The 81,646-nt window shown below is 45.8% G+C and carries 75 protein-coding genes, 1 rRNA gene and 1 pseudogene (1 of these 77 running past the window's edge); 62 read left to right on the top strand and 15 right to left on the bottom strand.

All coding sequences use genetic code 11. The features are described from left to right. The first annotated feature begins 80 nt into the window (after positions 1 to 80). The 12 genes from rrf (at position 81) to murQ (ending at position 11,212) form a co-directional block, all read left to right on the top strand. Positions 81 to 197 (top strand): 5S ribosomal RNA (gene rrf, locus BM210_RS25900). Positions 198 to 306: 109 nt separating this feature from the next. After that, positions 307 to 909: a L,D-transpeptidase family protein gene (locus BM210_RS25895; RefSeq protein WP_256224037.1), complete on the top strand. Its 603-nt coding sequence runs from the start codon at positions 307 to 309 to the stop codon at positions 907 to 909. A gap of 187 nt (positions 910 to 1,096) precedes the next feature. Then, positions 1,097 to 2,416, top strand: coding sequence for an ABC transporter substrate-binding protein (locus BM210_RS25890; protein WP_091175021.1), 1,320 nt, complete (start codon positions 1,097 to 1,099; stop codon positions 2,414 to 2,416). Between the two features lie 94 nt (positions 2,417 to 2,510). Continuing rightward, positions 2,511 to 3,611, top strand: a complete 1,101-nt coding sequence (locus BM210_RS25885; protein ID WP_091175019.1) for a dipeptide epimerase — start codon at positions 2,511 to 2,513, stop codon at positions 3,609 to 3,611. Continuing rightward, positions 3,608 to 4,528 (top strand): C40 family peptidase, encoded by a 921-nt coding sequence (locus tag BM210_RS25880; RefSeq protein ID WP_091175017.1) that lies wholly within the window; start codon positions 3,608 to 3,610, stop codon positions 4,526 to 4,528. Before BM210_RS25885 ends, BM210_RS25880 begins: the two co-directional genes overlap by 4 nt. 42 nt (positions 4,529 to 4,570) lie before the next feature. Next, entirely contained in the window at positions 4,571 to 5,602 is a 1,032-nt protein-coding gene (locus tag BM210_RS25875; protein WP_177237998.1) for a serine hydrolase domain-containing protein, read from the top strand. Between the two features lie 40 nt (positions 5,603 to 5,642). Further along, a complete protein-coding gene (locus BM210_RS25870) occupies positions 5,643 to 6,611 on the top strand; it encodes a carbohydrate ABC transporter permease (RefSeq protein ID WP_371263544.1) in 969 nt (322 codons plus the stop codon). Positions 6,612 to 6,687: 76 nt separating this feature from the next. Continuing rightward, a complete protein-coding gene (locus tag BM210_RS25865; RefSeq protein WP_091175014.1) occupies positions 6,688 to 7,509 on the top strand; it encodes a carbohydrate ABC transporter permease in 822 nt (273 codons plus the stop codon). Then, positions 7,509 to 8,297, top strand: coding sequence for an HAD family hydrolase (locus BM210_RS25860; protein WP_256224036.1), 789 nt, complete (start codon positions 7,509 to 7,511; stop codon positions 8,295 to 8,297). Before BM210_RS25865 ends, BM210_RS25860 begins: the two co-directional genes overlap by 1 nt. A 42-nt stretch (positions 8,298 to 8,339) precedes the next feature. Beyond that, on the top strand, positions 8,340 to 9,200 hold the full coding sequence (locus BM210_RS25855; protein ID WP_371263543.1) for a MurR/RpiR family transcriptional regulator: 861 nt from the start codon (positions 8,340 to 8,342) through the stop codon (positions 9,198 to 9,200). 69 nt (positions 9,201 to 9,269) lie between these two features. Continuing rightward, the gene (locus BM210_RS25850; RefSeq protein WP_091175008.1) at positions 9,270 to 10,295 is read left to right on the top strand and encodes an N-acetylglucosamine kinase; all 1,026 of its coding nucleotides are present in this window, start codon (positions 9,270 to 9,272) and stop codon (positions 10,293 to 10,295) included. Then, the gene (murQ, locus tag BM210_RS25845; RefSeq protein ID WP_091175006.1) at positions 10,295 to 11,212 is read left to right on the top strand and encodes an N-acetylmuramic acid 6-phosphate etherase; all 918 of its coding nucleotides are present in this window, start codon (positions 10,295 to 10,297) and stop codon (positions 11,210 to 11,212) included. The genes BM210_RS25850 and murQ overlap by 1 nt, the downstream gene beginning before the upstream one ends. A 137-nt stretch (positions 11,213 to 11,349) precedes the next feature. On the opposite strand, the gene nagA is transcribed toward murQ, so the two are convergent. Genes nagA through BM210_RS25830 form a run of 3 tightly spaced genes read right to left on the bottom strand, consistent with a single transcriptional unit; the run spans position 11,350 to position 14,148 of the window. Then, positions 11,350 to 12,561, bottom strand: coding sequence for an N-acetylglucosamine-6-phosphate deacetylase (nagA, locus tag BM210_RS25840; RefSeq protein ID WP_091175005.1), 1,212 nt, complete (start codon positions 12,559 to 12,561; stop codon positions 11,350 to 11,352). After that, the gene (nagB, locus tag BM210_RS25835) at positions 12,558 to 13,286 is read right to left on the bottom strand and encodes a glucosamine-6-phosphate deaminase (protein ID WP_091175003.1); all 729 of its coding nucleotides are present in this window, start codon (positions 13,284 to 13,286) and stop codon (positions 12,558 to 12,560) included. Before nagB ends, nagA begins: the two co-directional genes overlap by 4 nt. A 19-nt stretch (positions 13,287 to 13,305) precedes the next feature. After that, positions 13,306 to 14,148 carry a MurR/RpiR family transcriptional regulator gene (locus tag BM210_RS25830; RefSeq protein ID WP_091175001.1) on the bottom strand — a complete coding sequence of 281 codons (843 nt, stop codon included), beginning with the start codon at positions 14,146 to 14,148 and terminating at the stop codon, positions 13,306 to 13,308. 217 nt (positions 14,149 to 14,365) lie between these two features. Between BM210_RS25830 and BM210_RS25825 the strand changes: the two genes are divergently transcribed. From BM210_RS25825 to BM210_RS25705, 27 genes are all read left to right on the top strand, one after another. Then, a complete protein-coding gene (locus BM210_RS25825; RefSeq protein ID WP_091175000.1) occupies positions 14,366 to 15,043 on the top strand; it encodes a response regulator transcription factor in 678 nt (225 codons plus the stop codon). Continuing rightward, positions 15,040 to 16,419, top strand: coding sequence for a HAMP domain-containing sensor histidine kinase (locus BM210_RS25820; RefSeq protein WP_091174999.1), 1,380 nt, complete (start codon positions 15,040 to 15,042; stop codon positions 16,417 to 16,419). Before BM210_RS25825 ends, BM210_RS25820 begins: the two co-directional genes overlap by 4 nt. A 287-nt stretch (positions 16,420 to 16,706) precedes the next feature. After that, positions 16,707 to 19,808: an efflux RND transporter permease subunit gene (locus tag BM210_RS25815; protein WP_091174997.1), complete on the top strand. Its 3,102-nt coding sequence runs from the start codon at positions 16,707 to 16,709 to the stop codon at positions 19,806 to 19,808. A gap of 13 nt (positions 19,809 to 19,821) precedes the next feature. Beyond that, positions 19,822 to 21,075: an efflux RND transporter periplasmic adaptor subunit gene (locus BM210_RS25810; RefSeq protein ID WP_091174996.1), complete on the top strand. Its 1,254-nt coding sequence runs from the start codon at positions 19,822 to 19,824 to the stop codon at positions 21,073 to 21,075. A 224-nt stretch (positions 21,076 to 21,299) separates the two neighbouring features. Further along, positions 21,300 to 23,126, top strand: a complete 1,827-nt coding sequence (locus BM210_RS25805) for a hypothetical protein (RefSeq protein WP_091174994.1) — start codon at positions 21,300 to 21,302, stop codon at positions 23,124 to 23,126. 287 nt (positions 23,127 to 23,413) lie between these two features. Further along, positions 23,414 to 26,143 carry an immunoglobulin-like domain-containing protein gene (locus tag BM210_RS35810; RefSeq protein WP_256224034.1) on the top strand — a complete coding sequence of 910 codons (2,730 nt, stop codon included), beginning with the start codon at positions 23,414 to 23,416 and terminating at the stop codon, positions 26,141 to 26,143. A gap of 136 nt (positions 26,144 to 26,279) precedes the next feature. Continuing rightward, positions 26,280 to 26,966 (top strand): DUF6483 family protein, encoded by a 687-nt coding sequence (locus tag BM210_RS25795; RefSeq protein WP_091174991.1) that lies wholly within the window; start codon positions 26,280 to 26,282, stop codon positions 26,964 to 26,966. A 300-nt stretch (positions 26,967 to 27,266) separates the two neighbouring features. Beyond that, complete coding sequence (purE, locus tag BM210_RS25790) at positions 27,267 to 27,752, top strand: 5-(carboxyamino)imidazole ribonucleotide mutase (protein ID WP_076237756.1); 486 nt, start codon at positions 27,267 to 27,269, stop codon at positions 27,750 to 27,752. Continuing rightward, entirely contained in the window at positions 27,749 to 28,933 is a 1,185-nt protein-coding gene (purK, locus tag BM210_RS25785; protein WP_091174990.1) for a 5-(carboxyamino)imidazole ribonucleotide synthase, read from the top strand. The genes purE and purK overlap by 4 nt, the downstream gene beginning before the upstream one ends. Before the next feature lie 27 nt (positions 28,934 to 28,960). Continuing rightward, positions 28,961 to 30,259 carry an adenylosuccinate lyase gene (purB, locus tag BM210_RS25780; RefSeq protein ID WP_091174988.1) on the top strand — a complete coding sequence of 433 codons (1,299 nt, stop codon included), beginning with the start codon at positions 28,961 to 28,963 and terminating at the stop codon, positions 30,257 to 30,259. Positions 30,260 to 30,283: 24 nt separating this feature from the next. Continuing rightward, positions 30,284 to 31,168, top strand: a complete 885-nt coding sequence (locus tag BM210_RS25775; protein ID WP_091174986.1) for a phosphoribosylaminoimidazolesuccinocarboxamide synthase — start codon at positions 30,284 to 30,286, stop codon at positions 31,166 to 31,168. A gap of 355 nt (positions 31,169 to 31,523) precedes the next feature. Further along, entirely contained in the window at positions 31,524 to 31,766 is a 243-nt protein-coding gene (purS, locus tag BM210_RS25770; protein WP_091174984.1) for a phosphoribosylformylglycinamidine synthase subunit PurS, read from the top strand. A gap of 337 nt (positions 31,767 to 32,103) precedes the next feature. Further along, entirely contained in the window at positions 32,104 to 32,799 is a 696-nt protein-coding gene (gene purQ, locus BM210_RS25765; RefSeq protein ID WP_091174982.1) for a phosphoribosylformylglycinamidine synthase subunit PurQ, read from the top strand. Then, positions 32,777 to 35,020 (top strand): phosphoribosylformylglycinamidine synthase subunit PurL, encoded by a 2,244-nt coding sequence (gene purL / locus BM210_RS25760; RefSeq protein WP_091174980.1) that lies wholly within the window; start codon positions 32,777 to 32,779, stop codon positions 35,018 to 35,020. The genes purQ and purL overlap by 23 nt, the downstream gene beginning before the upstream one ends. Next, on the top strand, positions 35,005 to 36,495 hold the full coding sequence (gene purF / locus BM210_RS25755; protein WP_091174978.1) for an amidophosphoribosyltransferase: 1,491 nt from the start codon (positions 35,005 to 35,007) through the stop codon (positions 36,493 to 36,495). The genes purL and purF overlap by 16 nt, the downstream gene beginning before the upstream one ends. 588 nt (positions 36,496 to 37,083) lie before the next feature. Next, on the top strand, positions 37,084 to 37,263 hold the full coding sequence (locus BM210_RS34395) for a hypothetical protein (RefSeq protein WP_143101096.1): 180 nt from the start codon (positions 37,084 to 37,086) through the stop codon (positions 37,261 to 37,263). A gap of 13 nt (positions 37,264 to 37,276) precedes the next feature. Further along, complete coding sequence (gene purM, locus BM210_RS25750; RefSeq protein ID WP_091174976.1) at positions 37,277 to 38,317, top strand: phosphoribosylformylglycinamidine cyclo-ligase; 1,041 nt, start codon at positions 37,277 to 37,279, stop codon at positions 38,315 to 38,317. Continuing rightward, positions 38,314 to 38,907 (top strand): phosphoribosylglycinamide formyltransferase, encoded by a 594-nt coding sequence (gene purN / locus BM210_RS25745; RefSeq protein ID WP_091174975.1) that lies wholly within the window; start codon positions 38,314 to 38,316, stop codon positions 38,905 to 38,907. Before purM ends, purN begins: the two co-directional genes overlap by 4 nt. Positions 38,908 to 39,021: 114 nt before the next feature. Further along, entirely contained in the window at positions 39,022 to 40,248 is a 1,227-nt protein-coding gene (locus BM210_RS25740; protein WP_371263547.1) for a phosphoribosylaminoimidazolecarboxamide formyltransferase, read from the top strand. 187 nt (positions 40,249 to 40,435) lie between these two features. Continuing rightward, on the top strand, positions 40,436 to 41,167 hold the full coding sequence (locus BM210_RS25735; protein ID WP_218184970.1) for an IMP cyclohydrolase: 732 nt from the start codon (positions 40,436 to 40,438) through the stop codon (positions 41,165 to 41,167). Between the two features lie 68 nt (positions 41,168 to 41,235). Beyond that, positions 41,236 to 42,504, top strand: a complete 1,269-nt coding sequence (gene purD / locus BM210_RS25730) for a phosphoribosylamine--glycine ligase (RefSeq protein WP_091174972.1) — start codon at positions 41,236 to 41,238, stop codon at positions 42,502 to 42,504. Positions 42,505 to 42,629: 125 nt separating this feature from the next. Beyond that, on the top strand, positions 42,630 to 43,061 hold the full coding sequence (locus BM210_RS25725) for an RrF2 family transcriptional regulator (RefSeq protein WP_091174971.1): 432 nt from the start codon (positions 42,630 to 42,632) through the stop codon (positions 43,059 to 43,061). 214 nt (positions 43,062 to 43,275) lie between these two features. Then, positions 43,276 to 43,659 (top strand): hypothetical protein, encoded by a 384-nt coding sequence (locus tag BM210_RS25720; protein WP_091174969.1) that lies wholly within the window; start codon positions 43,276 to 43,278, stop codon positions 43,657 to 43,659. Between the two features lie 58 nt (positions 43,660 to 43,717). After that, the gene (gene trxA / locus BM210_RS25715; RefSeq protein WP_091174968.1) at positions 43,718 to 44,038 is read left to right on the top strand and encodes a thioredoxin; all 321 of its coding nucleotides are present in this window, start codon (positions 43,718 to 43,720) and stop codon (positions 44,036 to 44,038) included. Between the two features lie 264 nt (positions 44,039 to 44,302). Then, positions 44,303 to 45,160, top strand: coding sequence for a sugar phosphate isomerase/epimerase family protein (locus BM210_RS25710; RefSeq protein ID WP_091174967.1), 858 nt, complete (start codon positions 44,303 to 44,305; stop codon positions 45,158 to 45,160). A 68-nt stretch (positions 45,161 to 45,228) separates the two neighbouring features. After that, the gene (locus BM210_RS35805; RefSeq protein WP_256224029.1) at positions 45,229 to 45,351 is read left to right on the top strand and encodes a hypothetical protein; all 123 of its coding nucleotides are present in this window, start codon (positions 45,229 to 45,231) and stop codon (positions 45,349 to 45,351) included. A gap of 46 nt (positions 45,352 to 45,397) precedes the next feature. Next, complete coding sequence (locus tag BM210_RS25705; protein WP_091174966.1) at positions 45,398 to 46,483, top strand: DUF3048 domain-containing protein; 1,086 nt, start codon at positions 45,398 to 45,400, stop codon at positions 46,481 to 46,483. A gap of 153 nt (positions 46,484 to 46,636) precedes the next feature. Here the strand turns inward: BM210_RS25705 and BM210_RS25700 are convergent, their stop codons facing one another. Continuing rightward, complete coding sequence (locus BM210_RS25700) at positions 46,637 to 47,506, bottom strand: tyrosine-type recombinase/integrase (RefSeq protein ID WP_256224027.1); 870 nt, start codon at positions 47,504 to 47,506, stop codon at positions 46,637 to 46,639. A 170-nt stretch (positions 47,507 to 47,676) separates the two neighbouring features. Between BM210_RS25700 and BM210_RS25695 the strand changes: the two genes are divergently transcribed. The 3 genes from BM210_RS25695 to BM210_RS25685 all read left to right on the top strand — a co-directional run bounded on the left by BM210_RS25695 (position 47,677) and on the right by BM210_RS25685 (position 49,402). After that, positions 47,677 to 48,231 (top strand): HD-GYP domain-containing protein, encoded by a 555-nt coding sequence (locus BM210_RS25695; protein ID WP_256224026.1) that lies wholly within the window; start codon positions 47,677 to 47,679, stop codon positions 48,229 to 48,231. Between the two features lie 52 nt (positions 48,232 to 48,283). Then, on the top strand, positions 48,284 to 48,712 hold the full coding sequence (locus BM210_RS25690; RefSeq protein ID WP_091174963.1) for a chemotaxis protein CheW: 429 nt from the start codon (positions 48,284 to 48,286) through the stop codon (positions 48,710 to 48,712). Positions 48,713 to 48,919: 207 nt separating this feature from the next. Next, a complete protein-coding gene (locus BM210_RS25685) occupies positions 48,920 to 49,402 on the top strand; it encodes a C40 family peptidase (RefSeq protein ID WP_091174962.1) in 483 nt (160 codons plus the stop codon). 20 nt (positions 49,403 to 49,422) lie between these two features. On the opposite strand, the gene BM210_RS25680 is transcribed toward BM210_RS25685, so the two are convergent. Together BM210_RS25680 and BM210_RS25675 are read right to left on the bottom strand one after the other, a co-directional pair. Continuing rightward, on the bottom strand, positions 49,423 to 50,856 hold the full coding sequence (locus BM210_RS25680; protein ID WP_091174960.1) for a HAMP domain-containing sensor histidine kinase: 1,434 nt from the start codon (positions 50,854 to 50,856) through the stop codon (positions 49,423 to 49,425). Further along, complete coding sequence (locus tag BM210_RS25675) at positions 50,853 to 51,581, bottom strand: response regulator transcription factor (protein ID WP_091174959.1); 729 nt, start codon at positions 51,579 to 51,581, stop codon at positions 50,853 to 50,855. Before BM210_RS25675 ends, BM210_RS25680 begins: the two co-directional genes overlap by 4 nt. 232 nt (positions 51,582 to 51,813) lie before the next feature. Between BM210_RS25675 and BM210_RS25670 the strand changes: the two genes are divergently transcribed. Together BM210_RS25670 and dgoD are read left to right on the top strand one after the other, a co-directional pair. After that, positions 51,814 to 52,497, top strand: coding sequence for a FadR/GntR family transcriptional regulator (locus BM210_RS25670; protein ID WP_091174957.1), 684 nt, complete (start codon positions 51,814 to 51,816; stop codon positions 52,495 to 52,497). After that, positions 52,487 to 53,635, top strand: coding sequence for a galactonate dehydratase (gene dgoD / locus BM210_RS25665; protein ID WP_091174956.1), 1,149 nt, complete (start codon positions 52,487 to 52,489; stop codon positions 53,633 to 53,635). Before BM210_RS25670 ends, dgoD begins: the two co-directional genes overlap by 11 nt. Positions 53,636 to 53,739: 104 nt before the next feature. On the opposite strand, the gene BM210_RS25660 is transcribed toward dgoD, so the two are convergent. Beyond that, the gene (locus tag BM210_RS25660; protein WP_091174954.1) at positions 53,740 to 55,086 is read right to left on the bottom strand and encodes an aminotransferase-like domain-containing protein; all 1,347 of its coding nucleotides are present in this window, start codon (positions 55,084 to 55,086) and stop codon (positions 53,740 to 53,742) included. A 140-nt stretch (positions 55,087 to 55,226) separates the two neighbouring features. Between BM210_RS25660 and BM210_RS25655 the strand changes: the two genes are divergently transcribed. From BM210_RS25655 to BM210_RS25620, 8 genes are all read left to right on the top strand, one after another. Beyond that, positions 55,227 to 56,162: a DMT family transporter gene (locus tag BM210_RS25655; protein ID WP_091174953.1), complete on the top strand. Its 936-nt coding sequence runs from the start codon at positions 55,227 to 55,229 to the stop codon at positions 56,160 to 56,162. Positions 56,163 to 56,219: 57 nt separating this feature from the next. Next, complete coding sequence (locus BM210_RS25650; protein WP_091174952.1) at positions 56,220 to 58,109, top strand: S-layer homology domain-containing protein; 1,890 nt, start codon at positions 56,220 to 56,222, stop codon at positions 58,107 to 58,109. A gap of 272 nt (positions 58,110 to 58,381) precedes the next feature. Next, a complete protein-coding gene (locus BM210_RS25645; protein WP_091174950.1) occupies positions 58,382 to 59,521 on the top strand; it encodes a PP2C family protein-serine/threonine phosphatase in 1,140 nt (379 codons plus the stop codon). Positions 59,522 to 59,562: 41 nt separating this feature from the next. Then, positions 59,563 to 63,264, top strand: coding sequence for a response regulator (locus BM210_RS25640; protein WP_256224023.1), 3,702 nt, complete (start codon positions 59,563 to 59,565; stop codon positions 63,262 to 63,264). Between the two features lie 54 nt (positions 63,265 to 63,318). Next, positions 63,319 to 64,188, top strand: coding sequence for a CheR family methyltransferase (locus BM210_RS25635; RefSeq protein WP_256224021.1), 870 nt, complete (start codon positions 63,319 to 63,321; stop codon positions 64,186 to 64,188). 37 nt (positions 64,189 to 64,225) lie between these two features. Beyond that, on the top strand, positions 64,226 to 65,413 hold the full coding sequence (locus BM210_RS25630; RefSeq protein ID WP_091174947.1) for an ATP-binding protein: 1,188 nt from the start codon (positions 64,226 to 64,228) through the stop codon (positions 65,411 to 65,413). A gap of 169 nt (positions 65,414 to 65,582) precedes the next feature. Then, positions 65,583 to 66,764, top strand: coding sequence for a glucose-1-phosphate adenylyltransferase (locus tag BM210_RS25625; RefSeq protein WP_256224020.1), 1,182 nt, complete (start codon positions 65,583 to 65,585; stop codon positions 66,762 to 66,764). Between the two features lie 133 nt (positions 66,765 to 66,897). Beyond that, positions 66,898 to 67,482: a hypothetical protein gene (locus BM210_RS25620; RefSeq protein ID WP_091174945.1), complete on the top strand. Its 585-nt coding sequence runs from the start codon at positions 66,898 to 66,900 to the stop codon at positions 67,480 to 67,482. Positions 67,483 to 67,599: 117 nt separating this feature from the next. On the opposite strand, the gene BM210_RS34965 is transcribed toward BM210_RS25620, so the two are convergent. Continuing rightward, a complete protein-coding gene (locus BM210_RS34965) occupies positions 67,600 to 67,755 on the bottom strand; it encodes a hypothetical protein (protein WP_177237996.1) in 156 nt (51 codons plus the stop codon). A 162-nt stretch (positions 67,756 to 67,917) separates the two neighbouring features. Between BM210_RS34965 and BM210_RS25615 the strand changes: the two genes are divergently transcribed. From BM210_RS25615 to BM210_RS25595, 5 genes are all read left to right on the top strand, one after another. Further along, positions 67,918 to 68,379 carry a DUF948 domain-containing protein gene (locus tag BM210_RS25615; protein ID WP_091174943.1) on the top strand — a complete coding sequence of 154 codons (462 nt, stop codon included), beginning with the start codon at positions 67,918 to 67,920 and terminating at the stop codon, positions 68,377 to 68,379. A gap of 89 nt (positions 68,380 to 68,468) precedes the next feature. Further along, positions 68,469 to 68,804 (top strand): STAS domain-containing protein, encoded by a 336-nt coding sequence (locus BM210_RS25610; RefSeq protein WP_091174942.1) that lies wholly within the window; start codon positions 68,469 to 68,471, stop codon positions 68,802 to 68,804. 19 nt (positions 68,805 to 68,823) lie between these two features. Continuing rightward, positions 68,824 to 69,273, top strand: a complete 450-nt coding sequence (gene rsbW, locus BM210_RS25605; RefSeq protein ID WP_091174941.1) for an anti-sigma B factor RsbW — start codon at positions 68,824 to 68,826, stop codon at positions 69,271 to 69,273. Beyond that, positions 69,270 to 70,046 carry a sigma-70 family RNA polymerase sigma factor gene (locus tag BM210_RS25600; protein WP_091174939.1) on the top strand — a complete coding sequence of 259 codons (777 nt, stop codon included), beginning with the start codon at positions 69,270 to 69,272 and terminating at the stop codon, positions 70,044 to 70,046. Before rsbW ends, BM210_RS25600 begins: the two co-directional genes overlap by 4 nt. Positions 70,047 to 70,172: 126 nt before the next feature. Further along, positions 70,173 to 70,490 carry a hypothetical protein gene (locus BM210_RS25595; RefSeq protein WP_091174937.1) on the top strand — a complete coding sequence of 106 codons (318 nt, stop codon included), beginning with the start codon at positions 70,173 to 70,175 and terminating at the stop codon, positions 70,488 to 70,490. A gap of 599 nt (positions 70,491 to 71,089) precedes the next feature. Here BM210_RS25595 and BM210_RS25590 read toward each other — a convergent pair. The 4 genes and pseudogenes from BM210_RS25590 to BM210_RS35800 all read right to left on the bottom strand — a co-directional run. Next, on the bottom strand, positions 71,090 to 71,548 hold the full coding sequence (locus BM210_RS25590) for a YtxH domain-containing protein (RefSeq protein WP_091174935.1): 459 nt from the start codon (positions 71,546 to 71,548) through the stop codon (positions 71,090 to 71,092). 57 nt (positions 71,549 to 71,605) lie between these two features. Then, on the bottom strand, positions 71,606 to 71,866 hold the full coding sequence (locus BM210_RS25585) for a GlsB/YeaQ/YmgE family stress response membrane protein (protein WP_091174934.1): 261 nt from the start codon (positions 71,864 to 71,866) through the stop codon (positions 71,606 to 71,608). Between the two features lie 164 nt (positions 71,867 to 72,030). Beyond that, on the bottom strand, positions 72,031 to 73,548 hold the full coding sequence (locus BM210_RS25580) for a sulfatase family protein (RefSeq protein WP_091174932.1): 1,518 nt from the start codon (positions 73,546 to 73,548) through the stop codon (positions 72,031 to 72,033). 308 nt (positions 73,549 to 73,856) lie between these two features. Continuing rightward, a pseudogene (locus BM210_RS35800) lies at positions 73,857 to 73,964 on the bottom strand (sugar ABC transporter permease); the annotation flags it as partial. Between the two features lie 341 nt (positions 73,965 to 74,305). Between BM210_RS35800 and bcp the strand changes: the two are divergent. After that, on the top strand, positions 74,306 to 74,773 hold the full coding sequence (gene bcp, locus BM210_RS25575) for a thioredoxin-dependent thiol peroxidase (protein ID WP_091174931.1): 468 nt from the start codon (positions 74,306 to 74,308) through the stop codon (positions 74,771 to 74,773). A gap of 98 nt (positions 74,774 to 74,871) precedes the next feature. Here the strand turns inward: bcp and BM210_RS25570 are convergent, their stop codons facing one another. Beyond that, positions 74,872 to 76,152 carry an adenylosuccinate synthase gene (locus tag BM210_RS25570; RefSeq protein ID WP_091175031.1) on the bottom strand — a complete coding sequence of 427 codons (1,281 nt, stop codon included), beginning with the start codon at positions 76,150 to 76,152 and terminating at the stop codon, positions 74,872 to 74,874. Positions 76,153 to 76,265: 113 nt separating this feature from the next. Between BM210_RS25570 and BM210_RS25565 the strand changes: the two genes are divergently transcribed. Beyond that, positions 76,266 to 77,153, top strand: coding sequence for a LysR family transcriptional regulator (locus tag BM210_RS25565; RefSeq protein ID WP_091174929.1), 888 nt, complete (start codon positions 76,266 to 76,268; stop codon positions 77,151 to 77,153). Between the two features lie 140 nt (positions 77,154 to 77,293). Here the strand turns inward: BM210_RS25565 and aroA are convergent, their stop codons facing one another. Continuing rightward, entirely contained in the window at positions 77,294 to 78,685 is a 1,392-nt protein-coding gene (aroA, locus tag BM210_RS25560) for a 3-phosphoshikimate 1-carboxyvinyltransferase (RefSeq protein ID WP_091174928.1), read from the bottom strand. Positions 78,686 to 78,795: 110 nt separating this feature from the next. Here aroA and BM210_RS25555 point away from each other — a divergent pair, with 110 nt between their 5' ends. The 3 genes from BM210_RS25555 to BM210_RS25545 all read left to right on the top strand — a co-directional run bounded on the left by BM210_RS25555 (position 78,796) and on the right by BM210_RS25545 (position 80,742). Further along, complete coding sequence (locus tag BM210_RS25555; RefSeq protein ID WP_091174926.1) at positions 78,796 to 79,719, top strand: LysR family transcriptional regulator; 924 nt, start codon at positions 78,796 to 78,798, stop codon at positions 79,717 to 79,719. Positions 79,720 to 79,862: 143 nt separating this feature from the next. After that, positions 79,863 to 80,387: an MFS transporter gene (locus tag BM210_RS25550; RefSeq protein WP_371263546.1), complete on the top strand. Its 525-nt coding sequence runs from the start codon at positions 79,863 to 79,865 to the stop codon at positions 80,385 to 80,387. A 130-nt stretch (positions 80,388 to 80,517) separates the two neighbouring features. After that, a complete protein-coding gene (locus tag BM210_RS25545) occupies positions 80,518 to 80,742 on the top strand; it encodes a hypothetical protein (RefSeq protein ID WP_091174924.1) in 225 nt (74 codons plus the stop codon). 132 nt (positions 80,743 to 80,874) lie between these two features. Here the strand turns inward: BM210_RS25545 and BM210_RS25540 are convergent, their stop codons facing one another. Beyond that, positions 80,875 to 81,646 carry the final stretch of a peptidoglycan D,D-transpeptidase FtsI family protein gene (locus tag BM210_RS25540; RefSeq protein WP_091174923.1) on the bottom strand. The gene runs 1,280 nt beyond the window's last position, so 772 of the gene's 2,052 nt are visible here — the last part of the coding sequence; its start codon lies off the right edge, out of view; it ends in the stop codon at positions 80,875 to 80,877.

The raw sequence follows: 81,646 nt of genomic DNA, 5'->3' as shown, positions 1-81,646 counted from the left end.
TTCTCGCAGCATTTTCGAAGAAGTAATGCTTCGAAAAAAGCGTAGGCTTACGAAGCCAGCTTTCTAACGAAAGCTTTTAGTTTGGTGATGATGGCGAAGGGGAACCACGCGTTCCCATCTCGAACACGACCGTTAAGCCCTTCAGCGCCAATGGTACTTGAACCGCAGGGTTCTGGGAGAGTAGGACGTCGCCAAGCACGATGAAGCAGTTGATCTTAGAGATCAGCTGTTTTTTTGTATATTCAGGCCCTTGTTAAGCCTAATTTGCAGCACGAGCGGATCAAGTGATTATTGGAGGATATTACTGTGGTTCACATTCTAAATCAGCGCATGCTTGATTCTGTGTCAGACAGTGAGCAAATCATTGTGGTGGAGATAGCTGACAATAGCTTGTTTCACGCAACAGTAAAATTGTTTGAAAAGACCGATCAGAAATGGGCTCAAACGATAGACACCATCCCTGCGGTCATTGGTAAAAATGGACTTACCGATGACAAATCAGAAGGTGATGGAAAATCGCCAAGGGGTCTATATGAGCTTGGTGAGTCGTTTGGTAGCAGAAGCGTATCAAATGGGTTTTCCATCCCATACCATCAAGTGACCCTACATGACTACTGGATTGATGACCCTTATTCCGATGAGTATAACCAGTGGATTTATTATGAAGGAATTCCTTCCAGCAAGTGGAACTCATTCGAGACGCTGGTTCATCCCTTGTACACATATGCAATCATTATTAAGTATAATATGGAGCCTGTGATTAAGGGTAAAGGGAGCGCTATCTTTATTCATGAATGGGAGAGTGAGAGCAGCCCCACTTTAGGCTGTATTGCCATGTCCTATGACCATTTAGTTCTTCTAATGAACTCAATCCAGCCGCAAAAAAATCCGAAGATCAGGATAGGCTAAGAAGGAAACAGCCGGTTACTTTATGTAATCCGGCTTTTTTTGTGCAAATTATAGCTTAGATGCTGAAAAATTGTGGAATTTACATAGAAAGAAATAAAATTACAAAAAAACCTTTACAATAAGTAACAATGTTTAATATACTTTCATTAAGAAGTTACGAAATATTATAAAAAGGGAGCTTGATGACATGAAAAGGAATAAATTATATTTCGGTACCACGTTAATTTTGCTGGGCTCGATTGTTAGTGCTTGCAGTGGTGGAAGTGCAACCACTCCTACTGCTACTAAACCTGCTGATTCCAAGCCTGCAAGCAGCGAAGTGGCCAAACCGAAAGGTGATCCGGTAAAGCTGGTCATGTATAGCTGGAGACCGGAAGATAAAGATGGCTATGCCAAATTTATTTCAGAATTTGAAAAGGATAACCCAGATATAAAGATAGAATTCAAGCCGTACAAAGCGACAGAATACAATACGATACTCGCGAATTCTCTGCAATCGGGCACAGGCGTAGACATTTTACAGCTTAGACCTTACGACGGTGCTAAAGCGCTTGCAGACGCAAACTATCTAACTGCTTTGGACAAGGTGAAAGGTATAGAGAATTTTCAAAACAGCTATTTGGATGCAGCGAGAGGCACAGATAATAAGGTCTACGGTATTCCTTTAATGTTAAATAATGCTGTTATTTTCTATAATAAGAAGCTCTTTGATGACAATGGTCTGCAGGTACCAGAAACTTGGGAAGAATTCGTGAAAACCTGTGATGCGCTGAAAGCAAAAAATATCATTCCGATCGCTCAATCTGGCAAAGCGGCTTACTTGCTCTCAACGAGTCACGCGGTAATTGGTCCAAGCGCATACGGAGGGACCGAATATTTGCAGTCTCTTCTCAAAGGAACCACTAACTTCAAGGATGCTAAATTTTTAGAATCTGTAAAGAGAATGAAGCAGCTCGAAGCGTATTTTCCAAAAGATTTTATAGCTATTGAAGACAAAGACGCGCAAGGCTTGTTCTATACGAGTAAAGCCGCCATGTACATAAACGGAAGCCAAAGGCTGGAAACGTTCGAAGCCAACAAAGTGACGTTCCCTGTTGAATTTATGGCTGGTTTTTCCGCTAAAAAAGGAGAACCGGCTCAAATCGCTACATGGGTAGACGGCTCGTTCGGTATTGCTAAAAGCTCAAAGCATCAAGAGCAAGCAATCAAATTTATCGAATTCATGGCGTCTAAAAAGTTTGGTCAAATGTTCAGCGACGAGCTCACCCGTGTTAGCCCGATTAATGGAGTTGAACCGAAGCATCCACAGCTCAAAAAAATGGCTCAGTTAAGCGAGAAGAATAGTACGCCATACTTGCTGCTCAGCTACTTCAGTCAAGGCACGCCTACTACAAAAGTGACGTTTGAGGATTCACTCCAAGGCATGTATATTGGCAAATTGACGCCTGAGAAAGTGGTTGAGGACACGCAAGCTTCCGCTGACAAGTGGTTTAAACCACAGAAATAATTAATAGTGTGAAACTTACGAAGTATGTTTTCTATGAAAACTTAGTAATGCTTACGAAGTAAGTTTTCTGCGAAAACGTTAAGGAGGCGAGATTGTGGAAATTCGGAGCATCGACACGATACGCCAATCCGTCCCTCTGATCAAACCTTTTAAAACGGCACTTCGGACGGTTCACCACGCTGAGTCGGTATTGGTTAGAATCACATTGAATAACGGTAATATGGGGTGGGGAGAAGCCCCGCCCACCGTTGTTATAACCGGGGACAGCTTGGAAAGTATTGAAGCGGCAATTGTCAAAACATTCACACCGCTTTTGATTGGTAAGAACGTGCTCGCTTACGAGCAACTGCTGCAGTCTATGCACCATTCCATGGTTGGCTGCAGCAGCGCCAAAGCGGCTGTCGATATGGCTATCTACGATTTGGTGAGTCAGTTTAGCGGCATGCCGTTATATAAGTTTCTTGGAGGCTATAGAGATCGGCTAGAGACGGATTTTACCGTCAGTGTCAATTCGCCCTATGAAATGGGGGAAGATGCGGTAGAATGTGTGAAATCGGGCTTTTATGTTCTGAAAATCAAGGTAGGAAAAGATTCGATTGAACAAGATATTGAACGTATTCGAGAGGTTCGTCTGCGGGTAGGTAACGAAATCAAAATTCGAGTTGACGCTAATCAAGGCTGGCAGGCCAAGGAAGCGGTTCGCTCTATCCGTCGTATGGAAGATATGGGGTTAAATATCGAGCTCGTAGAGCAGCCGGTGAAGGCGCATGATATTGACGGCTTGAAGTGTGTAACCGATGCGGTGGAAACACCTATTATGGCGGATGAGAGCATGTTTTCTCCACAACAGGCATTTGAAATTATTAGACGCCGTGCGGCGGATATGTTAAATATTAAGCTGATGAAATCGGGCGGCATTTATAAAGCACAACTCATCAATCAAATGGCCGATGAGTTTGGTATCGAATGCATGGTTGGCAGTATGATCGAATCACGATTAGCCGTCACGGCTGCGGCCCATTTTGCGGCAAGTAAAAAAAATATTACCCGCATCGACTTAGATGCGCCGTTGATGCTGCTTCATGAGACTGTAAAAGGCGGGGTCATATACGAGGGTCCGCTGATGATACTTCCACAAGAAGCTGGGCTTGGCATCCAGGAGGTAAAGCCCTTTGTGATGGAGGCAGTGGAATGAATGCGTTGATCAGGATGCAAGTGGCAGTATCGGTAGCAACGGTATGGACAACTCCTGAATCGCCCAGACCCATGGATGAACCGGCTATGCAAAACCCGGTGGACCTAAAGAGCTGGGTTCAAGGGTTATCGGTTACGGATAAGCTGGACCTTTGCGATGCGAACCGGGTGCAAACGCAGATATTGATGGGAACGGAAGTTATTGTTATGGAGGAAAGCAGGGATTGGGTGAAGGTTTGCATTCCTGATCAATTCAAACGAAACAGCGCTCTTGGCTACCCAGGGTGGGTACCTAAGCGACAACTGGCGGAACAGCTTCATCGGACAGCTGATGCTGAGATACAATATGCCGAGGTAATGTCTAATCGTGCTATGCTTTCTATAGAATTATCGGAAATGGAGCTGAGCTACTTAACCCGGCTTCCAATATTAGCTGAAATCGGTGAAACCATAAGAGTAGATACACCTATTGGGGTTGGACAACTCAACCGGAAAGATGTGCGAATTATTACGGGATCGAAGGATGAGCCGCGCCATTCTGATGCAGGTAAGCAGATAGTGGAAGAAGCTAAGAAGTTTATAGGACTGCCTTATTTGTGGGGTGGCATATCATCTTTTGGTTTTGACTGTTCGGGCTTCGCATACCAATTACACAAGTCACAAGGAATAGAAATTCCCCGCGACGTCTCCGATCAAGCGCGGCACGGGATAGAAATTCCTCGCGATCTATTGAAACCGGGAGACCTGTTGTTTTTTGCAAGGGACGAGGGAAAGGGACTTATCCACCACGTATGCATCTACATGGGAGACAATACGATGATCCATTCACCTGATTCCAGAAGCAAAGTGGAGAAGGTACGTCTGGACGAATACAAGCTGGCAAAAGAGCATTGCTTGTCAAAAAGATATTGGGCATAGATAAGCCGTAACAGAAGACGGTTGGGGATGGTAGGACACACAATGATGGATAATGTAGATAAATTGGTGCAAGGCTGGGTTCAGGAACAGAAAATACCGGGTGGGGTACTAAGCGTAACGATAAAAAACAAGTTTCAATTTTTTAAAGCCTACGGCGCGTATTCAGATGGCAAAGAACTGAAATCTATGGCTTTGGATACGATATTTGATCTCGCATCGCTGACAAAAGTAGTGTCCACATTGCCCGCTATTCTTACGCTCGCAGCTGCAGACAAGCTAAGTCTGGAGCATAAAGTGAAGACATATATCCCCTCATTCAATCAGGATCAGGTAACGATTCGTCACTTGCTGATGCATAGCTCAGGATTGCCCGCTGATCTCCCTGCTGAGCCGAGGTCGATGCAAGGACGACGCGTTCTGGACGATGTTTTAAAGCAAGAGCTATTGTCTCCTGCAGGGCAGCAAGTTGTATATAGTGATCTTGGCATGATATTGCTGGGTGAAATCATATCAACTGTATCCGGTGAGTCCTTAGAACAATATGTGCGTAAAGCTGTATTTGAACCGCTTGGCATGACAGACACCAGATTCAATCCTGATGAAGCTGTAAGAACAAGGACTGCTGCTACTGAATTCGTAGACGAAGCCTATATCGTTGGAGAAGTACATGATGAGAAATGCTATCATCTGGGGGGCGTTTCGGGAAGTGCCGGGTTGTTCAGTTCGATTTTTGATCTAGCCAAATATGCAGATTTTTGGTTGGACTCTGAAAAAGGTGGGATTATTCCACTGCCTTTCATACAGGCGGCGCTAAGTAAACCGTTACTAAATAGAGGCCTGGGTTGGGAAGTACTGGGCGACCCTCAAGCGATACCATACAGTTGCGGAACATTGTGGGGGCAGGGTAGCTTTGGACATACTGGCTTTACGGGTACAAGCTTATGGATTGATCCTTCACGGGAGCTTATTGTTGTGTTTTTAACCAATGCTGTGCATTTTGGCCGAAACAATCCCATTAGACATTTGCGTCGACAGCTGCATGATGAAATATTTTCTTCACTTTTTCACTCATAGGGCGGGTGTCGAATAAGCCTATTCATAAAAGGAGCTGCCTATGACAGGTACAGGTATCGATCGTGTAGAGGAAGTCAACTTACCTAAACCGCCCCTTAAGAAAAATCGGCGGTTCATGAAGCATATGGTCCATCTGTTTTTGCTTCCGGCATTGATTTTTTATGTAGGGTTTATGATTTATCCCATTTTTCAGGCTCTGATTAATAGTTTGTTTTCTTGGAAGGGACTTTTACGGGGAGAATTTATCGGACTGCAAAATTTTATCCGCCTGTTCACGGAGTCTCCATTTAAAGAAACGTTTACGCGGGCGCTCGGACACAATGTGGTGTTTTTTATAGGGACAATGCTGTGCAAGCTAGTCGTAGCTTTTATATTGGCATTGTTGATCAATAGTAAAATTCGTGGGAAAGAATGGTTCAAGACGTTATTTTTCGTTCCTAAACTGCTATCCGTCATCGTCGTCGGCTTTTTGTTCAGCTTGATCCTGAATCCGACCTATGGTGCATTAAACACATTTCTTAAGGCCATTGGGCTTGAGGAGCTTGCTAGGCCATGGCTCGGAGATCCGAATACGGCGCTTTACACAATTATTGTTGTGAACAGTTGGTACGGTATTGGCTTTGCCGTCCTTATATTCCTGGTAGGATTGCAGGCGATTTCGCCAGAGATTTACGAAGCGGCGAGAATCGACGGGGCCTCGGGCTTTCTGATGATTTACAAAATCACCATCCCACTAGCGATGCCATCCATTATGATTATGTCGATACTAACGTTTATTGGTGCTTTCGAAACCTTCGAACTTATTTATGCGATGCAAGGTTCATCGGGGGGACCCTATTACTCAACAGATGTGTTAGGCTTATACTTTTACCGTTTAGCGTTTGGTTCCGTTGGCGGTGGAGAGTCGATTGGCTTGGGCTCCGCGCTTGCTGTTGTCTTGTTGCTTTTAATCTCCGGAGCTACTGCGGTTTCCATGTATTTCTTTAAACGCAAGGAAGTCGATCATTAATAGAAAACTCCATCTAAGAGTGCATGTTCGTTTTGTTGAACAACCTCTACAAGTATAAAATCCTCGGAGGTCATCCATGGCGATACGGCTGCAACAATCGGTAAAGTATCTCATTTTGTCATTATTCACGTTTGTGTCCATATATCCGATTTTTTTGATGATCACCTCTTCCTTCAAGACAAAGCAGGAAATTACGACGCATCCGTTAGGTTTGCCTAGCAGCTTTTCTTTGGAAAACTATGTAATGGTATGGCAAAAGGTTCATTTTGCGGATTACTTTTTGAACAGTTTATTCATCAGTGGCGTATCTGTACTCTTGATTTTGCTCGTTTCATCTATGGCGGCATTTTATATAGCCAGGTATCCATTTCGGTGGAACAGTTTGGTTCTGTTTTTCTTCATGCTCGGTCTTATGCTTCCTATGAAGCTGGCGATATCGCCGCTATACATGATGATGCTGAAGCTGAAGCTGTTAGATACGTTCACTGCGCTTATTATCGTGTATGTAGCTGGTCACATCTCGTTCGCTGTGTTTGTGTTTTACGGATTTTTTCGTACGCTGCCCAAAGACCTGGATCAAAGCGCACGGATAGACGGCTGCAACGAATTCCAGGTATATTACAAAATCGTGCTGCCACTGATGAGGCCTGCATTGGCCACCGTCAGTATTGTTGATTTAATCGGGATATGGAATGATTTCTTTTACCCCCTAATTTTTATTAAAAGTACCGAGCTGGGCACTATCCCTCTTGGCATGTTGATGTTATTTGGAGAATATGATACAGATTGGAACCTGCTGTTCTGCGGATTGACGCTGTCTTCGCTCCCGTTGATAATAGCATTTCTTTTTGCTTCCAAACAATTTATAGAGGGAATGACGACAGGAGCTGTTAAATAATGAAAAAATGGATTACATTTGATCTGGATGGTACTTTAATGAAGAATCCTTTTGGAGAATGGGTTTTTCCAGAGGTGGAGGAGCTCATTTCGAATCAATTGCAGCGGAGTTTCAAATCGACGGAAGCACTTGTATGTGAGCACGAGCTTCGTATGCAGCAGAACCGGACCGTGGAGGCATACGATTGGGACGAGATGGTCAGGAAGCTGCTGCAAGAGCTGCAGATCGATATTGAAATTGATGTGGAGCAGCTGGTGCTGAAACATTCCATAGACCCTAAAATTTATTTGCTCGAAAAAACGATCATTCCTACACTCAAACGTTTGAAAGAAATGGGATTTATGCTTGCAGTTGTAACAAACGGATTTTATAAATATCAATTTCCGGTAATGAAAGAGCTTGGTTTAGACGTATGGTTTGACGAAATCATTACACCTGAGAAGGTAGGTTGCGGCAAGCCGGACGTCAATATATTACGCGAGCTGAAGGAGCGCGGGCAAATCATTGCTCATGTGGGAGATAGACTTGATCATGATGTCTACTTAGCCAATGAATCGGGTGCTCAATCCGTATTCATTTATAGCAAATTGCCCGAGTCGCTGCGGACAATGAGTCCGCAAAAACGTGCAGAAAGCGCTGAGTTTTTGAAAATATGTGAGGAAAAGCTGAAAGCGGAAAACCCGCACATCTCAACAGTACCGTATCCTCCTCCATTTGTTCCGACTCATGTTGTGTACCAAATGGAGGAACTGCTTGAATGCGGCTTTACGGATAAGATTAATGGATGAATTACAATTTCATACATGTATAGGAAGGAAGAAGGTGAGCTTTTGTCAAACAGTGGGCTCGTCAGTATTCGTGAGGCGCTTCAATCATTAAAGCCAACAGAAAAGAAAGCAGCAGAGTATATCCTTGAGCATCCGGAGAAAGTCATTAATATCTCGGTGCAAAAGCTGGCACAATTGACAGGTGTTAGTGAAGCGACCATCGTCAGGCTGGCGCATTCGCTTCATATGAAGGGCTTCCAAGAGTTGAAGCTGCATATCGCCGCTGATCTCGCTAAGTCTTCAAACAACATCTCTGCGTCATATCAGGAAATTCAAATCGATGGGTCCGTACCTGCTTTGATCCAATCGGTATCGCATAATAACATCAAATCGATTCAAGATACGCTAACGGTCCTTTCATCAGAAGATGTGGAAAAAGCAGTTCACTGTCTCAGCAATGCTCGCAGGGTATATGTATTTGGAGTGGGGGCATCATCTGTCATCGCACAGGACTTCAGACAAAAGCTATCGCGAATCAATCGCTGGTGTGAGGCGGCACCCGATTTTGATTCCCAGGCTACCCTTGCGGCGAATATGACTGAAGAGGACGTAGCTTTTGGGATCTCCTACTCGGGACAAACAGAGAATATTATACAGGCGCTGCATATTGCCAAAGAAAGCGGAGCTACTGTCATCTCCTTAACGAAGTTCGGCAGCAATCCGGTTGAAGAAATAGCCGATATCCGGTTATTTACGAGCTCCTTGGAGCAAAGCATCCGAAGCGGTGCAATGGCTTCTCGGATCGCACAGCTCAATGTGATCGATATCCTATACGTGGGCATTGCCAGTCAAACCTACGATGAGAGCATCGTGGCTTTGGAAAAAACACGTAAGGCAGTTAGAGGCTCTAAGCGGAATGGATAAGGTTACGTAATGGATATCATTTAGATAAACAGACCTGTCGAAAAGCAGAACAGGAGTGGAGATGGGTTTATGTCAGGTTTGGAACGAGATAATAACAGCAAAAGATTCATCGCTGTGGATGGCGGTGGAACGAAAACAGCATGTGTGATCGGTGATGGCTGCGGTCATATATTGGCTGCATGCAGCGGGGAATCCAGTAACATCAAATCAAGGCCGTGGGATGAGGTTAAGCTGGAATTGTCGACGCTGATTGAGCGTGTTATGGAGCTCTCGCACAGCGATTCGTCGCAGCTTGACGGTATTTTTCTCGGAATGGCCGGTGCGGACCGACCAGAGGATAGAGAGCAGTTTGTATCTTTTTTGGAGGAAAGATTTGCAGGGAAGGTTCCTATAACCATTCATAATGATGCCGTGACCGCGCTCTCTGCAGGCACGTGGGGCGAGGCGGGAATTGTGCTCATATCGGGCACTGGCTCGATTGCTTACGGCTATTTACCCGAGACCGATACGTACGTGCGTGCCGGAGGATGGGGATATTTGCTCGGCGATGAAGGAAGCGGCTTTGATATTGGAAAAAAAGCATTAACCGCAGTGATGAAACAGCATGATGGGCGCGGCGCGCAGACTGAATTGACGGAGCTTATATTAAGCCATTGGTCCTTAAGGGACCCTAATCAGATCATTACTTATGTGTACGGTCAACCGAACGTACGTACAGCGATGGCCGAGTTGGCTAAGCTCGTCGTTACTGCAGCGAAGTCTGGTGATAGCATGGCTCTTACTATTATGGAAGAAGCAATAGAAGAGTTGGCTGAGTTGGCTTTAACGGTGAACAGGAGATTGGCTGATATACAGCCGGGAACGGAAACGAAGCAGTTGCCACTTGTTTTGAGTGGTGGCGTATTTTCTGATGATTGGTTTATGAATCTGTTAGGGCAGCAGACTGGCATTCGGACTAGCGGACTTAGATTAAGCAGATTGCGTATCCCGCCTGTCGCAGGCTGTTATATTCTCGCACTAAAGCAGGCAGGCATTACCATTACTGAATTAGTTAAAAAAAGGATCGGAGCTTGGGAAACAGGGAGGAAAGTATAATGAAATACATCGAAAACCAACCTCTTACGGAGCAAAGAAATGAGCGTACCGCTAATTTAGATAAGCTTAATGTCCATGAAATTGTCCAGATCATGAATGCTGAGGACCAGTCCATGGTGATTTCGGTGCAGCAGGCTCTGCCAGAAATAAGTGCAGCGATTGAGGCAATTGTTGAGGTCATGAAGCATGGTGGGAGACTCTTCTATATAGGTGCAGGTACAAGCGGCAGATTAGGTATTCTTGATGCTTCAGAATGTCCGCCGACATTTGGTGTGAGTCGGGAACTAGTGACCGGGATCATTGCTGGCGGCGAAGCGGCAATTATGACTTCGATCGAAAATGCCGAGGATGACGCTGACGCGGGGGCACGAGAGATCCAATCGCATATAACTGCTGCGGATGCGGTAGTCGGTATTGCGGCGAGCGGGAATACGCCTTATGTCATCGGCGCGATCCGCAAAGCGCGTGAGATGGGAGCGCTGACCGCGAGTGTATCTTGTAACGCAGGCGCCAGATTAAGCGAGGCGGCGCAGTATGCGATTGAGGTGCCTGTAGGGCCGGAAATTGTAACCGGGTCGACTCGGTTAAAGGCCGGTACGGCAACGAAAATGGTGTTGAACATGATCACGACGACAGCGATGATCAAGCTTGGTAAGGTGTACGGGAACCTGATGGTGAACGTACAGTCATCGAACTTGAAGCTGCGGGATCGGATCGTACGCATTGTCATGGAGGCTGCGGATGTGGATCAAGCAACAGCTGAATCGCATGTACTGCAGTCGGACGGAGATGCAAGGGTAGCCATCCTGATGATTAAATTCGGCATCGGGAAAGTAAGAGCCTTGCAAGCCTTGCAGGTAAACAATGACCACTTTGGCGAAGCCGTCGGATGGTTGGAGAAGGAAAACTCAGCTTAGCAGCTGTGCTTAATGTTTGAATGGGTGGAAACAACAAACGGGTAAGCGAAGCGTTTGATGAACAACCTGAATTAGCAAAAACAGCCATCAATCCCACAATGGGTTTGATGGCTGTTATGCTTCATATAAGAAGAGCCTTAACGGATGGAACGTCCTCCAATCCAAACATGCTTCAGCTCCAGCTGCTTATCGAGCAGAAGTACGTCAGCTTGCTTGTGAGGCTGAAGGGAGCCAGTGCTTTGATCGATGCGAAGCTCTCGTGCAGGGTTACCGCTGGCCATGCGGCTGGCGTGCTCTACGGAGATTCCTGCACGGAGCACAGCATATCGGAAAGCTTCGATCATGGTCAGTGTACTGCCGGCCAGACTGTCCCCTTCCTTCAGTCTGGCTACTCCGTCATGCACAATGACACCAAGACCACCAAGATCATATTCGCCATTTCCAAGACCAGCAGCCGACATGGCATCGGTGATCAGCAGCAGCTCGGAAGGTCCTTTTGCTTGTGCAAGCAATCCGATAACTGTGGGATGAACGTGATGACCATCAGCAATAACTTCAGCCATGATTGCCGGGTTGGACATGATAGCGCCGACAGTACCGGGTTCACGGTGATGCAATCCGCGCATCGCATTAAATGCATGGACGGCATGGCTAAGACCATAATTTACTGACGTCTCTACTTGTTCATATGTGGCATCGGTATGGCCAAGCGCGGCTATAATCCCGTGATTGACTAACGCTGCGATGTAAGCAGGAGCGCCATCTGTCTCGGGAGCAAGTGTCTGCATGCGAATAACACCAGGAAAGCGCTCCGTCCAATCCTCAAGCCAAGCGGGCTGCGGCGGTACGATATGCAAAGGGTTTTGCGCACCAGGCCATTTCACGCTAATAAACGGCCCTTCGAGATGAACTCCGATTAACTGAGCATAAGGCATTTCCTGCTTGCTATAGGCTTCTACCCGTTCCAGAACCTGATCGAGCGCTGCTTTGGGAGCTGTAACAGTTGTAGCCAGCATGGTCGCCGTACCGTTCATCGCATGGAATTGTGTAATAATATCAAGTTCAGCTTTATCAGCATCCATGAAGTCATGACCGTATCCGCCGTGAACATGCACGTCTATGAAACCAGGCAGCACCCAACCTCCATCGGCATCAATTTGTTGGAAATCGGATACCTCGCTGCTAGCTGCTGTTTGCTTAGCTTCGGACAAGTTCTCCTCGAAAGAAGCTTCATTTCCTATAGCTTTGATTTGACCGTCCACGAAATAAATCCAGCCTTTTTCCAATATCGTCTCAGGAGTAACGATTTGGGCATTATAAATAAATGTAGATGGTTGGGTTGCGATCATGGTAGTAACCTCCCTGCTTCTGAATCCAGAAGTACGACCAGATGTGGATGTGTTTGTAAAAGGGATGCCGGGCAATCGGTCGTGATTGGACCCTTCAGTGCGCGTTGGACAATCTCCGCCTTATCGCCACCCTTGACGATGAGCAGAACCATTTTGGCTTTCAAAATTGTCCCTACACCCATAGTTAATGCGTGTGTGGGGACTTCGTCGATGGAATCGAAATAACGGGCATTAGCTTTTCGTGTCTCTTCACGGAGCTCCACAACATGTGTACCTCCGATCAAGGCATGATTAGGCTCGTTAAACCCAATATGTCCGTTATGTCCCAGTCCGAGCAGCTGAAGATCAATTTGCCCCGCACGCTCAAGCAAACAATCATAGTTTTGGCATTCTGCTTCCAGATCGGCTGCATTGCCATCAGGAATGTGGGTTTGACTGCGCTGCAGCTGAATAGGTTCGAACAAATGGGTATTCATATAATTGTGGTAGCTCTCCTGATGATTTTCAGCAAGGCCGACATATTCATCCAGATTAAAGGTAGTGGTATCTTTGAAGCTGACGATTCCTTGTTGATAGCTATTGACGATTTCCTGATAAATGCCAATAGGCGTGCCCCCTGTAGCAAGTCCCAATACGGCTCTGGGATTCGTTTGTACTAAGCCGATAATAATGCCTGCACCGGATTCATGAAGTTTTTGATGAGAATCGAAGGATAGTATGTGCATGATAGTAGAGCTCCTTTTTTTAACGGTATTTGCGGACCATCTGGTATGAAGTTTCCAGCCGTGGTACGAGCTGATCAAATTGTTGGCTCAACAAGCCTACAAATACAATATCAATGACATGCAGCTGGGCAATCCGGGACGCCATATCACCGCGGCGCATGCCTTCCTCTAGGGTTGAGGTGAAGAGGCAAATATCTGCAATCGAGGTAAGAGTATGGGTACCGAATTTGGTAAGTGAAATCGTGGTAGCTCCGTGCTCAGAAGCACATTTTAACGCGGCGATGGTTTCTGTAGTTTCTCCTGAATAGGAGATGCCAATGGCGACGTCGCCCTTAGTCAAGCTGGATGCTGAAGTCACCTGCATATGTGGATCGGAAAAGGCGACACTGCGCTTGCCTATCCGTATCAGCTTTTGATAAAAATCTTGGGCAACCAGCCCTGAAGTGGCTACGCCGTAGAGATCGATTTGTCTGGCAGCAGCAATAGCATCAATTGCTTTCTGAAGCAGCTTCATATCGAGCAGGCGAGTGGTATCCGTGATGGAGCGCACATGATTAGCTTCCATAGCCGCTACGATATTGCTGAGTGAGTTATCCGCAATGATGTCCTGGTAGGATTGGGCTGCAGGTGGCTGGGCTAGCTCAGCGGCCAGCTTGATTTTAAATTCGGTAAAACCGGCAAAATGAAAAATTTTGCAAAAACGCGATATGGTGGCTGTACTGCTGCCGGAGTCTTTGGCCAATTGAGTAATCCCGATCTGAGTCATATTGGCTGAATGATCAATAATATAAGCGGCGAGTTCTTTTTCTTTGCGGCTCATGGAACCCATTTGTTCTTGAATAGCGCTTAAAATTCCCGGCATCGTGACTCATTCCTTTTTGAAAATAATTTACTTAATATTTATATATTTAAGAAAATAATTTACATAATTACTATACCGAATTGGAGTTGTATTTTCAAGTGGAATGTTGGAATGGTTAATCGATGGTATGCTATATTAGTGTTCTCAGTTCAAAGAAAATTGTGCATAATCATTTTGAAAATTAGGGAATCAAACGCTAGAAAGGAATGGATGCTTCGTGGCCAACATATTGATCGTCGATGACGATATTCATATTCGCGAGCTAATTAAAGTATATTTACGGCAGGAAGGCTTTGATATTACGGAAGCTGGACATGGTGTTGAAGCCTTGCAGCAGATGGAGAAAACCCGAATTGATCTGGTCATTCTGGATATCATGATGCCTGAGATGGATGGATGGGATTTGTGCAGCGAGCTTCGCTCAGCATATCCGAACCTGCCGCTGCTGATGATAACAGCCAAGGGTGAGACAGGAAACAAGGTAAAAGGGTTTCAGCTGGGAACGGATGATTATTTGGTCAAGCCGTTCGATCCGGAGGAGCTGGTTGTACGGGTGAAGGCTTTGATGAAAAGGTATCGGATTGTGGCTTCGCAAATGGTGCAGTTTGGTGATATCGAGTTAAATCGGCAAAGCTTCGAAATTATTATAAATGGTGTGAGAACAACACTGCCGCTCAAAGAATTCGAGCTGCTGTTCAAGCTGTTCAGCCATCCTAATCAAATTTTTACGCGTAATCAGCTCATCGAGCAAATTTGGGGAATGGATTACGAAGGGGATGACCGGACGGTGGATGTCCATATTAAGAGGCTCAGGGAGCGTTTTCCAGAGGCTGGTGATACCTTCAGTATCGTGACCATTCGTGGGCTTGGCTATAAGCTTGAGGTGAGATCATGATCAAAACCTTGTATGTCCGTGTGGTACTTACATTTTTGGGTGCAGTTCTATTCGGAATGGCGTCAGCATTTTTTTTGACGACCTTTTTTTATACGAATCTGGTCAGGGAAGAAATTCAGGATAAGATGATGGATAATGGCAAGGACATCGTGCACACGTTAACCCTTCTAAAGGAAGAGAAAATACACGAATATTTGACTACTGTCAGCCGATTATCCGAGTACTATATCACTTTATATGAGGAAAACAAAAGTAAGAATGTATATGGGGAAACCGAGCCAAGGGAGAAGGTGGATATTGCTGATCCGGTGGTCGTTCAGGTCCAAAGCGGAGAGGTTTATCGGAGTTTGAGCGGTTTCCCGGACCAGATCGTAGTGGGATTTCCGTTCCAAATCGATACGGTTCACTATGCGATATTTTTCCAATATTCTAGGCACAACAAGGAGAGTGCGCTGCAGAAGGCGGTAATTACCACTTTATTCATTACACTGCTAATGGGAAGTTTGTTTATTTTCGTAGCCGCGCGTTATGTAGTCAAGCCCTTAAGAGTAATGACAGAAGCGACCAAGCGGATGTCCAAGGGTGATTTCAATATGGATTGGAAGCTGAAACGCCGTAAGGACGAGCTGGGGATGCTAGCACAAAGCTTTAGTGAAATGGCACTGGAGCTCAAGCAGCTCGAACAGATGCGGCAGGATTTTGTATCTAATGTATCCCATGAGATTCAGACGCCGCTGACGTCCATTTCGGGCTTTTCCAAGGCGCTACGCAGCAATCGGATGTCTGAAGAAGAGCGGCTGTATTATCTGGAGATTATCCAATCGGAGAGTGAGCGCTTGTCGCGTATGAGCGAAAATTTGTTAAAACTTGCTTCTTTGGAATCGATGCATCATCCATACCAGCCGCATACCTACGACCTGGATGAACAAATCCGTCATGTGATCGTCGCTTGTGAGCCTCAATGGTCAGCAAAACAAATCGAATTTGAGTTGAATATGCCCAGTATCAAAATATGCGCTGATGAGGATTTATTAAATCAGGTTTGGATGAATTTGATTACGAACAGTATTAAATTTTCACCACAGAGCGGATGGATTCATATTCAGGTAAAACAAACTACGAATGAGATTACAGTCAGCATCTCTGATCAAGGAATAGGGATTTCCGAGGAGGATCAGGGAAGAATTTTTGAGCGCTTTTATAAGGCCGACAAGTCGCGGACAGGCGAGCATAGCGGCAGTGGACTCGGTCTGGCCATTGTTAATAAAATTGTACTGCTGCACTTAGGGAGAATTAGCATACAGAGTGCGACTGGTAAAGGCTCCACGTTTTCGGTGACGTTGCCCAGTATACCCGTTACGACTATCCGACATTAAATGAAAAATGAAAGTGGCAATTAAGTTTATTCAATAATGGTGATAAATGTTAAATGTATCAAATATTTAGCGTATAGATGTTTAGGATTGTCAAAGATTAATGCCATGGAGCAGCTCTCCATGGTTTTTTTGATATTTGCTGCGATAAAAGATGACTTTGTTCATATTGAGTTCATATTGGTTATGTATGCTTGGCTCTAGATGTTTAAGAAGTCCGTTTTGCTTAGCAAAACTTAGAATATGCTTACGATGCAAGCTTCCTATGAAGCTATCAGGAGGGGGAAACCATGAACAAGCTTACAAACTTCTCAATGAAAAATGTGGCGGCCATTCTGATTATTGTCGCTATTTTGTTAAGCGGAGGTATTTATTCGGCTTCTACGATCAAGGTAGAAAATATGCCGAACATTTCTTTTCCGGTAGTGTTGGTTTCCACGACTTATCAAGCATCTCCTACAGACGTGATGAAGGAAATCACGAAGCCTATTGAGGATAAGATCTCAAATATAGAAGGCTTGGATAACCTGACTTCGACTTCCAGCGATAACATTTCAACGGTTATCGTTCAGTTCGAGCAAGGTGTGGACATTGATAAGAAAAAGCAGGAGATAGAAAGCCTAGTTCAGGAAGTGAGCTTGCCTGCATCTGCCCAGAGGCCTAAAGCTTCGACATTCGGCTTTGCTTCGATTCCCGCGTACTACATGTCGATTTATGCAGACAACGGGATGAGCCAAACCGAGTTAGACAAGATCTATGAGGATCAGATCAAGCCTGGCTTGGAGTCCATACCTGGTATGGATCATATCGATTCGATTGGTGCCAGAAAAACCTCGCTGGATATTGAGCTGGACGCTGATGCACTGACAAGCTTCGGATTGACACCTGTACAAGTAAGTACGATCTTGAAAAATACATTGGCTAACGGAGCTATTGGTACCGTTGATTTTAACGGAAATACGAAAGTCGCCCGTGTAACAGGAAACATTGACAGTCTTTATAATCTGGAAAATATGGAGATCGCTGCAGGTAATGGCAGTACGCTGATGCTGAAGCAGGTAGCGAAGGTTCAGGCTGTGACAGATTCCGAGTTTATTGCCCGCTTGGATAATAAGCCTGCACTTGGTATTCATTTGTATAAAACAAGCAATGCGAATGCCGTGAATTTCTCGGATGATACAGATAAGCTGATCAAGAAATGGGAACAAACCATTCCGGATATTACGTTCAAGTCCGTGTATAACAGTGCAGACTCCGTTAAGGAATCGATTAGCGGTATGTTGAAGGAAGGGATAACAGGAGCTTTACTGGCGTCCTTAATGATATTGATCTTTTTGCGAAATGTAAGAATGACCTTGATTGTACTCGTCTCGATACCGTTATCGATTATGATCACGCTGCTCGTCATATCGCAATTTGGAATCACCTTAAACACGATGACGCTTGGCGGTATCTTTATAGCAGTAGGTCGAGTCGTCGATGATAGCATTGTCGTTATCGAGAATATCTATGCATCGCTGCAGAAAGCGCAGGAGCGCAATGAATCTGTCATTAAGCTTGCGACTAAGCAGGTAGCGATGGCCATTACCTCGTCAACACTGGCTACAGTTGGGGTGTTTGCCCCAATCGGGATGGTCAGCGGTATCGTTGGCGAGCTGTTCCGCCCGTTTGCAATCACGGTTGCTACGGCAATGCTGGCTTCTCTACTGGTAGCCTTGACGGTAATCCCGATGATGGCTAAGCTGCTGGTACTCAATAATGACAAGATTAGCCACCACGACGAAAACAAGCAAGGCAGATTTATGATGCTGTACGAAAAGATTTTAAAAGCATGTTTGTCCCATCGCTTCAAAACATTAATTATTTCCGGACTGTTGTTTGTGGTATCGATAGCTGCGATTGTTCCGAATTTGGCTGTCAGCTTTATCCCAAGCAGCGGATCCGAACGTCAGATGTATTTCCAGATTAAGCTGCCTAATGAAACTTCCATCAATGGAACCGATCAGATTTCCAAGGAATTGGAAGGCATGATGCAGGAAGCCAAGGACAGCAAGGGGCAGCCGCTGTTTACCTTTGTTGAAGCGCTAGTGGGCTACGGCGGTGGTAAGGATCAGGTAGCGAATATGGCTGAGATTTATACCGAGGTTAATGCTCAGGCCGATCCCGATCAGGTGAAAAAGGATTTCAAGGAACGCATGCTCTATGAACTGCCGAAAGGATCGGAAGTAACACCGAAGTCGCTAGCTGGCGGTGGCGGTGGGGTATCATCGACAGATTTCTCGTATTCATTAAAAGGGGATAACCAACTCCTGTTACAAGAAGCAGCTGTCACGATTAAACAAAAATTAGAGGAATATCCGGAGTTGAGCGAGGTTGAGGATTCACTCAGTGATTCCAAAACTCAGGTGCAAATCACAGTTGATCAAAGTAAAGCTAGATCTTTTGGACTCAGCACCTCGCAGGTTCGCGACACCGCAAGAAGCTGGATTATGAAGGATCAGCTCGGAGACATCCAATTTGACAATGTGACTTATACAACAACCGTACAGCTGTCCAAATCGGATAAAGATTCAATCGAGAAGCTGGGAAAAATCCCGCTCAAAACAGCTTCAAACGCCACGATTTATTTGAATGAGGTTGCGAAGCTGACGGAGGTTGTAGCTCCACTGTCCCTTCAACGTGAAAGTAAGGAGCAGGTGCTGAAGGTAACTGCGAAGATTGAATCCGTCAATAAGTCGGCAGTCAGCGCTAAAGTATCTGCTGAGTTAAGCAAGGTGGCACTGCCAGATGGCGTATCCCGCGAAGTCAAAGGGGTTAGCGCCGATATCAATAAAAGCTTTTCACAGCTGTTTGTAGCTATGGCGGCTGCGATTGCCGTCGTATATCTCGTCATGGTTTTAGCCTTTGGTAATGCAGGTGCACCATTCGCGATTCTCTTCTCACTACCATTAGCCGCCATTGGTGGATTATTGGGACTGCTGATAACACGGCAATCGCTCGACGTAACTTCCATGATTGGTTTTATGATGCTGATAGGTATTGTAGTTACGAATGCGATTGTGCTCATAGACCGTGCCCAGCAGCTGCGTGAGGAAGGATACACCGTACGCCATGCACTGGTAGAGGCGGGGATGGTTCGTTTCAGACCTATTATTATGACAGCAGGTGCTACGATTATGGCGATGATGCCTTTAGCGCTTGGATTTACAAAAGGCACGTTGATTTCGAAAGGCTTGGCCGTCGTTGTTATTGGGGGTCTGACGACTTCGACAATCCTCACACTGGTAGTTGTTCCTGTTGTATATGAGCTAATAGAATCTACCAAAAAGCGTATTGGTCAACGGATGCAGCGTAAGAACAAACCAAAGGCAAGCACCACTATAGAGATGTAAGGGAGAGAAGAGTATGAATAATCGGATGGCAAAAGTTAGCTTCGGCAGCGGCTCGCGGGCCGTCGGCATTCTTCTTGTGGTCACCGCATTGGCGACAGGATGCTCGACTTCTGCGCAGCCACAGGCAGCAGCAGCCGTTCAGCCGCAGAATAAGCCAGTCAAGGTGGCTGCAATCGTGCAGCAAAGTATGGGTGATCCCAAGGAGCAGATCGCGGATGTCAGCGCCGCAGTGCAGATTGATGTGATTCCGAAAGCCGACGGACAGGTTCTGGAGGTTTTGAAGAAGAAGGGTGAGCTTGTCAATCAGGGTGATGTGATTGTCCGGCTGGATGCCCGTGATGCCCGGCTGCAAATGCAAAAGGGGGAGCAATCGCTTAAAGGCGCGGAGGAAACACTACGTAAATCGATTGAAGATCAGAATAACAGCCGGGTTGATCTACAAAGCTCGCTGGTTAAGGCCAATGAGCAATTGAGTAATGTTGAAAAGGACTATAACAAAGCACGCAATGATTATGAAGCCGGTACGGTGACTAAGCGTCAGGTGGATCAAGCGGAAACACTCGTAACCAACGCACGACTGGACGTACAATCGGTTCAGAACAAGCTGGACGCCTTGGATAAAACCAACCCGATTGCTTCACAGGAATCACAGGTGGCGACAGCGCGGCTAAGTGTGGAGGACGCAGCCAATACCGTCGCAAATTATGAGATCAAGGCACCGATTACTGGCGTGTTAACAGATCTGACTGCCGAGGTGGGCATGAATATGTCCCGATCAGGCAAGATCGGTCAGATACAGCAGCTGGATCCGCTTAAAATTAAAGCCGATTTGACAGAGTCAGCCGTCAAGCTGGTTAATAACAAGCAGGAGCTAACCTTTTATAGTGCAGATAACCCGTCAAACAAAAAAACAGCCAAGGTGACGTATCTTGCCAATCAGATGAACAGCAACAAAGCATATTCGATCGAGCTGGATATGTCCAACCCGGATGGTTCGATTAAGCCTGGCAGCCGTGTTCAGCTGCAATTGACTAGCCCGCAGGAAGAAATGGGGCTTGCTGTACCAAGCTTAAGCATCGTCAGAGAGGGCAACGAAGCCTTTGTCTTCATTCTGAACGGAGATCAGGTAGAGAAACGTGCGGTTAAGATTGGACGTGTTAAGGATGCATTTCAGGAAGTGCTGGACGGAGTAAAGGCAGGAGAATCTGTGGTCGTATCCGGTCAGCATCAATTGAAAAACGGGCAAAAGGTTGAAGTAGCCAAGTAAAACGCAGCAGGAGATAGAGACAAAAAAGGTAGATAGAGACAGATAAATAGACATAGAAACGAATAGATATAGAGATAGATAGGCAGATATGAAAAGGCAGAAACAACGGAACCAGAATGAACAGCTATTATTCATGTAGATCAGCATACGGATTGAACTAGCAGGAAGGATGGAAGTCAGCAGCATCGATTTCTATCCTTGAAATTAGAGGAGGCTATACAAACATGAGAAAAAACCGAACTTCAGCACCTAATTGGAAAACTACGCTCGGCGGCACATTGCTGTCCATGTCTTTAGTTATATCGGCTGTCCCTTCAATGGCACTGGCAGACTCCATATCCGTACAGGAGCCAGAAGCACAGGTTCAAACACAAGTACTCACGCCAAGCGCACCAGCTTATGCATTAACAGACTCGATTCAAGCCAGCTTGAAAAGCTTGTCCGTCAGTAAATCAGCTGATGGTACGCGTATCGGTGCGGTAGTTCGTCTGCATAATAATACGACGCAGATGAAGCGGGTTCCAGACTATGAAATCAGAGTTAAGGCTTCCGACGGCAGCGAATATAAGATTACACCTAGCGCAAGCAATCCGAAATCGATGCTGGCGATGGAAAATGTGGAGCTAACCGGTATGGTCACTGTAGACCGTCAGGATGATATTACGTTAACGGGGATGTCTTTTGTGGAAGTAGATGAATACGTGTATCCTAAACAGGAAACGGTTCGATTGACCCTTCCCATAACGTCCGTGTGGAATACAGCTAAGCCTGATATTACCGATCCATCTTTCGTAAAAGCATGGGGAGACACGTTTATGGTGCCTGAATCACCATCTCCGATTAAATTTACACCTTCCAGCTTATCTGAGCAAACAGATGACAAGGGCGTGCATACACAAGTCGTAACGATATTGGCCGAAAATCCGGGCAAGGCTAGTGAAACAGTCCCTGGCTTCCGCTTGGATGGCAAAGCTGGTGATCAAATTTTTACAGGTAAACGTGCTGATACGAATCCGATTGTGCTGGCAGCAGGAGATCGTAAATATATCCAATATTTGATACCGACAGATAAAGACATTAAGCTGGATAGCTTGCTGCTGATGACTACAGAAACCTTCTCAGCCTCAGCTGGAGCTGCAGGATCCGCAGGTGGCGCCGCTGGTGCCGCAGCAGGAACCCAATCCACTACTCCTGGATTTGATGTCGGACGCTTGAAAATCAATGTGAGCGAAGCTGCTGTTACTTTACCAAATACGCTGCCTGCATACACGATAGGCACTCCGATTGCATTTGATCCATTGAACCGTTTAATGAATTCAGGTACTCAAGTTTCTTTAATGGAGCTTCACATGCACGAGAACACAGGATCGGGCTTTAAAAGCGTAGTTGCCAAATTCAGATTACAAAATAAAAGCGATCAGACCGTGACGCTTCCCGCATTTCAAACGGAGTTGTTAGGCAGCGATGGTTCCAGCTATGCGGGTACTCGCCAAACTGCGACTGCAGCTAATCTAATGCCGAACCTAAGTTATGTAGTGAGCTATTCCTTTATGGTACCAGCCTCAGAAAAGGGTGAACAGTTGGGAATCAAGCTACTGGACAACCTGACCTCTGCGCCTTACAGTACGACGATTGCCGGATTCCAAACGGCTGTCCAAGTCGATAATGTGGATAGCTCGGAGATGGCGTTCTATCCATTTAATGTAAAACTGAACGATTGGACCTTGTCTGCTTATACGAATCCAGGCTTGCCGATCACTTATTCATATAAGCTCAAAATGGACTTGAATGTTGACCGTGTTGAGGATGTAGTTGTCGATGCCAACTTCCCTAAATTCACGATTGAACTGGTTGATGGCTTGGGCCGTACGCTTGGATCACAATCGGTTCCATTCACTGGAACGGGTATGCTGATCAGTGGCGAACAGACGGTTCAGATCAATAACATCAAAACAGAGCAGCAGGAATATCCGCTGACAATTAAATTATATGAAACTATTGATACGCCAAATGGCGAGGCCAAACGTCTTGTGAAAACCTTGCAGCAATAAGCATTTGAAGGAGAAACTCCCTTTCGCTCTTTAGCGAAGAGGGAGTTTTTTGCGTCTATTATTGAATGGATATTTTTAATTTAATACATAAGTCCGACACTACTTTTGCTAAGTTAAAATGATAGTGAAGGAAGAAGTAAAGGTTAGGTCAATTATCTGGGAAATGTATGAAAATTAACACGAAAAGCTACAGATTTATTTAAGATAATACGATAAAATAAATGAAGTATGTTATTCGTGGAATTTACAGTTTATATCGTAGATATAGGAAGAAGGGTTGTTGGATTATGCATACATATTCGATTATGTATTTCAAACGAATGAGTAAGAGAGCTGGCTTCATAAGGGGACTTGCAGCTATTATATGCTTGGCGATTGTATTATCGGGGTTGTTGTGGCATTCAAGCAAAGGGTTTGCTGAAGAACCTTCACCTTCTTCCGTTATGTATCCCTTTGCTAAGACATCACCGGGTTATTCAATGGAAGACTCTGATAGTTGGTTATTCCATTTTACTAGCAGTCAGATTATGAATCACGGTGATAAGATATTTATAGAATTTCCAAGCGGCTCAGTGTGTAATGTCAGCCCCTATAATGAAATTCCTTATTATGATGAGGGTGAGGGAGAAGGCGAGGGTGAGGGCATGAGTAGATTTGCTATTTTTGTTAATGGCATTCCAGCGTCCGCTACTCCTTGCACGGGTTCGAAGTTGGAAATTCAACTGGCAGGGGTCGAAAAACCGTCTAAGGATATGACCGTTTTTATTACGGCAGGAGCAGTCTTGAATCCTTTAACAATCCAACCAACGGCTATCGCTATTTCAACCAACTATGATAAAAAACCTGTACTGATAGAACCAGGCTCATTGTCGATGACAGTAAGTGACAGTACTTTGGGTGCGGAGAATGTTGAGTATACATTCAGATTCAAAGCGCAAAATGACATTAATGAAGAAAGGCCACTTCAACTGGCTGTATCATATGACTACGAATTGCTGCAAAGCATGGGGAATGCTAATGCTTCCAATGTGCTTCTATATGCTGAATCAGATTCCGAACAACGAAAAGCAAAAGAAATATCTAAGCTATGTACTGAAATATGTAATTTTGCATTTATAACTCCATTGCACGAAATTAAACGGGGAGATAATGTGGTCTTGAAGTTTACTGGTGATGCAGGCGTACGTAATCCCATTTTTTATGGAGCTAACCTATATGAAGGTAATGAGTTCGAAGGAGGTCGAATTGTATATTTTGAAATCGGAGACTATGACTATTACTATGATGATTATGATATGCCTTATGAGTTCTATGAGTTGACTTACTATGATGCAGAGATCACCTATACCACGGATCAAACAAACCAGCAAGCTGTGGATACAGCAATTAGCTTGTTTGATTTAACTGACCACATCCTTAAAGGCAGCATGGCGCTTCCATCAACTGCAAGTAACGACACAACGGTAACGTGGACCTCCTCGGACAATTCCACAATAAATATAACAAGCGGAACTGGAATAGTTACAAGGCCAAGCTATGGCAGCGGGAACAAAGTAGTAACATTGACTGCGACAATTACCAAAGGTGACGTATCGCGTCAGAAAACGATTCTGGTGCTGGTGCTGGAAGCTGAGCATGTTCTCTCAACCAACGCGGATTTGTCCTCTTTAACAGTGGGAGGGGCAGCTATATCGTTAATTCCAGGTGTCACTGATTACACGCAGAGCGTTACGAACAACACGTACAGCACGATTATCAATGCGGTGTATAGTCCTGGGGCTTCCATGAAGATCAATGGCGTTAAGGTGGCCTCGGCAGCGGATAAGGAAGTAGGATTAAGTCTGGGCAGTAATACGTTCACTATCGTGGTCACTGCAGAAAACGGGACATCTTCAAAAACATATCAATTAACAATTATTTTCCAAACACAGCCTGGCAGCCAAACAATTATTGAACAGCAATTGACCGTGGCTATTAATTTGCTGGATCCTTCGTCATTCCTGAATGGCAACGTCTCTTCCAGTCAAATTACCGGCGACTTAAAACTGCCAGCGACAACAAGCGTGGAGAATGGCTACCCCATTATATGGACATCTTCAGCTAATGCTTTTATTACGCCTATTGGTGTGGTGACACGACCTTCGTACACCTCAGCAAGTCCATTTGAAAATGTCATCTTGACTGCAACTGCAACGGTAACGAATACGACTTACACCTCTGTACCTCGGCAGTTCTCGTTTACTGTGCTGAGAGCAGAGATACCACCAACACAGGAAATAGCCGTTAACGCATCACAGCCGATAGTCACTTTGATAGGTGGAACTAAGATTGATTTTACGGGAGCCAGCTTTGGGCCTAATGCCAGAGTAACGGCTTCGGAAGTAACCCCGCTAAATACGAACGGAACAGGCTTGGTGTCCGCTGGAAAGACTTTGGAGTTTACACTGACAGGCATCACGATTGAACCTTCAAATCCGGTGAAAGTATCCATTCCTACGAATGCAAATGCGAATCGCAGCAAAATAGGCGTCTTTTACTATAATCCGTCGACTCTAAGTTGGGAATATCAAAAAACAGAGATCGATAGCACAGGAACTGCATCGGCAAAAGTAACACATTTTTCAACTTACGGCGTGTTTGAAGCGAATAAAGTGGCAGCTCCTGTATGGGAATCTTTATTCACGAACGACACTACGAAGCAGGTTACTCTATCCACAGCTACAGCGGGAGCAGCGATCTACTACACATTGGATGGTTCTGATCCGACCACAATAAGCAGTCTGTATAACGCCAGCAATAAACCCAAGGTATTGTCGACACAGACACTTAAAGCAATAGCTGTTAAGAACGGAATGATTACGAGTGATCCGGTCAGCATTGTTGGGAAAGCACGCAAGACGATTTCCAACGTATTAACGAGCATTTTAAATAAAGCAGATCAGAACGGTGATGGTCAATTTGATCAGACGGATGTAAGAGCATTATTAACTCAGGTAGAAGCTTTAAACGGTCACTAAAAAACCATGGAACCATAGCTGGGCATATTCCCAGGCGATGGTTCTTTTTTATTTCGCATCAGCACCGCTAATTTTTCAATCGTCTCCGCAATAAGGTACAATGAGCTTATAGGACTCATGGCTGGGAGGAATCATAATGTACCAACGAGATTATATGATGCGAATGATTGAACAGTTTACAGTGACATTAGGTCAGGTACTGTTCCAACGACGGAACCAACGATTTGCGGAAGCTATGGAGCTGCTGACTCAGGCAATGAAGCAGCTGCTGGGGCTTAACTCCAAGATGGTGCTTGCTTTATCCGTGAAGGATTTGTTGGCCTTGCTTTCAACTCAGGGCGAGTTCGATGCCGGTAAAGGCTTGCTGCTCAGTGATATGTTAAAAGCAGAAGGCGATTTACTGGTAGATGCCGCGGAGGAACCAGAAGGCGTTGCATGTTATTTGAAATCACTTGAGCTACTGCTCGAAATGAGATGGATGCATGAAACCGTAGAAATAGAGCAGGAGATGGAGGAAAGAATCGATAGTCTGCTTGCGGTCGTCAAGCCCGGTTTGATGCCGCTGCGGGTTTTGAAGCCTTTGGTCAATTATTATGACAGTGCGGGGAGGCTGGATAAAGCGGAGGATACGCTATTTTTCATACTGGATGCAGATGTGAACAATATGGAGTGGATGGATACAGGGCTTCGAATGCTGGAGCGTTGGCAGATGATGTCGAAGGATGAGCTGGCACAGGGAGGGTTGAACACAGAGGAAGTTCACGAAACCTACACACAGCTGGCTAAAATGAAGCAAAAAGTGAGTAAGACCGAGAGAATGTAACAAACTGCTTTGGAAATGCGAACTTTCCTACTGATTATTTAAGATAATGTTCGTCTTCTTCGGTTGACAGCCGCTCGCTATCCCTGTAAACTAAACACATAAAAGCTTTCTTTTTTTGATCTAAACTTGTCGAAATAACGTATATGAAAGGTCGCACTTTGGTGTTAGGCCTCAGCTTGTGCTTGGGATTATTTTACCGTCCTGTGGGTCAATGATAATGATCTTGGTCTGCCGGACTTTTTATATTGTATATATTCAAGCTTGCACGTATTTCAAAAGTAACCAATTATGGAGGTCGAAATGTCTGTTCTTGTTGGAGTCATTATGGGAAGTCAGTCGGATTGGGAAACCATGAAGCACGCCTGTGACATGCTGGAGGAATTGGGAGTCTCTTATGAGAAAAAGGTTGTATCTGCCCACCGTACACCAGATTTAATGTTTGACTATGCAGCATCTGCAGTAGAACGAGGCTTGAAGGTTATTATAGCAGGAGCGGGAGGAGCCGCTCATTTACCCGGTATGGTTGCCGCAAAGACGGAGCTGCCGGTTATTGGTGTTCCCGTTAAAACGTCTACACTGAACGGACTGGACTCCCTATTGTCTATTGTCCAAATGCCAGGTGGTGTTCCTGTAGCAACCGTAGCCATAGGTCATGCAGGAGCCACGAATGCAGGCTTGCTGGCTGCACAAATATTGGGAGCGTTCGATCCTGAGCTGCAGCAAAAGGTACGTGAGCGCCGTGAACGGACTCGTGAAAAGATCACAGAAAGCAGCGTGCTGGAATGAGTGAATATGATCGAAGAGACACCAAAAAAATAATTCGTCCCGGCAGCACCATCGGTGTGTTAGGCGGCGGTCAGCTTGGACGTATGATGGCATTGGCTGGACGTGCGATGGGCTATCGGTTTATAACGCTTGACCCGACGGTGGATTCACCTTGCGGTCAAGTGGCTGACAGGCAAATTGTCGCGGCGTACCATGATATTGAGGCAGCAAGGATGCTGTCCGAGCAGTCCGATGTAATCACCTATGAATTCGAAAATGTCGATGCCGAAGTGACCGAGCTGTTAATGGAGGAGTCCTACGTACCTCAGGGGAGTCGTCTACTCTATATCACTCAGCACCGCTTGCGCGAAAAACAAGCGATTGAAGCCGCAGGCGTCAAGGTTGCGCCCTACGCGCAGATTGCAAGTGCCGTACAGCTTCGTGAGGAGCTGCAGCGGTTAGGTACTCCTTGTGTGCTGAAGACGGCGACAGGCGGCTATGATGGCAAGGGCCAGTGGGTTATACGTTCGATAGATGAAGCTGATGAAGCTTATGAGGAGATTAGCCGGGCTGGAACCGAGCTGGTACTTGAACAATTTATCGACTTTGATAAAGAAATATCCGTGATTGCGGCGCGAAGCCCAAGAGGAGAAGTCAAGGCGTTTCCCGCAGCGGAAAATATACATGTAAACAATATTTTGCATCTGTCAATCGTACCAGCTCGTATCGATGTGGCTGTGCAGCAGGAAGCCGAGCAGTTGGCTATTCAAATTGCGGAATCATTAGATGTAGTTGGACTGATCGCAGTCGAAATGTTTGTTACGCACGAAGGCGAATTATATGTAAATGAATTAGCGCCGCGGCCTCATAATTCTGGTCACTATACGATGGAAGCATGCAAAACCTCACAGTTCGAGCAGCATATGAGAGCGATTTGCAATCTGCCGCTTGGCTCGACGGAATTGCTCACACCAGTTGTTATGGGTAACATTTTGGGTCAGCATGTTGAGTCCGCTATGGACTGGATCATGCAGCCAGAATCGGAGCAGGTTGGCAGTGGCATTACTGCAAAGCTACATATGTATGGAAAACAAGATGCCAAGGAAAACCGGAAGATGGGTCATTTGAACGTGCTCGCACCTACAGTTGACGAAGCCTTGCAATGGATTGAAGCCTCAGGCATATGGAATACGAATGAATAGCCAGCACGAAGAACGGGGGATTAATTAATGATTGAACGTTACAGCAGGCCGGAAATGGCCCGGATTTGGACGGAAGAAAATAAATTTAACGCTTGGCTTGAGGTCGAGCTGCTATCTTGCGAAGCATGGGCAGAGCTTGGGGTCATTCCCAAAGAAGATGTGGTAGAGCTGCGCAAAAATGCTGCTTTTGACATTGAACGTATTTATGAGATCGAGCTGGAGACACGCCATGACGTGATCGCATTCACGCGTGCCGTTTCCGAAAAGGTAGGCCCTGAACGTAAATGGGTACACTATGGCTTGACCTCGACAGACGTTGTTGACACGGCTCTCGGTTATTTGCTTAGACAGGCTAACGAGATTTTGGAGAAGGATTTACTAAATTTCATTGAAATTTTACGCAATAAAGCGATTCAATATAAAGATACACCGATGATGGGACGGACACATGGCGTACATGCCGAGCCGACAACCTTCGGTTTGAAAATGGCACTGTGGCTGGAAGAAATGAAACGGAATCTGGAGCGTTTTCGCTATGCAGCAGACGGCGTACAGTACGGTAAAATTTCCGGCGCAGTAGGCACTTATGCAAATATCGATCCTTTTGTCGAAACCTTCGTATGTGAGAAGCTGGGCACAAAAGCGGCTCCAATCTCGACGCAAACCTTGCAGCGTGACCGTCATGCCGAATATATGGCTACACTTGCACTGATTGCAACATCCATGGACAAATTCGCGACTGAAATTCGTGCACTGCAAAAAAGTGAAGTGCGCGAGGTTGAGGAAGCTTTTGCAAAGGGGCAAAAAGGTTCGTCCGCTATGCCACATAAGCGTAATCCTATCGGCTGCGAGAGCATCTCGGGCTTGTCCCGTGTAATTCGTGGTCATATGATTTCGGCTTATGAGAATGTGACATTATGGCATGAACGCGATATTTCACACTCGTCCGTAGAACGGATTATTTTGCCGGATGCAACGATTTTGTTGAATTATATGCTGAACCGTTTTGGAACGATTGTGAAGAACCTGACCGTGTTCCCGGAAAATATGAAGCGCAACATGCAAAGCACTTATGGTGTACCGTTCTCAGGACGCGTTATGACGAAGCTGATCGATAAAGGCTACAGCCGTGAGCAAGCTTATGATACTGTACAGCCACGTGCTATGCAGGCTTGGGAAGAGCAGCGTTCGTTCCGCGATATTATTGAAAACGAGCCTGTGATCCGTGAGCAGTTGAGTGCGGAAGAAATTGAAGATTGCTTTAACCCAACCTGGCACTTGAAGCATGTCGATACGATATTCAAACGTCTTGGCTTGACTGAATAATAAATTAAGGGAGGACCACAAACGATGGTCTCAGCAAAGGCAATTTCGAGCGCCGAGTCTTATCTGAGCGCACCGCTGATCTACAAAGGTAAGGTTCGTGAGCTTTACGATTTAGGTGAGCACTATTTGATCGCGGTAACGGATCGGATTTCGGCATTCGATTGGGTGCTGTCACCTGCGGTACCGGACAAAGGCAACGTGCTCAATTCCTTAAGCAAATTCTGGTTCGAGCAAACCGCGCATATTCAGCCGAATCATGTGGTTCATGGCGATGTTGATCAATTAGGCGATATTGTTAAAGACCGCGAGATTATGAAGGATCGTTTTATGGTTACCAAAAAAGCGGAGCGTATTGATATCGAATGTGTCGTCCGCGGCTATATTACAGGCGGTGGCTGGCGTCAATATGTACAAACTGGCGAGATCAATGGACAAAAGCTGCCAAGTGGTTTGCGTAAAAACGAACGCTTCGAGAAGCCAATTTTTACACCAGCAGCCAAAAACGATGTTGGTCATGACGAGGATATTTCGATTGAACGGATGAAAGAACTAGTTGGAGCCGAATTGACTGAGCAGCTTCAAGCCAAGAGCATTATGCTTTATGAATTTGCACACCGTTTCTGCGAAGAGCACGGCATCATATTAGCTGATACCAAGTTCGAATTTGGACTGATCGACGGAGAAATCATCTTGATCGATGAAATCTTTACACCAGATTCCTCACGCTTCTGGGCCAAGGAAAAGTACGCCTTCGATATTGAAATCGACGGTATGGACAAAGAACCAGTTAGATCCTATCTGTCCAGCACGAATTGGGATAAAAACAGCGAGCCTCACCCGCTTCCAGCTGATGTCGTTGAGGAAACCTCCCGCCGCTACAGAAGCATATATGAGCTGTTAGTTAAGTAAAGCGTTAAACAAAAATTCATAAAAGTTCGGTAAAGATGTCCCGCTGCGCGGTCAAATATCCTTACGATCTCTGTTGTTTCCGTATTTTTTGATTTTATAAGATATTTAGCGGTAAAAGTACGGAAACAAAGGCGAACGCTAACGCTTCTCCAGGATAATTTGACCGCTGCGCTCATTCTTCACCGAACTTTTAAAGTTAAGCACATAAGCTCCTATCATTAAGTTCTCAAGCAGGCGCTTGCGAAGCGAGTGCTCTGCGCAACGCACGTAGATGCTTACAATACAGTCTCTATGAAAACTCAGTAGACGCTTACGAAGTAAGTTTTCTACGAAAACTCTAAGGAGGATTCACCCCATGTTAAAAGCAACTGTATATGTCACGATCAAACAAAGCGTACTCGACCCTCAGGGTGTAGCCGTACAAGGCGCTCTTCATTCGATGGGCTTCGGCGAAGTTGATAAAGTACGTGTAGGTAAATACTTGGAATTTGAACTGGGCACAGCTGATCGCGTAGAAGCCGAGCAACGTGTCAAATCGATGTGCGAAAAGCTGCTTGCTAACACCGTTATCGAAGACTACCGCTACGAATTGGTATAAGCAAAGGTTTGTTTTCAAGCCCGATTCTCAAGCTTGGTTCATCGCTGCCGTAGCTGCAGCGATACAGCGAGCGAAGCTATGCTGTACTGTTTAAAGGCTCTTGCCTTAGCTAACAGCACCGAAACTTAAGCGTGTCCCGAAAGGGACGAAAGCGATCATCATAAGCACCACAACATGCGTACGAACGTATCACCCAAGTCAAGCGGGTCCCGTTAGGGACGAAAGCGCCCCGAGAACACTCCAGTGTGCATACATGCCAAGGGAGTCCAGAGGGCAACGCCCTTTGGGGCTCTCCCTATAGGGAGGGTTTGGGAGGGTACATCAAAGGAGGATAATCATGAATTTCGCTGTATTGGTGTTTCCAGGCTCCAACTGTGATATCGATTGCTATAAAGCGGTTGAAGAAACAATCGGGCAGCCTGTTGAATATGTGTGGCATACCGAAACCGATTTGTCCAAGTATGATTGTATTATCGTACCAGGCGGATTTTCGTACGGGGATTACTTGCGTACAGGCGCGATAGCCCGTTTTGCTCCAGTGATGACGGCACTTGTTCAAGCTGCTGAAAAGGGCACTTACATTATCGGGATCTGCAATGGGTTTCAAATTTTGCTGGAATCGGGTTTACTGCCTGGCGCGATGCTTCGCAACAATTCACTTAAATTCCGCTGTCATGCGGCTATGCTGCAGGTGGACAATAACGTAAATCCGTTTACAAAAGAATACAAGCAGGGTGAATTGGTTAATATTCCAATCGCTCACGGTGAAGGCAACTATTATTGTGACGATGCAACACTTGCGGAATTGCAAGCAAACAATCAAATTGTTTTTCGTTATGAAAAGGGTAATAACCCGAATGGTTCTGTGGACGATATCGCAGGCATTTGCAACAAAGCGGGTAACGTATTAGGTATGATGCCGCATCCGGAACGTGCAGTAAAAGAATTGTTGGGTTCGGCAGACGGCAAGCGGATGTTTACATCGATCTTGAGCACTTGGAGGGAACAACATGGCGCAGCAGTTAACGGTTAAGGAGCCAAACGCAGAACAAATCGCGGAGCAGAAGATATACAAGCAGATGGGTGTAACCGACGCGGAATATGATCAAGTATGTGGATTCCTCGGACGTAAACCGAATTATGTAGAGATCGGCGTATTCAGCGTTATGTGGTCCGAGCATTGTTCTTACAAAAATTCGAAGCCGGTTCTTCGTAAGTTTCCTGTAACAGGCCCACGTGTATTGATGGGTCCAGGTGAGGGGGCAGGAATCGTTGATATTGGCGATAATCAAGCTGTTGTTTTCAAGATTGAAAGTCATAATCACCCTTCTGCTATCGAGCCGTTTCAAGGTGCGGCAACAGGCGTCGGCGGTATTATTCGTGATATTTTCTCTATGGGTGCACGTCCAATAGCTGTTTTGAACAGCTTGCGTTTTGGTAATCTAAAGAATGACCGTGTTAAATATTTGTTTGAGCATGTAGTATCGGGGATTGCCGGTTATGGCAACTGTATCGGAATTCCAACGGTCGGCGGCGAAGTCATGTTTGATGAGAGCTATGAGGGGAACCCGCTCGTTAATGCAATGTGTGTAGGTTTGATTGATCACGATAAGATTCAAAAGGGTGTTGCCAAAGGCGTCGGCAATCCGGTGTTTTATGTTGGACCGGCTACGGGTCGTGATGGTATCCATGGTGCTACCTTTGCATCGGAAGAACTGACCGCAGAATCCGAAGCGAAACGTCCTGCTGTACAGGTAGGCGATCCGTTCATGGAGAAGCTGGTATTGGAAGCTTGCCTGGATTTGATTAACTCCGGTATCGTGCTGGGCATTCAGGATATGGGTGCAGCCGGACTTACTTGTTCAAGCGCCGAGATGGCGAGTAAAGCGGGTAATGGGATGGAACTGTATCTGGATGAGGTACCGCAGCGTGAGGAAGGCATGACGCCTTACGAAATGATGCTGTCAGAATCGCAGGAGCGTATGTTGTTTGTTGTTGAGCCTAAGGATGAGGCGCAAGCCAAAGCGATTTTTGAACGTTGGGGTTTGCATTGTGCAAAGGTTGGTAAGGTAACTAACGACGGGTCGCTTAAGCTGTTCCACAAGGGTGAGATGGTTGCGGACATGCCGGTTACAGCACTTGTTGATGAAGTTCCTGTATATAATAAACCTTCTCAAGTACCTGCGTACTACCTGGCTAATGCTGAGGTGGATACGAATCGATATGCGGAAGTAACAGATTTGAATGATGCGTTGAAACAAGTGTTGGCTTCCCCGACAGTTGCAAGTAAAGAATGGGTCTATAGTCAATATGACTACATGGTTCGTACAAGTACAGCTGTTCGTCCGGGCTCGGATGCAGCGGTCGTAACGATTCAGGGCTCACGTAAATCGCTCTCGATGTCGACTGATTGCAATGGACGTTTTGTTTATCTGGATCCTGAAGTGGGTGGTAAGATTGCGGTTGCGGAAGCAGCACGTAACAATGTATGCTCTGGCGGTGAGCCGCTGGCGATTACCGATAACCTGAACTTTGGAAGCCCGGAAAAGCCGGATATTTTTTGGCAGCTGGAAAAGGCAGCAGACGGAATTTCAGAAGCCTGCCGCAAGTTGGATACACCAGTTATCGGCGGAAACGTCAGCTTGTATAATGAAAATTCCAAAGGTGCCATCTACCCAACACCGGTTATCGGAATGGTTGGATTGGTTCATGATACTGATCATATTACGACGCAAGCCTTCAAAAAAGAAGGCGATGTCATCATTCTATTAGGCGACACCAAAGCAGAATTAGGCGGCAGTGAGTTCCAATACGTACTCCATGGAGTGACAGAAGGACGTCCACCTCAAATCGATCTTGATGTTGAGAAAAAGCTGTTAAGTACCGTGCTTGGCGGCATTCAAAAAGGTCTGGTTGCTTCTGCGCATGACTTATCCGATGGCGGTTTGGCCGTAGCTCTTGCTGAAAGCTGCATCAGTGGCAATCTCGGAGCTCAAGTCGATTTCTCGACTGACTTGCGTAATGATTTTGCATTGTTCAGTGAAAGCCAATCCCGTATTCTGCTCAGCGCTTCTCCTGAAAAGGCGGAGGCATTGACGCAATGGATTTCGTCACAAGGCGTGCCATATCAGCAATTAGGTCAAGTTCAAGGAACAGAGTTGCATATCCACATTAACGCTAAACCAGTCATCCAGTCACCGGTTGAACAACTACAAAAGGTTTGGAAGGATGCGATTCCATGTCTGATGAAATAAAGACATTGCAGGAGCAGCAGCTATGGACAGGCAATTATTATAATGAAGATATGGGCAGCCGTGACGGGCTGCTTGATAAGCTAGGGGAGGAATGCGGCGTATTCGGAGTGTTTGGTCACTCCGAAGCCGCTTCACTCTCCTATTATGGTCTGCATGCGCTGCAGCACCGAGGTCAGGAAAGCGCTGGAATCTGTGTAGCGGATGGTGAGAGCTTCAAATACCATCGCGGCATGGGTCTTGTGAAGGAAGTTTTCAATAATGATAATTTAACGACTTTAGCCGGAGCCAATTCCATCTCACACGTTCGTTATTCGACAGCCGGTGAGAGCAAGCTGGCTAATGCTCAGCCTCTAGTGTTCAAATATCGCGGCGGTGATTTGGCGATTGCTACAAACGGCAATTTGACCAATGCAGCCGAGGTGAAAAGGAAGCTCGAGGATATGGGCTCGATCTTTCAAACAACAAGTGATACGGAAGTAGTTGCCCATCTAATTGCACGCTCCAAGCATACCGATATTGAGCTTGCAGTGAAAGAAGCATTGCTTCAGGTGGAGGGGGCATACGCCTTTTTGTTCCTGACCAAGGATAAAATGGTTGCAGCTCTAGATCCTCATGGTCTGCGTCCATTTGTTATCGGCCGTTTGGGCAATGCCTATTTGTTCGCTTCGGAAACCTGTGCTTTTGACGCGGTGGGTGGAACTTATTATCGTGATGTAGTACCTGGCGAATTACTTGTACTCGATGCAAAGAATGGTATGGTTGAGGATCGATTCTCACCGATCAAGCAGCGTGCTATTTGTGCGATGGAGTACATTTATTTTGCACGACCCGACAGCGATATGGATTCAATTAATATTCATTCTGCCCGTAAAAGGATGGGAAAGAAGTTGGCACAGGAAGCGTTCGTTGACGCTGATGTGGTTACCGGCGTACCGGATTCCAGTATTTCAGCGGCAATTGGCTTTGCTGAGCAAACAGGTATTCCTTATGAGCTCGGCCTGATCAAAAATCGCTACAGCGGTCGGACATTTATTCAGCCCAGTCAAGAACTGCGCGAGCAAGGTGTGAAAATGAAGCTGAGCGCCGTTCGCAGTATCGTTGCCGGTAAACGGGTCGTAATGATTGACGATTCGATTGTCCGGGGCACAACCTCACTGCGTATCGTCAACATGCTCCGTGAAGCGGGTGCAACCGAAGTACATGTTAGGATCAGCTCGCCGCCATTTATGAATCCTTGTTATTATGGGATCGACACACCGGACCGCAAAGAATTGATCGCGGCACAAAAGTCTATTGAGGAAATTCGTGTGGCGATCAATGCAGATTCGCTTTACTTTCTTAGTAAGGAAGGTCTGCTGAACTCCATTGGTCGTCCTAATGGTGATGTGAATCAAGGCAATTGTACAGCCTGTTTTGACAACATGTACCCGACGCGCATTACTCAAGAGTCTGAAGTCGGATGTGGGTGTGACTAAGGGTCTTTTCGTGGGAATTGATTGAAACCTGTGAATTTGGATTCATACGGACGGTTATTCCGGAAAAAGGTTGCCATTCCACCGCTCTTGAAATAAAGCTGCTTGGAATAGATTTCTTATAGGAAGCAGCTTTCTTTCAAAGGCGGCCGTTGCACTTTCCATGGCAATCCCTTTTCCTCCATACACCTGCATGAATCCAAATTCACAAGCACTCCCCACTCACAGAACCTTGTCTGTGAGTAGTAGAAAGAAGGCGGAGGCATTCGCTTGCTCTGCCAGGTTAGAGCTAGCGGTGGCGCAAGTCGAGCCACCAAGTGACAACTAAGTGGTGCCATAGTCAGACCACTCGGGTAACAACTAGTCGGTGCTGCAAGCACGGCTTATTGGGTATCTATCGAGGCCAAGCAAAGCCGCCGAGTGGACAACTAAGCGGGACCGTGTCCCGGCCCGTCAAGTCAAAACTACGGGGTTATACATACCCCCCGCCAATCATTATTAAAACGCAGGTTGTGTGGACTGCGTTGAGCCTTTCGCACTTGTGCTTGTAAGTAGTGCGCCAGATCGCCAGTTAGGCGGAGGGCTGTGTGCTTGCCGGAGAGTTTACGAGCCGCCTTTGAAAATGGGTTATCACCACTCAGTCTAATCACCATAACCCATTTTCAAGAGCGGCCGCAGGCGAGCAGCACAGCCCGGAGCCGTTCCATGGCGATCAAGCATCCTCTTACCCTCACAAACGCGAACAGTAAAACCATCCACCAACCAAGATAAAGGAGTGTAACCAGTGTCGGATGCATATAAAAAAGCCGGAGTCGATATCGCGGCAGGCAACGAAGCAGTAGAGCGAATGAAAAAACACGTAAAAACCACATTTCGTCCCGAGGTTCTAACGGAGCTAGGCGGATTTGGTGGGCTTTTCGGATTGAATAAGGATAAATACGACGAGCCGGTACTCGTATCAGGTACGGATGGCGTGGGTACGAAGCTCAAGATTGCTTTTGCCATGGATAAGCATGACACGATCGGCATCGATGCTGTAGCGATGTGCGTTAACGATATTATTGTTCAGGGCGCAGAGCCGTTGTTTTTCCTCGATTATTTGGCATGTGATAAAGTCATTCCAGAGAAAATCGAATCGATTATCAAAGGCATTAGCGATGGCTGCGTTCAGGCAGGCTGTGCACTAATCGGTGGCGAAACGGCTGAAATGCCTGGTATGTATGCGGAAGGCGAGTATGATATTGCCGGATTTACGGTTGGTATTGTTGATAAAAAGAAAATCATTGACGGCTCCACAGTCCGTCCGGGTGATGTAGTGCTTGGTCTTGCTTCCAGTGGCGTGCACAGCAATGGATTTTCGCTTGTTCGCAAGCTGCTGTTAGAGGAAAAAGGCTACAGTCTGCATGACACTATTGACGCACTGGGCGGTAAGCTGGGTGATGTGGTGCTGGAACCAACGAAAATTTACGTTAAATCCGTACTTGCCGCTTTGGAAAAGGTAGAGCTTAAAGGATTGGCGCATATTACAGGCGGCGGTTTTATCGAAAATATTCCGCGGATGCTGCCTGCTGATGTAAATGTTGAAATCAACTACGGCTCCTGGCCGATTCTACCAATCTTCCAACTGCTTCAGGAAACGGGTGCAATCAGCAACAACGACATGTTCCGTACCTTCAACATGGGAATTGGCATGGTAATCATCGTTTCTGAACAGCAGGCTGCTGAAGCTGCGGCTATTTTCGCTGAGCAAGGCGAGCAGGTATATACGCTGGGACATGTAACCTCGGGAGATCGGGTGGTTACGTTTAGCGGAGCCGTTGTATGAGTAAGTCCTTTCGCATTGCCGTGTTCGCTTCCGGGAGCGGGTCCAATTTCCAGGCTATTGCGGATGCGGTGAATGCTGGCAGGCTCGATGTTCACATCGGGCTTCTTGTCTGTGACCGTCCCAAAGCACAGGTAGTGGAGCGGGCGAACAAGCTGGGGATACCGACATTTGTATTCCGGCCGAAGGATTATGAGAGCAGAGAGCAGTATGAACGGGAGATTTTGCAGCGGTTGCAGGAGCTGGAAATCGATCTGGTCGTGATGGCTGGTTATATGCGGCTTATTACGCCAGTGCTTGTCGAACCATGGTATGGCAAACTCATTAATGTCCATCCTTCATTGCTTCCTGCTTTCCCAGGTCTGGACGCTATTAAGCAGGCGCTCGATTACGGGGTGAAGGTGACAGGGGTTACGGTGCACTACGTGGATGGCGGTATGGATACAGGGCCGATCATTGCTCAACAAAGCCTGAATATAACCACAGACGATACGGAAGAAAGCTTGGCTGCGCGAGTTCATTCCATCGAGCATGTTCTACTGCCTCAAGTCATAGCACAGATCGCAGCGGGTCAGATCAAGCTGAGCCAATAAAGCGGACTCCATAAACCCTCATAAAGCAAGAAGCAATATATGAAATAAGGTAAGCTTCCTTAAACGCTCAAGCAGCACCCATTTAAATAAAAAGCCAATCAGTGCACCACTTTAATAAGTCCTGTTTCACCAAATACAGCTGCACAGGAAAGGAATTATACGATGAGTAACCCTAACGAAATCCATTTGCGCTATGGTATGAATCCGCACCAAAAAGAAGCCAAAATCTACAGTGAGAACGGCAATCTGCCACTTCGCGTTGTCAACGGCGATCCAGGCTTTATCAACCTGCTGGATGCTTTGAACAGCTATCAGCTCGCTCGTGAGCTGCGTTTGGCTACGGGACTTCCTGCCGCTGCTTCTTTCAAGCATGTTAGCCCTGCTGGAGCGGCTGTATATGCCCCGCTTAGTCCTGAACTGGCTAAAGCTTATTTTGTTGAAGGCTTGGAGCTGTCTCCACTGGCAACTGCTTATGCAAGAGCGAGAGGCGCTGACCGGATGTCATCCTTCGGAGATTGCGCGGCGCTTAGTGATATCGTCGATGCATCAACTGCACGTCTTTTAAAACGCGAGGTTTCGGATCTGGTTGTAGCTCCAGGCTATACAGAAGAAGCTTTGGAAATTCTGCGTTCGAAGAAAAAAGGCGGATTTTTGATACTAGAGATCGATCCTGAATATGTGCCAAACCCGGTAGAGAAGCGTAATCTGTTTGGCATGACCTTAGAGCAGCAGCGCAATAATGGTGTCATTGACAGCTCGGTTCTGAATCACATTGTTACGAACAATAAAGATCTTCCTGAAGATGCAAAACGTGATATGCTGATTGCTCTAATCACCCTGAAATACACGCAATCCAACTCGATCTGTTATACATTGGATGGCCAAACTATTGGAATTGGTGCTGGTCAGCAGTCAAGAATTCATTGTACCCGTCTTGCTGGTGATAAAACAGACCGTTGGTTCTTACGTCAGCATCCGGCAGCACTTGCAATGAAATTCCGTCCAGGCATCACTCGTCCTGAACAAAACAATGCGATTGACCTGTGGCTGGAGGAAGAAGTAACTTCTTTTGAAAACGCAAGCTGGGAGCAATATTTTGAGGAAGTGCCAGTTCGTTTAACTCGTGAGGAGAAGCGCGAATGGTTGAACAAGCTGCAAGGTGTTACTTTTGGTTCAGATGCCTTCCTACCGTTCCGTGACAATTTGGATCGTGCAAGCCGCAGCGGTGTAAAATACGTAGTTCAAGCAGGCAGCTCGATGCGTGATGAAGAAGTCGTCCAAGCCGCTAATGACTACAACATGGTGATGACCTATTCCGGAGTTCGCTTATTCCACCACTAAAATATACAGCTAGAAGTCCAGTGAAAAAGGTACCGCAGCGCGGCCAAATATGCTTCTGATCGTTGGAAATAAAGGCGAACGCTTACGCTTCTACAGGAACATTTGGCCGTTCCGCTCCTTTTTCACCGCACTTCCAGAATTTTTCATATAACGGATATCGATTTAATTATAAGGGGGAACTATCGACGTGAGTGCAAATGATAAGCTGATAGCCGAGCAAAATTTAGAGGGCTTGCAACAAAATCCGTACCCGGGACGCGGGATTGTAATTGGTCTGACACCAGATGGAACCAAGCTTGTTCAAGTATACTGGATTATGGGACGCAGCGTGAACAGCCGCAATCGGATTTTTGTCCAAGAGGAGAACGGCTTTTTGCGTACGGAAGCTAAGGACCCTGCTTTGTTGACGGATCCTTCTCTGATTATTTATTATCCCCTTAAGCATACTGAAGGCTCGCATATCGTAACGAATGGTGATCAAACCGATACGATTTATGATACTTTGCTTGCAGGAGGTACTTTTGAGCAGGCATTAATGACAAGAACCTTTGAACCGGACGCACCGAACTACACGCCAAGAATTTCCGGTTTGGTACAGTTGAACAATCCAGAGTGTCAGTACAAGCTGTCCATTTTGAAGTCCAATGCAGGGAACCCGGAGCAAACCTTCCGTCAGTACTTCCATTATGAGCAGGCATTAGCAGGCTACGGACATTGCATCCATACGTATTCCGAAGACGGCGATCCATTGCCATCCTTCCAAGGCGAGCCGAAGCTGGTTCCTTTATATGATGATATCGAGCAGACGCTGCATGCTTACTGGGATCGGTTGAATGAAGACAATAAAATTTCACTGCTGGTGAAAACCATTCAAATTGATAATGGACAAACGGAATTAAAGGTCATAAATAAGCAGTAATTTCAGATGTAGTGAGCTCAAAGCAGTCATTCCAAATGCTTTAAACAAGTAATAGGGAGGTATGTGAAGTGCGGATTTTAGTAGTAGGCGGTGGCGGCAGAGAGCATGCGATTTGCTGGGCATTGAAAAAAAGCTCAAAGGTGCAGGAGCTGTACTGTGCGCCAGGTAACGGGGGGATCGCCGGAGTTGCGGAATGCGTGCCGATCCAGGTTAATCAATTTGCGGAAATAGCTGAATTTGCTGTTGATCATGCGATTGATCTAGTCGTTATCGGTCCAGATGATCCTTTATCCGAGGGTATTGTTGATTATCTTGAAGCCAAGCAGCTGACTGTATTTGGCCCTCGCCAAAATGCAGCGATTATTGAGTCCAGTAAAGTATTTTCCAAGGAATTATTCAAAAAATATAACATTCCAACTGCCGCCTATGAGTCATTTGATAATTATGAAGCGGCTCTCGAATACTTGCATAGCCAGCAAATACCGATTGTGATCAAAGCGGACGGATTGGCTGCGGGCAAGGGTGTTATTATCCCTCAATCGATGGAGGAAGCAGAAAAGGCACTTCATGATATTATGGTTGCCAAAATTTTTGGCGAGTCCGGTAATCAGGTTGTGATCGAGGAATTTATGACGGGTCAGGAAATGTCGATATTATCGTTTGTTGATGGCAATGTGGTACGACCGATGGTTGCTGCACAGGATCATAAGACGGTTTTTGACAATGATAAGGGTCCAAATACCGGAGGCATGGGTACTTACTCACCGCTGCCTCATATTGATCCGTCTATTATCGACGAAGCGATTGAGAAGATCATCAAACCTACCGCTGCCGCGATGGTTAGTGAAGGCCGTCCATTCCGCGGTATTCTGTTCGCAGGTTTGATGCTGACGCCACAAGGGCCTAGAACGATTGAATTTAATGCGCGTTTTGGAGACCCCGAAGCACAGGTCGTGCTGCCGCGGCTAAAAACCGATTTGTTGGACATTTTTTTGGCAGCGATCAATGGTCAGCTGGGACAAATGGATATTCAGTGGAGTGACGAAGCTGCAGTTTGTGTGGTTATAGCGTCTGAAGGGTATCCTGGACCTTATCCAAAGGGACTGCCGATAGAAGGTCTGGATGATGTACAAGACGCGCTTGTGTTCCATGCAGGTACCGCGTTGAAGGATAACAAGATCGTGACCAACGGAGGTCGTGTACTGGGTGTTACAGCACTGGGAAGCGATATTGCTGATGCCCGTGCCAAAGCGTATGCAGCAGCGGAGCTTATACAGTTCCAAGGCAAGCACAGCCGCACCGATATTGCGAAGAAAGCACTAATCACTCATAGATGAATCATCAAGGAGGCGGATTCTTATCCGTCTTCTTTTTTGCTTACCTACTTGACAGAAATAACTGTAATCGATATAATAACAGTATAAGGTGAAGGCAGCAAGTAATACCGTCAGGAGGCTAACCAATGAATAGCGAATTTACAATAGCGGTTCATAGTCTGACGCTTCTTGCTTACAAGCCTGATCATATGGCAACCAGCGATATGATAGCACACAACGTTTGCACCCATCCGGCAAGAGTGCGCAAAGTAATGGCGCTGCTTCGCAAGCAGGGTTATGTAGGAGCGAAGGAAGGGATTGGCGGCGGATTTATTTTGAAATGCGAGCCTGATCAAGTCACATTAGGTGAGATTTATCAGCTGACTTCATTAGGGTCTGTGAAACCAGGCTGGTGTTCAGGTGACGTTGAGCAGGAGTGTATGGTTGCGTGTAATATGGCTTCGGTAATGGAAGGTATTTTTTTCGCAGCGGAGCGTCAGATGATTGAATACTTCAATCAATGGACGATTCTGGACGTATTGGTTCAGGTTCGTAAGGAACAGCAGAGCAAGGCTTAGTGGAGCTGTGGAGTCTGATCAAATCATAAAGCGCCTGTTTACTGTGAGGAACACAAACGTCATTTTATGCATAAACTGTAACAAATATTATTATAGTTTAATATAAAGTGTAAATATCAAAAGTATTACCTAATTAACAGTTTCTATTGATTAAACATAGGTTGTTAATGGGTAATATTGTAATATAAAGATTTTGGAGGGGAGAGTGGCAAGCATGGAATGGGCAAAACAAGCAATTATCGGTGTAGGGGACTGGGTCGGAGGGACCTCAATTGAGGACGAAAAAATGATCGGGTACGTAGATTCAATGGATGCTTATGGAACTGTAAAAGTAATGGTTACACAGTCGGATCATCAGGAAGCTATTGGGCACATCGTTACCAGTAAGAGATTTAAGCTGGAAAAGCTAGATGAATACACGCCTTCAAATGAGTCCGATGTGCTCAGTATGATGGATTTGGCGTTAATGACGAGGGATCAATTGTGGTTCGATGAGCTGGGCTCCACTCTCCGCAGCATTCAGTCCAAGAGACAGAATGGTTCTTCCAAGGAATTGCCAGAGTTCAAGCATGCTGCGAGAAGAATAAAAATTGATTAATGATAAAACTATAGATGGAACCAATGTACTCAATTTCAGATTATAAGGAGTGGTAATGATGGCAATCGTAAAAGTAGCAGATGATAACTTTAAAGAAACCATTGGTCAGGATGGATTGGTACTTGTGGATTTTTGGGCACCATGGTGCGGTCCTTGCAAAATGATTGCTCCAGTTCTGGAAGAGATGAACGGGAAATTGGGAGACAAATTGACGATTGCCAAAATGAATGTGGATGACAATCCGGAAACACCTGGGTCTTATGGCATCATGAGTATTCCTACGCTCAAATTGTTCAAGAACGGTGTAGAGGTATCCAGTGTAGTAGGCTTCAAACCGCTTCAGGATATGCTGTCCTGGGTTGAACCGCATTTGTCCTAATGTTTGCCTATAATAAAAGTTGCCGGAATCGTCCTGCTGCGCTTTACAAAAGCAGCGGGTGCGATTCCGGCTTTTGACGTTTTCCCGCAATAGGATAAGCTTCAACTTTGTCAGCACTACGCGTAAGTTATTTTGTTCATATAGGTTAAAATTGGTGATTAAAACCTGAATATTCTGATTGTTCACGTTAACATAGATTATTTGACTGCACTTTGTTATACTTCTAGACGTAGGATAAGTCCATAACAAGCTGGAGGGTTCGCCATGAAATTGTCTGTTTTTACCGTAGTTACACCCGATTTGACACCGGAAGAGCTGGCTGCAGCCGCTAAGGAAGCAGGAATTGAAGGTATTGAATGGCGTTTTAAAGAAGTTCCACAGGATGCAAAAGATGAATCTCCCTCTTTTTGGCGCAACAATCTGTGTTCCATAGATCCATCAGCAAGCGATGCTGAGCTGGGGCGTTTTGCCAGTGCTGCACGAGATAACGGACTGCAAACCGTTAGCGTTACTCCTTACTTACAAGCTGGAGATCTGAAAAGTACCGAGCGTGTGCTGCAAGTAGCACAAAAGCTGGGTGCGAGTACGATTCGTGTTGGTGTTCCGAGTTATGATGGCAGCAAGCATTTTAATGAGCTGTTCCAATTGGCTAGTGAGTATTTGAAGGGCGTTGAGCCGCTCGCTAAGCAATATGGCATAAAATGTCTGGTTGAAACGCACCATAATACCATTACGGCGAGTGCTTCCGCGGCTTACCGACTCGTTAGCGGCTTCGATCCTGCCCATATAGGCGTCTTGTTTGATCCGGGTAATATGGTTCATGAGGGCTACGAGAATTTCCGTATGGGTATGGAGCTTCTGGGACCTTATTTGGCACATGTGCATATTAAAAATACAGGCTGGAAAAAAGCTGACCTGCGTGAAGACGGGAGCCAAGCTTGGACTTCGTATTGGGAGCCGAACCTGCAAGGTATCGTGAACTGGCGCCAGGTTTTAACTGATCTGAAGGCAGTTGGCTACGATGGCTACCTAGGAGTAGAGGATTTCAGCGGACTTTATGGTTCGAAGGAATTGTTGAAGAAATACGGCGAACAAACGCGTGAAATTTTGGCAACTATTTAAGTAGACTATATCAAGTACAAATAACCTTCCAAAACCACTGTTAAAGTGAGATTGGGGGGTTATTTGTTTTGATCTGCGTTCATATTGTTGTTCTAACAGATGGAATTGGAGATAATAGAAACGGCGAAGCTGTTTGCTACAGCTTTTCTATGCTGCTTCCGGAGTCTGCCGTTCTGAATTGGGTAATGTAGAGTAAGTATCAATATTACTTATGTATTTTGGAAAGAGGGGTTGCTTATGGTCAAAAGAGTAGCAGTCTCGTTCATCGTCTGTGGTGTACTGGCGGTCATCACAGCCTCTTGCAGTGGGTATAAGGATAAGCCTGCAGTATCACCTGCTCCTGATAAGACAAGTACTCACGAGTTTCGATCACCATCTACGGTCAAGCCTCAGCTCCCCGAATATGTGTGGCCGCTCACAGGTATTAAAGCAGCAGCAGTAAGTACAAATCGACCCTTCATGGTTATGGTTAATAATGCACCACAGGCAAGACCGCAGTCCGGTCTAAGCTATGCTGACGTATTATATGAAATACTGGCAGAGGGGGAAATCACCAGATTAGTAGCTGTATACCAAAGTAAACATTGGGACGGACCGATTGGTCCTGTTCGAAGCATTCGTCCCTATTATATAGATTTGGGAAAAATGATAGATGCGGTACCTGTTCATGCGGGAGGCAGTCCGGATGCGTATGCGGAATTATCCGAGCAAAAGCTCGAGCATATGGACGAGATTACGAATGCTGGCCCATTTTTTTGGCGGGATGCTAACCGTAAGGCACCACATAATTTATATACCAATCTGGAGCATCTCGAAGCCGGAACGAGAAAACTGGGAATTCGAGAGAGCAGCCGGAATCTAAGGGCACAGCCCGTATTCGTGACAGAAATGGTGGAAGCACATGAAAATCGTCTGACCCGGATCAACGTTACTTTTTTATTGGATAGTTACGTGGTTTCTTATCAGTATGATCCGGAAAGCCGACTGTATAAGCGCTTTATTAACGGTGCACCGCATTTGGATCTGTCTAACAATGAACAGCTATCAGCAACTAACGTAGTTGTCATCGGTGCCGAGCATATTACTTTGGATGCAGAGGGTCGTCGTAATATAGGTCTAATTGGCAGCGGCAAGGGATATCTGTTTCAGAGAGATAAGGTACAGTCCGTGAGGTGGGAGAGAGCAGATAAGCAGGATATCTTCCATTATTATCAAGAAAATCGGGAGATTGCGTATTATCCTGGAACAACTCATGTGTTAGTCGTTCCGAATAATCCCACATTTGAAGGACATATTCAGATCATTGGGCATAAAAAAAACTAAATGTCGCACAATAACTGTTGTGCGACATTTTTATGCAGATTAATGTACATTTTTGTCAAAATATTACTCAATAAAGTATAGTTCAAATGCCCTATCAAATCAACCATTTTGTTAATTTTTTGATATCTTGGATATGATCCTCTAAATATATTTTTATAAAAATTCGGTCAAACTTTCATGTACAAAATCGGGAGCTGCCTTTTTCAACTGTTCAACTGTATGTAAATAGCGTTGAGTTGTATTGATATGAGAATGTCCCAAATTCTCCTGTACCTGCTGCAAGGAAGCGCCATATAGTAGCGCTAAAGTAGCATTGGTATGTCGAAGCCAATGGGGTGTGAAGCTTTTACCTAGATCACATTGTCTGCTTGCTTGCTGGATAATACGTTCAATTTGTCTACCCGATAATGGGAAAAGCCTCTGATCATTTTTCTTATCCGACTTATCGGATTTGAGGTGCTGCAGTAATAGCTCCCATAATGGCTGAGGTACTTTGATCGTTCGCTGCTTACCACCTTTTCCATCCATGACTGTTAACCACATGGATGCCTCCATCGCGTCTTTACTAAAGTGGTTCCATTCGATAGAATTTAACTCAGATAAGCGCAGCCCCGTTAGAATAAAGGTTAATCCAATCAAATAATCCCGATCACTTTGCTTTTTTAATTGATTGAGCAAACTGCCAACCTCCTGCTTGGTCAGATAATGATTTTTACTGTTAACGGGAATCGAGGGCATCCGTACACATGATGTCGGATTCATTTTGAACAAAGCAATATTAGGATCACTTCCCCATTTATAAAGAGAACGAAGTGGCGCAAGAAAACTTGCAACCGTAGCGGAAGCCAGAGGTTTTTTGTTGTGACTATAGTAACCCCTCATCAGGCCGATTTTGTAAACTTCGATTTCCTGCCAGGTTACTTCGGATAAGGATTTACGGGAAACGAACTGTCGGAATCGCTCAATGGCCTGCTTATAATTGCGAATCGTATATTTAGAACGACTGCAAGTTGCTAAGAACATATCGATAATCTGATCGTCTGTGTAGGGTTCCTGTTGCTGTTCATAATGGGGTTTTGGGGATGTCGCACAACAGTTATTGTACGACATGACCGTAGGGAGCGTAATCCCCCACCAGTAGGAAATGTAAAACATCTTGTCGTATTTTGTCGGAGGGTGGTGCAAAATGTCAAATGCAATACATGTTGATGATTGATGAAATGAATCAACTGATGGACAGGGACAGCCATACCTACGACCACAGTGTCAGAGTTTCCTCATTGGCCAAAGTGATGGCACTCGGATTAAATCTGAATGAACGGCAAACCAATCACTTGGTAACAGGATGTTTTTTACATGATATCGGCAAGCTGCGTATTCCTATAGAGATCTTGAACAAAACATCCTCTTTGACGCCGAATGAATGGAATCTGATGAAGCTTCACCCGGGCGTAGGGACGGAACTATTGCATGAGTATCAATACCTGGATAAAGAGATCATAGAAATTGTCCATTTTCATCATGAGCGTTGGGATGGAGAGGGCTATCCCAATGGCCTAAGCGGGCGGGATATTCCGGAATTTGCCCGAATTTGCGCGATAATCGATGCGTTTGATTGTATGGTCTCCAATCGTCCGTATCGAAAAGGATTGTCAGTCGGAGAAGCAACGAAGCAGCTTCTAACGAATGCCGGTCAGCAATTCGATGAGAATTATGTACGTATTTTTATCAAGCTGTTTAATTTGTAGGCCTTTGAGTTCCCGCAATGATCCTAAATAAAATTCAGCCGGAGTTGACAAGATGAGTATCCTTTTACAAGAGCAGTATATTGAAATCGTGCTAGGCAAGGCACATTATGCACTAGCCACTCAAGAAGTGGACAAGATCATCAAAATGCAGACAATATTCGACGTCCCTGATGACAATTCCTATTTACGAGGATTTATATATATACGTGATAAAGCAATACCAGTTATCAGCTTGCGAGGCCTGTTTGGTATGACGGATGAGGTTTGCACCTCGGCTACACGTATTATTATTCATAAGTATCGTAGAGAATCAATAGGCTTTATCGTCGATCAAGTAAACAAAGTATCGGTCTATGAAGACATACAGCCAGTACGGGATCATGTAGACTCTGTCAAAAGGGCTTATTGTAAGGGTATGACGAATCGGGATGGCGTGTTGGTAGGGATATTGAACATGAACGAGATTGTCACACAAGCTTAAATGTATGCTGTTCAGTACTTTGAGTTGTCAACCCCCTGAACATTAAAATTTTCTTATCTGATTCTAATAGAGTGATTGAAAGCCAGAAGTAGCAAGGGTACATGGAGCCCTTGGTAGATGCTGGCTTTTTTTTGCGTGTTATACTCGTTGCAAGACAGGGTACAGCCCCCTAAGAATTCAAATTCTTGTTAAACAGGAGGAACACAAATGAAAATTCTAAATAAACAGCAAATCGGTAAAACATTAATCGCCACGACAGTGAGCTTATCCATGTTATTCTCAGTTTCCGCCATTATTCCATCCCATACAGCTTACGCGTACAGCTCATCCAAAGCCAATTCTATTATTGCTACAGGTAAAAAATATATGGGTGTTCCTTATAAATTTGGTGCCACATCAGGTCAGACCCGAAATTTCGATTGTTCAACATTTACGCAATATGTATTTGCCAAATACGGAATTGATCTTCCACGTACAAGCCAGCAGCAGTCAAAAGTAGGTACTTATGTACCTAAAAGCCAGCTGAAGCCGGGTGACCTCGTTTTCTTTTATTCTCCTATCCATCATGTGGGGATTTATATCGGCAACGGCAAAATTTTGCATACGTACGGGAAGCCGGGAGTTACCATCTCGGACATGAACAACGCCTTCTGGTCATCTAAATATAAAACGGCACGCAGAGTCCTTTAGGTTGGACAAGCTGTCGACAATCAACTCTCCTCCGAGCTTGAATCGGGGGAGTTTTTTGTTTGTGTATCGTTACTGTGCGGTACATGTGCATCGTATCGTAGAGGCAGCTTCACGGTCACTTGAGTTCCGGCACCAATCGAGCTTGTAATGGTAACGGTGCCCTTATGAAGCCGGACGATATTGCGGGCAATTGCCAGCCCCAAGCCGCTGCCGCCGGTTTCACGGCTTCTCGCTTGATCGACACGGTAAAAACGATCAAAGAGACGGGGGATTTCCGTTGGCTCGACACCGATACCTTGATCTATGACACGCAGGATAATGATATCCTCATCGCGTTGATCCTTGAACAACTGAATACGAATTGGCTTTTGGCTGTATTTGATTGCATTATCGAGCAAAATAATGAGCAGCTGCTTGATTTGCCCCGGATCTCCATACAGGGAAATTATCGACGGATTATCCACGTGAACCGATCTATGAAATGTCTGCTGAAGCGTTGCGGCTGTAGTCCGTACAAGCTCGGTCAAGTCAAAGGTTTGCCAAAGCTTTTGACCCTCGGCTTCCGTATTGGCAAGTGATAATAGTGATTGAGTCAAATTGCGCAGTCGGGCGGCTTCAGATTGAATGGCTTCGATTGCTTCTTCACGAAGGGCAGTATCGCTGCCACCCCATCGTTTTAAAAGATCGGCATAGCTTTCGATAATGGTCAGAGGTGTTTTCAACTCATGGGACGCGTCGGCTAGAAACTGCTTTTGGCGATTAAAATTGTGCTCCAGCTTGCCGATCATCGTATTGAAGGTTTGGACCAATTGTCCAAGCTCATCATGGTGCCCATAAGGAGGAATCGCCATTTGCATGAATACGCCATTTTGCTGGTTGACCTCCATAATAAACGCAAGACGATGAATCGGCCGCAAAATGACCCTCGTATAATACATCCCGCTCATCAACGCAAAGAAGGCAGCACCAAGTGTCGTAAACATAAGTACGGTAACAAGAACACGCAAATATTCATCCAGTGTATCCAGTTTACGACCAATCTGGAGTGCGCCTAAGGTGATGTTATTTTCGTCAATAATAGGAGTTTGAATATAGACGATCAAGGTATTGGCCGTTTTTATCTTTTTGGCAAAGCCGCGGGCGCTGAACACCGCAGGTATTTGCGTCAGCTCATCCTGTGAATGCAAATCAGCATGGATCTGTGAATTCGTATCGATAATTCGGATCATGGACTGCGGCGACAGAAAAGGTCGCAGCCAGCTTACACGATTCCAACGATCAGGGCTGTACAGGCCAGGCTGTGACATAATGGGCTGTGCAGCCTCCCACAACAAGCGGATTTCATTGGTGGTTGTCATGTTGACGACGGTGATGTAGGTTATCACATTGAATAACAACAGAACCAACAGCAAGGAGAAGGCGATCAACAGCGTAATTTTCGTTCGTAGTTTCACTTAGGGTTCTCTCCATCTTTGACCAGATAACCAACACCGCGAAGCGTATGAATCAGCTTAGTGGGATAACCTTGATCAATCTTCTGCCTTAAGTACCGAATATAGACATCCACTACGTTGGTATCTCCGATAAATTCATATCCCCATACCTGTGACAATATTTGTTCGCGCGACATCACTTCCCCAGGTCGGCTTGCCAAATAATAAAGCAGATCGAATTCTTTGGTCGTAAGCTCAATGGCTTGTGACTCACGTTTCACCTGTCGGGTACGTATATTCATGCTTAAGCCGTCGATTTGAATCTCATCTTGCTGCCCCCCACTACCTGGACCATCAACAGTCTGTGATTGAAGGTTGGTTGCTGACATCCGCAGCAGGTTGCGAATACGCGCCAGCAGCTCTTCGATGGCAAAAGGCTTTGTCATATAGTCATTCGCTCCTTGATCCAGACCACTGACACGGTCAGGAACGGTATCCCTTGCGGTTAACAGGATAATCGGTATCTGACTTCCCTGCTGGCGAATGCGTCGGAGTACCTCAAGTCCGTTAAGCTTGGGGAGCATAATATCCAGCAAAATAAGGTCCCACTCTTGCTCGAGTGCAGCATCCAGCCCATCCCTGCCATTTTTGGCGCAATGCACGGTGTAGCCTTCATGCTCGAGCTCGAGCTGAAGTACCCGTGCAATTTTATTCTCATCCTCAATGACCAAAATGCTGTGCTTCAAGCTGTTCACCCGCCCATGCTTGGTATATATCGCACATGTAGTATGCGGTTTGATAGCAAAAAATATGAAGGGCTGTTTGCGAATGGCTGCATGTCATTCAGGTTCAAGTTGCGCTGCTCCAAAAGGAAAGAAATATCCGGTAAAAAACACTTGAAACATCATATGAATTATAATATATTAAATATACATCATATGAATTAGTGCCAAAAATGAAGAACTGCAGGTGATCCTGATGAACAAAAAGCTAACGTATGAAACCGTATACGATGAAATCAAACGGAACATCAAGGAAGGTCACTGGAAGCAGGGGGAGCAGCTGCCACCACTGGAGCAGTTATCCGCAGAGCTGGGGGTAGGCATTTCATCGGTTCGTGAAGCTGTACGTATTCTCGGCAAGCAAAAGATTTTGCGAATTGAGCAGGGCCGCGGTACGTACGTGGAAAGTGAGCTGACGGAAACACCGGAGGATCGGTTGGATTTTCTAGAGCGGGCGACTATGCTGCAGCTCACGGAAGCACGATTGATCATAGAGCCGGAGCTTGCGGCGATGGCTGCTGAGAAAGCGACATTGGAGGAAGCGGAAGCCATCATGGCGACTGCTGAGACGATGAAGCGCAAGGTGGAAAAGAAACGTGATTTTTTGAAGGAAGATATGGAATTTCACGATCAAATTGCCAAAGCCTCGCACAACGAGATTATGTACCATATGCTGGACCGGATGAGTGATTTATTAGTGGACAGCCGGCGCAAATCGATGAAATGGCAAGGAATGAATGAGAAAGCGTCTTCCTATCATTATTTAATCGCCCAGGCGATTGTACAACGAAATCCGACGCAGGCTCGTGCTTTGATGAAGTGCCATTTAGAAGATATGCTATTTGAATTTCATAAGGGAGAGATTAAAGATGAAAATTAAATCCATGGAATTGTTTAAAGTGCCGCCACGGTGGTTGTTTCTGAAAATTACGACCGATGACGGGATCGTTGGCTGGGGAGAACCAGTCGTTGAGGGCAAGGCAGATACGGTGCGCACAGCAGTAGAAGAAATGAGCGAGTATCTGATCGGCAAAGATCCGGGAAATATTGAAGACTTGTGGCAGGTGCTGTATCGTGGCGGCTTTTACAGAGGCGGTCCGATTCTGAGCAGCGCGATTTCGGGAATCGAGCAAGCGCTATGGGATATTAAAGGGAAAAAGCTTGGCGTACCCGTCTACGACCTGCTTGGCGGCCCTGTTCGGGATAAGATGCGGGTGTATGCATGGATTGGCGGCGACAAGCCTTCCGACGTAGCTGAAGCAGCCAAGGAGAAAATTGCTCAGGGCTATACAGCTATTAAAATGAATGGGACCTCGGAGATGGAATGGATCGATTCACCAGCCAAAATTGAAGAAGCGGTGGAACGTCTGGCTGCTGTGCGTGCTGCTATTGGCAATAGCAATGGAATTGGTGTCGACCTTCACGGCCGCGTACATAAGACCATGGCTAAGGTACTGATCAAGGAGATGGAGCCGTTCAAGCCTATGTTCATTGAAGAGCCGGTATTAGCTGAAAACTATGAAGTTATTCATGAAATTACCAAAGGTTCCAGCGTTCCTATTGCCACAGGTGAACGGATGTATACACGCTGGGATTTCAAACGTTTGCTCACGCATGGCGGCGTCGATATTATCCAGCCTGACTTGAGTCATGCTGGCGGTATTTGGGAGGTTCGCAAAATCGCGGCGATGGCGGAAGCTTTTGATGTTGCCGTTGCCCCGCATTGTCCACTGGGGCCAATTGCTTTGGCATCCTCCTTACAGCTGGACTTCTGCACTCCGAATGCTTTTATCCAGGAGCAAAGCTTGGGCATTCATTACAACCAAGGCTCCGACCTACTCGATTACCTGGTCGATCCGGGCGTATTCGATTATGAAGGCGGCTTTGTGAAGAGACTGACCAAACCAGGTCTTGGGATTGAAATTGATGAGGCGAAGGTACGTGAAATGGCTGCTATCGGCCATCAATGGCGTAATCCGGTATGGCGTAATGAGGATGGCGTTGTAACAGAATGGTAGTATAAAACGACTGACAGAGCTGTGCATATTGCCGACAGCTCTGTTTTTTTATTGTTTTGGAGCTAGTTAATCTGTCCACGGCATAGATATTCTCGCATTCATGCTTAACGAAGGGTACGCAAGCATTCAACTATTGTACCTATAGCCTGCTCGATAGCTGAATCCTTTACATTAGAAACATTCAGCCTCAAGATCGGCGCCTTGGGGTAGTGGGGTAAATAGTTTTTATCGATTGCTTCGATGATAATGGAATGAGGCTTTAGCTTAGCCGCAAGCTTGGATACGGAAACCGAGCTATTTAGCACCACATGGGTATGGAAACACGGTTGCTTGGTCCGGTTAAAGGTAAACAAATCTGGATACAGATCGCTATACCGCTGTAGGGAATCAGCCAGCAGTCGGGCCCGCTGTTCATAGGAAGAGCTGATGTATTGCTTATGCCTTTCGAACATGCCGCTTTTCAGATAAATTTCAAGAGCTCCCTGTGATAGCATGGAGCTGTCGATATCCAGCAGCCGCTTATATCGGTTGAACAAATCCGACAATACTTCGGGAATAACGGCAACACCGATGCGCAGGCCAGGGAAAATGATTTTGGAATAGCTTTTCAAATAAATAACATGATCCGTGGTATCATAAGCAAATAAAGGATCAACCTTGCTGTCCAGCTCAAAATCAGCTAAAAAATCATCCTCGACGATATACACATCGTATTTGCGTGCCAGCTCAACGATAGCGAGCTTGTCTTCCTTGCTATAGGAGCACCCAAGCGGATTCTGGAATCGAGGCATCGTATAGAAGAATTTAATATCTGCCGTGCGAAAAAGTTGCTCCAGCTCCTGCAGATCAATGCCTTGCGCGGTTCTTTTGATGCCGATTACCGGGATTTGATGGGTTGTCAGATGCTCAATAAACAAATGATAGCTGGGTTGTTCGATCAAAACCGTCTGCTTTCGATTTGGAAAGGGTAGAGAAGTCAAGATGGATAAGGCTTGTTGAACTCCAGAGACGATGAAGAGTCGACTTAGACTTGTAAATACCTGATAATTCGCCAACTGCTTCTGAATAACCTGGATGAGTGAGGGCAGGCCCTTGGATGTTCCGTATACGAATAGATCGTTTTTGTACGTATCGATAGCTTTATTAATACAATGTTGGAAGTCTATATAAGGGAATATTTCCGAGTCCGGAGAAGCTCCTGCGAAGTCTGTCAGAGCAGGCTCCTCCGTATGCTCACTCAACGTGCGCTTTACTACATAATAACCGCTCTTGGGCACCGAATAAATTTGATGTCGCTTCTCAAGCTCCCCTATCGCTTTGATGACGGTGCTTTTGCTGTAGCCGTATTGCTCTGACAAAGATCGGATGGATGGGAGCTTATCACCTTCTTTATACGGATGACTTTTGATCATTTGCTCCAATTCATTCAGCAGTAGCCCGTATTTTAGCATGTTCTCATTCCTCCGTAGCTATCTGTATCGGTACAGATGGTTGTTTTGATCATTGTAGCACAGCTGATTTCAGGTTACTATGAGACCATAACGGCCGATAAATCCAATGTACCGCATGCGTACAGAGAGAAGAATGCAAAATGAATAACAAACCGAATCGATTGGCTTATTTAGCTGCGGTTCTTTATGCCAGCATCATTGGCTGCTCCTATTTATTTGTTAAATTGGCACTGGAGTCCGCACAACCGGTAGATTTGCTGGCACACCGCTTTACGATATCGTTCGCGGCAGCTTCGATTCCTGTCCTATTCGGCTGGATTCGACTGAACATTAAACTTAAGGAGGTCGTTGCCATTTTACCCTTGGTTGCGATCTATCCAGTACTGTTCTTTACGTTTCAAACTTATGGATTGGTCGATACGTCCTCTTCAGAGGCAGGAATTATACAGGCAACCGTACCCATGATTACGCTGGTTATGGCGATGTACTGGTTGAAGGAACGCCCAAGCTTACGCCAGAAGCTGTCAACTCTGCTATCGGTAGCCGGCGTCGCTTATTTGTTTATATCCAAAGGGATACATTGGCAATCCGTTGGGTTTCAGGGGAACCTGTTGATATTGGCATCTGCTATTTCTTTGGCCGGCTATGGGGTACTTGCTAGAAAACTGCTGCGAAATATTAGTGCAGTGAGTATCACCTATACGATGACGGTTATCGGCTTTGTGTTCTTTAATAGTATGAATATCGTGCGCCATGCGGGAAATGGCTCATTGGGGCATTATTTCGACCCTTTTATGAACCTATGGTTTGTTGGAGCCATTCTATATCTGGGTGTTATGGCTTCATTGGTCTCTTCGTTTTTGTCCAACTACACGTTGTCGAAGATGGAGGCTTCCAAAATGAGTGTTTTTAACAATGTATCTACACTCGTTACGGTGACGACCGGGATTATTTTTTTGCAGGAGCAGTTGACCCAAGATACGATAATCGGAGGGGCAGCCATCATTGCCGGAGTGATCGGCGCCAATTGGAGACGCGCGGCAAAGCACACTGCTGCAACTAAAGTTTCTATATAGCCTCTCGGTGGTAATCAATAGAAACAACGGATTCAGCGTGGAAAAGGGGCTGCATGTATGCAAGAGCCAAGTCGTATCAAATCTTCTAACCGTTTGGTAAAAACGGAACACTTACCGTTCAGCTACAGATGGAAAGGCATTGTCGGCTTACTGCTGTTAGCGGTTGTACTTTTATTTATATTCTTGGCGCTCAAAATACCGAACAAGGTCCAAGCCGTTGGCATTGGAACAAAGCTTCCGGAGCATCTTAATTTGACTTGGCAGCATGATCCGAAGACAACCCAAAGCTTTACTTGGCGTACCGCTCAGGGACGGGTGGGAACCGTTGTGGAGTATGTGAAAACGTCTGAGTACGTCGGCTTTCCTTCAGAAGGCGCACAGCAAATTGCAGGAACTGAGGTGCCGTTCTTGTCTGACGTTGGTGAAATGTTGATTCATGAGGCGGAGGCCGTAGATTTGCAGCCGGGTGTTTCTTATACGTACCGTGTGGGAAGCGGTAAAAATGGGGAATGGAGCGGTCCGCATCAATTTGTAACGGATTCGAATGGGATGCAGCCATTTACTTTTCTATTTGTGTCCGATACACAGGCAGCAGCCGATCCATCGAACGTTAGCGGCTATGGTGTATGGGGCGAGATGCTGAATAAGGCGCTTATTCAACAGCCGGATGCACGCTTTCTGCTGCTTTCCGGTGACATTGTTGATCTTGGTTACTCGCAGGCGCATTGGGAGAACTGGTTCGAAGCGGCCAAAGATAAGCTGCCTGGGCTTAATATGGTGCCCACGCTTGGCAATCACGATGTGCTGAAAACCGGAACGAAAAATTTTCGTGCCCAGTTCCAGCTGCCACAAAATGGTCCCGTTGGTGAGAAGGAGCTGGCATACTCTTTTGATTATGGTTCTGTGCATGTGGCCGTGCTCAACAGTGAAGGTAATTTATCTGAGCAGGCTGCTTGGCTTCGTGAGGATATGAAGGCGAGTGAGATGCCTTGGAAAATTGTTGCCTTCCATCGTTCGCCTTACCAGAGTCACGCAGCACGTGCCAGTCTTGATGTGAGAGATGCATGGACACCGATCTTTGACGAAGCAGGTGTCGATCTTGTGCTAACAGGCCATGATCATGCATATATGCGCAGCTGGCCTTTGTATAAGGGCCAGAATGTAGCAGAAGGAGAAGGTACCACCTATGTAATTGGAGGTACGGCTGGACCAAAGTTTTACGATATGGGTGACTATCCATGGATGAAGGTGAAGTTTGATGATAATACGCAAATTTTCTCCGCCGTCACGGTAGCCAAAGAAGCCTTGACGTTTCGTGTGACGACTCGTGAAGGCAATAGTGTAGACGCGTTCACAATCCATAAGCCTGTTCCAGGTCAGCGCTATATGGATGTGACACCCTCACACTGGGCCTACACTACAATTGACAACTTAAGTCATGAAGGTATTGTGGATGGTGTGGAGCCGCAGCGCTTTCGACCGAGCCGGGAGACAACGAGAGCTGAATTTACCTCTATGCTGGCAAAAGCTCTCCACTTGCCAAAGGGTCCTGCTTCCACAAGCTTTAGCGATGTTCAGCCGGGCGATTGGTTTCAAGCTGTTGTAGCTTCTGTTGTGAAGGCCGGCTTGATACAGGGCAGCGATTTAAATCATTTTGCTCCTAATGAACGGTTGACCCGTCAAGAGCTGGCTGTACTACTCGTGCGTGCGTATGATTGGCAGACGAAGGTGGTGCGTCCGGGTACGAGTGTAAATACTCAGCTTACAGCCTTTACTGATCATAACCAGGTATCAAGCTGGGCTGCTGCTTCGATCGAAACGGCGCTTGAGCTCAAGCTGCTGTCAGGTCGTTCTGAAAATATTTTTGCTCCTAAGGAATTCGCAACGCGTGCCGAAACCGCTAAGGCTTTAGACAATTTACTAAGCTTGTTCCACCAAGGTAAATAACAAATCATACAATGATTGCCCCATTAAACCCTAAAAGCCATCCCTTATCATCTTAAGGGATGGCTTTTAAGCTCCAAAGAGAGCTTTTCCGAGTAAAGAAAAGATCGGTTTTTTGAAAGGTTTGAATAAAAAGTGAGATTATTAACCATTTAAATCTTATTTGAAACAAGCAAACTGTTTCATTGATCTGAGACAAGGTTATATATATATGTAGAACTAAGTTATACTTAAGTAGCAATGATAACGTAACTCAAACAATAAGGGGACCCATTATGAGCATCGCAATTGTTGACGATAACCCGGTAAATTTGATGGTAATCGAGAAAATATTAAAAAGTGCGGGGTACGAGCATTTTATTAAGATGGAGTCAGCAATAGAATTGCTGGCGGTATTGAACGCAGAATCAGATGGTCGGCCCAAGGTTTCTATAGATTTGATATTACTGGACATGATGATGCCGGAAATGGACGGACTGGAAGCTTGTCGACGTATTCAGAAGCAGGAAAGCTTGCGTGATATCCCGATTATCATTGTTACGGCGGTTGGCGATTCGAACCTGCTTGCCGATGTTCTTGAAGCCGGAGCGATCGATTACATCATGAAACCGATCAATAAGGTCGAACTGATTGCGCGAATTCGGGTAGCGCTGCGTCTGAAATTTGAGAAGGACTGGCATAAAGAAAATGAAGCGCGTATACGCAGCGAGCTTGATTTGGCTAAGCAGGTACAGAGCAGCGTGCTAAGCCAGCCGATTCATAGAGACGAGTTGAGTATTTCGGCATCCTATCATCCTTCTTTTGAGCTTGCTGGAGATCTATATTCTTGGTATCGGCTAGATGATAACCGTTATGGCATTATTTTGCTGGACATGATGGGCCACGGCATTTCCTCATCGCTCGTTTGTATGTTTATTTCCTCCGTTATGCAGGACACGATTACCCGTTTTGTCGCTCCTGAGATGGTTATTGCTGAACTCAATCGGTATATGAATCAGTTGAATAAGAAGAATTCGTCCGTAAGCTACTATTTTACGGCTATTTATTTAGTAATCGATACCCATAACAAAACTATCGAGTACGTAAATGCCGGACACCCGCCAGCTTTGTTGTTTGAAGGAGACAAACCTCCTGTTCAGCTCAGTCTTGGCAGCTTTGCGGTCGGTTTTTTTGAGCAGATGGACATTCAAAAGGGTGTACTCACCTATGACAACGAAATTGAGCTGTTCCTGTTTACGGATGGGCTGCTGGAAGCGCTGGAAGAAGAAGGCCTTGATGAGATTGAGAAGCTGACGGAAGGGTTGAAGGCATGTTCGGGAAAGGATTTGGCTTCTATCGTTGACAAGCTGCTGCCGCTGGAAATTCGCGATGAGCAGGAAGATGATATTTGCATGGTGCTGGTTCGCGCGAGATAACCGGTATATGGACAAGGTTGGCAGGGGGAAAGGTGAAGCGCATGATGAAAATCAAAACAAAACTATTTCTGGGTTTCGGAATATTGATGCTGCTAATGTTTGCTTTGGCAGGAATCGGTATTAACCGATTAACAACATTGGATCAGAGCATGAATGAAATATTCAGTAACCGTTACGCGAAGGTGCAAATAGCATCGACGCTGCGCAATGATACGGCGACGTTAGCCAAGTATGTGGCCAACTTGCTTTTGAGTGAGGATCCGGCCGCCAACGCCAAAATCATCGAATCGATTCGTACCTCTTCCCTTAATGTCAACAAATCGATGGAACAGATTCAGAATTTGTTTAAAGGGCCAAACGAGCAGCAAGTGGCTTTGGATATGATGAAAAGAGGTAAGCAGTTCCTAGATTACAAAAATGATGTTGTTAACTTAATCCGCGCTAATAAAAAGGAACAGGCGAATAATTTACGAACTGAAGATGGCTTGATCTATCAGCAGGATTTTATGGACAGTATCGCGGCAGCGAGTCAATATCAGAATGACGCCTTGATCCAAGCTATGGAAAGCGCGCAGGAAGAAAGTCGCAAAACCTATATGTACACAGGCTTGCTAACCATTCTCAGCTTGCTGCTAAGTGTGGCTATTATGTTCTGGATCGTCCTTGGAATTACACGGGGTCTTAGCATGCTTTCGAGTATCATTTCTAATTTCGGCAAAGGCGGAAGCACGGGCTCGTATCGGGTAGCGGTGAAAACAACGGATGAGTTCGGGGATATTGCCCGTATTTTCAATACGATTACGGATGATCTGGAAGGCAAGACTCATAATGAGCGTACACTGAGCAAGCTGAACGCGGAACGTGCTTGGCTTCAAACGAATATCGCTGACGTGTCCACTCAATTGCAGGATACACAGCGGCTGGAGGAAGCATCAGAGAAATTTATCGATGCTTTATGCCGTATTATTGGAGCTCAGAGCGGAGCCATGTATATTGTGGAGCAGGAGGGCAATGAGTGCAATATGGTGTTAAAAGGCTCCTATGCCATTCCTGAGCACCATATTGTAGAGCAAGTCAAGTCAGGTCAAGGCTTGTTGGGACAAGCTGTCAAAGACGGACAACCAATAACACTTAGCAATGTTTCCCCCGATTATATTAAAATTTCTTCTGCCTTTGGTACCATTCCTACCGTAACGCTTGCCGTTCGACCCGTTACTCATGCTGATCAGGTTATTGGGGTTTATGAGATCGCTGCCGTCAAACCATGGAGTGAGCTTGAATTACAGCTATTGGATCATTTAAACGAGGTTGCAGCAATTACGATTCATCGGATAAAAGGCCAGCTTCGAGTGGAGGAGCTTTTACGAATTTCGCAAATGCTGACCGATGAGCTGCAAAATCAATCGATGGAGCTGCTCTCTCAGCAAGAAGAGCTGCAAGCATCCAACTGTAAGCTGGAGCAGCAGACGAAAGCGCTGCAGTTGTCCGAAAAGCAGCTGCAGCAGCAGCAGCGGGATTTGGAGCATAGCAATGATGAGCTGAGGAAGAAAACAACGCTGTTAGAAGAACAGATACAGGAAACGGAAGAAATTAACCGCCAAATTGAACATGCCCGGGATACGCTGGAAAAGCAGGCACGAGAGCTGGCATTTTCCTCCAAATATAAATCGGAATTTATGGCCAATATGTCGCACGAGCTCCGTACGCCGCTGAACAGCTTACTTATTTTATCGCAGCTGCTGAAAGAGAACAAGGACGGGAATTTGAGCGAAAAGCAAGTGGAGTATGCCGAAACGATCCTTTCTTCTGGAACCGATTTATTAAGACTTATTGATGAAGTGTTGGATCTGGCTAAGGTAGAGGCAGGACATATGGATATTCAGTACGATAACATACTCGTGTCGGATTTAAAGGAAAACTTAATGAAAGCCTTTATGCCGGTATCTACCAAGAAAGATGTGGAATTTTATTTTGAAGTAGATAAGCAAACACCTAAGCATATGTATACAGACAGTATGAGGCTTCTGCAGATTTTGAAAAACCTGCTGTCCAATGCGTTCAAATTTACGAGTAAGGGCAGCGTTAGCGTGCATATTGCTCCTGTGGAAAAGGATGCTTCGATGTTAGCCTTCTCGGTTACGGATACTGGTATTGGAATCCCTACTGAAAAACGCCGTATGATTTTCGAAGCGTTCCAGCAGGCCGATGGCACCACCAGTCGAAAGTATGGTGGCACCGGATTAGGCTTATCGATCAGTAAGCAGCTGGCCAATCTGCTTGGAGGAACGATTGAATTGGATAGTACAGAAGGGATTGGCAGCCAATTTACCTTATATGTGCCTCATCATGCGAAACAGAGTCATGAAACCGTGGAAACGGGGTATAGAGAAGTAGCTGCGGCTTCAGAATTGGAAGCATTTTTCACTGAATCGCGGCAAGATTCTCCTGATCATGTCATTACGTTATCCATGCCTCTACCTGTGCAAGAGCAGCTGCGATCTGATAAAAAAGAGCAAATACAAACAGCGAATATGCTGCCATTGGATGATAGGGATTCTATAAGTGGAGATGACCGTATATTACTGCTCGTGGAGGATGACACCCATTTTGTCAGTATTCTGGCCGACATGGCTCGTGAGCGCGGCTTCAAGGTACTGATTGCACTTGATGGAGATTCAGGACTTCGTTTAGCGAAGCAGTATAAGCCTGATGCGATTCTTCTTGATATACAGCTTCCAATCATTGACGGATGGTCGATTCTCGTACAGCTGAAAAACGATACGGAAATGCGACATATTCCAATTCATGTGATTTCGGTCGTCGATGAAGTTCAGCAGGGGCTTGCAATGGGTGCGATTGCCTATTTGCAGAAACCGTCTGGCAAGGATCGTCTGGAGGAAGCTTTTGCCCAGATTGAGGCTTTTCTGGAGAAAGGACCGCGAAAGCTGCTCATTGTCAGCAAGGATTCGGTTCAGCGTCACAATATGATGGAACTTATTGGTCACGATGACGTACATATTGTAGCTGCAGATGGCGGTCAGGAAGCTTGGCAATGTTTGCAGCAGGAGTCTTTTGATTGTATGGTCATTGATATGGGGCCTGAAGATTTAAAAGAATTTGAGCTTTTGGATCAAATCAAATCGGCCGCAGAGCTTCGCGGTCTGCCTATTGTGATTTATACCCATCAGGTATGGGAGCAAAAGGAGAAGCTAAGGTTGAAAAAGTATGCGGAATCCATCATCATAAAAGATGTAAGGTCGCCAGAACGATTATTGGATGAAACCTCACTTTTTTTACATCGGGTTGAGGACAATCTTCCGGAGGAAAAAAGGCAGATTCTGCGCAAGCTGCACAGCAAGGAAGAGATATTTACTGGTAAAAAGGTGCTGATCGTGGATGACGATATCCGCAATGTGTTTGCACTTTCGAATTTGCTAGAGGGCTATGACATGATCGTTAATTTTGCAGAAACCGGTAAGCAAGCCCTAGATCGGTTGAGTGCGGAATCGGATTATGACATCGTGCTGATGGATATCATGATGCCTGAAATGGACGGCTATGAGGCGATGCGCCAAATCCGTAAACAGCCAGGCTTCGAATTATTGCCAATCATTGCATTGACCGCCAAAGCGATGAAGGATGATCGTGAAAAATGTATCCAGGCAGGTGCCTCCGATTATATTACGAAACCGATTCATACGGAGCAGCTCCTCTCATTAATTCGCGTTTGGTTATGTCAATAAGGAAGCTAAGCAATTCATCATAGAAGTATGTACAGAAGAAAGGGGTAAATGCCATTGCACAAGCTAAGACAGTCACCTGGTGTGACCGAACTTCGCGGGTTTTCGGATGAAGAACGGGAGAAGGTAGAAATTCAGCTGCTGCTAGAGGGTATGTTTCGATTATACGGTTACGATTTTCGCAATTACTCCTATCCTTCACTTAGACGCCGAATATGGAACAGGGTTTATGCAGAGCGGCTGCAATCTGTATCCGAGCTTCAGGCCAAGGTACTTCATGATCATGATAGTATGAAAAGACTCGTATCGGAGTTAGTTATTCATGTAACAGAAATGTTTCGCGATCCGCGTATGTTTGCTTATTTCCGAAAGCATGTCGTACCGATTCTGCGCGAACTGCCATCCATTCGAATTTGGCATGCCGGCTGTTCATCGGGGGAAGAAGTATATTCGATGGCGATTCTTTTACATGAAGAAGGGCTGTATGATCGGACAACCTTATATGCAACCGATATGAGTGAGGATGTATTGGAATATGCGCAAGCAGGGACGTATCCCCTCAACAAAATGCGGGAGTATACGAAAAACTATATTTTAGCTGGCGGCAAAAATGAATTTTCCAAATATTACTCAACCAATGACAATGCGGCATCCTTCCATTCTGTGCTGCACAATAATATTGTGTTTGCCCAGCATAATCTCGTTACTGACCGTTCATTTAATGAATTCCACGTGGTACTGTGCCGTAACGTGATGATCTATTTTAATGCGGAATTACAGACAAGAGTGCATGAGCTTATATATGAGAGCTTGTGTAAATCTGGATTTCTCGTTTTGGGCGACAAAGAAACGATTACCTTTACCAAATATTCAGCTTGCTATGAATTAATGAACCCGCAGGAAAAGCTGTATTGCAAAAGGGAATGAACGGCCAGCAGCAGACTAAAAGATTGGAGCAGCGACTATGATAGAGCCGATTCGTATTTTGCTGGTAGACGACCAGACGGAAAATTTACTGGCTTTGGAAGCGGTGCTGGGAGACCAGCAATATCTTTTGGTCAAAGCCAACTCGGGGGAAGCAGCACTTCGTTGTCTGCTTTCCGATGATTTTGCTGTCATTGTTCTGGATGTGCAAATGCCAGGGATGGACGGGTTTGAAACCGCCCAATGGATTAAATCCCGGGAAAGGACCAAGGATATACCGATTATTTTTGTAACAGCCGCTTATGGGGAGCGGGATCAATCCTTCACCGCGTATTCGGTAGGTGCAATTGATTATATGGTGAAGCCTGTGATACCTCACGTATTAAGGTCCAAAATCGCCGGTTTTGTCCATATTTATTTGACCCAGCAAAAGCTGCAGCAGCAGACAGCGCTTTTAAACGAACGCAATGAAGAGCTGGAGCTTGCCAAAGAAGCCGCTGAGCAGGCTGTTCGAGCTAAATCAGAATTTTTGGCTGTTATGAGTCATGAGATCCGTACGCCATTGAATGGTGTGCTGGCTATGGCTGATTTATTGATGGACACGGAGCTGAATACAGAGCAGCTGGAGCTTGCTGAGACGATCCGTAAGAGCGGCGCCTCCTTGTTGGCTATTTTAAATGATATATTGGACCTGTCGAAGATTGAATCCGGCAAAATGGAAAAAAGCGAGGAGCTGTTCCACCTACGCTCCAGCTTACAGGAAGTGTTCGACTTGTTTCAGCTGGATGGACGTAAAAAGTTTTTTGATATGGCCTTTGAAGTGGATGCCAACCTTCCGGAATATCTTCTTGGTGACGAAGCCAGATTAAAGCAGATTTTAATGAACTTAATCGGGAACGCTGTAAAGTTTACCACAGAAGGCGGTGTTTATCTGAGAGTGTCCATGCTTAAAACCTATGATGAGGAATTAGAGCTGGAATTTTGTGTTAAGGATACGGGTGTTGGCATACCAGAGGGAAAAAGAAGTGAGCTGTTTCGCCCTTTCTCACAGCTGGATTCCTCGACGACGAGAAAATATGGAGGAACTGGTCTCGGATTAGCCATATGCAAAAACCTGGCTGAACTGCTGGGCGGCACAATTCGTCTGGATCCTGATTACACAAATGGAGCTTTATTCATTTTTACGATCCGTGTCAAGGTAGGCGGAGTGGACAGTTTAAGCCGATAAGCAAAAATAAGGCAGCAGCAGCTTGGCCATTCTGGCAGGGCTGTTTTTTTTTGCTTCTGAACCCAATGTTTCAATGATTTCCTCATCGTTTAATAAAGATTAGGAGATCATATGGGATAGATGAAACTAACGAGAGGTCTGGTGATAAGGAATGGGCAAGAGGGAATGTGTGGCAATGTTACTTTCCGGAGGGGAGGGACGCAGACTTGGCGTATTGACCCATCACAAAGCAAAGCCTGCTGTTCATTTTGGCGGGGCGGCTCGAATGATCGACTATGCATTAAGCAATTGCAGAAATTCCGGCGTGCAGCACATCGGTGTTGTGACTCAATATCGGCCGGAGGCTTTGCATCAACATATTGGTGAAGGCACTGCATGGCTTGCTGACAAAGAGCAAGGAGAAGTGGCTTTGCTGTGCTCGACCCAGAAGCATGTGGGCAAGGATGGATTTACTGGGACTGCTGATGCGGTCTATCAAAATTGGCATTTTATCGAACGGCACCAACCGGAATACGTAATTGTATTGTCTGGTGATCATATATATAAAATGGATTACAGTAAGCTGTTAAAGCAGCACAAGGACACGAAAGCTATGGCGACGATTGCTGTTACTGCCGTTCCCTGGGCTGAAGCCAGCCGCTTTGGAATTATGAATACGGATGAGCATGGACGTATTACCGAATTTATGGAAAAGCCGGACAAGCCTGCTAGTAATTTGGCTTCGATGGGTATTTATGTATTCGATACGGCTTTCTTACGACAATATCTGAAGCAGGATGCAGCAATGAGCGTATCCAGTCATGATTTTGGTAAGGATGTGATTCCGGCGATGCTGAAGAGCGGAGCCAGACTGAATGCTTTTGCCTTTGACGGGTATTGGAAGGATGTGGGTACCTTGGATAGTTTGTGGGAAGCACACATGGATTTGCTTGGCGAAGCCCCTAAGTTTTCTGTGCATTCACAAGCTTGGCCTTTGCATACAATTATTCAAGAAGAGCCCCGAATATTTCGGGAGACAACAGGTATGATTCGTCACTCTATGGTGTATGATAATTGCAGTATACAAGGAATGGTCGAGCGCTCCGTCGTATCAGCGGGAGCCAAGATTGGTCAAGGAAGCCGAATTTACGACAGTGTGATCATGCCAGGTGCTGTGATCGGCCAAGGGGTAACCTTACACAAAGCAATTATTGGTGAAAATGCAATTATTCATGATGGCGTTAGTCTTGGAATTCCTAATAGTAATGGTGTTTCCGTAATAGGCGATAAAGAAGTCATTTATGGTAATGGTGAAAAAATGCCCAAGATCTACATTCCAGCCAATAAGCTGCTTGTAGAAATGATTGGATAATATATTAAACAGTAGGAAGAGCAAAACTCGGAAGATGCAAAACCGATGTTGCTTATAAAAGTTGACATGCAATGTTGAGCCCAGAAGATGCTTACGAAGGAGTTTTCTACGAAAACTTGAGGAGGAAAACCTTATGAACAGGCTGCTTGGAGTGGGTTTGCCGTTAGCCATGCTGGTAACAGGCGGTTTATGGACACAGTACCAGGAAATTAATCAGCCTGGGCTAATCCCTAGTATGCCAGCTGTTGTCGAGAACATCGCAGCAGCAGACATAACGACAGCCGTTCATAAGACTCCTGAGGCTGAGACTGTTAATGCAGCTGCTGAAACACCTTCGTCTCTTCTGCGGTTTGCTTCGGTTAACGGAATTTCCCTAACTGACGATTTAAAAACGATTGTTGAGCTTAAAGGGGAACCCATTAGCACCATTCAGCACGAAATCATACAATCATCGGTTACTTACCTTTTCAAGGATTGTGAAATTAATGTAGTGGATGGTGTTGTCCAAAGTGTTGCCGTGAGTGCAGCAGCTGGAAATGTTGATATAGATGGAATCAGCTTTCCTATTGATAAGCTAAAGGAAAGACTAGGCATGCCTTTTTTCGTTAGTGAGGATGGGATCGTCTATAAAAAAGGCAATATGGCCTTTAAAATCTTTATGGACCCTCATGATAGCCATATTATATCGGTTAGTTATTTTCATGCAGCGATGCAATAGGATTGCTTAGAAGTTAAAAGACGTTAGCAGATGGGGATTCATTACTGTAACCCCCATCTGCTAACGTCTTTTATTTGTACCTTATCCTGAGCCATCAGTTGCGTTCATCTGTTCATTTTATTGAAATGCCGGGAATACATACTTGACGATAAAATACAAAAATCCGAAAAATATAATAATATAAGCTGCGTACTTAATAAAGGTAGAAGCGACCTGTCCTTTATCCAGACGTGTTTCAGATGTATTGACCTTCTCGCTTTTAAACTCATCCATTGTTAATCTCTCCTTTATATTAGGCTGCTATAAATACCTGTTATGAGTTCCATTACCCTTGTAAAATTGGGTTGAATCATTGGTTCAAATCGTTGATTCAGGGGTAATGACTAACATAGCTGAAACAGGAAAACACAGTGTACATATGAAGGGGGACTTAGTATGAATAGTTGGATAATTGAAATTAGTGTAGCAGCTGTAGCCTTGGCTTTTGTTGTGTTAGTTGTGTTTTTGATAACAACTTTAAGATCGATGTCGGCTTTATTGATCCAAACGAATACAACGATCCACAATCTTCAGAATCATGTTGAGGGCGTGACTAAAGAAGCGTCCGATGTGCTTCGACATACCAATGCAGTGACGGTTGATGTGTTGAATAAATTGCATGCCTTAGAGCCAACCTTTCATTCGGTGAAGCAGGTTGGTGAAGCGGTGGATGAAATTACAGCCTCGGTGAAAAATGCATCTGTAGCTGTTGCAAGAACGATCAAAGATAAGGTAGCCAGCGAAGCTTATCTTCCAGCTACAAGCAAAATCGCGAAAGCAATCAACACCATTCCAATTGTGCTTGACTTATGGCACCAAATTAAACATAGAAGGCAAGAAGCGGCAGTTGCAAAATAATCAATAGTTGCTGTTTCGGAACCTTTGGTTTAGGGTAAGTAAAGATAAGCTATTGTACACCCTTATGATTTGAAGGAGGAACTACTTGAATGAATCGTCAACATGTATTTGAGATAGAGAAAGAGGCAACAGCGGACAGCTGGTTGTTATATTTAAAGGGAGAATTGGATTTGTCAAAGGCTGCGGAGCTTCGATCTGCAGCTGACCCTTATGTAGCTGATACAGGACGTAAGCTTATCCTTAATCTAAAGGACCTGTTATATATCGACAGTACGGGAATTGGTGTGATTTTATCCTTGCTAAAGGCTAGAAACGTGCTTAAGGCACCAATCGAAGTGGTGGAGATTCCGTTGAAGGTTCAACGTTTATTCGATATGACTGGCTTGACATCTTTTATCCAACAATCCTCGAATAATACGAATTAGAAAGGAAAGAAGCGACGATATGAACTGGAACAATCGAGTGGTCTGTATGACTCTGCCTGCGGATGCGGAATTTATTGATGTGGTAAGGTTGACGTTGTATGGTCTATGCAGCAAGGTTGGTTTTTCTTATGAGGAAATAGAAGATATGAAGGTTGCTGTAGCCGAAGCATGCAACAATGCAGTCGTGCATGCCTATGAGCCTGGGCGAACAGGTTCTATGGATGTAAAATTTGAATTGCTTGAGACGGGTATCCGCATCTCTGTGAAGGATGAGGGGGCCAGCTTTAATTATGCTGAAAAGGTACAGCAAGCACAGTCTTTACATGAACAAACGTTGGAAGAAGCCAATATCGGTGGTTTGGGCATCTATCTTATGCAGGCTTTGATGGATGAAGTCGAAGTGAAAAGCAACGGAGGCACAGAGGTCATTTTGACAAAATGGCTGAGTAAAAGTGAGGAACTTGTATGAAATTAAATTCTGAGAGACCGGCATTCAATACCCATGAGCTGATTACACAATATCAGGAAACGGGAAGCAACGAAGTCGCAACAACGCTACTGCTAAAGTATGAATCACTAGTAAAAATGGCAGCAGGTAAAATGTCGCGCAATCGTCCGGACCTCTTCGAAGATTTATATCAAGTGGGACAAATGTCGATGCTGCGGCTTTTTAAGCAGTTCGATGTTGCGCAAGGCCTGCAGTTTGAACCTTATTTAATGAAAAGTGTCATTGGACATATGAAAAATTACTTGCGCGACAAATCCTGGTATGTTCAGGTGCCAAGGCGGGTAAAGGAAAAGGGCGGTCGAATTCAGGAAGCGATAGATCGCCTGACAGTTATTTTGGAGCGTTCTCCGAACGTCGAGGAGATTGCTGCTGACGTCGAATTAACCGTCGAAGAAACGATTGAAATTTTGGCAGGAAGAGAGTACTACCACTATGTATCTTTGGATACCCCTCTTTCTACAGAAGAAAATGGAGCTACTATCGGAGATTTGCTAGGTACTGGAAAAGACGATTTTCAGCAGCTGGAGAGGCGGCTTGATATCGAAGAAGCTATGCGTCAGTTGAAGCCTGAGGAACAACAGGTGCTTCATCTTGCATATGTGGAGGGTCAGTCGCAGAGAATGATAGCTCAAGAAATGGATGTTTCTCAAATGAGTGTTTCACGAATCCAGAAGCGTGCATTGGATAAGCTGAAAATATTTTTTGCAGAATCAAGAGGTAGCCACGATGTATAGCTATGATAGATACTTACTGTAAAACACGTCCTGAGGGGCGTGTTTTTAATTTGATTCATGGGTGTATCCAACGGGTAATAAGTAGTAGGAACTCCAGTAGTACAACTCATAAAGGTGGTGGATGTTATGACGATCAAACACAGTATTACCTGTGATGGCAGTGAGGTATTGGTGCATGAGACAGATTCAAACTCCTATCAGGTAAGTATTCAATCTAAATCAAATCCCTTAGGAAAAGGAAACGTGTTGGAGACATTCACTCGATTAGAGGAAGCAATCGTTGCGGCGGAACACTTCTGCAAGCTGCATGCTACTGCTAAAGAGAAGGGCTACTATCTGGAAAATGGACATTTTGTTAAACCGGATCGGCCTAAGATTCACGTTGGCCAACTGCTTAATGAAAGAAAAGAACCTGAGCAATTATTGCAGCTGTTAGAAAAGTAAGGTCTCGTAATGGGTTAGACTCATACAATAATACAAAAGGATGGCAGCGGGGAGAGTCCTGCTGGGCCATCCTTTTCTGCATATGATGAGCGCGCATATAGAGTAAGCGTTTCGAAGAGGTACATAAGACTTCTACGGCGGCTGGGAGACACTCGACCAGTTCAGAGCGTTCGGATGTATCCCCGATCCAGTTGCTCTGATGAACCCAACAACTGGACAGCAGCGTGGCGTAGCGAATGCAGACCGTTCTTCCAATCGCTGTTGCAGCAGGATTCATTCTATTCTTATAGCCCCATAGGGGTGGAGATCCGTCAGCAAAGGCGAATACTTCGTGGCGAACACTTCGTTTCTCCTCCAAAAGAGCTCGCTATCTCCGCTTAGGCTGTGTGTTTTTTTTAATCTCATATTCCTTATCGGGTTTGTTTCTCTAGTTTTATTGGAATGGTATGGTTGTCACAATCGTCAGTTCATTCTATAGTCTCTTTCTGTAATGTGGATCATCAGCATTTAAGGAACTGCAGCAAAGAAAGAACGGTTCCCATTAAAGCTGGGAACCGTTCTAGATTTTTTTAGGATGCTGTGTGCTTGTCATCATTTAATTAGCTTTTGCTGCCAACAGCATCTAATTTTTTAGTCTCATGAATCGCTTGATGGGTTGCATTAGCTGCCGTATCTGTCGCTTTATGTGAAGACTCAGCAGCTTGATCAGTGACTCGATGAATCGAATCGGCGGCTTGATCAGTCGTTGTATGAACGGCCTGGGCAATCGATTCCGTAGCATTGCGAGCGGATTGTGCAGCACTGTCAGCAGCGCTCTTGGCTTTGTCCAACAGCTCAGAGCCATGCTCGGAAACTAATTGAATCGCGTCTGCTGTCGTTGTTTTTGCTTGTTCTACCCATTCAGAGCTTTTGGATTGCAGGGTTTGAACCGTGTCTTTAATATCTTCTCTAAGCTCACGACCTGATTTAGGTGCCAACAATAGAGCGACGATTGCACCTACTGCACCTCCAATAATTGTTGCTGTGACTACGTTGCTGCGATTCGATACTGTACTCATGATTAACCACTCCTATTTTGTTTTTTTGTGTAATTACTTTGACTTTTTGAACACCCACTAGTAGGATCTGCTGTTGATCGTTCTTGACAATAAAGTCAATAGGAATACAAACAATGCAGCCCCAATAATTGCAGGTAATACGGCGAAGCCTCCGATAACAGGACCCCATGCTCCCAGCAGCCAGCTGCCGAGCCATGCTCCAACAAATCCGGCAATCATGGACCCGAGGATGCCGCCCGGCATTCCGCCCGGTGCTATTGCGGAACCAATAGCTCCGATTACGATTGCCATGATAATGGTTACTATGACGCCTACCATGTCATCACGCTCCTTTCGGATTAGGTTTCCTTCCATGGTGTCTATTACCCTGCTGCTATGAAGCCGAAACAAATACACCAAGAGACCCGCAGACAACGAGCTGCGGGTCTTCAATCAAACTTTTTTATAACAGGAGGTTAATGTATTCGTATGAATAAAAGGCTTCAAACGTTTACGTCCAACGCCTCAAATCCGCGATTATCGTAGAACATGGGCCCCCTCGACCAAGTGCAAGCCAAATGCATGAGCAGCTCCCCGGTCATTCGTTCCCGAATTCCAGCATGGGTCTCATCTGCATACAGATTGTGCCACTCATTAGGATCTTCAGCGAGATCGTATAGCTCACCCTGATATTGGTCAACTCTGCCTACCGCTTCGCTCAACGTGCCACTCATGTAAAGAATGAGCTTCCAATCCTTCTTGCGCCACATCAAGCCTGGAGGGGTATGATGCGCAGATGCTGTTTTTGCATGCAGCTCGCAAAAGGTTCCTTGTCGCTGCAAGCTCCCGAACAAATCCAGCCCCGGCAGCAATGGATTGCGAGACAAACCAGCCACTTCGCTTAAGGTGGGGACAAGATCAATCAACTCGGCCGGTCGTTCGTCCACCGTTCCCCGACGGGCTTCGGGAATGTAAGAGCCGGCGAGGATCATGGGTACACGGACGCTGCTGTCGTACAAGCAGTATTTGCTGAACCGGTAACGGCGCTCGCCTAGCATCTCCCCGTGATCCGATACGAATACGATGAGTGCGTTATCGAGAATGCCCTGACGCTCCAGACCATCAAGCACACGTCCAAAATAATGGTCAAGCCAGGAGCAGTTTGCCCAGTAGCGAAGGGTTGTCCGCTTGCGTTCCTCTGGCGTAAGCGTTTCCCAGACGGCTCTGCGCTTCGAATAATTGCTCTCAGCGCTGGCTTCATCTTCGGAAGCGAGGTGTGTGGCGGTTTCATCAAGCCATGGGGGCTGGGCAATATCGGGTATTTCGTCCAGCTGGTACAATTCTTCAAACTCTTTGGGAACGTTAAAGCCGGCGTGAGGCTTCAGAAAGGACAAGTATAGGAACAAGGGCTTGGTCTGATCGATCCCTTTCTCAATAAAGCTGAGACACTGCTCGGCTACCCAGCCGTCCCGATGATGCTCCATCGGAATTTGGCTTGTTGCTCCGATGTAGCCATTTGCATTTTCCTCGCCGCTGCCATAGTGTTTTGTTTCTTCGTGATAGGCTTGTAACCCATCTGGCTCCAGATCACCCATCATAGCAGCACCCTGCTCATAATGTCCGCTGTTCCTCGCCAGACCAACGGCCCGTACATCAAATCCCCGTGTAGGGGGAAGCGGGTTATGCAGCCCATGATTCCAGTGTGTCTTGCCAAATCCGGCTGTATGGTAGCCTGCACGTCGCATCAGCTCCGGCAATGGCTCGGAAGGCAGTCTCTGCTCTTCATATAAACCGCCGTGATTCGTACGTACGCCAAGCTGCGACGGGTAGAAACCAAACATCATAGAGCTGCGGCTCGGTACGCACATGGGTGCCTGACAAACCGCTTGATTGTAGGTGATACCTCGTTCTGCTAGCTTGTCCAGATTTGGTGTTTGAATGTGCTCGTTAAATTGCCCCAGACAGTCCCATCGCTGCTGGTCCGTCATCAGAAAAATAATGTTTGGTTTGGTTGATTCCATAACCATAGACCTCCGATACTATTGAATTGTCATCCTTTTACTGAACCTACCATAGCTCCTTTGGCAACATGCTTTTGCAAAACAGATACATGATCAGAGCAAATACACATACGAGGCGAAGCTCCGCTGCATCGGGAACAGCGTCCTTTTATTAAATAAATATTCTGCTGAATCGGTTAGCGATACGATCAATAAGTAATGGAATGGGAAGACGGTGACTAGTATCAGCAGCCGAGCAAAGAAACATTAACCGATTGGGGCATCAGGCTGCACGCATTGTGGATTTTCATTTGTGTTTCCTCCTTATCCTACCAATTTACGTCCTCTTCGCCAAGCTTTTGGGCCAGATAGTTGGATAAAATGACCAGAATCAGCCCAATAACCGATTTGAACAAGCCCACGGCTATGCTGTAGCTGCTCAAGCGGTAATAAGGGGCAGTGGAGGATGTTCGTTCGTAATCCTATAGACAAAAAGAGACCCGCAAGCAACGGGCTGCGGGTCTTAAGTAAAACTATATTTTAAAAGGGGGTCATGGATTAGTATAGCCCAACAACATGTTGAGAAGATGAATACTTCATTTCAGTTCGATGACAAAATGATAACGATTAAATACAACGTGCTATCCAGTCGGATGGCCGCTGCATGAGACGGGTTTATGATAATTATGGTAATATGGGATTAACGATCACAGAGCAGCTGCATATGTGAAAGAGTCCTAATCCCCATAACGATCATAACCGTGAAGGAGCCAAACCCATGACAACTGTTCAAGTTCAACAAGCAGTACCAGATTTCACTTTGCCTGCGGCGAATGGAGCCGAAGTTTCCCTGAGCGATTTTTTGGGCAAGAGAGTACTGATCTACTTTTACCCGAAGGACATGACGCCTGGCTGCACGAAGGAATCGTGTGAATTTAGAGATTTTAACGGCCAATTTGGTCAACTCAATACCGAGGTTATCGGGATCAGTCCAGATGATCTGGCCTCCCATAATCAATTCATTAGCGAATACCAGCTTCCCTTTTTGCTGCTTAGTGATGTTGAGCATCAGGTTTGCGAGCAATTTGGGGTGTGGAAGCTTCGTGAAAGAGATGGAAATCAGTTTTATGGTGTGGAGCGTTCTACATTTTTGATCGATGAACAAGGCATTTTGATCAAGGAATGGCGTGTTGTTCAGGTCGATGGACACGTAGCTGAAGTGCTGGAAACAATCAAGTCGCTATAAAATCAGATAAAGCTTGTCGAACACCCGCGTTTGATAACAAATCCAATAACCGCCTATACCCGCAGGGAGATAGAGCGGTTATTGTGGCGAAGAGAGAGTCAGACTCTTTCCATCAGCTGCTCGCGGTTCGGGCCATTGGATACCCAACGGATGGGTGTCTGGATTAGCTTTTCCAGTAAGGCGACATAGGCTTGTGCCTGCTCGGGTAAATCCTCAAACCGTCGGATGTGCGAGATGTCGCATTTCCAACCTGGTACCGATTCGATCACAGGACGGGCATAACTAAGCTGCTCGGGTACCGGAAACGTTAGGGTATTGACGCCATTCAGCTCATAAGCAGTACAGATCGGAATTTCATCCAGATAGCCGAGTACATCGAGGTTAGTTAAAGCCACCTCAGTGGCTCCCTGCAGCAAACATCCATATCGGGTTGCGACTGCATCGAACCAGCCTACCCGTCGTGGGCGTCCGGTTTTGGCTCCGTATTCTCCCGCATCACCACCACGTTTGCGCAGTTCTTCAGCAGCATCACCTTCAAGCTCCATCACAAAAGGTCCGGCACCGACACAGCTTGAGTATGCTTTTACTACCGCAAGAACACGCTGAATCGAGTGAGGTGGAATTCCTGCGCCTATCGAGGCAAAGCCTGCCAAAGTAGAGGATGAAGTCGTAAATGGATAGATACCATGATCAGGATCACGCAGCGAGCCGAGCTGACCTTCAACCAGTATGTGTTTCCCTTCTGCCAAAGCTTGATTCAGCATAGTAGTCGTATCCGTAACAAAAGGCTTCAGCCATGCGGCCAGCTTCATTAATTCGGGTACCAGTTCCTCTACCTGAATAGGAGGTTCCCCGTACAGATGCTGGAGCAGCACGTTTTTAGCTGCAAGAGCGGCTTCCAGCCGGTTTCGTAAACGCTCTGCATCATAGAGCTCGGAGACCTGAATGCCGAGCTTTGCATATTTGTCCGCATAAAACGGAGAAATACCCATTTTGGTCGAGCCAAAGCTATTTGCCCCGAGTCTCGCTTCCTCCAGCTCGTCAAAACGGATATGGTAGGGCATAAGCACCTGAGCACGCTCCGAGACAGCCAGCTGTGGTGTGGGAATACCTCGTGCTTGCAGATTGTTCCATTCCTTCATCAGATCCGATATGTTAAGGGCAACTCCGGGTCCGATCACATTGACTACATGAGGGTCAAATACACCAGAGGGCAGCAAGTTGAGTACGAATTTGCCATAGTCATTAATAATCGTATGACCTGCATTGCTTCCTCCTTGATAACGTACTACATAATCAGATTGAGATGCCCATGCATCCGTCATCTTCCCTTTGCCTTCATCTCCCCAATTCGCTCCCACAATAGCCGTAACCGGCATATCCATCGCCTCTTTCTTCATATTGATTGCTTCTACAGGTTTCAGTATAATCAAAATATGGATATAAGTTAAATTGATATTATTGATATAGGATATAAAGGTGGTTGATATCTATGCTGGAAAATTTAGAGTGGTATCGCGTCTTTTATAAGATTGCTGTGGCAGGGAGCTTTTCCAAAGCAGCAGACGAGCTTTTCATTACCCAGCCTGCTGTGAGTTATGCGGTGAAGCAGTTGGAGAGCAAACTGGGGAGCAAGCTGTTTTTTCGGACCTATAAAGGGGTCAAGCTGACAAACGAGGGAGAGGTGCTGTTTCGTTATATCGAGAAAGCGTACCATTTCATTGAAGCTGGAGAAAAGGAGATGGCCTCGATACACGAGCTGCACAGCGGGGAGATCACTATAGGTGCAAGTGATACGTTATGCAAGCATTTTTTGCTGCCGCATGTGGAGAGGTTTCACCATGATTTTCCTTTTATTAAGCTGCGAGTGACGAATCGGACGACACAGGAAACGATTGATTTATTGAGACAGGGGAAGGTTGATTTTGGCATTGTCAATTTGCCAATTGAAGATAAACAGCTTCAAGTGCAGGAAGCGGTAGTATTGCAGGACACGTTCGTGGCAGGCAGGGACTATGTGGCGCTGGCACAAGCTCCGATTACTCTAGAGCGGTTGGTTACGTATCCACTACTGTTGTTAGAGAAGGGTAGTAGTATTCGTCGTTATGCTGACGGCTTTGCGGAAGCTCGCGGCTTGAAGCTTCAGCCGGAAATTGAGCTGGGCAGCATTGATCTGCTGGTTGATTTTGCACGGATTGGACTCGGTATTGCTTATGTGATCCGTAATTTCGTATCGCACGAGCTTTCATCGGGCACGCTGGTTGAAATTAAGCTGAAGGAGCCGATACCGCCTCGGCAGGCCGGTATTGTTACGCTCAAGGGTGTTCCCGTATCTGCGGCGGCGAAGCGGTTTATTCATATGCTGCTGCCTGGGAAGTAGCGGGATCTGGAGATTAGTCCAAGGGGATATTTTGGGTGACGGACCTCCGATCCAGCGTCATATCAATGAATTAGCAGTCAGGTGAATACGGAGAACAGCGGGAATGATTCACCTGACTCCCAGAATCCATGGACTATGGCTTAGCTTCTATGCACTCGCAGCCCAAGCTGCTCCATATCCTTGAAAAAGCGCGGATACGTCTTAGATACGCAGCCAGGGTCCAAGAGACGGATCCCGCCGATGCGAGAGCCGATCAGGGCCAGCGACATTGCCATTCGATGATCGTCATAGGTTGGCAATACGGTAGGCAGTGGTACGCCCGGATAAATCGTTATTCCATCAGGGTGCTCATCAACCTGAATCCCAAGACGACTAAGCGATTCGCACATCGCACGGATCCGATCGCATTCATGGGCTCTGATATGAGCCACATCTGTAATCGTGATCGGCGCATCGGTAAAGGGAGCCATAGCGGCCAAAGTCATCGTCTGATCAGACATTTCCTTCATACTGATTGTAAAACCACCCTTTAATTGCTGTGCTCCCCATAGCTCAATGCCAGTGGCACTCTTCTGAATACGGCAGCCCATTTGTTCAAAAACCGCCAGCATCCCGAGATCCGGTTGATTCGTTTGATCCGGCAAATTGGTAACCCTCACATGACCACCGGTTAGTGCTGCATAAGCCAGTGCGTAGCAGCTTGTCGACGCATCGGCTTCGAGTGTCAACGTCTGGGCTTCGTACATCTGCGGCTGAATTTCATAAGCATTCAATAGCTCATTGCGTGTTACAGTCACACCGAATTGCTTCATAAGGCTTATAGTCAAGTTCACATAAGCGTGCTGAACGATGGTGTCTATGATCCTGATTCGTGTGGCTTGCTTGGCATACGGACTTGCCATCAACAAGCCGCTTATGAATTGACTGGATACCGCTCCGGAAATAGAGACGTCTCCTCCACGAAGCCCCTGCCCTTGAATTTCTATAGGCAGCTGCCCATCAAGAGCCTTGTACTGGATACTTGCACCCAACTGCTGAAGAGCTTCAATTAAGGGCCGGATCGGCCGTTCGCTCAGACGTTGGCTGCCTTCAACCAACCATTGACCACTAGCGCTTGCCGCTAGTGCTCCTGGAAGAAAGCGAGCAGCCGTTCCAGCTGCGCCCAAATACAAGCTGCCGCTCTGGTTAGGCCACCTGCCGCCGGTTCCTTCAATCGTGACCGTGTTTCCAGTCACCTCAAGCTTTACACCAAGCCTTTGCAATGCATCCAGACACCAGTAAGAATCATCGCTGCGAAGAATATGTCCGATTGTGGATGTCCCTTCTGCCAACGCAGCTATAATCAGCGCGCGATTCGTACAGCTCTTGCTGCCGGGAATGGCGATAGCGCCATCCGGTACATGAAGGGGTGGATGAATCTCGACTTCCTTCGTATCTGGAAGTGCGGCCCAGGGCGAACGGGCTTGAAGATCGGGATGGGGATTGTTGTTCCTATCGCTGGTGTCATGAGTTGACGGTTTATTCGTAGTCATTAGCTTGTCACTCCTTGTTTACGAATTTGCTTGTTTTCTCTATTATAAGGAATATAAAGACATACAAATAATTGTTATATTCTATATTTGACATAGAGAGGTGCTATGCCATGAGCTCGATGGACTATTACAAAGTGTTCTATCACACGGTGAAGGAAGGAAGCATAACTGGAGCTGCTCAGCAGCTTTACATCACACAACCAAGCGCCAGCTACGCAATCAAACAGCTGGAGGAGCAGTTAGGTGTACGCCTGCTGCTGCGCAAGGCGAAGGGTATCGAGATGACAGAAGAGGGCAGGGTGCTGTTTCAATTCGTGGAGCAGGCCTACGGGCTGCTGCTTGCCGGAGAGCGGAAAATCAGCGAGATGCGAACCTATATAGCAGGGACGATTCGTCTGGGAGCCAGCGACTCGCTCTGCAAATATTTTCTGTTTCCGTTTCTCGATAAATTTCACAAAGCGCATCCGAGCATACGCATCTGCTTATCTCACGGGAAAACAGAGTCTATCCTGCAGCGTCTGAGGGACGGAGAAATCGATTGTGGGATTGCTCATCTACCGGTTGATGATCGACTTCATGTGCAGACCACGAAGCCGATCCAGGACTGCTTCATAGCAGGGCCGGAATATGCGGATCTTGCCCGAGCACCGATTACGCTTCAGGAGCTGAGCAAGCAGCCGTTTGTGATGCTTTCGGCACATAGCCGGACGCGCACCTTTTTTCATGCGCTGCTGCAAACCTATGGTTTGGAGGTTGTACCGGATATTGAGCTGGGCAGCGTCGATTTGCTGATAGATTTTGTCCGTAAGGGGATGGGCATATCTTTTATTACGAAAGAGTTCGTGAAAGAGGATTTGGAAGCAGGTACATTGGTTGAACTTAAGCTGGTCGAGTCGATTCCATCAAGGTCCATTGGTGTCGTCACCATACCGGACCTGTCTTTGTCGCAAGCAGCTGTTTTTTTTGTAAAAGAGCTTGTTGCTCATATGGAACAGATTGAAAATCGGACGCTCCCAATAGATCGTAAGGTATGATGAATAAGCAGATTCGCGGATCGGATTTTCATTAGGCAGTATGTTTCGCATCTGATTGTAGACCGGGGAATGATGGTTATGGGTGACTCTATGATTTCCAGAGACAGGAGCCGGCTTCTTGGTGGAGTGGGTTTGCTGTCGCCATTTTATTAAACGGTATACTTTTTATGTTAATCGATATTCGAACTACATTTTTTCCGTTATTTCTAGTTAATAGAGGGTTAACACATACTGAAATCGGCAGCATGCTGTCGGTGGCCGCTTTGGCTGCGTTGATCGTTCGGCCGTTGGCCGGGTATTTGATGAATCGACTTGGTTATCACCGGATTATGATGATTAGTATTTTTAGCGGAGCCGGCTGTTTGCTGTTACTGCTATTGAACACCGGGTATTGGCTGCTGGCTGTTAATGTGTTTGTATGGGGAGTTTGTACCAGCGTCAATCAGCCGGTTGCCCTTATGATGGTGTCACAGACGGTGAAGCCAAGCGAACGAGGGTTGGGGATGAGTATCCGTACCATGTCCAACAGGGTTGTTCAGTTAACCAATCCGCTGCTGTTTGGCGTCATGACGACGGTAATCGGTCTTGCTGGCGGTTTCGGTGTGATGGGTATCCTGCTGTTGGGCTTCGGTGTGCTTTATCATCGGCAGAGCAAGGCGAGGTCTTAGGTAATGTATTTGTTCACATAATTTTCAGAAAATTATAATTAATCAGAATTATTTCTTGACATGGAAATGCTTACAAAATTATGCTTTATTTATTCCAAAAACAAATACCATTGCAGGGAGCGGATAGCTGATGAGAATTTCCGAGGGAAATCATGAGTCGATTGTGGAGGCTTCAAACAGCTGCTATGCGGAGTATCAGTATTTTACAAGCTTGTCTGTCTTTGAGCTTAATCGCATACAAGGGAACTATTACTCAGAATTACATACGCTTCAAGAAGAATTCAATCGCTTGATGAATGATCTGCGCGAAGAATTGCAGCAAGCGAAGCCAGGTCCTCTGTCGCAAACTGCATAGGTCGCCTCTTTTCCACCCTCAGATATGAATTCAAATTTACAAGCAATGCTTTGCAAATCATAGAAAAAGACCTTGCTTGCTAAGATACGGCAAACAAGGTCTTGTCTTTTTTATGTTATAAAGCAGATGAAATCAGGGTTTCTTCACTGTGTTAGTTGTACCAACTGGTGCACTTAAACCGCCAATGTATTGATCGTAGGCCAGATACATTTTTGCTGCGATAGGTGCTGCGCCGTATTTTCCGAATCGGCCCTCGGGTACGACGACGGCAATGGCTAGAACAGGATCATTTATGGGAGCAAATGAGATAAATACAGCGTTATCTACACGTCCGCCAGGAACGTCCTGTGTGGATGTTCCGGTTTTGCGAGCTACTGGAAACGGCAGATCCTCAATGCCTTCCGCTCCACTCCGCATTCCATTAATGACGGTATCCCAATAATTTTTAGGATAATTAACCTCGTTAAGGACTACAGGCTCATACCCGCGAACAAGCTCTCCGCTCGATTTTGTCACTTTCTCCACGAATTGCGGCATCATGCGTTTACCGCGGCTCGCCAATGTTGCGGCGAACTGTGTAAGCTGCAGTGTCGTGTATTTTTCGTTTTGTCCCCAAGATGCATAGACCATAGCGGATTGATAGCTGCTTGTTTTTGCGTTTTTATAAAATTCATTGGAGCCTTCGTATTCGTTAGGCAGCTTGCTGCCAGTTTTGACACCCAGTCCAAACTCGGCAAAATATTTGGCCCAAATGTCGAGCACATCCGATTTCTCACCGCCGTATTTATTATAAAGCGGTATCCCGATCATGGCAGACATGTACGTATTGGACGATACTTGAATGGCCGTTGTCGGATTCAACAAACCATAGGCGTGACCGTCCGAGTTGCTGATCGTTCGTTTA

It is taken from the genome of Paenibacillus sp. 1_12 (assembly GCF_900114475.1).
In the GTDB taxonomy this organism is placed as follows: domain Bacteria; phylum Bacillota; class Bacilli; order Paenibacillales; family NBRC-103111; genus Paenibacillus_S.
This window is presented reverse-complemented; position numbering and strand designations above follow the sequence as displayed.

What these genes read in the sequence shown, in the direction of transcription:
- BM210_RS25890 (WP_091175021.1), top strand. Translation starts at nt 1,097, where the DNA reads ATGAAAAGGAATAAATTATATTTCGGTACCACGTTAATTTTGCTGGGC.
- BM210_RS25880 (WP_091175017.1), top strand. Translation starts at nt 3,608, where the DNA reads ATGAATGCGTTGATCAGGATGCAAGTGGCAGTATCGGTAGCAACGGTA.
- BM210_RS25875 (WP_177237998.1), top strand. Translation starts at nt 4,571, where the DNA reads ATGATGGATAATGTAGATAAATTGGTGCAAGGCTGGGTTCAGGAACAG.
- BM210_RS25870 (WP_371263544.1), top strand. Translation starts at nt 5,643, where the DNA reads ATGACAGGTACAGGTATCGATCGTGTAGAGGAAGTCAACTTACCTAAA.
- BM210_RS25865 (WP_091175014.1), top strand. Translation starts at nt 6,688, where the DNA reads ATGGCGATACGGCTGCAACAATCGGTAAAGTATCTCATTTTGTCATTA.
- BM210_RS25860 (WP_256224036.1), top strand. Translation starts at nt 7,509, where the DNA reads ATGAAAAAATGGATTACATTTGATCTGGATGGTACTTTAATGAAGAAT.
- BM210_RS25850 (WP_091175008.1), top strand. Translation starts at nt 9,270, where the DNA reads ATGTCAGGTTTGGAACGAGATAATAACAGCAAAAGATTCATCGCTGTG.
- murQ (WP_091175006.1), top strand. Translation starts at nt 10,295, where the DNA reads ATGAAATACATCGAAAACCAACCTCTTACGGAGCAAAGAAATGAGCGT.
- nagA (WP_091175005.1), bottom strand. Translation starts at nt 12,561, where the DNA reads ATGATCGCAACCCAACCATCTACATTTATTTATAATGCCCAAATCGTT.
- nagB (WP_091175003.1), bottom strand. Translation starts at nt 13,286, where the DNA reads ATGCACATACTATCCTTCGATTCTCATCAAAAACTTCATGAATCCGGT.
- BM210_RS25830 (WP_091175001.1), bottom strand. Translation starts at nt 14,148, where the DNA reads ATGCCGGGAATTTTAAGCGCTATTCAAGAACAAATGGGTTCCATGAGC.
- BM210_RS25820 (WP_091174999.1), top strand. Translation starts at nt 15,040, where the DNA reads ATGATCAAAACCTTGTATGTCCGTGTGGTACTTACATTTTTGGGTGCA.
- BM210_RS25815 (WP_091174997.1), top strand. Translation starts at nt 16,707, where the DNA reads ATGAACAAGCTTACAAACTTCTCAATGAAAAATGTGGCGGCCATTCTG.
- BM210_RS25810 (WP_091174996.1), top strand. Translation starts at nt 19,822, where the DNA reads ATGAATAATCGGATGGCAAAAGTTAGCTTCGGCAGCGGCTCGCGGGCC.
- BM210_RS25805 (WP_091174994.1), top strand. Translation starts at nt 21,300, where the DNA reads ATGAGAAAAAACCGAACTTCAGCACCTAATTGGAAAACTACGCTCGGC.
- BM210_RS35810 (WP_256224034.1), top strand. Translation starts at nt 23,414, where the DNA reads ATGCATACATATTCGATTATGTATTTCAAACGAATGAGTAAGAGAGCT.
- BM210_RS25795 (WP_091174991.1), top strand. Translation starts at nt 26,280, where the DNA reads ATGTACCAACGAGATTATATGATGCGAATGATTGAACAGTTTACAGTG.
- purE (WP_076237756.1), top strand. Translation starts at nt 27,267, where the DNA reads ATGTCTGTTCTTGTTGGAGTCATTATGGGAAGTCAGTCGGATTGGGAA.
- purK (WP_091174990.1), top strand. Translation starts at nt 27,749, where the DNA reads ATGAGTGAATATGATCGAAGAGACACCAAAAAAATAATTCGTCCCGGC.
- purB (WP_091174988.1), top strand. Translation starts at nt 28,961, where the DNA reads ATGATTGAACGTTACAGCAGGCCGGAAATGGCCCGGATTTGGACGGAA.
- BM210_RS25775 (WP_091174986.1), top strand. Translation starts at nt 30,284, where the DNA reads ATGGTCTCAGCAAAGGCAATTTCGAGCGCCGAGTCTTATCTGAGCGCA.
- purS (WP_091174984.1), top strand. Translation starts at nt 31,524, where the DNA reads ATGTTAAAAGCAACTGTATATGTCACGATCAAACAAAGCGTACTCGAC.
- purQ (WP_091174982.1), top strand. Translation starts at nt 32,104, where the DNA reads ATGAATTTCGCTGTATTGGTGTTTCCAGGCTCCAACTGTGATATCGAT.
- purL (WP_091174980.1), top strand. Translation starts at nt 32,777, where the DNA reads ATGGCGCAGCAGTTAACGGTTAAGGAGCCAAACGCAGAACAAATCGCG.
- purF (WP_091174978.1), top strand. Translation starts at nt 35,005, where the DNA reads ATGTCTGATGAAATAAAGACATTGCAGGAGCAGCAGCTATGGACAGGC.
- purN (WP_091174975.1), top strand. Translation starts at nt 38,314, where the DNA reads ATGAGTAAGTCCTTTCGCATTGCCGTGTTCGCTTCCGGGAGCGGGTCC.
- BM210_RS25725 (WP_091174971.1), top strand. Translation starts at nt 42,630, where the DNA reads ATGAATAGCGAATTTACAATAGCGGTTCATAGTCTGACGCTTCTTGCT.
- BM210_RS25720 (WP_091174969.1), top strand. Translation starts at nt 43,276, where the DNA reads ATGGAATGGGCAAAACAAGCAATTATCGGTGTAGGGGACTGGGTCGGA.
- trxA (WP_091174968.1), top strand. Translation starts at nt 43,718, where the DNA reads ATGGCAATCGTAAAAGTAGCAGATGATAACTTTAAAGAAACCATTGGT.
- BM210_RS25710 (WP_091174967.1), top strand. Translation starts at nt 44,303, where the DNA reads ATGAAATTGTCTGTTTTTACCGTAGTTACACCCGATTTGACACCGGAA.
- BM210_RS25705 (WP_091174966.1), top strand. Translation starts at nt 45,398, where the DNA reads ATGGTCAAAAGAGTAGCAGTCTCGTTCATCGTCTGTGGTGTACTGGCG.
- BM210_RS25700 (WP_256224027.1), bottom strand. Translation starts at nt 47,506, where the DNA reads ATGTTCTTAGCAACTTGCAGTCGTTCTAAATATACGATTCGCAATTAT.
- BM210_RS25695 (WP_256224026.1), top strand. Translation starts at nt 47,677, where the DNA reads ATGCAATACATGTTGATGATTGATGAAATGAATCAACTGATGGACAGG.
- BM210_RS25690 (WP_091174963.1), top strand. Translation starts at nt 48,284, where the DNA reads ATGAGTATCCTTTTACAAGAGCAGTATATTGAAATCGTGCTAGGCAAG.
- BM210_RS25685 (WP_091174962.1), top strand. Translation starts at nt 48,920, where the DNA reads ATGAAAATTCTAAATAAACAGCAAATCGGTAAAACATTAATCGCCACG.
- BM210_RS25670 (WP_091174957.1), top strand. Translation starts at nt 51,814, where the DNA reads ATGAACAAAAAGCTAACGTATGAAACCGTATACGATGAAATCAAACGG.
- dgoD (WP_091174956.1), top strand. Translation starts at nt 52,487, where the DNA reads ATGAAAATTAAATCCATGGAATTGTTTAAAGTGCCGCCACGGTGGTTG.
- BM210_RS25660 (WP_091174954.1), bottom strand. Translation starts at nt 55,086, where the DNA reads ATGCTAAAATACGGGCTACTGCTGAATGAATTGGAGCAAATGATCAAA.
- BM210_RS25655 (WP_091174953.1), top strand. Translation starts at nt 55,227, where the DNA reads ATGAATAACAAACCGAATCGATTGGCTTATTTAGCTGCGGTTCTTTAT.
- BM210_RS25650 (WP_091174952.1), top strand. Translation starts at nt 56,220, where the DNA reads ATGCAAGAGCCAAGTCGTATCAAATCTTCTAACCGTTTGGTAAAAACG.
- BM210_RS25645 (WP_091174950.1), top strand. Translation starts at nt 58,382, where the DNA reads ATGAGCATCGCAATTGTTGACGATAACCCGGTAAATTTGATGGTAATC.
- BM210_RS25640 (WP_256224023.1), top strand. Translation starts at nt 59,563, where the DNA reads ATGATGAAAATCAAAACAAAACTATTTCTGGGTTTCGGAATATTGATG.
- BM210_RS25630 (WP_091174947.1), top strand. Translation starts at nt 64,226, where the DNA reads ATGATAGAGCCGATTCGTATTTTGCTGGTAGACGACCAGACGGAAAAT.
- BM210_RS25620 (WP_091174945.1), top strand. Translation starts at nt 66,898, where the DNA reads ATGAACAGGCTGCTTGGAGTGGGTTTGCCGTTAGCCATGCTGGTAACA.
- BM210_RS34965 (WP_177237996.1), bottom strand. Translation starts at nt 67,755, where the DNA reads ATGGATGAGTTTAAAAGCGAGAAGGTCAATACATCTGAAACACGTCTG.
- BM210_RS25615 (WP_091174943.1), top strand. Translation starts at nt 67,918, where the DNA reads ATGAATAGTTGGATAATTGAAATTAGTGTAGCAGCTGTAGCCTTGGCT.
- BM210_RS25610 (WP_091174942.1), top strand. Translation starts at nt 68,469, where the DNA reads ATGAATCGTCAACATGTATTTGAGATAGAGAAAGAGGCAACAGCGGAC.
- rsbW (WP_091174941.1), top strand. Translation starts at nt 68,824, where the DNA reads ATGAACTGGAACAATCGAGTGGTCTGTATGACTCTGCCTGCGGATGCG.
- BM210_RS25600 (WP_091174939.1), top strand. Translation starts at nt 69,270, where the DNA reads ATGAAATTAAATTCTGAGAGACCGGCATTCAATACCCATGAGCTGATT.
- BM210_RS25595 (WP_091174937.1), top strand. Translation starts at nt 70,173, where the DNA reads ATGACGATCAAACACAGTATTACCTGTGATGGCAGTGAGGTATTGGTG.
- BM210_RS25590 (WP_091174935.1), bottom strand. Translation starts at nt 71,548, where the DNA reads ATGAGTACAGTATCGAATCGCAGCAACGTAGTCACAGCAACAATTATT.
- BM210_RS25585 (WP_091174934.1), bottom strand. Translation starts at nt 71,866, where the DNA reads ATGGTAGGCGTCATAGTAACCATTATCATGGCAATCGTAATCGGAGCT.
- BM210_RS25580 (WP_091174932.1), bottom strand. Translation starts at nt 73,548, where the DNA reads ATGGAATCAACCAAACCAAACATTATTTTTCTGATGACGGACCAGCAG.
- bcp (WP_091174931.1), top strand. Translation starts at nt 74,306, where the DNA reads ATGACAACTGTTCAAGTTCAACAAGCAGTACCAGATTTCACTTTGCCT.
- BM210_RS25570 (WP_091175031.1), bottom strand. Translation starts at nt 76,152, where the DNA reads ATGCCGGTTACGGCTATTGTGGGAGCGAATTGGGGAGATGAAGGCAAA.
- BM210_RS25565 (WP_091174929.1), top strand. Translation starts at nt 76,266, where the DNA reads ATGCTGGAAAATTTAGAGTGGTATCGCGTCTTTTATAAGATTGCTGTG.
- aroA (WP_091174928.1), bottom strand. Translation starts at nt 78,685, where the DNA reads ATGACTACGAATAAACCGTCAACTCATGACACCAGCGATAGGAACAAC.
- BM210_RS25555 (WP_091174926.1), top strand. Translation starts at nt 78,796, where the DNA reads ATGAGCTCGATGGACTATTACAAAGTGTTCTATCACACGGTGAAGGAA.
- BM210_RS25545 (WP_091174924.1), top strand. Translation starts at nt 80,518, where the DNA reads ATGAGAATTTCCGAGGGAAATCATGAGTCGATTGTGGAGGCTTCAAAC.